General features: G+C 60.3%; 106 protein-coding genes, 1 other RNA gene and 2 pseudogenes (1 of these 109 running past the window's edge). 30 read left to right on the forward strand and 79 right to left on the reverse strand.

Going from position 1 to position 113,504, the window contains the following annotated elements:
* Positions 1 to 521: 521 nt before the first annotated feature.
* Both ACUTSC_RS19755 and ACUTSC_RS19760 read right to left on the reverse strand, forming a co-directional pair.
* Positions 522 to 3,599: an autotransporter outer membrane beta-barrel domain-containing protein gene (locus tag ACUTSC_RS19755; RefSeq protein WP_445653511.1), complete on the reverse strand. Its 3,078-nt coding sequence runs from the start codon at positions 3,597 to 3,599 to the stop codon at positions 522 to 524.
* Positions 3,600 to 3,794: 195 nt separating this feature from the next.
* Positions 3,795 to 4,109 (reverse strand): hypothetical protein, encoded by a 315-nt coding sequence (locus ACUTSC_RS19760; protein WP_025303891.1) that lies wholly within the window; start codon positions 4,107 to 4,109, stop codon positions 3,795 to 3,797.
* A 175-nt stretch (positions 4,110 to 4,284) separates the two neighbouring features.
* On the opposite strand from ACUTSC_RS19760, the gene ACUTSC_RS19765 reads away from it, so the two are divergent.
* Complete coding sequence (locus ACUTSC_RS19765) at positions 4,285 to 4,917, forward strand: LuxR C-terminal-related transcriptional regulator (protein ID WP_197768741.1); 633 nt, start codon at positions 4,285 to 4,287, stop codon at positions 4,915 to 4,917.
* Positions 4,914 to 6,698, forward strand: coding sequence for an ATP-binding protein (locus ACUTSC_RS19770; protein WP_197768742.1), 1,785 nt, complete (start codon positions 4,914 to 4,916; stop codon positions 6,696 to 6,698). The genes ACUTSC_RS19765 and ACUTSC_RS19770 overlap by 4 nt, the downstream gene beginning before the upstream one ends.
* Here the strand turns inward: ACUTSC_RS19770 and ACUTSC_RS19775 are convergent.
* Entirely contained in the window at positions 6,695 to 7,528 is an 834-nt protein-coding gene (locus ACUTSC_RS19775) for an enoyl-CoA hydratase/isomerase family protein (RefSeq protein WP_159318415.1), read from the reverse strand. The genes ACUTSC_RS19770 and ACUTSC_RS19775 overlap by 4 nt on opposite strands.
* A 122-nt stretch (positions 7,529 to 7,650) precedes the next feature.
* On the opposite strand from ACUTSC_RS19775, the gene ACUTSC_RS19780 reads away from it, so the two are divergent.
* Complete coding sequence (locus ACUTSC_RS19780) at positions 7,651 to 8,013, forward strand: winged helix-turn-helix transcriptional regulator (RefSeq protein ID WP_033635579.1); 363 nt, start codon at positions 7,651 to 7,653, stop codon at positions 8,011 to 8,013.
* A 96-nt stretch (positions 8,014 to 8,109) separates the two neighbouring features.
* Here ACUTSC_RS19780 and ACUTSC_RS19785 read toward each other — a convergent pair whose 3' ends face one another.
* Positions 8,110 to 8,352 carry a type II toxin-antitoxin system RelE/ParE family toxin gene (locus ACUTSC_RS19785; protein ID WP_443002979.1) on the reverse strand — a complete coding sequence of 81 codons (243 nt, stop codon included), beginning with the start codon at positions 8,350 to 8,352 and terminating at the stop codon, positions 8,110 to 8,112.
* A gap of 499 nt (positions 8,353 to 8,851) precedes the next feature.
* On the opposite strand from ACUTSC_RS19785, the gene ACUTSC_RS19790 reads away from it, so the two are divergent.
* On the forward strand, positions 8,852 to 9,346 hold the full coding sequence (locus ACUTSC_RS19790; RefSeq protein WP_445653512.1) for an ORC-CDC6 family AAA ATPase: 495 nt from the start codon (positions 8,852 to 8,854) through the stop codon (positions 9,344 to 9,346).
* Between the two features lie 9 nt (positions 9,347 to 9,355).
* Complete coding sequence (locus tag ACUTSC_RS19795) at positions 9,356 to 10,477, forward strand: hypothetical protein (protein ID WP_445653513.1); 1,122 nt, start codon at positions 9,356 to 9,358, stop codon at positions 10,475 to 10,477.
* Positions 10,478 to 10,924: 447 nt separating this feature from the next.
* Here the strand turns inward: ACUTSC_RS19795 and ACUTSC_RS19800 are convergent.
* The 3 genes and pseudogenes from ACUTSC_RS19800 to guaB form a co-directional block, all read right to left on the reverse strand.
* Positions 10,925 to 11,062: pseudogene (locus tag ACUTSC_RS19800) on the reverse strand (type II toxin-antitoxin system Phd/YefM family antitoxin); the annotation flags it as partial.
* Between the two features lie 224 nt (positions 11,063 to 11,286).
* Positions 11,287 to 12,864 (reverse strand): glutamine-hydrolyzing GMP synthase, encoded by a 1,578-nt coding sequence (gene guaA, locus ACUTSC_RS19805; RefSeq protein ID WP_197768745.1) that lies wholly within the window; start codon positions 12,862 to 12,864, stop codon positions 11,287 to 11,289.
* Positions 12,865 to 12,966: 102 nt separating this feature from the next.
* Positions 12,967 to 14,430: an IMP dehydrogenase gene (gene guaB, locus ACUTSC_RS19810; RefSeq protein WP_033635581.1), complete on the reverse strand. Its 1,464-nt coding sequence runs from the start codon at positions 14,428 to 14,430 to the stop codon at positions 12,967 to 12,969.
* 170 nt (positions 14,431 to 14,600) lie between these two features.
* Here guaB and xseA point away from each other — a divergent pair, with 170 nt between their 5' ends.
* A complete protein-coding gene (gene xseA / locus ACUTSC_RS19815; protein WP_055312720.1) occupies positions 14,601 to 15,977 on the forward strand; it encodes an exodeoxyribonuclease VII large subunit in 1,377 nt (458 codons plus the stop codon).
* A gap of 3 nt (positions 15,978 to 15,980) precedes the next feature.
* Here the strand turns inward: xseA and ACUTSC_RS19820 are convergent, their stop codons facing one another.
* Together ACUTSC_RS19820 and ACUTSC_RS19825 are read right to left on the reverse strand one after the other, a co-directional pair.
* Positions 15,981 to 18,347, reverse strand: coding sequence for a TIM-barrel domain-containing protein (locus ACUTSC_RS19820; protein ID WP_445653514.1), 2,367 nt, complete (start codon positions 18,345 to 18,347; stop codon positions 15,981 to 15,983).
* Between the two features lie 11 nt (positions 18,348 to 18,358).
* The gene (locus tag ACUTSC_RS19825) at positions 18,359 to 19,669 is read right to left on the reverse strand and encodes an MFS transporter (protein WP_445653515.1); all 1,311 of its coding nucleotides are present in this window, start codon (positions 19,667 to 19,669) and stop codon (positions 18,359 to 18,361) included.
* A gap of 359 nt (positions 19,670 to 20,028) precedes the next feature.
* Between ACUTSC_RS19825 and ACUTSC_RS19830 the strand changes: the two genes are divergently transcribed.
* The 3 genes from ACUTSC_RS19830 (at position 20,029) to ACUTSC_RS19840 (ending at position 22,540) form a co-directional block, all read left to right on the forward strand.
* Positions 20,029 to 21,111, forward strand: a complete 1,083-nt coding sequence (locus tag ACUTSC_RS19830; RefSeq protein ID WP_047730078.1) for a LacI family DNA-binding transcriptional regulator — start codon at positions 20,029 to 20,031, stop codon at positions 21,109 to 21,111.
* Positions 21,112 to 21,173: 62 nt separating this feature from the next.
* Positions 21,174 to 22,199, forward strand: coding sequence for a M4 family metallopeptidase (locus ACUTSC_RS19835; RefSeq protein ID WP_197768749.1), 1,026 nt, complete (start codon positions 21,174 to 21,176; stop codon positions 22,197 to 22,199).
* On the forward strand, positions 22,199 to 22,540 hold the full coding sequence (locus ACUTSC_RS19840; RefSeq protein WP_197768750.1) for a protealysin inhibitor emfourin: 342 nt from the start codon (positions 22,199 to 22,201) through the stop codon (positions 22,538 to 22,540). Before ACUTSC_RS19835 ends, ACUTSC_RS19840 begins: the two co-directional genes overlap by 1 nt.
* A 4-nt stretch (positions 22,541 to 22,544) precedes the next feature.
* On the opposite strand, the gene ACUTSC_RS19845 is transcribed toward ACUTSC_RS19840, so the two are convergent.
* The 22 genes from ACUTSC_RS19845 to trmJ form a co-directional block, all read right to left on the reverse strand.
* Positions 22,545 to 22,766, reverse strand: a complete 222-nt coding sequence (locus ACUTSC_RS19845) for a zinc ribbon domain-containing protein (RefSeq protein WP_130018142.1) — start codon at positions 22,764 to 22,766, stop codon at positions 22,545 to 22,547.
* 12 nt (positions 22,767 to 22,778) lie between these two features.
* Positions 22,779 to 23,735 (reverse strand): AEC family transporter, encoded by a 957-nt coding sequence (locus ACUTSC_RS19850; RefSeq protein WP_047730075.1) that lies wholly within the window; start codon positions 23,733 to 23,735, stop codon positions 22,779 to 22,781.
* 98 nt (positions 23,736 to 23,833) lie between these two features.
* Positions 23,834 to 25,324, reverse strand: a complete 1,491-nt coding sequence (der, locus tag ACUTSC_RS19855) for a ribosome biogenesis GTPase Der (RefSeq protein WP_197762317.1) — start codon at positions 25,322 to 25,324, stop codon at positions 23,834 to 23,836.
* Positions 25,325 to 25,455: 131 nt separating this feature from the next.
* Positions 25,456 to 26,637 (reverse strand): outer membrane protein assembly factor BamB, encoded by a 1,182-nt coding sequence (gene bamB / locus ACUTSC_RS19860; RefSeq protein ID WP_033648914.1) that lies wholly within the window; start codon positions 26,635 to 26,637, stop codon positions 25,456 to 25,458.
* Positions 26,638 to 26,648: 11 nt separating this feature from the next.
* Positions 26,649 to 27,269 (reverse strand): YfgM family protein, encoded by a 621-nt coding sequence (locus ACUTSC_RS19865; RefSeq protein WP_033635592.1) that lies wholly within the window; start codon positions 27,267 to 27,269, stop codon positions 26,649 to 26,651.
* Positions 27,270 to 27,282: 13 nt separating this feature from the next.
* The gene (hisS, locus tag ACUTSC_RS19870) at positions 27,283 to 28,557 is read right to left on the reverse strand and encodes a histidine--tRNA ligase (protein WP_197768752.1); all 1,275 of its coding nucleotides are present in this window, start codon (positions 28,555 to 28,557) and stop codon (positions 27,283 to 27,285) included.
* 139 nt (positions 28,558 to 28,696) lie between these two features.
* A complete protein-coding gene (ispG, locus tag ACUTSC_RS19875; protein ID WP_016929756.1) occupies positions 28,697 to 29,818 on the reverse strand; it encodes a flavodoxin-dependent (E)-4-hydroxy-3-methylbut-2-enyl-diphosphate synthase in 1,122 nt (373 codons plus the stop codon).
* A 45-nt stretch (positions 29,819 to 29,863) separates the two neighbouring features.
* Positions 29,864 to 30,838: a cytoskeleton protein RodZ gene (rodZ, locus tag ACUTSC_RS19880; protein ID WP_197768753.1), complete on the reverse strand. Its 975-nt coding sequence runs from the start codon at positions 30,836 to 30,838 to the stop codon at positions 29,864 to 29,866.
* A complete protein-coding gene (pilW, locus tag ACUTSC_RS19885) occupies positions 30,828 to 31,577 on the reverse strand; it encodes a type IV pilus biogenesis/stability protein PilW (protein ID WP_197768754.1) in 750 nt (249 codons plus the stop codon). The genes rodZ and pilW overlap by 11 nt, the downstream gene beginning before the upstream one ends.
* Before the next feature lie 98 nt (positions 31,578 to 31,675).
* Entirely contained in the window at positions 31,676 to 32,872 is a 1,197-nt protein-coding gene (locus tag ACUTSC_RS19890; RefSeq protein ID WP_004941426.1) for a bifunctional tRNA (adenosine(37)-C2)-methyltransferase TrmG/ribosomal RNA large subunit methyltransferase RlmN, read from the reverse strand.
* Between the two features lie 237 nt (positions 32,873 to 33,109).
* On the reverse strand, positions 33,110 to 33,535 hold the full coding sequence (gene ndk, locus ACUTSC_RS19895) for a nucleoside-diphosphate kinase (RefSeq protein WP_004941424.1): 426 nt from the start codon (positions 33,533 to 33,535) through the stop codon (positions 33,110 to 33,112).
* Positions 33,536 to 33,697: 162 nt separating this feature from the next.
* Complete coding sequence (gene sseB / locus ACUTSC_RS19900) at positions 33,698 to 34,528, reverse strand: enhanced serine sensitivity protein SseB (RefSeq protein WP_102984273.1); 831 nt, start codon at positions 34,526 to 34,528, stop codon at positions 33,698 to 33,700.
* Positions 34,529 to 34,617: 89 nt separating this feature from the next.
* A complete protein-coding gene (gene pepB / locus ACUTSC_RS19905) occupies positions 34,618 to 35,913 on the reverse strand; it encodes an aminopeptidase PepB (RefSeq protein ID WP_197768755.1) in 1,296 nt (431 codons plus the stop codon).
* 223 nt (positions 35,914 to 36,136) lie between these two features.
* Positions 36,137 to 36,337: a Fe-S cluster assembly protein IscX gene (gene iscX / locus ACUTSC_RS19910; protein WP_006327336.1), complete on the reverse strand. Its 201-nt coding sequence runs from the start codon at positions 36,335 to 36,337 to the stop codon at positions 36,137 to 36,139.
* A 32-nt stretch (positions 36,338 to 36,369) separates the two neighbouring features.
* Entirely contained in the window at positions 36,370 to 36,705 is a 336-nt protein-coding gene (gene fdx, locus ACUTSC_RS19915; RefSeq protein ID WP_004941417.1) for an ISC system 2Fe-2S type ferredoxin, read from the reverse strand.
* A 2-nt stretch (positions 36,706 to 36,707) separates the two neighbouring features.
* Positions 36,708 to 38,558, reverse strand: coding sequence for a Fe-S protein assembly chaperone HscA (gene hscA, locus ACUTSC_RS19920; RefSeq protein ID WP_197768756.1), 1,851 nt, complete (start codon positions 38,556 to 38,558; stop codon positions 36,708 to 36,710).
* 32 nt (positions 38,559 to 38,590) lie between these two features.
* On the reverse strand, positions 38,591 to 39,112 hold the full coding sequence (gene hscB, locus ACUTSC_RS19925; protein ID WP_063990540.1) for a co-chaperone HscB: 522 nt from the start codon (positions 39,110 to 39,112) through the stop codon (positions 38,591 to 38,593).
* Positions 39,113 to 39,174: 62 nt separating this feature from the next.
* Entirely contained in the window at positions 39,175 to 39,498 is a 324-nt protein-coding gene (iscA, locus tag ACUTSC_RS19930) for an iron-sulfur cluster assembly protein IscA (RefSeq protein WP_004941410.1), read from the reverse strand.
* A gap of 54 nt (positions 39,499 to 39,552) precedes the next feature.
* Positions 39,553 to 39,939: a Fe-S cluster assembly scaffold IscU gene (gene iscU / locus ACUTSC_RS19935; RefSeq protein ID WP_004941408.1), complete on the reverse strand. Its 387-nt coding sequence runs from the start codon at positions 39,937 to 39,939 to the stop codon at positions 39,553 to 39,555.
* A gap of 24 nt (positions 39,940 to 39,963) precedes the next feature.
* Entirely contained in the window at positions 39,964 to 41,178 is a 1,215-nt protein-coding gene (gene iscS, locus ACUTSC_RS19940) for a cysteine desulfurase (protein ID WP_016929764.1), read from the reverse strand.
* Positions 41,179 to 41,232: 54 nt separating this feature from the next.
* Positions 41,233 to 41,727, reverse strand: coding sequence for a Fe-S cluster assembly transcriptional regulator IscR (gene iscR / locus ACUTSC_RS19945; RefSeq protein WP_004941404.1), 495 nt, complete (start codon positions 41,725 to 41,727; stop codon positions 41,233 to 41,235).
* Between the two features lie 193 nt (positions 41,728 to 41,920).
* Positions 41,921 to 42,655, reverse strand: a complete 735-nt coding sequence (gene trmJ / locus ACUTSC_RS19950; protein WP_025303916.1) for a tRNA (cytosine(32)/uridine(32)-2'-O)-methyltransferase TrmJ — start codon at positions 42,653 to 42,655, stop codon at positions 41,921 to 41,923.
* A 119-nt stretch (positions 42,656 to 42,774) separates the two neighbouring features.
* Here trmJ and suhB point away from each other — a divergent pair, with 119 nt between their 5' ends.
* Positions 42,775 to 43,578, forward strand: coding sequence for an inositol-1-monophosphatase (gene suhB, locus ACUTSC_RS19955; protein ID WP_004941400.1), 804 nt, complete (start codon positions 42,775 to 42,777; stop codon positions 43,576 to 43,578).
* Between the two features lie 56 nt (positions 43,579 to 43,634).
* Here suhB and ACUTSC_RS19960 read toward each other — a convergent pair whose 3' ends face one another.
* Together ACUTSC_RS19960 and ACUTSC_RS19965 are read right to left on the reverse strand one after the other, a co-directional pair.
* Positions 43,635 to 44,657, reverse strand: coding sequence for a nickel/cobalt transporter (locus tag ACUTSC_RS19960; RefSeq protein ID WP_063990542.1), 1,023 nt, complete (start codon positions 44,655 to 44,657; stop codon positions 43,635 to 43,637).
* Positions 44,648 to 45,283 (reverse strand): DUF1007 family protein, encoded by a 636-nt coding sequence (locus ACUTSC_RS19965; protein WP_197768800.1) that lies wholly within the window; start codon positions 45,281 to 45,283, stop codon positions 44,648 to 44,650. Before ACUTSC_RS19965 ends, ACUTSC_RS19960 begins: the two co-directional genes overlap by 10 nt.
* Before the next feature lie 182 nt (positions 45,284 to 45,465).
* On the opposite strand from ACUTSC_RS19965, the gene csiE reads away from it, so the two are divergent.
* Entirely contained in the window at positions 45,466 to 46,731 is a 1,266-nt protein-coding gene (gene csiE, locus ACUTSC_RS19970) for a stationary phase inducible protein CsiE (protein WP_197768801.1), read from the forward strand.
* On the opposite strand, the gene ACUTSC_RS19975 is transcribed toward csiE, so the two are convergent.
* Together ACUTSC_RS19975 and glyA are read right to left on the reverse strand one after the other, a co-directional pair.
* Complete coding sequence (locus ACUTSC_RS19975) at positions 46,732 to 47,877, reverse strand: 3-phenylpropionate MFS transporter (RefSeq protein WP_445653516.1); 1,146 nt, start codon at positions 47,875 to 47,877, stop codon at positions 46,732 to 46,734.
* Positions 47,878 to 48,033: 156 nt separating this feature from the next.
* Positions 48,034 to 49,287 (reverse strand): serine hydroxymethyltransferase, encoded by a 1,254-nt coding sequence (glyA, locus tag ACUTSC_RS19980; RefSeq protein WP_047570908.1) that lies wholly within the window; start codon positions 49,285 to 49,287, stop codon positions 48,034 to 48,036.
* Positions 49,288 to 49,644: 357 nt separating this feature from the next.
* Between glyA and hmpA the strand changes: the two genes are divergently transcribed.
* Positions 49,645 to 50,835 (forward strand): NO-inducible flavohemoprotein, encoded by a 1,191-nt coding sequence (gene hmpA, locus ACUTSC_RS19985; RefSeq protein WP_197658718.1) that lies wholly within the window; start codon positions 49,645 to 49,647, stop codon positions 50,833 to 50,835.
* Between the two features lie 37 nt (positions 50,836 to 50,872).
* Here hmpA and ACUTSC_RS19990 read toward each other — a convergent pair whose 3' ends face one another.
* The 15 genes from ACUTSC_RS19990 to purL form a co-directional block, all read right to left on the reverse strand.
* Positions 50,873 to 52,057 carry a c-type cytochrome gene (locus tag ACUTSC_RS19990; protein ID WP_197768803.1) on the reverse strand — a complete coding sequence of 395 codons (1,185 nt, stop codon included), beginning with the start codon at positions 52,055 to 52,057 and terminating at the stop codon, positions 50,873 to 50,875.
* Entirely contained in the window at positions 52,054 to 53,964 is a 1,911-nt protein-coding gene (locus ACUTSC_RS19995; protein WP_197768804.1) for an NAD(P)-binding protein, read from the reverse strand. Before ACUTSC_RS19995 ends, ACUTSC_RS19990 begins: the two co-directional genes overlap by 4 nt.
* Positions 53,965 to 54,049: 85 nt before the next feature.
* A complete protein-coding gene (gene patD, locus ACUTSC_RS20000; protein ID WP_197768805.1) occupies positions 54,050 to 55,474 on the reverse strand; it encodes an aminobutyraldehyde dehydrogenase in 1,425 nt (474 codons plus the stop codon).
* 35 nt (positions 55,475 to 55,509) lie between these two features.
* Complete coding sequence (locus ACUTSC_RS20005) at positions 55,510 to 56,316, reverse strand: ABC transporter permease (protein WP_443002961.1); 807 nt, start codon at positions 56,314 to 56,316, stop codon at positions 55,510 to 55,512.
* Positions 56,306 to 57,250 (reverse strand): ABC transporter permease, encoded by a 945-nt coding sequence (locus ACUTSC_RS20010; protein WP_033644105.1) that lies wholly within the window; start codon positions 57,248 to 57,250, stop codon positions 56,306 to 56,308. Before ACUTSC_RS20010 ends, ACUTSC_RS20005 begins: the two co-directional genes overlap by 11 nt.
* Before the next feature lies 1 nt (position 57,251).
* Positions 57,252 to 58,280, reverse strand: a complete 1,029-nt coding sequence (locus tag ACUTSC_RS20015) for an ABC transporter ATP-binding protein (RefSeq protein ID WP_445653517.1) — start codon at positions 58,278 to 58,280, stop codon at positions 57,252 to 57,254.
* A gap of 53 nt (positions 58,281 to 58,333) precedes the next feature.
* A complete protein-coding gene (ydcS, locus tag ACUTSC_RS20020; protein WP_086580328.1) occupies positions 58,334 to 59,488 on the reverse strand; it encodes a putative ABC transporter substrate-binding protein YdcS in 1,155 nt (384 codons plus the stop codon).
* Positions 59,489 to 59,561: 73 nt separating this feature from the next.
* A complete protein-coding gene (locus tag ACUTSC_RS20025) occupies positions 59,562 to 61,025 on the reverse strand; it encodes a gamma-aminobutyraldehyde dehydrogenase (protein WP_443002960.1) in 1,464 nt (487 codons plus the stop codon).
* Positions 61,026 to 61,140: 115 nt separating this feature from the next.
* Positions 61,141 to 62,064 carry a LysR substrate-binding domain-containing protein gene (locus ACUTSC_RS20030; protein WP_038874511.1) on the reverse strand — a complete coding sequence of 308 codons (924 nt, stop codon included), beginning with the start codon at positions 62,062 to 62,064 and terminating at the stop codon, positions 61,141 to 61,143.
* 330 nt (positions 62,065 to 62,394) lie between these two features.
* Positions 62,395 to 62,733, reverse strand: coding sequence for a nitrogen regulatory protein P-II (gene glnB / locus ACUTSC_RS20035; protein ID WP_004847623.1), 339 nt, complete (start codon positions 62,731 to 62,733; stop codon positions 62,395 to 62,397).
* 11 nt (positions 62,734 to 62,744) lie between these two features.
* Positions 62,745 to 64,367, reverse strand: coding sequence for an NAD+ synthase (locus ACUTSC_RS20040; RefSeq protein WP_154030234.1), 1,623 nt, complete (start codon positions 64,365 to 64,367; stop codon positions 62,745 to 62,747).
* Positions 64,368 to 64,497: 130 nt separating this feature from the next.
* A complete protein-coding gene (gene glrR / locus ACUTSC_RS20045; RefSeq protein ID WP_025303931.1) occupies positions 64,498 to 65,838 on the reverse strand; it encodes a two-component system response regulator GlrR in 1,341 nt (446 codons plus the stop codon).
* Complete coding sequence (gene qseG, locus ACUTSC_RS20050; RefSeq protein WP_445653518.1) at positions 65,835 to 66,707, reverse strand: two-component system QseEF-associated lipoprotein QseG; 873 nt, start codon at positions 66,705 to 66,707, stop codon at positions 65,835 to 65,837. The genes glrR and qseG overlap by 4 nt, the downstream gene beginning before the upstream one ends.
* Before the next feature lie 3 nt (positions 66,708 to 66,710).
* On the reverse strand, positions 66,711 to 68,147 hold the full coding sequence (locus tag ACUTSC_RS20055) for a sensor histidine kinase (RefSeq protein WP_107227801.1): 1,437 nt from the start codon (positions 68,145 to 68,147) through the stop codon (positions 66,711 to 66,713).
* An 887-nt stretch (positions 68,148 to 69,034) separates the two neighbouring features.
* Positions 69,035 to 72,928 carry a phosphoribosylformylglycinamidine synthase gene (gene purL / locus ACUTSC_RS20060; protein ID WP_445653530.1) on the reverse strand — a complete coding sequence of 1,298 codons (3,894 nt, stop codon included), beginning with the start codon at positions 72,926 to 72,928 and terminating at the stop codon, positions 69,035 to 69,037.
* A 274-nt stretch (positions 72,929 to 73,202) separates the two neighbouring features.
* Here purL and mltF point away from each other — a divergent pair, with 274 nt between their 5' ends.
* On the forward strand, positions 73,203 to 74,663 hold the full coding sequence (mltF, locus tag ACUTSC_RS20065; protein WP_197768849.1) for a membrane-bound lytic murein transglycosylase MltF: 1,461 nt from the start codon (positions 73,203 to 73,205) through the stop codon (positions 74,661 to 74,663).
* Here mltF and tadA read toward each other — a convergent pair whose 3' ends face one another.
* On the reverse strand, positions 74,664 to 75,170 hold the full coding sequence (tadA, locus tag ACUTSC_RS20070; protein WP_055311833.1) for a tRNA adenosine(34) deaminase TadA: 507 nt from the start codon (positions 75,168 to 75,170) through the stop codon (positions 74,664 to 74,666). It lies immediately after the preceding gene.
* Between the two features lie 117 nt (positions 75,171 to 75,287).
* On the opposite strand from tadA, the gene ACUTSC_RS20075 reads away from it, so the two are divergent.
* The gene (locus tag ACUTSC_RS20075) at positions 75,288 to 76,340 is read left to right on the forward strand and encodes a DUF2157 domain-containing protein (RefSeq protein ID WP_445653519.1); all 1,053 of its coding nucleotides are present in this window, start codon (positions 75,288 to 75,290) and stop codon (positions 76,338 to 76,340) included.
* A 47-nt stretch (positions 76,341 to 76,387) separates the two neighbouring features.
* Here ACUTSC_RS20075 and yfhb read toward each other — a convergent pair whose 3' ends face one another.
* Genes yfhb through murQ form a run of 3 tightly spaced genes read right to left on the reverse strand, consistent with a single transcriptional unit; the run spans position 76,388 to position 79,327 of the window.
* Positions 76,388 to 77,044 (reverse strand): phosphatidylglycerophosphatase C, encoded by a 657-nt coding sequence (gene yfhb / locus ACUTSC_RS20080; RefSeq protein WP_445653520.1) that lies wholly within the window; start codon positions 77,042 to 77,044, stop codon positions 76,388 to 76,390.
* A gap of 3 nt (positions 77,045 to 77,047) precedes the next feature.
* A complete protein-coding gene (locus tag ACUTSC_RS20085) occupies positions 77,048 to 78,415 on the reverse strand; it encodes a PTS transporter subunit EIIC (protein ID WP_197768811.1) in 1,368 nt (455 codons plus the stop codon).
* An 18-nt stretch (positions 78,416 to 78,433) separates the two neighbouring features.
* Positions 78,434 to 79,327: an N-acetylmuramic acid 6-phosphate etherase gene (murQ, locus tag ACUTSC_RS20090; RefSeq protein WP_445653521.1), complete on the reverse strand. Its 894-nt coding sequence runs from the start codon at positions 79,325 to 79,327 to the stop codon at positions 78,434 to 78,436.
* Between the two features lie 167 nt (positions 79,328 to 79,494).
* Between murQ and ACUTSC_RS20095 the strand changes: the two genes are divergently transcribed.
* On the forward strand, positions 79,495 to 80,343 hold the full coding sequence (locus ACUTSC_RS20095) for a MurR/RpiR family transcriptional regulator (RefSeq protein WP_004929178.1): 849 nt from the start codon (positions 79,495 to 79,497) through the stop codon (positions 80,341 to 80,343).
* 53 nt (positions 80,344 to 80,396) lie between these two features.
* Positions 80,397 to 80,657, forward strand: coding sequence for a YfhL family 4Fe-4S dicluster ferredoxin (locus tag ACUTSC_RS20100; protein WP_039568565.1), 261 nt, complete (start codon positions 80,397 to 80,399; stop codon positions 80,655 to 80,657).
* A 45-nt stretch (positions 80,658 to 80,702) separates the two neighbouring features.
* Here ACUTSC_RS20100 and acpS read toward each other — a convergent pair whose 3' ends face one another.
* The 7 genes from acpS to lepA all read right to left on the reverse strand — a co-directional run bounded on the left by acpS (position 80,703) and on the right by lepA (position 87,254).
* Positions 80,703 to 81,083, reverse strand: a complete 381-nt coding sequence (gene acpS, locus ACUTSC_RS20105) for a holo-ACP synthase (protein WP_197768813.1) — start codon at positions 81,081 to 81,083, stop codon at positions 80,703 to 80,705.
* A complete protein-coding gene (gene pdxJ / locus ACUTSC_RS20110; RefSeq protein WP_197768814.1) occupies positions 81,083 to 81,814 on the reverse strand; it encodes a pyridoxine 5'-phosphate synthase in 732 nt (243 codons plus the stop codon). Before pdxJ ends, acpS begins: the two co-directional genes overlap by 1 nt.
* Positions 81,815 to 81,885: 71 nt before the next feature.
* The gene (gene recO / locus ACUTSC_RS20115) at positions 81,886 to 82,617 is read right to left on the reverse strand and encodes a DNA repair protein RecO (RefSeq protein WP_004929165.1); all 732 of its coding nucleotides are present in this window, start codon (positions 82,615 to 82,617) and stop codon (positions 81,886 to 81,888) included.
* Positions 82,618 to 82,623: 6 nt separating this feature from the next.
* Positions 82,624 to 83,532 (reverse strand): GTPase Era, encoded by a 909-nt coding sequence (gene era / locus ACUTSC_RS20120; RefSeq protein WP_197768815.1) that lies wholly within the window; start codon positions 83,530 to 83,532, stop codon positions 82,624 to 82,626.
* Positions 83,529 to 84,209 (reverse strand): ribonuclease III, encoded by a 681-nt coding sequence (rnc, locus tag ACUTSC_RS20125; protein ID WP_004929158.1) that lies wholly within the window; start codon positions 84,207 to 84,209, stop codon positions 83,529 to 83,531. Before rnc ends, era begins: the two co-directional genes overlap by 4 nt.
* 235 nt (positions 84,210 to 84,444) lie before the next feature.
* Positions 84,445 to 85,422, reverse strand: coding sequence for a signal peptidase I (gene lepB / locus ACUTSC_RS20130; RefSeq protein ID WP_033635624.1), 978 nt, complete (start codon positions 85,420 to 85,422; stop codon positions 84,445 to 84,447).
* Between the two features lie 32 nt (positions 85,423 to 85,454).
* Positions 85,455 to 87,254, reverse strand: coding sequence for a translation elongation factor 4 (gene lepA / locus ACUTSC_RS20135; protein WP_060423862.1), 1,800 nt, complete (start codon positions 87,252 to 87,254; stop codon positions 85,455 to 85,457).
* A gap of 518 nt (positions 87,255 to 87,772) precedes the next feature.
* On the opposite strand from lepA, the gene ACUTSC_RS20140 reads away from it, so the two are divergent.
* Positions 87,773 to 88,609, forward strand: a complete 837-nt coding sequence (locus ACUTSC_RS20140) for a hypothetical protein (protein WP_197768816.1) — start codon at positions 87,773 to 87,775, stop codon at positions 88,607 to 88,609.
* On the opposite strand, the gene rseC is transcribed toward ACUTSC_RS20140, so the two are convergent.
* From rseC to rpoE, 4 genes are read right to left on the reverse strand one after another with little or no spacing between them, the layout of a single operon-like run.
* Positions 88,606 to 89,082: a SoxR-reducing system protein RseC gene (gene rseC / locus ACUTSC_RS20145; protein WP_025303947.1), complete on the reverse strand. Its 477-nt coding sequence runs from the start codon at positions 89,080 to 89,082 to the stop codon at positions 88,606 to 88,608. The two genes, ACUTSC_RS20140 and rseC, sit on opposite strands and share 4 nt — an antisense overlap.
* Positions 89,082 to 90,038 (reverse strand): sigma-E factor regulatory protein RseB, encoded by a 957-nt coding sequence (gene rseB / locus ACUTSC_RS20150; RefSeq protein WP_025303948.1) that lies wholly within the window; start codon positions 90,036 to 90,038, stop codon positions 89,082 to 89,084. Before rseB ends, rseC begins: the two co-directional genes overlap by 1 nt.
* Positions 90,038 to 90,691, reverse strand: coding sequence for an anti-sigma-E factor RseA (gene rseA / locus ACUTSC_RS20155; protein WP_197768817.1), 654 nt, complete (start codon positions 90,689 to 90,691; stop codon positions 90,038 to 90,040). Before rseA ends, rseB begins: the two co-directional genes overlap by 1 nt.
* 30 nt (positions 90,692 to 90,721) lie before the next feature.
* Complete coding sequence (gene rpoE / locus ACUTSC_RS20160) at positions 90,722 to 91,297, reverse strand: RNA polymerase sigma factor RpoE (RefSeq protein WP_004929136.1); 576 nt, start codon at positions 91,295 to 91,297, stop codon at positions 90,722 to 90,724.
* 214 nt (positions 91,298 to 91,511) lie between these two features.
* On the opposite strand from rpoE, the gene nadB reads away from it, so the two are divergent.
* Positions 91,512 to 93,113 (forward strand): L-aspartate oxidase, encoded by a 1,602-nt coding sequence (gene nadB, locus ACUTSC_RS20165; protein ID WP_019452310.1) that lies wholly within the window; start codon positions 91,512 to 91,514, stop codon positions 93,111 to 93,113.
* Between the two features lie 38 nt (positions 93,114 to 93,151).
* On the opposite strand, the gene trmN is transcribed toward nadB, so the two are convergent.
* Positions 93,152 to 93,931 carry a tRNA(1)(Val) (adenine(37)-N(6))-methyltransferase TrmN gene (gene trmN, locus ACUTSC_RS20170; RefSeq protein WP_060441112.1) on the reverse strand — a complete coding sequence of 260 codons (780 nt, stop codon included), beginning with the start codon at positions 93,929 to 93,931 and terminating at the stop codon, positions 93,152 to 93,154.
* Positions 93,932 to 94,030: 99 nt separating this feature from the next.
* Here trmN and srmB point away from each other — a divergent pair, with 99 nt between their 5' ends.
* Positions 94,031 to 95,353 (forward strand): ATP-dependent RNA helicase SrmB, encoded by a 1,323-nt coding sequence (gene srmB, locus ACUTSC_RS20175; RefSeq protein ID WP_016929798.1) that lies wholly within the window; start codon positions 94,031 to 94,033, stop codon positions 95,351 to 95,353.
* 52 nt (positions 95,354 to 95,405) lie between these two features.
* Here srmB and ACUTSC_RS20180 read toward each other — a convergent pair whose 3' ends face one another.
* The 3 genes from ACUTSC_RS20180 to grcA all read right to left on the reverse strand — a co-directional run bounded on the left by ACUTSC_RS20180 (position 95,406) and on the right by grcA (position 97,683).
* Positions 95,406 to 96,161 carry an ankyrin repeat domain-containing protein gene (locus ACUTSC_RS20180; protein WP_069101105.1) on the reverse strand — a complete coding sequence of 252 codons (756 nt, stop codon included), beginning with the start codon at positions 96,159 to 96,161 and terminating at the stop codon, positions 95,406 to 95,408.
* The gene (locus ACUTSC_RS20185; protein WP_141959979.1) at positions 96,154 to 97,116 is read right to left on the reverse strand and encodes a DUF2974 domain-containing protein; all 963 of its coding nucleotides are present in this window, start codon (positions 97,114 to 97,116) and stop codon (positions 96,154 to 96,156) included. Before ACUTSC_RS20185 ends, ACUTSC_RS20180 begins: the two co-directional genes overlap by 8 nt.
* A 183-nt stretch (positions 97,117 to 97,299) precedes the next feature.
* Positions 97,300 to 97,683: an autonomous glycyl radical cofactor GrcA gene (grcA, locus tag ACUTSC_RS20190; protein ID WP_063990610.1), complete on the reverse strand. Its 384-nt coding sequence runs from the start codon at positions 97,681 to 97,683 to the stop codon at positions 97,300 to 97,302.
* A gap of 346 nt (positions 97,684 to 98,029) precedes the next feature.
* Here grcA and ung point away from each other — a divergent pair, with 346 nt between their 5' ends.
* The gene (gene ung, locus ACUTSC_RS20195; RefSeq protein WP_033635636.1) at positions 98,030 to 98,713 is read left to right on the forward strand and encodes a uracil-DNA glycosylase; all 684 of its coding nucleotides are present in this window, start codon (positions 98,030 to 98,032) and stop codon (positions 98,711 to 98,713) included.
* A 55-nt stretch (positions 98,714 to 98,768) separates the two neighbouring features.
* Here the strand turns inward: ung and grpE are convergent, their stop codons facing one another.
* Positions 98,769 to 99,353 carry a nucleotide exchange factor GrpE gene (gene grpE, locus ACUTSC_RS20200; protein ID WP_025303955.1) on the reverse strand — a complete coding sequence of 195 codons (585 nt, stop codon included), beginning with the start codon at positions 99,351 to 99,353 and terminating at the stop codon, positions 98,769 to 98,771.
* Between the two features lie 125 nt (positions 99,354 to 99,478).
* On the opposite strand from grpE, the gene nadK reads away from it, so the two are divergent.
* From nadK to bamE, 3 genes are all read left to right on the forward strand, one after another.
* Positions 99,479 to 100,357 carry an NAD(+) kinase gene (gene nadK, locus ACUTSC_RS20205; RefSeq protein WP_019452304.1) on the forward strand — a complete coding sequence of 293 codons (879 nt, stop codon included), beginning with the start codon at positions 99,479 to 99,481 and terminating at the stop codon, positions 100,355 to 100,357.
* A gap of 86 nt (positions 100,358 to 100,443) precedes the next feature.
* Entirely contained in the window at positions 100,444 to 102,105 is a 1,662-nt protein-coding gene (recN, locus tag ACUTSC_RS20210; RefSeq protein ID WP_038870807.1) for a DNA repair protein RecN, read from the forward strand.
* A 240-nt stretch (positions 102,106 to 102,345) separates the two neighbouring features.
* Positions 102,346 to 102,684, forward strand: a complete 339-nt coding sequence (bamE, locus tag ACUTSC_RS20215; protein ID WP_044030646.1) for an outer membrane protein assembly factor BamE — start codon at positions 102,346 to 102,348, stop codon at positions 102,682 to 102,684.
* A gap of 118 nt (positions 102,685 to 102,802) precedes the next feature.
* Here bamE and ACUTSC_RS20220 read toward each other — a convergent pair whose 3' ends face one another.
* Both ACUTSC_RS20220 and ACUTSC_RS20225 read right to left on the reverse strand, forming a co-directional pair.
* Entirely contained in the window at positions 102,803 to 103,087 is a 285-nt protein-coding gene (locus ACUTSC_RS20220) for an RnfH family protein (RefSeq protein WP_004929098.1), read from the reverse strand.
* The gene (locus ACUTSC_RS20225; RefSeq protein ID WP_060423847.1) at positions 103,080 to 103,514 is read right to left on the reverse strand and encodes a type II toxin-antitoxin system RatA family toxin; all 435 of its coding nucleotides are present in this window, start codon (positions 103,512 to 103,514) and stop codon (positions 103,080 to 103,082) included. The genes ACUTSC_RS20220 and ACUTSC_RS20225 overlap by 8 nt, the downstream gene beginning before the upstream one ends.
* A 161-nt stretch (positions 103,515 to 103,675) precedes the next feature.
* Between ACUTSC_RS20225 and smpB the strand changes: the two genes are divergently transcribed.
* The 3 genes from smpB (at position 103,676) to ACUTSC_RS20240 (ending at position 105,876) form a co-directional block, all read left to right on the forward strand.
* Positions 103,676 to 104,158 (forward strand): SsrA-binding protein SmpB, encoded by a 483-nt coding sequence (gene smpB / locus ACUTSC_RS20230; RefSeq protein ID WP_033654311.1) that lies wholly within the window; start codon positions 103,676 to 103,678, stop codon positions 104,156 to 104,158.
* 49 nt (positions 104,159 to 104,207) lie between these two features.
* Positions 104,208 to 104,571, forward strand: a transfer-messenger RNA (tmRNA) gene (gene ssrA, locus ACUTSC_RS20235).
* Positions 104,572 to 105,159: 588 nt separating this feature from the next.
* The gene (locus tag ACUTSC_RS20240) at positions 105,160 to 105,876 is read left to right on the forward strand and encodes a colicin Z family toxin (RefSeq protein WP_197768818.1); all 717 of its coding nucleotides are present in this window, start codon (positions 105,160 to 105,162) and stop codon (positions 105,874 to 105,876) included.
* A gap of 55 nt (positions 105,877 to 105,931) precedes the next feature.
* Here ACUTSC_RS20240 and ACUTSC_RS20245 read toward each other — a convergent pair whose 3' ends face one another.
* Complete coding sequence (locus tag ACUTSC_RS20245; protein WP_197768819.1) at positions 105,932 to 106,315, reverse strand: hypothetical protein; 384 nt, start codon at positions 106,313 to 106,315, stop codon at positions 105,932 to 105,934.
* Positions 106,316 to 106,639: 324 nt separating this feature from the next.
* Between ACUTSC_RS20245 and ACUTSC_RS20250 the strand changes: the two are divergent.
* Positions 106,640 to 107,301 (forward strand): annotated as a pseudogene (locus ACUTSC_RS20250) (DNA primase); the annotation flags it as partial.
* A gap of 62 nt (positions 107,302 to 107,363) precedes the next feature.
* On the opposite strand, the gene ACUTSC_RS20255 reads toward ACUTSC_RS20250, so the two are convergent.
* The 3 genes from ACUTSC_RS20255 to ACUTSC_RS20265 all read right to left on the reverse strand — a co-directional run bounded on the left by ACUTSC_RS20255 (position 107,364) and on the right by ACUTSC_RS20265 (position 110,078).
* Positions 107,364 to 109,025, reverse strand: coding sequence for a DUF2534 family protein (locus ACUTSC_RS20255; protein WP_197768820.1), 1,662 nt, complete (start codon positions 109,023 to 109,025; stop codon positions 107,364 to 107,366).
* A gap of 71 nt (positions 109,026 to 109,096) precedes the next feature.
* A complete protein-coding gene (locus ACUTSC_RS20260; protein WP_445653522.1) occupies positions 109,097 to 109,513 on the reverse strand; it encodes a DUF2946 domain-containing protein in 417 nt (138 codons plus the stop codon).
* A gap of 112 nt (positions 109,514 to 109,625) precedes the next feature.
* Positions 109,626 to 110,078: a GNAT family N-acetyltransferase gene (locus ACUTSC_RS20265; RefSeq protein WP_197768822.1), complete on the reverse strand. Its 453-nt coding sequence runs from the start codon at positions 110,076 to 110,078 to the stop codon at positions 109,626 to 109,628.
* 98 nt (positions 110,079 to 110,176) lie between these two features.
* Here ACUTSC_RS20265 and ACUTSC_RS20270 point away from each other — a divergent pair, with 98 nt between their 5' ends.
* The gene (locus ACUTSC_RS20270; protein WP_197768823.1) at positions 110,177 to 110,911 is read left to right on the forward strand and encodes a class I SAM-dependent methyltransferase; all 735 of its coding nucleotides are present in this window, start codon (positions 110,177 to 110,179) and stop codon (positions 110,909 to 110,911) included.
* A 62-nt stretch (positions 110,912 to 110,973) separates the two neighbouring features.
* Here ACUTSC_RS20270 and ACUTSC_RS20275 read toward each other — a convergent pair whose 3' ends face one another.
* Positions 110,974 to 111,471: a GNAT family N-acetyltransferase gene (locus ACUTSC_RS20275; protein WP_197768824.1), complete on the reverse strand. Its 498-nt coding sequence runs from the start codon at positions 111,469 to 111,471 to the stop codon at positions 110,974 to 110,976.
* Between the two features lie 85 nt (positions 111,472 to 111,556).
* Here ACUTSC_RS20275 and ACUTSC_RS20280 point away from each other — a divergent pair, with 85 nt between their 5' ends.
* A complete protein-coding gene (locus tag ACUTSC_RS20280; RefSeq protein ID WP_197768825.1) occupies positions 111,557 to 112,483 on the forward strand; it encodes a LysR substrate-binding domain-containing protein in 927 nt (308 codons plus the stop codon).
* On the opposite strand, the gene ACUTSC_RS20285 is transcribed toward ACUTSC_RS20280, so the two are convergent.
* Entirely contained in the window at positions 112,478 to 112,993 is a 516-nt protein-coding gene (locus ACUTSC_RS20285; protein ID WP_033649790.1) for a DUF1543 domain-containing protein, read from the reverse strand. The genes ACUTSC_RS20280 and ACUTSC_RS20285 overlap by 6 nt on opposite strands.
* 120 nt (positions 112,994 to 113,113) lie before the next feature.
* Between ACUTSC_RS20285 and ACUTSC_RS20290 the strand changes: the two genes are divergently transcribed.
* On the forward strand, positions 113,114 to 113,296 hold the full coding sequence (locus ACUTSC_RS20290; RefSeq protein WP_025303973.1) for a YodC family protein: 183 nt from the start codon (positions 113,114 to 113,116) through the stop codon (positions 113,294 to 113,296).
* A gap of 32 nt (positions 113,297 to 113,328) precedes the next feature.
* Here the strand turns inward: ACUTSC_RS20290 and ACUTSC_RS20295 are convergent, their stop codons facing one another.
* Positions 113,329 to 113,504 carry the 3' portion of a GNAT family N-acetyltransferase gene (locus ACUTSC_RS20295; RefSeq protein ID WP_194571821.1) on the reverse strand. The gene runs 103 nt beyond the window's last position, so 176 of the gene's 279 nt are visible here — the last part of the coding sequence; the start codon falls outside the window, past its right edge; it ends in the stop codon at positions 113,329 to 113,331.

The raw sequence follows: 113,504 nt of genomic DNA on the forward strand, positions 1-113,504 counted from the left end.
CGACCTTGGGCGCGCATCACCGGCTGCCGAGCAAGACGGCGTTGTCAGGGGCAACCGGCCAGGGAAGGCCGGTTGAGGCGAGACTCACAGGGACGTTTGTCGCAGCCGACCCGCCCGACAACGCAGACGCGGCGAGGACAAATCTGCCGGGAGCAGATTTGAACGCTGCTTGCAGCGGCCCCGAAGGGGCGAGGCCCAGGATGGGCCGAGTAATTTCCGCGTAGCGGACAGATGGTGTTAAGCGAAGGCGCGGTTGGAGGGGCCGCGCCATCGGCCCCTCCAATTGCCGTTCATATTGGCCACAGAGAAATGCGGACATTTACGGCAATTCCCCTGCACAGAACGCCCAGAGGCTGGATAAAAAAATGCCACTCAGGCTTAAGTGAGCGGCATTGCGGCATTGCGCCGTTGCGCGGGTTTTTTCATCATAAAAGTCAGCCACAGGCCGCCACTGAGCCCTCACCATAAAAAAGGCCCGCATCAAGCGGGCCTGCAAGTACCAGAGAAGTCTAGAGGAAAAATCAGAACGACCAGCGCAGGTTGGCGTTGACCGAATTCACGCGGGTATCGGCGCCGAATTGCCCCTGATAGCCGACATCCAGCGTCGCGGCGCGCGACAGTTTCACGCTCACGCCGATATCGCCCACCATCACGTTGTCATCCACGGCCTGGCCCTGAGTGACGAACGCGTCGCTGCCGGCAAACGCCATACGCGATGAGGTGTTCTTATCGCCGTAGGCGTGCTGCCAGCCGAGCGAGCCGTAGAGGCTGACGTTCTTCGGCAGTTCGGTCACGCCGCGCACCCCGAGCGTGGAGTAGAAGGTGTTCATCGTTTCATTGCGCACGCTCAGCGCCGCCGCGCCACCCGACTCCTGGAAGCTGTCGGTATGCAGGCGGATATAGCTCAGGTTAATGAACGGTTCGACGTTCATCTCCGGCTGGCCGAAACGGTAACCCGCTTCGGTGAACGCCAGAAATGAGTTGGCGTCGTAGTCCGACTTCAGCCGATCCGAGAAACCGCCGAAATCGACGTTGCGCTTGCCTTCAATCTTGTGCCAGGTGTAACCCAGCGCGCCGCGCAGCGAGAACGCATCCTGCTGCCCCGCCGCATACAGGCCGAGGTGGTAGTTGTCGGTATCGGCCTTGGAACGGCGGCTGTCGACGTCGTAGTCGCCGCGACTGTAACCGAAGTAGCCGCCGATGCGCACGTTATGGTCCGCCAGCTTGCGATCCGCCCCCAACAGGAAGCCGGTGGTGTTGCCATCCAGCTTGCCCACGTTGCCGTTGCCGCTGTTTTTGCCCCAGGAACTGAAGGTCTGTCCCCAGACGCCGCTGTTTTGCGCCTGCGCCGGTTGCACCAGCGACATCGCCAACGGCGGTATCGGCAGGCTGTCATTGTCGAACAGGCGCAGCATGCGCTGGTTCAGCACGTTGAACAGCTGGGTGCTGCCGGCGATCAGGTTAGACTGCATCGACGGATAGACTTCGCCGGACAGCTGATTGAACGCCTCGCGCGCTTCCGGCGCACTCAGCAGCAGCAGCGAGTTGTACAGCGCCAGCGAAGGGCCGCTCTGCACCAACGTCGAGAGCGCACCGGCGGTATTCCACTGGTTGCTGCTCTCGGCCACCGTTTGGAAAATGCCCGGCTTGCCGCTGCCCGGGTTCTCTCCGCCCGGATTTTCACCGCCTGGGTTCTCGCCCCCCGGATTTTCACCGCCTGGGTTTTCCCCGCCCGGATTCTCGCCCCCTGGATTCTCACCGCCTGGGTTTTCCCCGCCCGGATTCTCGCCCCCTGGATTCTCACCGCCTGGGTTTTCCCCGCCTGGGTTTTCACCGCCCGTGTCTTTCTGCGCGATGGTCAGATCCACGGCGTTGGCGCTGTGGTTCAACGCCACATCGAGGAAGGCAGACTTGGAGACCGCCGCCGCGAACTGGCCGTCAATGCCGCCGTCCGAGGTCAGAATGCGGTAGCTTTGGCCGGTTTTATAGCTGGTTTGCGGATCCAGCGCCGTAACCTGCACCTTGGCCCGATCGCTGATGGTGGTTTTGCCCGCCACCAGCAGTTGGTCACTGCGGCCGTCACCGGCGATATCGACGTCATAGAAGGATTCGCCGATAAAATTCAGGTAGCGTTTCAGCGTCAGCGTGCCGATATTGCCGTCGCCGGGCGAGATATGGCCGCCGGACTGGATCTCGGTCTGGCCCAGCGTGCCGTTGCCGCCCAGCGTGCCGCCGGCCTTGATCGACGCGGCGCTGCTGTAGCCCTGCCCGTTATTGACGTCGGCACCCGCCGTCGCATTGAGGATCAGCGTGCCGCCGTTCTCGGCGCTGAGGGTTTGGATCTCGAAGATATCGTCTTCTTTCTGGGTATTGATGTCGCTGGCGATAATGAGCTTGCCGCCGCGCGCGGTGACGTTGGCCTGCAGCCCAGTGAGATCGCCGTTCAGCGTCGTATGCCCGGCGGTGTTGATCACCTCGCCTTCGCCGTTCATCTTGTTGCTGAAGACGTAATTGCCGTCGGTATGGTTAAAGTACACATAGCTGCGGAACAATCCGCCCCGCAGGGCGATCGCCGTCTGGGCATCGATAGTGCCTGCAGCGCCCGCCGCGCCGAGCGTCGGCTCGGTCAACCCGGTGCCGGTATCCATGTTGCCGCGGCTGCCGATAATCAGCGCACCGCGGTTCGAGCCGGAACCGGCCTCGCCCAGCACCACTTCGTTGCCGCCGGCGGAGAATGTCCCGCCGTCCATGACCGCCAACACGCCATTGCCGTAATCGCCGACGTTGACGCTGCTGCCGCTGGTCACACGTGAACCGTTGCCGGCGATCGTCAACTCGGCAGTTTTACGCGCGCCGGAGACGCCCGCCACCTGAATATTACCGACGTTGACCGCGCCGCCGTTCAGCACGTCCAGATCGCCGTAAAGCGTGAGCGCGCGGCCAACGTTCCATTGGGAATTGGCCCCCGTGACCGTGGCTTTCGGGCTCAGCGTATCGGTCTCGCCCGGCCCGCTGCCATTGCCGATGCGCGCGTCAAAGGCGGTGTTCAGCACCGCGCCGTCTTCAATCGCCAGCGTGGATCGCGCCCCTAAGTCGGTGCCGACGCTGAGAAAATTGCTGGTGACGCGAGAACCGGCGCCGGTGGCGATCAGGTGGCTGTCGTAGCCGCGGGTAGTGCCGACCACGATCTCTTTCGCGCTGGCCAGCGCGCCGTCTTCAACGCGCAAGGTGCCCCGCCCCAGATTCAGGCCGCCGCGCAGCACGAACTGATCGTTCACCGCATTCAGCTCGGCATTCGGCCCGCGGACCGTGACTACGCTCTCATGAATTTGGCCGTTGAACATCCGGCCGATATTGATGTTATAGGCGCTGATCTTGCCATTCTCGATCAGCAGGTTGCCGCTTTGATTACGGCCGACGTAAACGTCCCCGGTGTAGGCCAATGATTCGGTAATTTTTGAGTCGCCATCAAAAATGGCATCGTCTGCGCGAGCGATATCGGCGGGCGCCAGCATCAGCAGCGGCGCAGAAAATAGAGCGAGGTAAAGTTTGGAAAGCGGTGTTTTAACCGCTAAAGGGTGCGATGTCTTGTCATTCACGGGCTATCTCCGTACTCGTTGGCATGATGGCGCGAAATTTATTGTTATAGGAAAACTCACTACGCTAGAGGAGGTGTGAGGCGTTATTTCGCGCACGCCGGTTTAGTGATCGTCGAAGCAAAAGCTTATTGCCCCCCGGCGCTGACGCTCCGACGATGGAAAACCAGGAAGCGGCAATGCCGCCCCCAAAGCGAATTATTTATGCGTGACCACCGGTGTACAGGTCGGCGCGCTCAGCGACGGCGACGAACCTAAAATTCCCGGCATCATCAGCGACGAACAATCGAAAATACGGCCTTTTTCCGTGGTGGCGCGATAAGAAAGTTTTTGGCCGCCCAGCGCATCTGGCTGTGCGCCATTGACATTGGTCACGGTAATTTCGTCCGATGAGCCCAGGCCCAGCATTTTGGCGGTTTCCGCCTGCAGTAATGGAATGGCCTGATCGGTTTTCAGGGTGGAACAACCGGCTATCATCATCGTAACGGTTAAAGCGATAAGTGGTTTCTTCATAAATTATCCTTTATAACCAATCAGTTAAAATTATCGATTGGCTTTATGTTTTCTCTTATCCAAATCCTCGAATAATATATTTCCCTTTCCTAAACGAAAAAACCCTCCTAAAGTAGGGAGGGTTGATAATAATTAATCAGACTTATCTGAACTGTGAAGGCAAAAGGAGAATCCTTTGGGGCAGGATTATGCGTTGGTCGTTGATGACCATCCATTGGTAGCAAGCGGCATCGCTAATTTTCTCAGCACGCATTGCCGATTCAAACAGGCGCATGTGGTGACCAATGAAGAGAATTGCTACCGCCATATTAGGGAAAATGGCCCGCCGCGTTTACTGGTGATTGATTTTTGGCTCTCTTCCGGTACGGCGTTGAAATTACTCAAAGAAGTAAAACAACGTTATCCGCAGGTGCGGATTTTGGTGGTCAGCGGCGACGAGAATAACGATATCTGGCAGAAAGTGCACAATGCCGGCGGGCACGGTTTCGTATTAAAAAACGAGCCACCTGAATTATTCGCCAGGGCGGTTTTTGCGCTAAATAATAATCAGGAGTGGTTCCCGGAAGGAAATGAATCCGCCATTAAAAACAACCATGACCATTTAAACAAGTTCAATTTAACGCCAAGGCAAATCGACGTATTAACTATGATGTTGCGCGGTCTGCCAAATAAAAGAATCGCAACGCAACTGTCTATTTCCGAACCGACCGTTAAAGAGCATATCAGCAATATATTGAAAAAGATCGGCGTCAACAGCCGGGTGGAAGCCATCACGCTGTTGCACGGCAAACGGGATCCGTCGTCATGAGGTTTTTCCAGAATTTACAAAATGATGGCATCTCCCCACGCGCACAGATCCGCCTGCTGGACAACACCTTCATGCGGTTGGTGTTCAGTTTCACCGCCGTGCCTTTCGTCGGCATCCCGTTCGCCATCTGGATTTATTTGCTGGGCGACAAGCTCGGCCCAACCATTACCTGGATCATCGTTTACCTGCTATGCGCCGTGGCGATCCGAATATGGCACCGCCGCTACCTGCATGAGGCCAAAGAAAATGATGAAGACGCCGTGCTGCGCCGCTGGCTGCCGCGTATTAATAAGGTGGCGTTTATTCACGGGTTGGGGATCTCATCACTCTATTTAATTACGCCGCAGACCCATAACTTTGACTTTTTTCTGCTGCTCAATATCAGCATCGCCGCGATCGTCGCCGCCAACGCAACACACCTGACGCCCGTCATCAGCACCTTTACCCGCTTTTTCTTCGCTTCCTGGGGGCTGCTGAACCTCGGCATCATCTGGCGGCTGGAAGACGTGATGTTCATCGTGCTGATGCTGAACTTGCTGTACGGCTTCGCCATCTACCGCCACGCGTTAACCTCGCATGCGTTCTTTATTCAGCAGGCGCTGCTCGAAGAACAAAGCTCGCGCCTGGCGGAGCAGTTCCGCCAGGCTAAAGAGGAAGCGGAACAGGCGCTGCTGGACAAGAACCAGTTCCTGACCACCGCCAGCCACGATCTGCGCCAGCCGGTGCACGCCATGGGCTTTCTGATCGAAGCCATCATCCACAAAAACCGCGACGACAGCCTGACGCCGCAGCTGCTGGATCTGCAGCAGAGCGTGCGTTCGGTGCATTTGATGTTCAATTCATTGCTCGATCTCAGCAAGATCGAATCCGGCAACGTGCGCACCGCCGCCACCCATGTGGATATCGGCGCCCTGCTCGACTCGGTGATCACCCTGTTCCGCGAAGAGGCCAACAGCCGTGCCCTGGCGCTGCGCACCTGGCGGCCTAAACGGCGCATCAGCGTGATGGGCGATCCGCTGCTGGTGCGGCAATCGTTGATCAACCTGATCCAAAACGCCCTGCGCTATACGCAACGGGGCGGCGTGTTGATCGCTATCCGCCCGCGCGGCGCCGAGTGCCTGGTAGAAGTGTGGGACACCGGCGTGGGCATCGCCGACGAAGAGAAAAGCAAAATCTTCTCCCCTTACTACCGCCCCGAGCTGGCGTGGAAAATCGACAGCGCCGGCCACGGGCTGGGGCTGGCGGTGGTGGCGCGCTGCGCCAAGCTGATGAAGGTGAAGTACGGCATGCACTCCGTCGAAGGCAAAGGCTCGCGCTTCTGGATGCGCTTCACGCAATACATCGGCGAAGACAAAGCGCCGGAAACCGCGGCCGCCTACGACAACACCGCCACGCCGATCCGCTATGCGCCGCTGCGCGGCGCCTGCCTGGTGGTGGACGACGATCCCTTGGTGACCTCCGCCTGGGAGAGCCTGATGAGCACCTGGGGCATCACCGTGCGCTGCGCGGCCTCCGCCGAGGAAGCCTTCGCCATTGTCGACGACGGTTTTACGCCGTTCGCCGTGCTGTGCGACCAGCGCCTGCGCTCCGGCGAGAGCGGTTTCGACATCCTGAAAGCGCTGTTCGAACGCCTGCCGGACGTGAGCGGCGCGATGGTCAGCGGCGAGTTCAACTCGCAGATATTGCAAGAGGCCGAGCAGGAAGGCTATCTGGTGCTGCGCAAACCGCTGGAGCCGGCCAGGCTGCATGCGCTGCTGACGCAGTGGGGGGCGGCATCTTAGCGGGCCAGATGACGCAGCAAGCCTTCAAGGTTGCGCTCCCCCTCCGGGGTTTGCGCACCGGCCTTCAGCCCGCCGCGAATCAACCGCTCCGCGGCCGGGCGTGCGAACAATCCCGCCCAGGCGTCGTGCTCGCGATAAAAACCGGCCTGCAGATCCGGCGCAGGCATCGCCTGTTTGGCCGCCGCAATCACGCCCTCTGGCAATGCCGCGATGTTGCGCGCTAACCGATCGACGAAATCATCGAGCTCGGCAGCAGGCAAGGCACGGTTAATCCAGCCGTAGCGTTCTGCGGTAGCAGCATCGAAAAGCTCGGCGCCCAGGATCGCCTCCAGAGCGCGGCCGCGCGTCATTCGGCTCGTCAGATACTGCGTCGCGCCGCCGCCGGGCGTAATGCCCATCAAGGCCTCGCACTGGGCCAGTCCCGCCGCTTCCCGTGCAGCGAAAGCCATATCGGCCGCCGCCACAAACTCGGCGCCGCCGCCGCGTGCCAGCCCAGCCAGCTTAACGAGAGTGACCTGCGGCTGGCTGCGCAGCAGTTCGCCAAACGCCTGGAACGGATTAAGCCCCTCCGGCGCGTTGCTCGCCAGTTCGTCGAAAGCGTGCGGCTCATCGATCAAGGTCATGTCGACGTGAGCAATAAAGAACGCTGGGTTCACGCTCTGGAACACCAACACCCGCGTATCCGGATCGTCACGCACCGCGAGCAATAAACGGCTGATTTCCGACATCAGCGCCACATCAAGTACGTTTACCGGTGGGTTATCGATAGCGATCGTCATCACGCCGTGCGCATGAGACAGCCTGAGTTTGCTGAAATCTGTATCTGTCATCTCAATGTCCTTTTACCTGGGGTACAAGTGCGGGTTATTCGCGCCCTGTTTCGAATGGTATACTTTGCATACCTGGCGTCAATTACGCACCTTAAGCATCCCAGGGATGCAGGAGGATACCGATGGATAAGACCGATGTTGTTTACCGCGCCGACTGCCCAAGCCGCATCGTGCTCGATCAGATTGCCGATAAATGGTCCATGATGGTGCTGGAAGTGCTGCGCGAGCCGCAGCGCTTCAACGCCATCAAGCGCCGTCTGGATGGCGTCACGCAGCGCGTGCTGACCCAGACCCTGCGCAAACTGGAACGCAACGGCATGGTGCATCGCAAAGTGTTGGATGGGCGAGTGCTTGGCGTCGAGTATTCGCTGACGCCGCTTGGCAAATCCCTGCAGGGGCCGTTCTCGATACTGTTCGACTGGACGCTGGGGAATATTGAGGCGATTCAGGAGTGCCAGCGCAAGTATGATGAGCAGGACGAATGATGCGACCTTCTCTTGCAGGTCGTATCATTGCCGGAAAACGAGGATTAGGAGCCGATCGGGTTATCAGGCCGTGATCAGACGCTTAAACAACAGCAATTAGATGTCCTGCCGGTGTGACAAGATAGCATGGGCAGTCAAGGTGGCTGCTTCTACGGAATACAAAACCCGGTAACCTTCTGCGTGATTAAACTCCCGGTACTTTGCATAGCCAATCTTCAGCAGCTCAGGGCAAATCTGGCATCCCAGCGGGAACAGGCTAACGGTATTCTCAAACTGAGGGAGTATTTCCGTGATCACCGGGCGGGATTCGACGTCAACGCGACGGAGAGGGTTCGCTATTGAGTCGCCGTGTACTCAAATTCCATTGTAATCCCTTAATTCCGTCTAAAGCGCCTTAAAAACACGGCACAGGGCAAGAGCGTCGAACGCCTGCCGGACGTGAGTGGCGCGATGGTCAGCGGCGAATTCAACTCGCCGATCCTGCAAGAGGCCGAGCAGGAAGGTTATCAGATGCTGCGCAAGCCGCTGGAGCCGGCCAGGCTACATGCGCTGCTGACGCAGTGGGGGGGCCGGTTAAGGGGGGTTTGGCACCTCCTGAAACACTGTTTGCGTACTAATAATATAAAAACTTTATTCAATACCCACCCTGTCAATAGATTATTTTGATGTTAAATAAAAAAACAAGATATAGTTTCAAAAAAAACAATAACACTCTAACACTATAATCATTGATATTTGTAAGTAGGGAGAAAAATGATAGCTTAGATCAAATAATCATTTTACTTGCAATCCCTGACTGAGCTACGGAAAGACTATCAGATTAAAATGGCGGAAAATTATGAGAAATATCAACTCAATAATAATGAGACTAGCTAAACGAGCTGAAAAATTACAAACTGAGCATCTGATCAAATCCTTCGTTGATGTTGGCCCTACATATACATTACTTTCAAGCACAGATAATCAAATAATGTTTGGACGCAGAGGGACGGGAAAGACACACTTCTTAGCAGTGCTCAACAATGAAATATCTAATCGAGGGATTATCAGTGTACCTATTGACATGCGATTAATAGGCTCAACAGGAGGGATATTTTCAGATCAAAACATCCCCCTAAGTGAAAGGGCAACAAGACTGCTTTCAGATACTTTATGCAATATTCACGAGGTTATTCTAGATTATATATTTGAAAACGAAATAGATAAAACAACAGAGATAACGGAATTATTGAACAATTTTCTTGAACAAGCAACCGCATTAAACATAGAGGGTACATCTGAAGAGGAAATTGGTTCATCCAATAACATATCCAATAATTTCTCAATCAAATAAAATGCATCATTGAAAAGTATTTCCGCAGGAATGGAACTCACAAAAAGCACTGCCATTGGGAGCTCAGAAAGAATAAAAACCACAGGAAAAAGAACTTTAAGAATTCATTTTAACTCAATAACAAAAAAACTTAACGACATTGTTTCAATGCTACCTCATAAGGAGCTTTGGATATTAATTGATGAATGGTCAGAGATTCCTTTAGACCTTCAACCTTATCTTGCAGAACTTTTAAGAAGAATATTATACCCAATTCCTAACATTACTGTAAAAATTGCAGCTATTGCTCATAGATGCAACTTCATGGAAGTGGACATGAATACTGGTGCCAGCATTGGTATAGAATTAGGTTCAGATGCTTCATCTGTGATAAATTTAGATGAATACATGGTGTTTGATAATGATAGCGATGCTGCCAAAAACTTCTTTAAAAACCTACTTCATCGCCATGTTTGTGCTATTGATAAAAACTCAATCTGCGATCGAGAGCCTAACCTATTTATAAATGATGTATTTACTCAAACTTCGGCTTTTGACGAATATGTAAGAGCAGTTGAGGGTGTTCCAAGAGATGCCATAAATATTATTTCATTAGCTGCGCAGACTGCTTTAGCAAACAAAATATCTATTTTTCATATCCGTAACTCCGCTCAAAAATGGTTTCAGGTCAACAAGCATGCAGCCCTTAACAGCAGGCCAGAAGCCGTGTCACTACTTGACAGAATAATAAACGAAGTTATTGGACATAGAAAATCTAGGGGCTTCCTAATTAGCCATGAGAAGAATCATAAACTGATAGATTATCTATATGACATGAGAGTAATTCACGTTCTTAGGCAAGGTGTTTCCGCAAAAAATGCAGTCGGCAAAAAGTATACTTTATACACACTCGACTATGGTTGTTATGTTGAGCTAATGTCCTCTAAGAATGCACCTCTGGGACTTATTATTGAATCAGATGAAAATGATGAGTTACAGTATATAGAAGTCCCAAAATCTGATTATAGATCAGTAAGAAATTCGATATTAGACTTGGAAGAAGATAATGGTCAACTTAGGCTAAATCTTTTTACATCAACGGAACATCTTCAATTGCCAAACCATCAAAACAAAACAAAAAAATCAGTTTAAAGGTCTATTGATAAAAATCTTATAAATGCAATACCAGAAAATATTGGCACACTAAAGATCTATGGAACTATATATATACCAATAATATTGGTTTCTTTAGTTCTAAGAAAAGCAAAAGGATTCAAGAAAAGTAATGCATCAGAATTAACAAAAATAATTAATGAGCATATGTCAATTAATATTAACAGGCCAAAGATATCTGCAAACAATATGTCTAGAGAATTAAGAAAGGATAGTATCCTGAAGTTATCCTGGCTTAATTATCATGAGAATGGTAGGCAACCACTATTCTCTCTAAATGAAAAATGGAGTGAGTACTGGGAGGAGTATTTTAATAACTCAGCACCCACAATTTAAATTTTCACTATAAAGACGCTTAGGGGGGGGGGGGTAATTAAAAAATCTATAATTGAAAAAGGAATCCCCTTAACGTTGAGTGTCCTGCGTTCAATCCGTAAGCCCATCCAACAGCGGTTCCTTTGAGAACACGCGCCCTTCCGCTTTATCCTTCTCTGACAGCGTCAGCAATTTCAGTAGAGCAACGACGTTCTCTCGCTTCTGCTGCTCATAGGATTCTATAACGTAGTTGATGGCCTCTACTTTCATCGTATCCCCAGGCGCTATCAATCATACCAAGGTCTGAACATAGGCCATATTTCGACCACAAACAATAATCTGCTTTACCCATAACTTATTTCAATGGCTGACAACAGACAGAAAAGATATGGCCATATAAAGAAAAACCCTCTGTAAAAACAGAGGGTTTTAGTCACTACGGCCTAGTTACGAACAGGCTGCGAGGGGGTAAATCATTCCCACTCGATCGTCGCCGGCGGCTTGCCGCTGATGTCGTACACCACGCGGGAGATGCCGTTCACTTCGTTGATGATGCGGTTGGAGACGCGGCCGAGGAAGTCATACGGCAGGTGCGCCCAGTGCGCGGTCATGAAGTCGATGGTTTCTACCGCACGCAGGGAGACCACCCAGTCGTATTTGCGGCCGTCGCCCATCACACCGACCGAACGCACCGGCAGGAACACGGTGAACGCCTGGCTGACTTTGTTGTACAGATCGGCTTTGTGCAGCTCTTCGATGAAGATGGCGTCGGCGCGGCGCAGCAGATCGCAGTACTCTTTCTTCACTTCGCCCAGCACGCGCACGCCCAGACCTGGGCCCGGGAACGGGTGACGGAACAGCATGTCGTACGGCAGGCCCAGCTCCAGGCCGATCTTGCGCACTTCGTCTTTGAACAGCTCTTTCAGCGGCTCGACCAGGCCCAGCTTCATCTCTTTCGGCAGGCCGCCCACATTGTGGTGCGACTTGATCACGTGCGCTTTGCCGGTGGCGGAAGCGGCGGATTCGATCACGTCCGGGTAGATGGTGCCCTGCGCCAGCCATTTCACCTGCTCTTGCTTGCAGGCTTCTTCGTCGAACACTTCAACGAACACGCGGCCGATGATTTTACGCTTGGCTTCCGGCTCGTCCACGCCCGCCAGTGCGGTCAGGAAGCGGTTTTCCGCCTCGACGTGCACGATGTTCAGGCCGAAGTGGTCGCCGAACATTTCCATCACCTGCTTGGCTTCGTTCAGGCGCAGCAGGCCGTTATCGACGAATACGCAGGTCAGGCGTTTGCCGATGGCGCGGTGCAGCAGCATCGCGGTCACGGAGGAGTCTACGCCGCCGGACAGGCCGAGGATCACGTGGTCTTCACCCACCTGCTCGCGGATGCGCTCAACCGCATCTTCGATGATGGTGGCCGGGGTCCACAGGGCTTCACACTGGCAGATGTCCAGCACGAAGCGCTCCAGCATGCGCTGGCCCTGGCGGGTGTGGGTCACTTCCGGGTGGAACTGCACGCCATAGAAGCGTTTTTCTTCGTTGGCCATAATGGCGAACGGACAGGTGTCGGTGCTGGCGATGGTCACGAAGTCGGACGGGATCGCGGTCACTTTATCGCCGTGGCTCATCCACACGTCCAGCAGCGGTTTGCCGGCCGGGCTGATGGCGTCTTCGATGTCGCGCAGCAGCGCGCTCTCTTTGACGATTTCCACCTGCGCGTAGCCGAACTCGCGTTCGTTGGAGCCCTGCACATGGCCACCCAGCTGCATCGCCATGGTCTGCATGCCGTAGCACACGCCCAGCACCGGCACGCCGGCGTTGAACACGTAGTCCGGGGCGCGCGGGCTGCCGGCTTCGGTGGTGCTTTCCGGGCCGCCGGACAGGATGATGCCGCTTGGGTTGAATTCGCGGATCTGCGCTTCGCTAACGTCCCAGGCCCACAGTTCGCAGTAAACGCCGATTTCGCGCACGCGGCGGGCGACCAGTTGGGTGTATTGCGAACCGAAGTCCAGTATCAGGATACGATGCTTATGGATATTTTGTGTCATGTGAGGCGAATTCCAGCAACAAGAGAAAAAGAGCGAAAATGTGTGTTTCGGGATGGGGCTTAACGCCCCACCCCGGCCTCTCACTCAGGAGAGGTTAAGGCATTAGCCCATGCGGTAGTTCGGCGACTCTTTGGTGATGGTCACGTCGTGCACGTGGCTTTCCTGAATGCCGGCGCCGCTGATGCGCACGAACTCCGCCTTGGTGCGCAGATCGTCGATGGTGGCGCAGCCGGTCAGGCCCATGCAGGAGCGCAGGCCGCCCATCTGCTGGTGCACGATGGCTTTCAGCATGCCTTTATAGGCCACGCGGCCTTCGATACCTTCCGGCACCAGTTTGTCGGCGGCGTTATCGGTCTGGAAGTAACGGTCGGAAGAGCCTTTGGACATCGCGCCCAGCGAGCCCATGCCGCGGTAAGATTTGAACGAACGCCCCTGATACAGCTCGATTTCGCCCGGGGATTCTTCGGTGCCCGCCAGCATGGAGCCGACCATCACGCAGGATGCGCCCGCGGCGATCGCTTTGGCGATGTCGCCGGAGAAGCGGATGCCGCCGTCGGCGATAACCGGGATGCCGGTGCCTTCCAGCGCTTCCACCGCGTCGGCGATGGCGGTGATCTGCGGTACGCCCACGCCGGTCACGATGCGGGTGGTACAGATAGAGCCAGGGCCGATACCGACTTTCACCGCGCTCACGCCGGCTTCAGCCAGCGCTTTGGCGCCCGCTGCGGTCGCGACGTTGCCGCCGACGATCTGCAGATCCGGGTATTTGGCGCGGGTTTCGCGGATGCGCTGCAGCACGCCTTCGGAGTGGCCGTGCGAGGAGTCGATCAGCAGGACGTCAACGCCTGCCGCCACCAGCGCGTCAACGCGCTCTTCGTTGCCGGCGCCGGCGCCGACCGCCGCGCCTACGCGCAGACGGCCGTGCTCGTCTTTACAGGCGTTCGGTTTGCGTTCCGCTTTCTGGAAGTCTTTAACGGTGATCATGCCCAACAGGTGGAAGCTGTCGTCCACCACCAGCGCTTTTTCTACGCGCTTTTCGTGCATCTTCTGCAGCACCACGTCGCGCGCTTCACCTTCTTTCACGGTGACCAGGCGATCTTTTGGCGTCATGACCGCGGTGACCGGCTGGGTCAGATCGGTCACGAAGCGCACGTCGCGGCCGGTGATGATGCCGACCAGCTCGTTGTCTTCGGTCACGACCGGGTAACCGGCGAAGCCGTTGCGGGCGGTAAGCTCTTTCACTTCCTGCAGCGTGGTGGATGGGGTAACGGTCTGCGGGTCGGTAACTACGCCGCTTTCATGTTTCTTCACGCGGCTGACTTCTTCAGCCTGGCGCTCGATGGACATGTTTTTGTGGATGAAGCCCAGGCCGCCTTCCTGCGCCAGCGCGATGGCCAGGCCGGATTCGGTAACGGTATCCATGGCTGCGGACAGCATAGGGATGTTCAGGCGGATGGTTTTGGTCAGTTGAGTGCCGAGCTCTGCGGTGTTAGGCAGAACCGTGGAGTGGGCTGGAACCAGGAGGACGTCGTCAAACGTCAGAGCTTCTTTAGCGATACGTAGCATGGGCAATATCTCACCAGGGTGGGCTGTGAAAAAGATAAAATATTGCCGCGGCATTATACAGAGCGGAATCGGTTGCCTCCAGCACTTTCTTGCAAAAAGTCTTGATTACCTTTTTCAGCCATGTAGTATCGACCAATTAAGTGATTGTTTTGAAATTTGATCTGGGTCACATGTCGCTACCTGTTTCGCCTTCCATTTTTACCGTAAGCCGCCTCAATCAGACGGTTCGCCAACTGCTGGAAATGGAAATGGGGCAGATTTGGCTCTCCGCCGAGATCTCCAACCTCTCCCAGCCCGCCTCCGGCCACTGGTATTTCACGCTGAAAGACGACCGCGCCCAGGTGCGCTGCGCGATGTTCCGCAACAGCAACCGCCGCGTCACCTTCCGGCCGCAAAACGGCCAGCAGGTCCTGGTGCGCGCCAGCATCACGCTGTATGAACCGCGCGGCGACTACCAGCTGATCGCCGAGAGCATGCAGCCCGCCGGCGACGGCCTGCTGCAGCAACAGTTCGAGCAGCTGAAACAGCGCCTGAGCGCCGAAGGGCTGTTCGATCAGCAATTCAAGCAGCCGCTGCCCGCCCCGGCCAAACGCGTCGGGGTGATCACCTCCGCCAGCGGCGCGGCGCTGCACGATATTCTGCAGGTATTGCAGCGGCGCGATCCGTCGCTGCCGATCGTCATCTACCCCACCTCGGTGCAGGGCGCGGAAGCGCCGATGCAGATCGTGCGCGCCATCGAGACCGCCAACCGCCGCGACGAATGCGACGTGCTGATCGTCGGCCGCGGCGGCGGTTCGCTGGAAGATCTGTGGAGCTTCAACGACGAACGCGTGGCGCGGGCGATCTTCGCCAGCCGCATTCCGATCGTCAGCGCCGTCGGCCATGAAACCGACGTCACCATCGCCGATTTCGTCGCCGATCTGCGCGCGCCGACCCCTTCCGCCGCCGCCGAACTGGTCAGCCGCAATCAGCTTGAGCTGTTGCGCCAGCTGCAGTCGCAGCAGCAGCGGCTGGAGATGGCGATGGATTACTACCTGGCGCAGCGCCAGCAGCAGTTCACCCGCATTCACCACCGTTTACAGCAGCAGCATCCGCATCTGCGCCTGGCGCGCCAGCAGACGCTGCTGTTCAAGCTGCAGCGCCGGATGGAAGACGGCATGCAGCAACAGCTGCGCCTGGCCGCCCGCCGCAGCGAACGCGCCCAGCAGCGGCTGGCGCAGGTGCAGCCGCAGGGCCGCATTCACCGTTACCAACAGCGCGTACAGCAGCAGGAATACCGCCTGCAGCAGGCGATGGAGCGGCAGCTCAACGCCTACCGCCAGCGCTTCGGCGTGGCCTGCAGCCAGCTGGAAACCGTCAGCCCGCTGGCGACGCTGGCGCGCGGCTACAGCGTGACGCAAACCCCGCGCGGCGAGCTGCTGAAAACCACCAAACAGGCGCAGGTCGGCGAACTGCTGAAAACCCGCCTGCAGGACGGCTGGGTGGAAAGCGAGGTGAAAACCATCACCGTCGCCAAAAAGCCGCGCAAGAAGCGCGCGGCCGAGTAGCCCCTACTCCAGCGTAAAACGCTCGCCCGGTTCGCCGTTCACCCACAGCGCGCGCGTTTCGCCTTCCGGCAGGCTGAGCGTCAGCGTGCGCCAGGCCGGGCGGAAACGCCCTTCCGTCGTGATATCCAGCATGATGCGCTGATGGTCGCAGCGCATTTCCCAGCGCAGCCACAGCGCATCGCCCTGCCGCCAGCCGTCGCTTTCACCGTCGTCCTCAAACAGCAGCCCGCTGCTTGCGCCGCAGCCCTTGAGCGGAAACAGCCGCAGCTCGCGCCGATCGTCGGCGGCCACGTCCACATGCGCCAGCCGCTGCGACAGCGGTAGCGCCGCCCCGGCGCGCACCAGCAGCGGCACACGCTCCAGCGGCGCCGCCAGCGTCACCGTCTGGCCGCCGCCGAACCACTGGCCGCTGTAGAAGCAGTACCAGCCCTCACCGTTGTCCGGCAAATACACCGAACGCCGGCGCTGCCCCGGCTCCACTACGCTGGCCACCAGCAGATCGCGGCCGATCAGAAAATCGTCGTTCTCGCCGAAGGTGCGCGCATCCTGTTCATGATCGAGGAAGGTCGGGCGCAGCATCGGCTCGTCGTCGGCGCAGGCCTGCCATAACAGAGTGTAGAAATACGGCAGCAGCCGGTAACGCAGGTTGATCGCCTCGCGCACCGCCGGGGTGGCGGCCGGGTACATCCAGGGCTCGTTGACCGTGGCGTCGTCGTTCCAGGAGTGAATGGTGAAACGCGGATGCATCACGCCGTTTTGCACCCAGCGCACCAGTAGCTCCGTGTCCGGCTTGTCGCCGGAGAAGCCGCCGACGTCGTGGCCGAGGTTATACAGCCCGGACAGGCTCATGCCCAGCCCCATGCGGATGTTGTAGCGCAGCGTCTGCCAGCTGGTGCGATTGTCGCCGCTCCAGGTCTGCACATAGCGCTGCATGCCGGCGCAGCCGGAGCGCGAGATCAGGTACGGCCGCTTCTGCGGCGCAAAGCGCTGCTGGGCCTCCATCGAGGCGCGCATCATCAGCAGCGGCATCACCGGGCGGATGTGCTTGATGGCGATCGGCCGCCCGAAGCCGTGGCAGCGCGCTTCGCCGTCCCACACTTCGTACTCGTTGTTGTCGTTCCAGGTCGAGTCGATGCCCATCTCCAGCAGCTGCTGCGTGACGCCCTGCTGCCACCAGCGCACCGCCGCCGGGTTGGTGAAGTCGAGGTGCGATCCCTCGTCATCCCAGAAGCTGGAACGCTCGGGCGCGTCGCTTTGCGAATCGCGGATAAACAGCCCCTGCGCCGCCACCGCCTGATACTGCGGGTGATCCTGCAGCAGGCACGGCTTGATGTTGGCCGCCAGCCTGAGACCGGCGTCGTGAAACGCCTGGCTCAATTGCTTGGGCTGCGGCACCTTGTCGTAATTCCAGTTGAACACGTAGCGCTTGTTGTTGATCGAGGTGTAGCCCGACGACAGCTGGAAGGAGTCGCAGGGGATGGCGTGCTGACGGCACAGCGCGATGAACTGCTGCAGTTGCTGCTGGGCGTCCGGCGCGTCGGTGTAGTGCATGGTCGAGCCGCTGTAGCCCAGGCTCCACTTCGGCCCGAAGTGGGTGCGGCCGGTCAGGCGCACGAAGGCCTTGGTGACGTCCACTACCTTCGGCCCGAGGAACAGGTAGTAATCCAGATCGCCCGCTTCGGCCTGATAGCGGCGATAGGCCGCGTGGTAGTTGTCGATCTCGTTGCCCAGATCCAGCCAGCAGCTGCTCAGGTTATCGTAAAACAGGCCGAAGCTCGCCTCCGGCCCGCGGGTGATGGTAAACGGAATGTGCTTGTACAGCGGATCGGTGCTGGCGGCGTTATAGCCCATCGCGTCCAGATTGCGCATCTCGAAGCGGCGGCCGGTGCGTTCCAGATCGCCGGCTTTCTCCCCCAGGCCGTAATAACGCTCATCGGCGAAACGGCGCTGGTAATGCGCCACGCCGTCGCCGTGCGCATTGAGCAGGTAGGCGCTGGTCGGCCGGTCCGCCGCCAGCGGCCGCCACTCGCCGGCGGCGTTGCAGTACGCCCATTCCAGCCACAGCGGCTGATGCACCGTCACGCGCAGCCGCGGCGTGCTGACCACCAGCCGATCGCCCTCCTGGCGCAGCTGATAGCCCGGCAGGCTGAAGCCGGCGACGCTGAGCCGATCGCGCCCCTCCCAGGGCACATCCTCCTGCGGCGCGATGCTCCAGGTGCGATCCAGCGCCAGCTCGCCCTCACGTTTGATCAACACGCGGAACAGATCGTTTTCCAGCACGTACAGGCAGAAACGGTGGCGTTCATCGACCAGCAGCTCAACGTGGTCGGCATGCTGCGCCGCCAGCGTCCAGTTTTTCAAGGTTTTCATAAGCATTCCACTTAGCTGTGTGAAGGTGTTTTCTTACCGCCGCGTTCGGCGATCAGGGCAATCAGGAACAGGGCGCCGATCAGATCGAAGAAGCCCATGGCGATAAACAGCGGGTTGAAGCCGATGGTGTCGGATACCGCGCCGATCAGCAGCGTGAACAGGAAGCTGGCGATCCAGGCGCTGGAGCCGCGCATACCGTTGACCGTCGCCATCTGGTTTTTATCGAACGACTCCACCACCAGCGCACTGAGCATGCAGGAGATCACCTGGTGGCCGAAGCCGCCGATCGAGATCAGCGCGATCGCCACATAGGGATCTTGGGTGATCGCCACGAACGCCAGCGACACCATCAGGAAAGCGCCGGTCACCGAGCTGGCGACCACCGAGTTGACGCGGCTGCAGCCGAACCATTTGCGGTACAGTGTGGTGAGATAGCCGCTGGCGACGCTGCCGATATCCGCCGCCAGGAACGGCAGCCAGGCAAACATCGCGATCTGTTTCAGATCCATGCCGCGTTCGGTGGCCAGGTACAGCGGCACCCAGAAGCTGAAGACCGCCCAGGCCGGCTCGGCGAGAAAGGCCGGGATGGCGATGCCGTAGAACTTCTTGTTCTTGCACAGGCTGACCAGCGAGGTGAGGAACGGCAGCTTCGGCAGCACCGGCTCGTTGTCTTCGCGGATCAGATCCAACTCTTGCTGGCTGAGGTTCGGGTGCTGCTGCGGCGAGTGGTAGAACAGCCACCACAGCACCACCCAGATCAGCGCCAGCCCGCCGGAGAACAGGAAGGCGCCCTGCCAGCCGAAGGAGACGTGAGCGATGACGATGATCGGCGGCGCCAGCATGGCGCCGATGGAGAAACCGACGCCCGCCCAGCCGGCGGCGATCGGGCGCTCCTTCTTCGGGAACCAGTCGGAGATCGCCTTGGCGTTGGCCGGGGTGGCCGCTGCCTCCGCGCCCCCCATGAAGAAACGCAGAATGGCCAGTTGCAGCCAGCTGCCTGCGCCGGCGTGCAGCATGCATACCACCGCCCAAATGCCGGCGCAGATCAGAAAGCCCATCTTCAGGCCGATAACGTCGATCAGCCAGCCGCAGATCGGCTGAAACACCGTGTAGGCCAGCTGGAACGACGCCACCACCCAGGCATATTGCTCGGTGCTCATGTTCAGGCTGGTTTTCAGCTCCGGCGCCAAAATGCCCAGCGAGTTACGGGTGATGTAGTTGACCGTGACGCCCAGCAAGAACAGCGCCAGCATCCACCAGCGCAGCGATTTGAACTTGCGCCGGCCGCTCTGCGCGACCGCCTGATTGATCTCCACACTCATCGGTTCTCTCCCCGCGGCCGCCGGCGACGGCAACGCGCGTTTTGGTAGGGTACGTTGTGCTATCAAACAAGGGACGGTGAAAACGGGTCGGCGCCGTAGCATTGGCCGACAGACAATCACAACCCCATGATTTATTTTTTGTTTTCTTTTTCGCACACCGTTAAAATTGGACTGACAGGTCGCTAAAATTGGTGTACCAATGCAGACTACTCAGCGAGAGCGCGCAGCGAAACGGGGTTTTTTGCAAAGATTTTCACAGGCGGGTGAAAAAATAGTCATAATGGGCATAAAAGCCGGTCAAGACGCTGAAAATCCGCGGTGAAAATATTCTCATGGACGAATTTGAAGGAGATCACAGAATGAACGGAAAGCTGAAAATTCAGGAGATCGCTCGCCAAACCGGGTTGTCGATCAGCACCGTTTCCCGCGTGCTGGCGGGCAAGGCCAACACCAGCGCCGAGGCGCGCCGCAAGGTGCTGGACTGTGCGCAGCAAAACGGCATTCTGCAGGGTATTTCCAGCGGCCGGCTGATGCTGAACAACGTGATGGTGTTCGCGCCGCAGCGCGCGTTCGACGTGCGCACCGACATCTTCTACTACAAGGTCATTCAGGGTATCGCCGCCGCGCTGATGGAGCACGAGGTGCGCATCCGCTACTGCGGGCTGGAAGAGCAACACAGCGACGGCGCGCTGTTTCTGGAAAAGATGAGCGACCCGCACACCGAAGCGGCGCTGATCATCGGCATCGACGACGAGCATATCCACACCCTGGCCGCCGATCTGCACAAGCCCTGCGTGCTGATCAACTGCAGCGATCGGCAGATGCGGCTGGACAGCGTCTCGCCGGATCATCAGCTGATTGGCGACTATTCCGCCAGCTACCTGTTTCAGCAGGGGCACAGCCATATCCTCAATCTGCAGTGTCTGCGCCGCCACACCATGGAGCTGCGGCTGGCGGGCATCCGGCAGGCCTACGCCCGGCATCATTTGCCGTTCGACGACGGCCGCCATCTGGTCACCACCTCCGGCTTCGGCAGTGAAGAGGCCGAGCAGGCACTGACCACCTACCTCGACGGCCTCCACGGCCACTCCCCGCTGCCGACGGCGATCCTGGCCGGCGGCGACTACATGGCGGTCGGGGCGGTCAAGGCGCTCAACAAGCGGGGGCTGAGCGTGCCGGGCGACGTCTCGGTGATGAGCACCGACGGCTTCAACCTGGCGGAAATCCACGATGTGCCGCTGACCTCGGTGCAGGTTCCGCGCGATGAGCTGGGCTACGAGGCGATCCAACTGCTGCAGCGGCGCATGCTGCGCGCCGACGCGCCGCCGTGCAATCTGCTGCTGCACGGCCGGCTGGCGGTGCGCGCCTCGGTGCGGCGCATCAGCCCGCACAAGACCGCGCCGGCGGTGAGCACGCATGACCACAGGCTTTATGACGAGTAGGCTACACTTAGGCACAGTGCATTCATTCGATGAGGTAAAATTTTTACCTAAGGAGAGCCACTATGCCAGCCCAGCGCATGCGTTCCGTCATTCCTCCCTACATGCTGCGCCGCATCATTGAACACGGCAACGCCCCGCAGCGCGACTGCGCGCTGCACACGCTGAACCACGTGCAAAGCCTGCTCGGCAACAAGCCGCTGCGTTCGCCGACCGAGAAAAACGCCCGAGCCGGCGAAGCGCTCCGCGATATCTACGACGCCCAGAACGGCACCCAGCTGCCCGGCAAACAGGTGCGCAACGAGGGCCAGCCCAGCAACCACGACGTGGCGGTGGACGAAGCCTACGACTATCTCGGCGTCACCTACGATTTCTTCTGGCAGGCCTACCGCCGCAATTCACTGGATAACCAGGGGCTGCCGCTGGTTGGCAGCGTGCACTACGGCAAGGAGTACCAGAACGCCTTCTGGAACGGCCAGCAGATGGTGTTCGGCGACGGCGACGGCGAGATCTTCAACCGCTTCACCATCGCCATCGACGTGGTCGGCCACGAGCTGGCGCACGGCGTGACCGAGAGCGAAGCAGGGCTGATCTACTACCAGCAGTCCGGGGCGCTCAACGAGTCGTTGTCCGACGTGTTCGGCTCGTTGGTCAAGCAGTTCCACCTGCAGCAAACCGCCGATAAAGCCGACTGGCTGATCGGCGCCGGGCTGCTCGCCAAGGGCATCACAGGCAAAGGGCTGCGCTCAATGTCGGCACCCGGCACCGCCTACGACGATCCGCTGCTGGGCAAAGACCCGCAGCCCGCCGGCATGAAAGATTATATCCAGACCAAGGAAGACAACGGCGGCGTGCACCTCAACTCCGGCATCCCCAACCGCGCCTTCTACCTGGCGGCGACGGCGCTGGGCGGCTTCGCCTGGGAGAAAGCCGGCTACGTCTGGTATGACACGGTGTGCGACAAAGCGCTGCCGCAAAACGCCGACTTCGCCACCTTCGCCCGCACCACGGTGAAACATGCGCTAGCGCGTTTCGACCAGAGCGTGGCGGACAAGGTGCAGCAAGCCTGGCATCAGGTGGGGGTGGAATAATGAAACCGCTGCCGACGCTCAATCAGGATACGGTCATTGAGCTGGCGCGCGAGGGAGGCTTCGCCTACATTCCCAAACTGGCGGGCCAGCGCCGCATCGCGCTGGCCGATATCACGCCGGAGCAGCGGCAGCGCCTGAATCAGTTGCTGAACCAGACGCTGCCCTATGCGCAGGAAGAAGGCCAGCCCACCACCCCCGGCTGCGGCGACCAGCGCTACTACCGCGTGCAAATCAACTACACCAGCCCCACCCTGAGCACTGAGATCGTGCTGTTAATCCCGGAAAGCAGCGCGCCGCAGGCGCTGGTGGATCTGTGGAAAACCGGCCAGGTGGATGAGTGAGGGCTTACAGCGGCTGATAGCTGAAATTCACCCGTTTCTTGGAGATCAGCCCGTGCCCGTTCTGGCACAGGTAATCCACCGCCCCACAGGCTTTCAATTCTTGCAGCGGCTGCCCGCACTCCGGGCAGCTCGCCAGCTGCAGATAATCGCGCTGGCAGGCTTCACAATGGTAGTGACCCGCTACCCACTTCATGGTCTGACGGCAGTGCGGACAGTGCGCTTCCATAACGACTCCAGGTTAAATCGCGCCCCATGAGCGCAAGAAATAGATCCCCAACGCGGTGGTGAAGAACGAACCGACGGTGGTGATGGCGATAATGTTGGCCGCCAGCGTGGCGTTGCCGCCCATGGCGCGCGTCATCACATAGCTGCCCGAAGCGGTCGGCGTGGCGGAAAACAGGAAGATAATGCCCAGCGCCGCCCCCTGAAACCCGCACAGCCAGCCGGCCAGCGTCATCAGGCACGGCACCAGAAACAGCTTGGCCGCCGACGACAGCGCCGCCACGTTGGACGAGCGGAACATGGCGCGAAAATCCAGGCTGGCGCCGGTGCACAGCAGCGCCAGCGGCAGCGACAGCGCGGAGATATAGCTGCCGGTCTGGCGGATCACGGTCGGGATGCCCAGCCCGGTTTGCGCATACAGCAGCCCGCACACCAGGCCGATGATCAGCGGGTTGGTAACAATGCTGCGCAGCAGCGACAGGTGGCTGATTTTCTTGCCCTGCCCGCCCTGCAGGCTGCGCGTGAGGGTGATGACCGACAGCACGTTGAACAGGATCACCGTCACCGTCAGATACAGCGAGGCGAGCGCAATGCCTTCGCTGCCGTAGGCTGTCATGGCGTAGGCCAGGCCGACGATGGCGGTATTGGCGCGGAAACCGCCCTGCACGAACACCCCGCGCTCACGCGGTTCTTTTACCAGCCACTTGGCGGCCAGCTCCAAGAGCAGGAAGGTCGCCAGCGTGCCGACCGCGCCGAACAGCACCAGCGGCAGATTGCCGAGCAGCTGCGGGTGGTTGGTGGCGATGCTGAAAAACAGCAGGCACGGCAGCGCCAGATTGAACACCAGGCGGGTCGCGCCGTCGACAAAGCGGTCATCCATCAGGCGCCAATGGCGCAGCAGGATCCCCAGCAGCATCATCAGCAGATTCGGCACGGTGACGTTAAATGCAAAACTCCAGGTTTCCCAGGACATGGTGTTCCTTCAGGCAGGCGAGGTAATCTTCAGATAATAAAACGATTTCGGGCCAATAAAAAAGGGCGCGGCATCACTGCCGCGCCCCTCATGAGCGATTACTTGCTCTTTTTCAGGTGGCTCATCAGGCGCTTGCGCTTACGCATCTGGGTCGGCGTCAGCAGGTTGCGTTTGCCGGCGAACGGGTTGTCGCCCTCTTTGAACTGGATGCGGATCGGCGTCCCCATCACGTTCAGCGAGCGGCGGAAGTAGTTCATCAGGTAGCGTTTGTACGAATCAGCCAGATCGCTGACCTGATTGCCGTGGATCACCACGATCGGCGGGTTGTAACCGCCGGCGTGAGCGTATTTCAGCTTCACGCGGCGGCCGCGCACCAACGGTGGCTGGTGATCGTCAACCGCCATCTGCATGATTTTGGTCAGCATCGAGGTGTTTACGCGGCGGGTTGCGCACTCGTAGGCTTCCTGTACCGATTCGAACAGGTTGCCGACGCCGCTGCCGTGCAGAGCGGAAATGAAGTGCACGCGCGCGAAGTCGACGAAGCCCAGACGCAGGTCGAGCATCTCTTTCACGTGCTCGCGATCTTCTTCGCTCATACCGTCCCACTTGTTGACCGCAATCACCAGTGAGCGCCCACTATTGAGGATAAAGCCGAGCAGCGAGAGATCTTGATCGGAGATGCCTTCACGCGCGTCGATCACCAGCAGCACCACGTTGGCGTCTTCAATCGCCTGCAGGGTTTTGATCACCGAGAACTTCTCGACGGTTTCGGTCACCTTGCCGCGTTTACGCACCCCGGCGGTGTCGATCAGCACGTATTCGCGTTCGTCGCGCACCATCGGAATGTAGATGCTGTCGCGGGTGGTGCCCGGCATGTCGTACACCACCACGCGCTCCTCGCCGAGGATGCGGTTAGTGAGCGTAGACTTACCAACGTTCGGACGGCCGACGATCGCCAGTTTGATCGGCAGATCCTGCGGGTTGAACTCTTCTTCCGGCTCTTCGTCGTCTTCGCCTTCCAGCGTTTCGCCGTTTTGCTCGGCCCAGTAAGCGGCGTTGGCCTCTTCCTCGGTCAGCTCGACGTCTTCCGGTTTTTCCGGCACGAACGGCACCAGCACATGTTCGATCAGCTGGGTCACGCCACGGCCGTGGGAAGCGGCGATAGCGAACACTTCACCCAGGCCGAGCGAGTAGAAATCGGCGGTGGCGGTATCCGGATCCAGGCCGTCGGTCTTGTTGGCCACCAGGAAGGTCGCCTTCTGGCGGCTGCGCAGGTGCTGAGCGATGCCCTGATCCGCCGGCATCAGGCCGGCGCGGGCGTCGACCATGAACAGCACGATGTCCGCCTCTTCGATCGCCAGCAGCGACTGACCGGCCATGCGCGTTTCGACGCCGTCTTCGGTGCCGTCGATACCGCCGGTATCGACGATGATGAATTCATTGCCTTCGATTTCAGCACGACCATACTTGCGGTCACGCGTCAGCCCCGGGAAATCCGCCACCAGCGCATCACGCGTATGGGTTAAACGGTTGAACAAGGTGGATTTACCCACATTCGGGCGCCCGACCAGCGCGACGACAGGTATCATTGTTGAAGCCTCATTACTTAATAATCAATGCGTTACTGCACTGTGGATAGACACCAGCGGTGCAGCTTATAAAAATACGAAACGGCCCCTGAACATTCAGGAGCCGTTTGCAAGCCTTGCGACGAGCGGCGTTAGCGGGTGAAAGCGTAAACTTTCCCGCCGCGAGCCTGGATGACCAGCTTGTCGCCGGCCACCATCGGCGCAGACAGGAAGCCGGAGCTGTCCACTTCCTGCTGGGCGACAAAACGGCCATCGGTGGTGTTGATCCAGTGCAGATAGCCTTCGGCGTCACCGGTCACCAGATAACCATTATACATCACCGGCGGTGTCAGGTTGCGGTGCAGCAGATCGCTCTGCGTCCACACGGTCACGCCACCTTCGGTGCTGAGCGCGACGACGCGATCGTTTTGGTCGATCAGGTAGATGCGGCCCGCGTCGACGATGAAATCGTTCACCGAACCCAGCTCGCGTTTCCAGATAATCTGGCCGGAACGCAGATCCAGCGCCGTCAGGTTGCCGTTGTAACCCAGCGCGTAGACCACGCCGTCAACGATCACCGGCGTGGTGTCCACGTCGTTCAGGCGATCGATTTCGGTCGCGCCGCTCGGCTGAGAAATACGCTGTTGCCAGATCAGTTGCCCCTGCTGCATCAGCACGGCGCTGACGCGGCCGTTGTCACCGCCGACGATGGCGGCGCCAAAGGCGACGGCCGGTGCGGATTCACCGCGCAGCGACAGCGAAGGCATGTCCAGGTTAACCGTCCATTTCACCGCGCCGTCGGCTTCGTTCAGCGCCTGCAGCATGCCGTTGGAGGTGTGCACCAACACCATGCCGTCGCTGACAACCGGACGGGAGATCGCTTCGCCGGCCACTTTGGTCTGCCAGGCGATGGCGCCGTCGGCGGTGTTCAATGCGTAAACCACCGCTTTTTCGCTGCCGACGTAAACCTTGTCACCCGCGACCGTCAGGCCACCCGACAGTAGCGCAGACAGGTTGCTGGAGAAGAAACCGGTCTTCTCGGAGAGATTGACCTTCCACTTCTCGTTGCCGCTGTCGGCGTCCATCGCTTTCACGATGCCGAAGCGATCGGCGGCGTAAATGGTGCTGTCCTGATAGGCCGGACGCAGGTGGGAGTAATACTCACCGATGCCGTCGCCCACCGAGGTGCTCCACGCCTTGCTCGGCGTAAACTGATTTTCAACTTTCGGCAACGGCGACATGGTAACCACGTCTTCTTCGCTGTTAAACAGCGAGCAACCACTCAGCAAGGCAGCGGAAACCAGTCCGACCAAGAGTGTTTTACGCAATTGCATGGGAATTCCCCTTAGCTGGACAAGTTATTCAATTTCATGCGCAGCAGTACCTGCAGCGCCTGAGAAGCGTTGGACTCAATGCCTTTGCTGTAAGCTTCGCGCGCGCCCTTGGCGTCGCCCTTGGCCAGCAGCACATCGCCGCGCACATCCTGCATCATCGCCGCCCAGCCTTCGCCTTTCACGCCATCCAGCGTTTTCAGCGCTTCATCCAGCTTTTTCTCCTGCAGCTGGACGCGCGCCAGACGCAGATCGATCATTGCCAACAGGTTGTCGTCTTTGGTCTGGCCCTGCGCCAGCGCCAGTTGTTGTTCCGCCTTGGCGAAATCATTCTGTTCGACAAAGTGCTTGGCCAACTGCAGCGCGGCCAATACGCCGTAGCTGTTGCCGTTAGCCTGGACAAATTTCTCCGCGGCAGCCACGTCATCCGGCTTGCCGGCCGCCAGACGATCGCTGGCTTCCTGATAGGATTGCGATGCCGCCATCATGTTGGAGTTTTCATGGCTCTGCCAGTAACGCCAGCCAACCAGGGCACCAATTCCGAGCACCACGCCCACCGCCAGCGCTTTGCCGTTCTCGGCAAAGAACCGACGCAGTGCGTCGACTTGTTCGTTTTCAGTGGTATAGACTTCCACGGTGTCCTTCTCCTTAACCTAACATCAAAGCCAGACGCGCAGCGACTTCGCTTTGCGCCAGCGTTTCTTGTTCACCACTGCGCAGGTCTTTCACCACCACCTGCTGCGCCGCCACTTCGCTCTCACCCAGGATCAGCGCGATGTGCGCGCCCCATTTGTCCGCACGGGTGATCTGCTTCTTGAAGTTGCCGCCGCCGTAATTGGTCATCAGCTTCAACTGCGGCGCGGCGTCGCGCACCTGTTCAGCCAGCTGCATCGCCGCGCTCTGGGTGCCCGCGCCGGAAGAGATGACGTACACGTCGATAGCCGACGGCGCCTTGAATTCCGGGTTAACCGCCTGCACCAGCAACACCAGGCGTTCGAGGCCCATGGCGAAACCGACCGCCGGGGTGGCACGGCCACCCAATTGCTCGACCAGGCCGTCGTAACGGCCGCCCGCGCAGACGGTGCCCTGCGCGCCCAGGCTGGTGGTCACCCACTCAAACACGGTGCGGTTGTAGTAATCCAGACCGCGCACCAGGCGCTCGTTAACGGTATATGGGATACCTGCCTGCGCCAAAAGTTCACACAGACCGGCGAAGTGAGCACGGGATTCTTCATCCAGGTACTCGGACAGGCGCGGCGCGTCGTTCAGCAGCGCCTGCACCTCAGGATTCTTGGAGTCCAGCACGCGCAGCGGGTTGCTGTACATGCGGCGTTTGCAGTCTTCGTCCAGCACCTCGACGTGCTGCTCCAGGAACGCCACCAGCGCGTCGCGGTAGTTGGCGCGCGCCTCCAGCGAACCGATGGAGTTCAGCTCCAGCTTGACGTGCTCGGCGATGCCCAGCGCTTTCCACCAGCGGGCCGTCAGCAGGATCAGCTCGGCGTCGATGTCCGGGCCTTGCAGGCCGAACACTTCCGCGCCCAGCTGATGGAACTGACGGTAGCGGCCCTTCTGCGGGCGCTCGTAGCGGAACATCGGGCCGATGTACCACAGACGCTGTTCCTGATTGTACAGCAGACCATGTTCGATGCCGGCGCGCACGCAGCCAGCCGTCCCTTCCGGACGCAGCGTCAGGCTTTCGCCGTTGCGGTCTTCGAAGGTATACATCTCTTTTTCCACGACGTCGGTCACTTCGCCGATCGCGCGTTTGAATAACGGGGTCTGCTCTACAATCGGCAACCGGATTTCGCTGTAACCGTAGCTGCCCAGCACCTGCTTGAGGGTGCCTTCAATACGCTGCCATAATGCCGTTTCTTCCGGCAGGTAGTCGTTCATGCCGCGAATGGCTTGAATGTTCTTTGCCACGTGAGTTCTCTGTCCGTTGTCTGTAAAAATGAACCTGATTATAGGGACTTTGCCGCCCGGTATTCAACGCGGATGCGGTTTTCTGCCCTTCAGGCTCATAAACAAGCGGGCCAACAGGCCCGCCGTGTAGCAATAACGCTTATTTTTCCAGCAGGTTGACCGTGATGCGGTTGCTTTCGTCCATCATCGCGGCCTTGGCGCGAATTTTCGCTTCCAGCTGGTCGATCATCTGTTCGTTGTCGAAACGCTCTTTCTGGCGCACGCCGTCTTCATAGAAACCGCTCTTCTTGTGGCCGCCGGTCACGCCCATGGTGGACACCAGCGCTTCGCCCGGGCCGTTCACCACGCAGCCGATAATCGAAACGTCCATCGGCGTGATGATGTCTTCCAGGCGCTGCTCCAGGGCGTTCACCGTGCCAATCACGTCGAATTCCTGACGCGAACAGGTCGGGCAGGCGATAAAGTTGATACCGCGCGCGCGGATGCGCAGCGACTTCAGGATATCGAAACCGACCTTCACCTCTTCGACCGGATCCGCCGCCAGCGAGATGCGCAGGGTGTCGCCGATGCCTTCAGACAGCAGCATGCCCAGGCCGATGGCCGATTTGACCGACCCGCTGCGCGCGCCGCCGGCTTCGGTGATGCCCAGATGCAGCGGCTGATCGATGCGCGAGGCCAGCAGGCGGTAGGATTGCACCGCCAGGAACACGTCCGACGCCTTGACGCTGACCTTGAACTGATCGAAGTTGAGGCGATCGAGGATGTCCACGTGGCGCATGGCGGATTCCAGCAGCGCTTCCGGCGTAGGTTCGCCGTACTTTTCCTGCAGGTCTTTCTCCAGCGAGCCGCCGTTGACGCCGATGCGAATCGGGATGTTCTTATCGCGGGCGCAGTCTACCACCGAGCGAATGCGCGATTCGTTGCCGATGTTGCCCGGGTTGATGCGCAGGCAGTCTACGCCGTATTCGGCAACCTGCAGCGCGATGCGATAATCGAAGTGAATATCGGCGACCAGCGGCACGTTGACCTGCTGCTTGATCAGTTTGAACGCCTCGGCGGCGTCCATGGTAGGAACCGAAACGCGGACGATGTCGACGCCCACGCGCTCCAGCGCTTTAATCTGATTAACCGTTGCTTCAACATCGGTGGTACGGGTGTTGGTCATCGACTGCACGGCAATCGGCGCGCCATCACCAATAGGCACCTTGCCGACGTAAATGCGTGTAGATTTTCGACGGTTGATGGGCGCTTGGTTATGCATTACTTACTCTCCATTGCTGCTCTGACATCACGACCAGCCGCGCGATTACTGCGCGGCGACGGTCAGGCGAGCAACACGGTTTGACTTAACGAACCGGCTTAAATCAACCGGCTTACCCTGATACTGGATCTGTACTGCCGCCGGCGCGCCGATGGTCAGTTTATACGGCGCAGTGCCGGTCAGGTTCAGCTTGCCACCCTGCTTCTGGGTGCCGCTGAACAGCGTCTTACCGCTCGCATCGGTCACCTGCAGCCAGCAGTCGGCGGAGAAATCCATCACCAGCGCATTCGGATCGGCCACCGGCGCGGCCACGCCCGCATCGGCGGTCGGCAACGGCGCTTGTGCCGCCGGCGCGGTTTCCGGCAGGGTTGTCTGGCTTGGCGACACCACGGCAGGCTGCTGCTGAGCCGCGCTCGGCGCCTGAGCGGTAGCCGCCGGCGCCTGAGCCGCTGCGCCGGCATCGGCCGGCGCGGCGCTGTTGTCAGTCAACGGCACATTGGTACCGGCGTCAGCATTGCCGTCGGTCAGCGGCACGGACTGCCCTTCGTTATTCTGCGAAAGCTGTGCCGAGGACTGATCGGCCATGGTGGCGATCTCTTCCTGCTGCGCCTTGTGGTTTTGCCACCACCAGGCGCCGGTCAGGCCGATCACCACGAACACGATAAGCCAGGTGAAGCTCATCAGCCAGCCGTCGCGTTTCTTGCGGCGCTTGCCCAGCGAGAAGCTTTGCATCGGCGCCACTTTAGCCATCTTCAACGGCGCCTGCTTGGCCAGCATCGGCAGCAGTTCATCTTCCGGCAAATGCACCAGCTTGGCGTAGGAACGGATGTAGCCGCGCACGAAGGTGGACGCGAGGTCAGCAGACACGCTGTCTTCCTCGATATCGCGCACGGTGGACATTTTGAGACACAGGCGTTCTGCAACGGTCTGTTGGCTCAGCCCGAGTTGCTCACGGGCCTGACGCAGGCGCTGGCCCGTCGTCATGGATTCGGTTTTATCTTGGGAGGCTTCAGTATTCATTAGCTAAGAACTGCTGGTACTGTTTGGATTGTGGAAAACTTCGCGCTAGCTGCTTGCCATAGCGTTGAACGCTATCCTGACGGCCGGCTAACGCGGCGAAACGAATCTGTAACCATAAGCTGCTGGCGCTGGCCGGCAGAACATGCTGATAAACATCCAATAAAAGTTGCGACTGGGCGCGCTTCCCTTCTCCAAATTGCTTTTCGGCCTCCGCCAACAGCGGAGTGCCTTTGTCCGGATCGACCTTCAGCGCGCGGCTCAACAGCGTGCGCGCCTCATCGTTTTGTCCGGCCTTGAGAAAACAGTAACCTGCGTTTTCCAGACTGTCGGCGACCTGGCCATAATCGGGCACCAACGCCGCAGCGCTAAACTGCTGTTGCGCCGGTACATACTGCCCTAAACCGCAAAGAAACGCACCGTAATTATTCAATACGGTGCCATTGCCTGGCGCAAGTTTGAGCGCTTGCCGATAACGCTGTTCGGCCGCGGCATTTTCACCGATCCGCTGCGCGTAGAGCGCCATGCCCAACTGCGTGCGGTAATCCTGCGGGGCCGCATCCAGCGCCTTTTCCAGGTTCTGGCGCGCGGCGTCCATGTCGCCTTGCTGCAGGTACTCCAGGCCCAGTTGCAACCGCGTCTGGCCCGCCTCAGAGACTTGTGCTTCCTTTTCCGGCGCTGAACCGGAACACCCGGCCAACAACCCGGCCGCCAGCCACACACCCCACAGTTTCAGCTTCATGCCCGCATTCATTTCCTTATCGGCCGTCAGCTAACGCCTATCAGCGACACGCTTGCGCATAACAGGCTGTTAGATAACAAAAAATGGTGCTATAGGATTCAGACCGCCCGTACGTTGATAGGTTCCCCGGCCATTTTCTTCTTCAGGGTACGCTTGGTACGGTCGATCACTTCACCCGCCAGTTGCCCGCAGGCGGCATCGATATCGTCACCACGGGTTTTACGAACAATAGTCGTAAAGCCGTATTCCATCAACACCTTGGAGAAACGATCCACCCGGCTGTTGGAGCTGCGGCCGTAAGGGGCGCCCGGGAACGGGTTCCATGGGATCAGGTTGATCTTGCACGGCGTGTCTTTCAGCACTTCCGCCAGCTGATGCGCATCGTCGGTGCTGTCGTTGATATGATCCAGCATCACGTACTCGACGGTCACACGGCCCTGGTTGGCGTTGGATTTCTCCAAATAGCGGCGCACCGCGGACAGGAAGGTCTCGATGTTGTACTTGCGGTTGATCGGCACGATCTCATCGCGGATGGTGTCGTTCGGCGCGTGCAGCGAGATCGCCAGCGCCACGTCGATCATGTCGCCCAGCTTGTCCAGCGCCGGCACCACGCCGGAGGTAGACAGGGTCACGCGGCGTTTGGATAGGCCAAAGCCGAAGTCGTCCAACATGATTTCCATCGCCGGTACCACGTTGTTCAGGTTGAGCAGCGGCTCGCCCATCCCCATCATCACCACGTTGGTGATCGGACGTTGGCCGGTCACCTTCAGCGCGCCGATGATTTTCGCCGCGCGCCACACCTGGCCGATGATTTCCGACACGCGCAGGTTGCGGTTGAAGCCCTGCTGCGCCGTCGAACAGAATTTGCACTCCAGCGCGCAGCCTACCTGCGAGGAGACGCACAGCGTCGCGCGGTCGGCTTCCGGGATATACACGGTTTCGACCTGCTGATCGCCGACTTTAATCGCCCACTTGATGGTGCCGTCGGCCGAACGCTGTTCTTCCGCCACTTCCGGCGCGCGGATTTCCGCCACGCGCTGCAGCTTGCCGCGCAGGACTTTGTTGATGTCGGTCATCTGCTCGAAATCGTCGCAGCAGTAGTGGTAAATCCACTTCATCACCTGATCGGCGCGGAACGGTTTCTCGCCCATTTCGGCGAAGAACTCGCGCATTTGCTGGCGGTTCAGGTCCAGCAGGTTGATTTTGGCCGCAGCCGGTTGCTCCACGTTAACGGAGGGGGTAGTCAGCGAATTATTTTCAGACACGGTGTGCTCGGACGTGATGGGTTCTAACATAATGATCTCTGGCCTCGTTATTACACGTTATGGCGCTAAAGAATGGACAGTAAGTTGTGCATTTCAGCCCGCATGATTCGGGTGGCGGCACTAAAAACACGCCCCTGACAAGTCGTCTCATCAGGGGCGCGGCATTGTACAAATTTTAGTAGCGGGTGGCTACGGCTGAAAGGCATTCAGGGCATTTTTATTGTTTCAGCCGGTGAATGCCGGGTTATCAGCCAAGAAACGGCACGATTAACGTGCGCAGATTTCGCTTTCGTTGAAGAAGTAAGCGATTTCGCGCTGTGCGGATTCAACGGAGTCGGAACCGTGAACGGCGTTAGCGGTGAAGCTGTCCGCGTAGTCGGCACGCAGGGTACCGGCCAGGGCGTTGTCCGGGTTGGTTGCGCCCATGATGTCACGGTTGCGCTGCACGGCGTTTTCAGATTCCAGAACCTGCACCATGATTGGGCCGGAGGTCATGAACTCAACCAGACCGTCGAAGAATGGACGGCCTTTGTGCTCAGCGTAGAAGCCTTCAGCTTGTTCGCGAGTCAGACGCAGCATTTTAGCGGCGATGATTTTGAAACCGGCGCGCTCGAAACGCGCATAGATAGCGCCGATGTCGTTGTTGGCTACAGCGTTTGGTTTAACGATGGAAAAGGTACGTTCTACGGTCATGATGGCCTCTGTATGACTTCCAAAACAGGCCGGTCTGCAATGTTGCCGGCCTTCTCAAGTGGCGCAGATTATATGTGCGCCGTTAACGCTTGCCTACGGGAAAATCAACATTTCATTAAAAAAATATGATCTTCATGGGCCATTTTCGACAACGTGGCGACGCTACTGGGTCTTGTCGGTAGACGGGATCAAATTGCGCAGCCAGCTGCCCCAGCGGCGCTGATAAAACGGCTGCGTATGGGAGATCAGATAGTGGCTGATGCCGCGCTCTTTCTCCGACACCAGGCAGAAATCCACCGGTTCGTCGTTCGGCGCCGTTTCGCTGGCGACGCTGCCGGCCTCGTTGATCAACGCCTCGATCTCCGCCGACTCGGCGTCCACTTCCAGCCCGATCAGCAAATTCGGTTTCTCGTCCGCCGCCTGGTCGTGCATCAGCGCCAGAAACGCGCGGCGCACCGGCTTGCGCTGGCTGAACAGCGTGGTCAACGCGTCCACCATCGCCGACGGATACTCTTCGGGCTGCCCCAGCAGGATTTGGGTCTCTTTATCGACGTAATGCTCCACCGGTTTGACGACGCCGCCGGTCGCCAGCAGCATCGCCACCTCTTCCGGATAGAACTCCTTGCCGTACTCCGCCTTCGGGTTGAGGAACAGATCCGCACCCTGGGTGATTTCGAACAGTACCCGCGCCGGCATGGCGATAAATGGCTGTTCGTCCTCAACGGCTTTCTGCAGCGCTTCCAGCGAGGTGAAGAACGGAATGATGCTGCCGCCGTCCTGCTTTTCCCAATGCTGGATATTGACCGGCGTATCCGCGTTCAGCGCGATGTCGCCGTCCTGCTGCACCTGTTCGCTGTCGCCGAGGATCAGCACCGTGGCGTCGAGCAGTTCACGGAAGAACGCCGGGCGATGGGCCGGCTCCGTCACCGCCAGCTTCAGCAGGCGTTCAAGTTCGTTCTCGCTCGGGGCGGCATCGTGATGATGGGCACTCATGGCAAACTCCAGGGATCAAATAGCGAGGCCCAGCATGCTGGGCCCCGAAGATAATGCGCATTCTAGCGCCCGACGCGGCGGGCGTTCAATTATTTGGCTTTGCTCAGCAGCAGATTGGCCAGGGTGCGCACGCCCAGACCGGTCGCGCCGGCCGACCACTGCTCCACCGCGCCTTTGCGGTAGGTGGCGGAACAGTCGATGTGCAGCCAGCCTTGCTGGTAATTCTTGACGAAGTGCGACAGGAAGGCCGCCGCGGTGCTGGCGCCGGCGGTGTAGGCCGGGCCGGCCACGTTGTTCAGCTCGGCGAAGTTGGACGGCAGTTGGCTGCGGTGGAACTCGGCCAGCGGCAGACGCCAGAATGGCTCTTGCTCGGCGGCGGCGCTGCTCAGCAGCTCCTGCGCCAGCGCGTCGTCGAAGCTGAACAGCGCATGGTAGTCGTTGCCGACCGCGGTTTTGGCGGCACCGGTCAGGGTGGCGCAGTCGATAATCAGCTGCGGGTTCTGCTGAGAAGCGTCGATCAGGCCGTCGGCCAGCACCAGGCGCCCTTCCGCATCGGTGTTCATCACCTCAACGGTTTTGCCGTTGCGGTAGCGAATGATGTCGCCCAGTTTGAAAGCGTTGCCGCTGACCATGTTGTCGGCGCAGCACAGGTACAGCTTCACGCGCTGCTTCAGGCCGCGCGCCGCCGCCAGCGCCAGGGCGCCGGTGATGGTCGCCGCGCCGCCCATGTCAGCCTTCATCGAATCCATAAAGGCGCTCTGCTTCAGGCTATAACCGCCGGTATCGAAGGTGATGCCCTTGCCGACCAGGCAGGCGAACACCGGCGCGTCCGGGTTACCGGTCGGGTTGAAGTCGAGCGCCAGCAGCACCGGTGGACGTTCGGAACCGCGGCCGACGGTGTGGATGCCGGCATAGTTCTGCTCGCGCAGATCTTCGCCCTTGGTGATGCGATAGCTGACGGCATCGCAGCCGACGTCGCACATCAGATCGACGGCGCGGGTCGCCAGCTGCTCCGGCCCCAGCTCTTCCGCCGGCATATTGATGGTGTCGCGCACCCAGTCAACGATCTTCAGGCGCTTATCCAGCTCCTGACGCGCGGCTTCCGGCAGCTCGGCCCATTCGACGTTGCGTTGCCCTTTCGGCCCACGGTAACCCTGCCAAAACGCCCAGCTGTTTTCCAAGTCCCAACCGTCGCCGGCCAGCTTGACGTTTTTGATGCCCTGACCGTCAATTTTGCGGCCCGCACGCTGGATCGCGCCCAGCTTGTCGGCGCCGGTCAGGTGGATGGTCATCCCTTCGCCGTTGGTGCTGAGCAGCGCTTTTTCGCCCCAACGGGCGTCGGCAGGTTGTTGCGACAGCGCGACCTGCATGAATTCTGTTGTCATAGCCTTCTTACTCCGGATGTTCCCTTTATTATTTCATTAGGGCTTTATTGCATACCCTATGGATTTCAAATTGCAGCTAGGCGCCCAGCGATCTCATCCCCAGGAGCTTACTCAGGTAAGTGACTGGGGTGTGATCGTGCAGGTAACAACGCTGCGGTTTGAAAGACGACGGGTATGTCGGATACAAAATAAACGGGCCGCCCATGGCAGCCCGTTACGCTATTTACTCCGCTTCATCTAACCAGACCAGCAGGATCGCTTCCAGTATTTTTTCGTTGGAAGCCTGCGGATCGTCGTCGAACTCTTCCAGATCGCAGATCCACTGATGCATGTCGGTAAAACGCACGGTTTTCGGATCGGTGTCCGGGTATTGGTCGTACAGGGCTTCGCCGATTTCTCGGCTGTCGGTCCACTTCAGTCCCATTATGATCTCCGGGTTGGCGCTGCGGCTAACAATTAATGCTCACGCGCGTGGTTGACGGTGTAGCGCGGCATTTCGACCACCAGATCTTCGTCGGCGACCAGCGCCTGGCAGCTCAGACGGCTTTCCGGCTCCAGCCCCCACGCTTTGTCCAGCATGTCGTCTTCCAGCTCGCTGCTCTCTTCCAGCGAATCGAAGCCTTCACGCACGATGCAGTGGCAGGTGGTGCAGGCGCAGGATTTCTCGCAGGCGTGCTCGATTTCAATGCCGTTGCGCAGCGCAACGTTGAGGATCGACTCCCCTTTTTCGGCTTCCAGAACCGCCCCTTCCGGGCAAAGATCTTGATGGGGCAGGAAAACAATTTTAGGCATGGTTAAACCTCATCCACAGAATGGCCAGCCAGCGCGCGGCGAATGGAAGCGTCCATGCGGCGCGCGGCAAAATCTTGCGTTTGTGCATCTAATGTTTTGATGGCGTCTTCGATAGCGGCGGGATCTTCCCCCTGCACCGCCTGCTGCAATGCCTGGGTCGCGGCGGCGATCGCCTGGCTTTCCGCCTCGCTCAGCAGCGAGGCGTCGGTGGCCAGCGCGCCCTGCAGGCTTTCCAGCACCCGCGAGGCTTCCACGCGTTGCTCCGCCAGCTTGCGCGCGCCCACGTCGCTTTGCGCGTTGGCCATCGAATCCTTGATTATGCCGGCGATTTCGCTGTCCGACAGGCCGTACGACGGCTTCACCTGGATCGAGGCTTCGACGCCGGTGGATTTCTCCATCGCGGTGACGCTCAGCAGACCGTCGGCATCCACCTGGAAGGTAACGCGAATGTGCGCCCCCCCGGCAGGCAGCGGCGGCAGGCCGCGCAGCGTGAAGCGCGCCAGCGAACGGCAATCCTGCACCAGCTCGCGCTCGCCCTGCAGCACATGGATCATCATCGCGCTCTGGCCGTCTTTGAAGGTGGTGAACTCCTGCGCGCGCGCCACCGGGATGGTGGTGTTGCGCGGGATCACTTTCTCCACCAGGCCGCCCATGGTTTCGAGGCCCAGCGACAGCGGGATCACGTCCAGCAGCAGCATGTCGCTGTCCGGCTTGTTGCCCACCAGAATGTCGGCCTGGATCGCGGCGCCGATGGCGACCACTTTATCCGGATCGATCGACGTCAGCGGCGCGCGGCCGAAGAAGGCGCCCACCTGCTCACGCACCAGCGGCACGCGGGTAGAACCGCCGACCATCACCGCTTCCAGCACCTCGTCGGCGGCGACGCCGGCGTCTTTCAGCGCGCGACGGCAGGCCATCAGCGTGCGTTTCACCAGCGGAGCGATCAGCGCTTCGAACTGGGCGCGGGTCACCTCGCCCTGCCAGCCGGCCACCTCAACGCGCACGCTGTCGGCATCGCTCAACGCGATTTTGGCGGCGATGGCGGCGTCCAGCAGCTGGCGCTGCACGCCATGGTCGCTGCGATCGGCCACGCCGGCCTGCTCGCGCAGCCAGTCGGCCAGCAGGTGATCGAAATCGTCGCCGCCCAGCGCGGAATCGCCGCCGGTGGCCAACACTTCGAACACGCCGCGGCTGAGGCGCAGAATGGAGATATCAAAGGTGCCTCCGCCCAGATCGTAAACCGCGATCACCCCTTCCTGGCCGGAATCCAGCCCGTAGGCGATCGCCGCCGCGGTCGGTTCGTTCAGCAGGCGCAGGACGTGCAGGCCGGCCAGACGCGCCGCGTCTTTGGTGCCTTGACGCTGTGCGTCGTCGAAGTAGGCGGGAACGGTGATCACCACGCCGTCCAGCTCCCCTTCCAGCGCCGCTTGCGCGCGCGCGGACAGGGCCCGCAGGATATCGGCGGAGACGCCGACCGGGTTAACCGGGCCGGCGGCGGTGACGATCAGTGGCAGGCCGTTGTCGCTGGCCTGGAATTGATACGGCAGGTTCGGGTAACGTTGCTGCACGTCCGCCAACGAGCGGCCCATCATGCGTTTGATGGAGCTGACGGTATTGGCCGGATCCTGCGCCGCCTGTTGGCGCGCCTCCCAGCCGACGCGCTGCGCGTCCGCCTGATAATGCACCACCGAAGGCAGCAAATGGCGGCCCTGTTCGTCGGCCAGCGTTTCCGCTTGCCCGCTGCGCACCGTGGCGACCAGCGAGTTGGTGGTGCCTAAGTCGATGCCGGCGGCCAGACGTCGCTGGTGCGGCGCGGCGCTGAGGCCAGGCTCACTAATTTGTAATAAGGCCATGTTGAAGCTTCCACAATCAGAATCAGAAGGTGTTACTCAAAACCCAGCAGTTTTTCTTCGAGTTGTTCAACCTGTTGCTGGAGTTTGTCCAAAAAGCGCAGCTTGCGCACGGTGTCGGCGGCGTCCGCCCATTGCTCACCATCCAGCTGCTGCAGCATCAGCGCGCTGCGCTGTTTGATGGAGACAGCCAGCCGCGCGCCGAAATCGGCCAGCAGGCTTTCCGCCTCCGGCTTGCGCTCAATGGCGTCGAGCTCTTCGCGCAGTTCCAGCTGTTCCATCAGAAACGCGGTGTCGCGCATCGTATGCTGTTCGTTGCCCAGATCGAAGCCGTGCAAAGATAGCATATACTCCGCGCGTTTTAACGGGTGCTTCAGCGCCTGGTAGGCTTCGTTGATGGTCGCCGCCTGCTGCAACGCCATCAGGCGTTCGCGCTCCGGCTGGTTGGCGAAACGATCGGGGTGGAATTGGCGCTGCAGATCCTGGAAGCGGGACGCAAGCAGGCTGCCGTCCACGGTGTAGCGAACTGGCAGCCCGAATAAAGTAAAGTAATCCATAGCGTGCTCTGGGCGTTAGCGGATGAAGTTCCCCCGCCGAAACGGGGGAGCACGATGGACTGTCAGACGTTGAAACTCTCGCCGCAGCCGCATTCGCTTGAGACGTTCGGGTTGTTGAACTTGAAGCCTTCGTTCAGGCCTTCCTTAACGAAATCAAGCTCGGTGCCGTCAAGGTAGACCAGGCTCTTGCCGTCGATGATCACCTTGATGCCTTTGTCTTCAAACACGATGTCGTCATCGTTGGCTTCGTCAACAAATTCCAGCACGTACGCCATCCCGGAGCAGCCGGAAGTTCGCACTCCCAGACGCAGGCCGAGACCTTTGCCGCGGTTCGTCAAAAACGCCTGAACACGCTGCGCAGCGCTGTCGCTCATGGTAATAGACATCACAACCTCACACTTCACATCAAAGCCCGGCGCGGCCGGGCCGACTCAGACAAATTACTTGGCGCTGTGCTTGCTCTTATAGTCGGCAATCGCTGCTTTGATGGCGTCTTCAGCCAGGATCGAGCAGTGAATTTTGACCGGCGGCAATTCCAGCTCTTCAGCGATCTGGGTGTTTTTGATCGCTTCAGCCTGATCGAGCGACTTGCCTTTCATCCATTCGGTCACCAGCGAGCTGGAGGCGATGGCGGAACCGCAGCCGTAAGTTTTAAAGCGCGCGTCTTCGATGATGCCTTCATCGTTAACCTTGATCTGCAGCTTCATGACGTCGCCGCAGGCCGGTGCCCCTACCATGCCGCTGCCGACGGTAGGATCTTCGTTGTCGAAAGAACCCACGTTGCGCGGGTTTTCATAATGATCGATTACTTTTTCGCTGTAAGCCATGACCTTGCTCCTGAAACCTGAGAATTAATGATGCGCCCATTCGATGCTGTTGATGTCCACGCCCTGCTTGAACATCTCCCATAACGGGGACAGATCGCGCAGACGGCCGATGGATTTACGCACCAGTTGAATGGTGTAGTCGATCTCTTCTTCCGTGGTGAAACGCCCCAGGGAGAAACGGATCGAGCTGTGCGCCAATTCATCGCTCATGCCCAGCGCGCGCAGCACATAGGACGGCTCGAGGCTGGCGGAGGTACAGGCTGAACCGGAGGAAACGGCCAGGTCTTTCAGCGCCATGATCAGCGACTCGCCTTCAACGTAGTTGAAGCTGACGTTCAGGATGTTCGGTGCGCCGTGCTCCAGATCGCCGTTCAGATACACTTCTTCCATATCTTTCACGCCGTTCCACAGACGATCGCGCAGGGTGCGCAGACGCGCCATCTCTTCGGTCATCTCTTCTTTGGCGATGCGGTAAGCTTCGCCCATGCCGACGATCTGGTGGACAGGCAGAGTGCCGGAACGCATGCCGCGCTCGTGACCGCCGCCGTGTACCTGCGCTTCGATGCGAATGCGCGGCTTACGGCGCACGTACAGCGCGCCGATGCCTTTCGGGCCATAGATTTTGTGGCCGGAGAACGACATCAGGTCGACTTTCAGCTTGCTCAGATCGATAGGCAGTTTGCCCACGCTCTGGGTGGCGTCAACGTGGTAGATGATACCGCGCGCGCGGCACATTTCGCCGATTGCTTCGATATCCTGCACCACGCCGATTTCGTTGTTGACGTGCATGATGGAGACCAGAATGGTGTCATCGCGCAGCGCCGCTTCGAGATCCTGCAGGCTGATGATGCCGTTGCTCTGCGGCGCCAGGTAGGTCACTTCAAACCCTTCGCGCTCCAGCTGACGGCAGGTGTCCAGCACGGCTTTGTGTTCGGTTTTGCTGGTGATGATGTGCTTGCCTTTTTTCTGGTAGAAATTGGCAGCGCCTTTGATCGCCAGGTTGTCGGATTCGGTCGCCCCGGAGGTGAAGACAATTTCGCGTGGGTCGGCGCCCACCAGTTCGGCGATTTGGTTACGGGCGATGTCTACCGCCTCTTCCGCCTGCCAACCGAAACGGTGGGAACGGGAAGCCGGGTTGCCGAAAGTGCCGTCCAGGGTCAAAAACTGCATCATCTTCTCAGCAACGCGCGGGTCGACCGGCGTCGTTGCTGAGTAATCCAGATAAATCGGTAATTTCATTGCTCTTGTGCTCCGTACATCACTTCCAAAAACTAAAAAAATTTCGCCAGCTGCTTATGCGCGCAGATTAACGTTGATAGTTTCTTGCGGACGACCGTTGGCCGTGCGGCGCGTATCGTTGTTTTGACGATCCGCCACCACCAGCACTTCCTGGTTATTGACCAGTTCTGCCAGCGTAATGTTGTTCAGGAACCCGCTGATGCGCTCGCTCAGATCGCGCCACAGGGCGTGGGTCAAGCAGCGATCGCCGCCCTGACAGCCTTCTTTGCCCTGGCAACGGGTTGCATCTACCGATTCATCGACGGCAGTGATGACAGCGCCAACGGCGATCTCACCCGCGTCTTTACCCAGCAGATAACCACCGCCCGGACCACGCACGCTGGCCACCAGGCCGTTCTTGCGCAGACGGGAGAATAATTGTTCCAGATAAGAGAGCGAAATACCCTGGCGTTCGGAAATGTCCGCCAGTGGTACCGGCCCTTCCTGGGAATGCAGCGCTACGTCAAGCATAGCGGTTACGGCATAACGGCCTTTGGATGTCAGTCTCATAGCTCAATGGTTACCTGTTGGTCAAATATGGCCGAAAGTCTGACATTCCTGAGTAAAACAGTCAACTATTTAACCTAGTAATTGACTCAAGTATTAGCACGTTTTGAACTTAGCAAGAACAAAGGTATATAAAATACATGTTATAACCTTTGGATAACTAATACTATTGTCGCCCACCGTTATGCCACATCAATTAATTACCTTGATGTTTATCCTGTTTCTCGATCGACGTCAGCATGCCGCGCAGGATATTCAGCTCCTGCCCTTCCGGGCGCGCGCGGGTGAACAGCCGACGCAGGCGGCTCATCACCTGCCCCGGATGGGACGGGCGAATAAAGCCGGTGCGCTGCAGCGTCTGCTCCAGGTGCTGATAGAAACGCTCGAGGTCGTCCACCAGCGGATACGGCGTCTCTTCCAGCTGCGGCGCGCCCGCCTGTTGGCGATCGAGGTAAGCCACGCGCACTTCGTACGCCAGGATCTGCACCGCCATCGCCAGGTTCAGCGAGCTGTAGTCCGGGTTGGCCGGAATGGCGACGTGGTAGTGGCACTTCTGCAGTTCATCGTTGGTCAGCCCGACGCGTTCGCGGCCGAACACCAGCGCCACCGGCGCGTGTTCGCCTTCGTGCACTGCGCGCACGCCGCATTCACGCGGCTCCAGCATCGGCCACGGCAAGGTGCGAGAACGTGCGCTGGTGCCCACCACCAGGCTACAGCCGGCGATGGCGTCATCGAGGGTATCGACGATAGTGGCGTTGCCGATCACGTCGCTGGCGCCGGCGGCCAGGGCGATGGCCTGAGAATCGGGTTTGATCAGCGGATTAACCAGATAAAGGTTGGTTAAACCCATGGTTTTCATGGCTCTGGCGGTCGAGCCCATGTTGCCGGTATGTGAAGTCTCTACCAGAACAATGCGGATATTGTGCAGCATACAAACTCTGAGCGTGGCGGAAAATCGCAGCATCTTAACACAGCCATAGGCAATTTGCCGAACAGCTGCTATACTTCGCGCCGTTTCCTGTTCTTTAACATCCTAGTTGGAAGATACCCATGCATCCGATGCTGACTATCGCCGTGCGCGCTGCGCGCAAGGCCGGTAACCTGATTGCCAAAAACTACGAAACCCCGGACGCTGTAGAAGCGAGCCAGAAAGGGACCAATGACTTCGTCACCAACGTCGATCGCGATGCAGAGCATCTGATCATCGACGTCATCCGCAAGTCTTATCCGCAACACAGTATCGTGAGCGAAGAACGCGGTGAGCTGATCGGCGAAGATCGCGATGTGCAATGGGTGATCGATCCACTGGATGGCACTGCAAACTTCATCAAACGTTTCCCTCATTTCTCCGTTTCCATCGCCGTACGCATCAAAGGCCGTACTGAAGTGGCCGTGGTCTACGATCCGATGCGCAACGAACTGTTCACCGCCACGCGCGGCCAGGGCGCACAGCTCAACGGTTACCGCCTGCGCGGCACCAACGCCAAAGATCTGGATGGCACCATCCTGGCGACCGGCTTCCCGTTCAAGGTCAAGCAGCACGCAACGCCTTACATCAACATCGTCGGCAAGCTGTTCACCCAGTGTGCAGACTTCCGCCGCACCGGTTCCGCCGCGCTGGATCTGGCCTATGTGGCCGCCGGCCGCGTAGACGGGTTCTTCGAAATCGGCCTGAAGCCGTGGGATTTCGCCGCGGGCGAACTGCTGGTGCGTGAAGCCGGCGGCCTGGTGACCGACTTCGTCGGTGGCCACAACCACTTCAGCTCCGGCAACGTGGTTGCAGGCAACCCGCGCGTAGTGAAAGCCATGCTGGCCACCATGCGTGAAGAACTGAGCGAAGCGCTGAAGCGTTAATCGCCAGAAGCAAATCGAAAAAAAGCGCTGCCGATGCAGCGCTTTTTTTATGCCCGTTAGCGGGAGAAGGGCCGGATGCCACCGCCGAATTCCGGCTGCGCGCTGACGTACAGCAACAGCCCGGCGGCCAACAGGATCAGGCCGCCGGCCAGCGCCAACGCCCCCCAGGCCACCGCGCTCCAGGCGGCGGGCGCGCGCGAACGGCTGAGGCGCACCGCCAGCCGGCGGCTGTAATGCACCAGCAGCGCCAGCATCGAGATGGTCAACGAGGTGCCGAATGCCATCGCCAGCGCGGAGATCACTCCCCAGCCGAACACGCCGATCACCTTGGAGAACAGCAGCACCAAAATCGCCCCCGAACAGGGGCGCATGCCCATCGCCAGCACGATGGCGGCCTGAGTGCGCCAGTCGCTTCCCGCCTGCAGCTCGCTGTCGCTCGGCAGATGCCGGTGGCCGCAGCCGCAATTGGCGCTGTGCACATGATCCGCCGCCAGCGGCGTCAGGCTGTTGATGCGCAGCGCCGGCGCCGGGCGCATCGCCTTGATCGCCGCAAACAGGCGTTTCAGCGCGCGCCAACTCAGTAGCACGCCAAGCAGCATCACCAGGATAAAGCTGCCCTTTTCCAGCCAGAAGCTGCTTTGGTGCAGCTGGCGCGAAGAGAGCTGCAATACCACCAGCATCAGCGTGACCAGCGCGATCGCCACCCCGCCCTGTACCAGCGAGGCGGCGAAGGTCAGCTTCAGGCTGCTTTTCAGCCGCGCCGGATGGGTGGCCAGATAGGTGGCGATCACCACTTTGCCGTGGCCGGGGCCGAGCGCATGCAAGACGCCATAGCCGAGGCTGAACAGCATCAGCGCCAGCCCGGCCTGCTGCGGCGCGGCCTTCACCTGCTGTAACAGCCCCGCCATCTGCTGGTGCAGCGCTTTTTGCCACACCACGCTCTGCATCAGCAGCTGCGGCCAATAGTGCCACGCCAGCAGCGCGGCGGCCGCCAGCGCCAGCATGAACGGCAGCAGCGGCCACAGGCCGAAGGCCCAGTGGCGTCGGCTCGTCGTCGGTTGTGAGAGATTTAACGACATTGCAGCCTCACCCGCTGGGCGAACTGCTGCCCCAGCGCCAGGTCTTCACCGGGCGAGTCGTTCTTGTCGAGCGACAGCGCATAGGCCTGCAGCGACGCATTCGGCTTCGGCGTCATCAGCTTGTAGCTGCACAGCTGCGCCATCTCCGGCGGCAGATGCAGTGCATTTTGGTCTTTATAGGTCATGTCCACGAAATAAGTCGGATCGTAAGTAGAAAGTTCGAACGGCTTGCCCACCAGCGGCTGCGGCTCGGCCAACGGCAGCACGAACTCCAGCACCGCCTGATTGCCCTGGCGCGACAGATGATATTCGCTGGGCAAGTTCAGGTATTTCACCGGTTTGCCGTCGCGGTAAAGATCGGTGAAATAGTGCTGCCCCAGCACGTTGGCCATCACTTCCGCCGCCAGCTTTTTCCACACCTCCGAATCGCTCTTGGCGTTTTTCGCATCGTAGAGCAGATCTGCCGAGGTGATTTCATCCATCACCCACACCATTTTCAGGCCGACCAGCCGCTGGTCCTTGGCGACGAAGGTGGTGTTCATGTCGATAAAGCTGTGCGGATGCGCGATCGCACCGGCGCTGAACACGGCGCCAAAGGCAGCCAAAAGACGACGTAACTTCATCATTATCCTGTCTTACCTGTATTTGTTATAACGTAACACAAACAAACGCCGAACGGCCCGCCTCTCCCGGCGATATTTGTGACGAAAGTTGTAAGCCGAAGTAAAAGCCGCGCGGTAACCCTGCCGCCACAAAGCCTTTTGCTATGCTTAGGCATAATCGCAACCTTTTATGCCGGAAGGTGATAATGAGCCTGGACACCTCTCCCGTGCCCGAGCTCTCCGGACAACAACGGCGCTGCCATCTGCTGCTGATGCTGTACACGCCGGAGCCCGAGTTACAGCTGGAGACCCTGAGCCGAATCAACGGCGTCGCCCCCCCGATAACCCGGCAAGATATAGCCGAGGTGGCCAGTGAAATCCAGCGTTTCCACCACCTGGAGATCGCCATCGATCCCGATCGTGGCTACCAACTGCGGGGCAGCGCGCTCGACCAGCGCCTGTGCCTGATCCATTGGCTGCGGCGTGCCCTGCGCTGCAGCCCGCAATTCGTTGAAGGCGATTTCGCCCCGCGCCTGCGGCACGCGCTGGCGGCCGATGCCGCCCCGGCGTCTGAGCTGGCAGAGGCGATCGATGCCTGCGAGCCGCTGCTCAACCGCCACTTTGACGCGCGCGACCGCCAATTTCTGCAGCATTATCTGCTCTACTGCGCCTGGCAAAATCGCCTGCGGCAGCATCCGCGTTTCGATGCCGTTCAGCGCGACTGGCTGCGGCAAAAGCCGGAGCAACAGGCCGCCGCCTGGCTGCATCAGGCCTGCAACCGGCTGTTTAACCAGCCGCCGCAGGCAGACGAGCGCGATTTTTTGGCGCTGACGTTTACCATGTTGAAAAATCACAGCTACCACAGCAACGACTCCGCGCAAGAACAGCGGCTGATGGCGGCCATCGACAGCATGGTCGAGCGTTTCCAGCAGCTTTCCGGCATGGCCTTCAGCAGCAAGGCGGAGCTGGTCAGCCAGCTGTTCGCCCACCTGGCGCCGGCGCTGGAGCGCTGCCGTTTCACCATCGGCATCGACAATATGCTGTTGGAAGAAGTGGTGCGCAAATACCCGCGGCTGATGCGCACCACGCAGGAAGCGCTGAAACCGCTGGAGCAGGAGTACGGCGTGCATTTTTCCAACGAGGAGACGGGCCTGGTGGCCATCAGCTTCGGCGCCTGGCTGATGCAGGACAACGCGCTGCAGGAAAAACAGGTGCTGCTGCTGACGCTGGACAACCCGCAGCTGGAAGAGGAAGTGGAATATCAGATCCGCGAGCTCACGCTGCTGCCGCTGAACATCAAGTATCTGCCGCTGAGCGACTATCTGCGCGGCGGCGCGCCGCAGGGTGTCATGCTGGTGATCACCCCTTATGCGGCGGTGCACAGCGATCCGCACCCGCCGCTGATCTATACCGAACTGCCGCTGGAAACCCGGCAGCGCCAAGCCATCCGCACGCTGCTGGAAGCCCCTTAATCAACGGCTGACACTGACCGCCGGCGGCCGGATGAACAAGGCCGGCACCGCGACCGCCGCCATCACCCAGAATACCCCGCCCTGCCAATGTTCGAACAGGAACCCGGCAATGACCGTCATAACGGCGATACCGCCGCCCATCGCCAGCGCCGAATACACCGCCTGCAGCCGGATCACCTCTTGCCCCTGGCGCGCGGCAATAAAGCGCATCGCCGCCAGATGACAGACGGTGAAGGTGCCGCAGTGCAGGATCTGGATCAGCAGCAGCCAGCCCAGCTCGGTACTGTAGGCCATCAGGCTCCAGCGCAACACGCCGCAGCAGGCGGAGAGCAACAGCAGGTTGCGCGCATTCCAGCGGCGGAACAGCACGTTGCTGCTGGCGAAAATAATCACCTCCGCCACCACGCCGAGCGACCACAGATAGCCGATGGTCGAGGCCGAATAGCCCGCCTCCTGCCAGTAAATGGAGCCGAAGCTATAGTAGCCGGCGTGCGCCCCCTGCAGCAGCGTGACGCACAGCAGGAAGCGCCAGACCGGCCCCTCTTTCAGCAGTGCCCACATCGAGCGCTCGGCTTCGCTGTGCGTGCGCGCTTCGCCCTGCGGCATGACGCTCGGCTTCAGCAACATGCCCAGCAGCATCGCCAACACGCTGAAGATCAGGCTGTAGAGAATCGCGTTATGGCCCCACACCGCCACCAGCTGCCCGGTCAGCGCCGAGCCGATGACGAACGCCAGCGAGCCCCACAGCCGCACCCGGCCGTAGTCCATGCGGATCTGCTTTTGCCAGGTGGCGGCCAGCGCGTCGGTCAGCGGCACCAGCGGCGAGAAGAACAGGTTGAAACCCGCTATCACCAGCATCAGCCAGCCCCAACCGTTGCCGAAACAGAAACCGACCGCGAAGGCCAGGGTCAGCAGCGCCAGCAGGCGCAGGGCGGAGACTAAATGAGAGGGATCTTTAACGCGGGGAGCAATCAGTAAGCTGCCGAGGAAGCGGGCCACCAAGCCGGCGCCGAGCAATATGCCGATGGTTTCGGGCGCGATGCCCTCGCCTTTCAGCCACACGCCCCAGAACGGTAAGAAGATACCGTAGGAAAAGAAGTAGGTGAAATAACTGAGCGCGAGCCAACGCGTGGATTGCAGAACCATGATCCCTCCGGAGTGAGGGCAATACTTTGACAGAGCTCACACCGCCCCGCAATCTTCATTCCACTTCAATGCGTTAGAGTGCCAGACAGCTCACAGTTTGCCGCGAGCGGCCACAAAAAAACCCGCCGCAGCGGGTTTTGTCGGGCGAAAGCGGGATTATGCGTAAACCGGCAGGCGGGCGCAGATATCCAGCACTTTCTTCTTGGTGCGTTCAATGGTGGCTTCATCGTTGATGTTGTCCAGCACATCGCAGATCCAACCGGCCAGTTCGCGCACGTCGGCTTCTTTAAAGCCACGACGGGTGACGGCCGGGGTGCCGATACGCACGCCAGAGGTGACGAACGGGCTCTTAGGATCGTTCGGCACGCTGTTTTTGTTGACGGTGATGTTGGCGCGGCCCAGGGCAGCGTCCGCTTCTTTACCGGTCAGGTTTTTGTCGACCAGATCCAGCAGGAACAGGTGGTTATGGGTGCCGCCGGAGACCACTTTGTAGCCGCGCTGCAGGAACACGTCCACCATCGCCTTGGCGTTGACCGCCACTTGCTGCTGATAAACCTTGAACTCAGGCTCCATCGCTTCTTTCAGTGCCACCGCCTTGCCGGCGATCACGTGCATCAGCGGGCCGCCCTGGCCGCCAGGGAACACGGCGGAGTTCAGCTTTTTGTACAGATCTTCGTCGCCGCCCTTCGCCAGGATCAGGCCGCCGCGCGGGCCCGCCAGGGTTTTGTGGGTGGTGGTGGTGACGATGTGCGCGTGCGGTACCGGGTTCGGGTACACGCCGGCGGCGATCAGGCCGGCCACGTGCGCCATGTCGACGAACAGGTAAGCGCCGATGCTGTCGGCGATTTCGCGCATTTTGGCCCAGTCAACCACGCCGGAGTAAGCGGAGAAACCGCCGATGATCATTTTCGGCTTGTGGGTTTGCGCCTGCTTGGCCAGATCGTCATAGTCGATTTGGCCTTTGTCGTCGATGCCGTAAGGCACCACGTTATACAGTTTGCCGGACAGGTTGACCGGGGAACCGTGGGTCAGGTGGCCGCCGTGCGCCAGGTTCATGCCCAGAATGGTGTCGCCCGGCTGCAGCAGCGCGGTGTACACGGCGAAGTTCGCCTGGGAGCCGGAGTGCGGCTGCACGTTGGCGTAATCGGCGCCGAACAATTCTTTGGCGCGATCGATAGCCAGCTGCTCAACGATATCCACGTATTCGCAGCCGCCGTAGTAACGCTTGCCCGGATAGCCTTCAGCGTATTTGTTGGTCAGCTGGGAACCCTGAGCCTGCATCACGCGCGGGCTGGTGTAGTTCTCAGACGCGATCAGCTCGATGTGCTCTTCCTGACGCACCACTTCCTGCTCCATGGCACGCCACAGTTCCGCATCGTAATCGGCAATGTTCATTTCACGCTTTAACATCCGGCATCTCCTGACTTAAATCAGCTAACTAAAAAATCACCAAATAACTACCCGTTTGGGTTCTGGGCCACAGTGTAAACCGTTTCGCCCCACCGAAGATAGGTCTTGACAGAGGTTTTTACGCAAACGATTGGCATAAGGTGGCGCAAGGCTTTGATCCGATAAATACCGCCGTTTATCAACGGACATTTCCTCATGCGAACGATGCGCTTTTTTCATGTTCTGTGAGCGCGATCGACGCCCGAAGAACACCGCAACGAAAACAAGGGTATTTACAAGCGACGCGGAACCCAATAAGATGCATTTAAAATACATCATTACAATTATCGTCAAGATCCCAACCCAAGGAGCGCTTCCATGCTGGATAGCCAAACCATCGCCACCGTGAAATCCACCCTTCCCCTGCTGGCTGCGACCGGGCCGAAGCTGACCGCCCACTTTTACGATCGCATGTTCGCGCACAACCCGGAATTGAAAGACATTTTCAACATGAGCAACCAGCGCAACGGCGATCAGCGTCAGGCGCTGTTCGACGCCATCTGCGCCTATGCCGCCAACATCGAGAACCTGGCGGCGCTGCTGCCGGCGGTGGAGCGCATCGCGCAGAAGCACACCAGCTTCAATATCCAGCCGGAGCAGTACAACATCGTCGGCGGTCACCTGCTGGCGACGCTGGACGAAATGTTCAGCCCGGGTCAGGAAGTCCTGGACGCCTGGGGCAAAGCCTACGGCGTGCTGGCCAACGTATTTATCCAGCGTGAAGAGCAGATTTATCAGCAGAGCGAAACCGACAACGGCGGCTGGCGCGATCTGCGCGCGTTCCGCATCCTGAAGAAACAGCCGCAGAGCGACGTGATCTGCAGCTTCGTGCTGGCACCGGTGGACGGCGGCCGGGTGGCGGACTTCAAACCGGGGCAATACCTGGCGGTCTACATCAAGCACGACAGCCTGGAACATCAGGAAATTCGCCAGTACTCGCTGACCACCTCGCCGAACGGCGAGTTCTACCGCATCGCGGTCAAGCGTGAAGATCAGGGTAAAGTGTCCAACTACCTGCACCAGCAGGCACAGGAAGGCGACGTGATCTACATCGCCCCGCCGCACGGCGACTTCTTCCTCGACGTGGCGCCGACCACGCCGGTGGCGCTGATCTCCGCCGGCGTCGGCCAAACCCCGATGCTCGGCATGCTCAACACCCTGCACGACAACCAGCATCAGGCGCAGGTCCACTGGCTGCACGCGGCGGAAAACGGCAGCGTGCACGCCTTTGCCGATGAGGTGGCGGATATTGCCGGGCGCATGCCGAATCTGAGCCGCCATGTGTGGTACCGCGAGCCGGGTGCCGATGACGTGGAAGGCCGCGACTATCACAGCCGCGGATTGATGGATTTGAGCGCGCTGCAAGGTAGCCTGGCCGATCCGCAGATGCACTATTACTTTTGCGGCCCGGTGGCCTTCATGCAGTTCGTGGGCAAACAGCTGCTGGAAATGGGCGTAGAGGCCGAACGCATCCACTACGAATGCTTCGGCCCGCATAAGGTGCTGTAATGCTTGCGGAGCGCGGCCGTCAAGCCGCGCTCCCCCTTCATTTCGCCTGCAGCTGACGCGCGTCTTGCACCTGCTGCACGGTCACCGGCGCCGCCTGGTTGCCCCAGCTTCCCCGCAGATAGCTCATCAGATCCGCCGCCTGTCGATCGTTCAACGCCCAGCCGTAAGCCGGCATGTCAAACGCCATCGCCTGCTGCGTGATCGGCGTATGCGCCCCCTCCAGCACTACCCGCAGCGCGGTCAGCGGATTGTCCGCCGTTACCGTGGCATTGCCCGCCAGCGCCGGAATGGCAAAATCGGTGCCCTCCCCCTTATTGCCGTGGCAGGTCGAGCAGTACATCGCATAGGTCGCCTTGCCGCCCGGGTTATCCCCCTGCACGGCAGGCGCAGCGGCTTTGGCGCCGGTTTCCGGCGCCAGGCTGCGCAGGTACACCGCGATGGCGTTCAGATCGCCGTCGCTGAGATACTGCGTACTGTGGGTCACCACCTCGCTCATCGGCCCGGCGACCGCCGCATGGCGGCTGCGGCCGGTTTTCAGCAGCGCCGTCACCTCTTCCGGCGGCAGGCCGCGCAGATTGGAGGCGTACCAGCCGTCCAGCTCGGCGCCGCTCAGGAACACCGGCTCCTTACCGTCCAGCCCCTTCTCCTGCATCGCCCAGCCGCGCGGCGTGTGACAGCTGCCGCAATGGCCCGCGCCCTGCACCAGGTAGGCGCCGCGGTTCCACTCGGCGCTTTGCTGCGGATCTGCCTGATACGGCTGGTCGTCGTGGAACAGCTGGTTCCACACCGCCAGCGGCCAGCGCATCGACAGCGGCCAGCTGATGTCGCTGTCACGGTTGGCGACGTTCTGCGCCGGCACTTCATTCATCAGATAGTCATACAGCGCGCGCATGTCTTCCGCGCTCATTTTGGCGTACGAGGTGTACGGCATCGCCGGGTAGAGCCGGTGACCGTCTTTGGCTACCCCCTGGCGCATGGCGCGATCGAACTCTTCGAACGAATAGGCGCCGATGCCGTGCAGCTTGTCCGGCGTAATGTTGGTGGCGTAGATAGCCCCGAGCGGCGTCGGGAACTTCATGCCTCCCGCCAGTTCAGCGCCGCCCGGCGCGGTGTGGCAGGCGGTGCAGTCACCGGCCTTGGCGACGTATTCCCCGGCCGACATCGCCTGGGCCGAGCCGCCGGCCGCCAGCAGGCTCAACAGGTACAGCGAACGCAGACTCATGCTCCCTCCTTGGCGGCAACCTTGCCGTAGGCCAGTTCGTTCACCGCGCGCCACGCCTGATCGATCGCCGAGTTGGCGTACGGGCTCCAGTCGGAATCGGAGTTGGCGATAACGATCTTGCCGATCGGCTGCCGCGCCGTTTCGATGATTTTCTTGGCCTCGTCTTCGTCGTCGAACAGCCCGTTAAGGAAGTAGGAGTAACCGTGCGACCAACGGTTGACGGTGATCGCCTGAATGTCGCGCTGATGATCGAAACCGGCGTCGCCCAGCATGCCCTGCAGCTGTTCGCGGATCATCTGCTCATGCACCTCGAACGGCGTGCCCAGCAGCAGCGCGCGCCCTTTGCGCGACTGCTCGCGCGGGCTGAGGCCGCTGCCCGGCAGCGTCGGCACGTACACCATATGCAGGCCGATCGGCCGGTCCGGATCGCGCGGGTGCTGATACCCGCCCATGCTCACCGGGTAGTCCAGCTTCACGCGGCTGTACGGCGCGGCCGGCGAATAGATCTCGTGCACGCCCAACTTGATGAACGGCTGCCAGTTGCGGATCACCACCTTGCTGTATACCAGCGGCGCCTTGACGTTCTGCTTCAGCGCCTCCTGCTGCTCATGCGACATCTCCGGCACCAGGTACGGGATCATCATGTTATAGCCGGCCATCACCACCTGCCCGGCGCGCACTTTGGTCATCTTCTCGCCGGTCATGTAGGTGACTTCCACCTTGTCGCCAACGTTGGCCGCGTGCAGCCCGGTGCTGTTCAAACGCAGCTTCACCGGCGACTCCGGCCGATCGAGCTGGCTGTAGTCGAATTTGGCCAGCACCACGTCGTTCATGTCTTTGCCGGCCGGCGCCACCGCCGGGATCAGCTTGCGCACCATCAGGCGCGTCAGCGTGGCGTTGCCGTCCGGGAAGTGGAACACGTAAGGATCGTCGAGATCCGCCTGCGACTCTTCGTCCAGCGGCGGCAGATTCATGCCGCCAAGGCCCGGCAGATCGCAGATGCGCGCATCGCTGCACGACGTGCCGTCGATGCCCACCGCCTGGAAATCGTTGGTGGTCTGCTGGAAATAACGGATCGCCAACTCGCTCAGGCCCACCTTCTCGCGCAGGAACTGGGTGTAGCTGTGGGTATCGAGCCACTCGACCTTCTGCTCCAGCGTCATCTCCGGCAGATAATCTTTCTCCACCGTATGCAGTGCGATCAGCGCCTGGCGATCGCTTTCCGGCAGCGGGAAATCACCGATGAACGCTTCATAAGAGCGGCCGTTGAGACGATCGCGCGGAATGTCGTCTGCCACCGTGCGGCCCGGATCGCCGCTCACCACCTTGTCGACGCCGAAGTTCTTGCGATCGAAGTAAACCCCGCGGCTCAGGTTCAGATCCGGGTAGAAGGTAGTGTCAAACGCCTGCTCCAGCCGATCGATATCGACGCCGAGCTTGCGCAGCAGCCCCATCGCCACCGGGCTGAAGTTGGAGCGCGGCGACTGCAGCGATTCGCTGCCGCCGTAGCCGAGCAGCATGCCGTCGTCGGTGTTGAATTCGTTGCGCTTGGCGTGGCCGCCGAAGTCGTCATGGTTGTCGATCAGCAAAATGCGCTGCTGCTCGCCTTTCAGCTGCTGCCAGAAGCAGGCGGCCGCCAGCCCACTGATGCCGGCGCCGACCACCACCAGATCGAACTCTTCAACGGCGGGCACGCTGCCGAAATCAAAGGTTTTACCGTCGCGCCCCAGCTGGTGCGCATGCTCGAACGAGCCCGGATGGTTGCCCCGCAGCCCGGTCAGCGCCGGCGGGTAGTACAGGGTTTGATTGGCGGTTTGCGGCGACGCGCGCAAGATTTGCAGCGGCGTCAACCCGGCGGCGATGGTGATCGCCACCCCGTTGAGAAAATCGCGTCGGGTGATACCCATATAGGCTTCCTTTCAATTTTTATTATCATCGGCCGGCCGGGGCCGGCCCGAAGGCCGCGCTATTGTGCGGATAATTATTGTAAAATCAATGTTTGAACATCACATGACGAATGGCGGTGTAATCCTCCAGCCCGTACATCGACATGTCCTTGCCGTAGCCGGACAGTTTCTGGCCGCCGTGCGGCATTTCGCTCACCAGCATGAAGTGGGTGTTCACCCAGGTGCAGCCGTATTGCAGGCGGGCGCTCAAGCGATGCGCGCGGCCCACGTCACGGGTCCACACGGACGACGCCAGCCCGTAGTTGGATTCGTTCGCCCAGGCCAGCACCTGCTCTTCGTCGTCGAACGGCGTCACCGTCACCACCGGGCCGAACACCTCGCGCTGCACGATCTCATCCTCCTGGCGCGCGCCGGCCAGCAGCGTCGGCTGGAAGTAGTAACCCGGCCCTTTCACCTTCTCGCCGCCGGTCACCACCTGCACGTGCGGCAACGCTTTGGCGCGCTCGACAAAACCGGCGACCCGCTCCAGATGCTGGGCGGTAATCAATGGCCCCAGCTCGGTGCTCTCGTCGTCCGGCGCACCGATCTTCAGGCTGGCCACCGCCTCGCCCAGCCGCTTCACCAGCTCGGGATAAATGCTTTTCTGCGCGTAGATGCGGCAGGCGGCGGTGCAATCCTGCCCGGCGTTGTAGAAACCGAAGCCGCGAATGCCGTCCACCACCTGCTGCAGATCGGCATCGTCGAACACCAGCACCGGTGCCTTGCCGCCCAGCTCCATATGGGTGCGCTTAATGCCGGCGGCGGTGTGGGCGATGATGTGCTCGCCGGTGGCGATCGAGCCGGTCAGCGACACCATGCGCACCTTGTCATGCCCGGTCAGCCGATCGCCGACGCTTGTGCCGCGGCCGAACAGCACGTTGAGCACGCCCGGCGGGAACAGCCCGGCGGCCAGTTCGGCCAGTTTAAAGGTGGTCAGCGGCGTCTGCTCCGACGGCTTGATCACCACGCAGTTGCCCGCCGCCAGCGCCGGCGCCAGTTTCCAGGCCGCCATCATCAGCGGGTAGTTCCACGGCGCGATCGAGGCCACCACGCCGAGCGGATCGCGGCGGATCATCGAGGTATGCCCGGCCAGATACTCGCCGGCCGCCATGCCGGTCAGGCAGCGGCTGGCCCCGGCGAAGAAGCGAAACACGTCGGCCACCGCCGGCAGTTCGTCGTTCAACACGCAGTGATAAGGCTTGCCGCAGTTGAGCGATTCCAGCCTGGCGAAGGTCTCGGCATGCTCGTCGATCAAATCCGCCAGCTTGAGCAGATGCTCGGCACGCGCCTTCGGCGTGGTTTGCCCCCAGGCGGCGAACGCGGCGTCCGCCGCCAGCACCGCGCGATCGACCTGCTCCGGGCTGGCCTCCGCCACCTGCGCGATCACTTCGCCGGTCGCCGGGTTATACACCGGCTGGGTCGCGCCCTGGCCATTCACCAGGTGGCCGTCAATCAACAGTTGGCTTTGCATAGGGTTATCCTTTTATCAGAGGTCGGGTAAGGAAATTATTTGCCGCTGCCGGCGACGCTTTCCCCACCTTTGGTCAGGTAGTAAGCGCCGAGGATCGGCAGCATGGTTAACAGCATTACCGACAGCGCCACCACGTTGGTGATCGGCACGTCGCGCGGGCGACCGAGTTGGTTCAGCAGCCACAGCGGCAGCGTGCGCTCGTGGCCGGCGGTAAAGGTAGTCACGATGATTTCATCGAACGACAGCGCGAACGCCAGCATGCCCCCGGCCAGCAGCGCCGAGCCGAGGTTCGGCAAGATCACGTAACGGAAGGTTTGCCAGCCGTCGGCGCCGAGATCCATCGACGCTTCGATCAGGCTGTACGAGGTGCGGCGGAACCGGGCGATGACGTTGTTGAACACGATCACCACGCAGAACGTCGCATGGCCGACGACGATGGTCAGGATGCCCGGCTCGATGTTCAGCGCCTTGAAGGCGGCCAGCAGCGCCAGACCGGTGACGATCCCCGGCAGCGCGATCGGCAGCAGCAACAGCAGCGAAATGCTGTCCTTGCCGAAGAAATCGCGCCGATACAGCGCTGCCGCCGCCAGGGTACCGAGCACCAGCGCGATGGCGGTCGCCAGGCAGGCGATCTGCGCCGACAGCAGCACCGCATCGAGGATATCCTGCCGCCCGGCGGCAACGTTGAACCAGTGCAGCGTGAAGCCCTTCGGCGGGAAGCTGAAAGCGGCATCCTCGGTGTTGAAGGCGTAGATGGCGATGATCGCCAACGGAAAATGCAGGAAGATCAGTCCGCCCCAGGCGGCCAGCTTCAGCCCTAAGGGCGCGCGTTCAAAGTGCATCGAAAGCCCCCAGACGTTTGACGATGGAAAGATAAATGGCGATCAGGACGATCGGCACCAGCGTAAAGGCCGCGGCCATCGGCATATTGCCGATCGCACCCTGTTGGGCGTACACCATGCTGCCGATGAAATAGCCCGGCGGCCCCACCAGTTGCGGCACGATAAAGTCGCCCAGCGTCAGCGAGAAGGTGAAGATCGACCCGGCGGCGATGCCCGGCACCGCCAGCGGCAAAATGACGTGGCGGAAGGTCTGCGCCGGTCGGGCGCCCAGATCCGCCGAGGCATGCAGCAGCGAAGGCGGCAGGCGCTCCAGCGCCGCCTGGATCGGCAGGATCATGAACGGCAGCCAGATATAGACGAACACCAGGAAACGCCCCAGCCCCGAGGTCGACAGCGTGTTGCCGCCGACGCCGGGCACCGTCAGCAGCGAAGCCAGCAGCGGCTCCAGCCCCAGGTGCTGCAGGAACCACTGCGCCACGCCGTCTTTCGCCAGCAGCAGGGTCCAGGCATAGGCTTTAACGATATAGCTGGCCCACATCGGCATCATCACCGCGATGTAAAAGAACGCCTTGACGCGGCCGCTGGTGTAGCGCGCCATGTAATAGGCGATCGGGAACGCCAGCGCCGCGCTGGCCAGCGACACCAGCACCGCCATGGTCAGCGTGCGCAGGATGATGTCGTAGTTGGCCGGGTTGAACAGCGCCGCCAGGTTAGCGAAGGTCAGATCCGGCGTCACCGCCATGGTGAAATCGTCGAAGGTGTAAAACCCTTGCCACAGCAGCGTCAGCAGCGAACCGAGGTACACCGCGCCAAACCACAGCAGCGGCGGCACCAGCAGCAAAAGCAGATACAGCGTCGGCCGGCGATAAAGCCAGGTCGACAGCGCGCGCACGGTACCGCCGCGCGCCGAGGGGGAATCGATGCTCATGTCCATCTCACCTCTCCTCCAGCAGCGGCACCATCGCCGCGCGCGGCCAGCAGGCGACGATCGGCTGGCCGATCTGCCGCTGTTGCCCTTCGGCGATCCACTGCGGATTGGCCTGACTGACCAGCAGCTTTTCGCCGCCGTTCAGCGCGATTTCATACCGCGTGGCCGCGCCCTGGTAATGGATTTCCTGCAGCGTGCCCTGTACCTGGATCTCGTCCTGCGCCGCGCCGCCGTGCTCCAGCAGGCGGATATGTTCCGGCCGGATCGAGAAGGTCCGGCTTTCGCCGAGCAGGCGCTGCGCCAGCTCGCTGCGCACCACGTTGGAGGTGCCGACGAACTCGGCGACGAACGGCGTCTTCGGCCGCATGTAAAGCTCGCGCGGCGTATCCACCTGTTCGATGCGGCCGTTATTGAACACCGCCACCCGATCGGACATCGACAGCGCTTCGCTTTGATCGTGGGTGACGAAGATAAAGGTGATGCCCAGCTGGCGCTGCAGCTTCTTCAGCTCGCCCTGCATCTGCTCACGCAGCTTGAGATCCAGCGCGCCGAGCGGTTCGTCCAACAGCAGCACCCGCGGCCGATTGACCAGCGCGCGCGCCAACGCCACGCGCTGCCGCTGGCCGCCCGACAGGTGCGCCGGCTTGCGTTCGGCAACGAAACCAAGCGCCACGCTCTCCAGCGCCTCTTGCGCCCGCGACAGCCGCTCGCGTTTGGCGACGCCCTTCACCATCAGGCCGTAGGCGACGTTTTCCAGCACCGACATGTGCGGGAACAGCGCGTAATCCTGAAACACGGTGTTCACGTCGCGCTGATACGGCGGCAGGTTGGCGGCTTCCTGGCCGTGGATGCGAATCGAGCCGGAAGAGAGCTGTTCAAAGCCGGCGATCAGGCGCAGGCAGGTGGTTTTGCCCGAGCCGGACGGCCCGAGCATGGAGAAGAATTCCCCGTCCTGAATGTCGATGGATACCCGATCCACGGCGCGAACATCGCCGAAAGTCCGCGAAACATCGATGAATTGCACGGCAATGGTCATTTTCTGTGCTCCATACTGATGTAGTTCGGGCGCAGCGGGCTGCGCCCCGCGGCTTAGCGGCCGCCCATGATGGCGATGTAGTCCTGGGTCCAGCGGCTGTACGGCACGAACTTGCCGCCCTGCGCCTGCGGCGTTTTCCAGAAGGCGATTTTGTCGAACTGGTTGAAGCCGTTGGTTTCGCAGCCCTTCTCACCCAGCAGCGCGCTGGCCTTGCAGCCCGCCGGTGACGCCGGCACCGACCCGAACCAGGCCGCCACGTCGCCCTGCACCTTCGGCTCCAGCGACCAGTTCATCCACTGGTAGGCGCAGCTCGGGTGTTTGGCGTCGGCATGCAGCATGGTGGTGTCCGCCCAGCCGGTCACGCCCTCTTTCGGGAACACGGTGGCGATCGGCTGCCCCTCTCCCTTCAGGGCATTGGCCTGATACGGCCAGGCGCTGGAGGCCACCACGCCTTCGTTTTTAAAGTCGCTCATCTGCACCGAGGTGTCGTGCCAGTAGCGGTGGATCAGCGCGTGCTGGCTGCGCAGCAGCTTCAGCGCCGCCTGATACTGCTCTTCGTTGAGCTGGTAAGGATCGCTGATGCCGAGCTGCGGCTGGGTGGCCTTCAGGAACAGCGCCGCATCGGCGATGTAGATCGGGCCGTCGTAAGCCTGCACGCGGCCCTGATTGCTCTTGCCGTCCGGCAGATTCTGCTGCTGGAAGATCACCGCCCAGCTGTCCGGCGGCGTCGGGAAGGTTTTGGTGTTGTACATCAGCAGGTTCGGCCCCCACTGGTACGGCGTGCCGTAGGTTTTGCCGTCCACGGTGTACCAGGCGCCGTTCAGCAGGCGCGGATCGATGTTCTTCCAGTTCGGGATCAGCGCGGTATTGATCGGCTGCACCCGCTTGCCGAAGATCAGGCGCAGCGAGGCGTCGCCGGAGGCGGTCACCAGATCGTAGCCGCCCTTGGCCATCAGGCTGACCATTTCATCGGAGGTGGCGGCGGTCTTCACGTTCACCGCGCAGCCGGTTTGCTTTTCAAACTGGGTGACCCAGTCGTAGTTTTTGTCGGACTGGCCGCGTTCGATGTAACCGGGCCAGGCGATGATATCCAGCCGGCCTTCGCCTTTGCCCAGCGTCTGCGGCAGATCGGCCGCCTGAGCCAGACCGCACAGCACGGTGAGACAGAGCGCGGAGACGGTGGTGGTGACTGCGGTAGTTTTTCTCATCGTAATTACCCCTGTGTTGCGTATCTGTGTGCGGCAGGGAACGGCTGCCGCCCGATTTTGCTTTATAGAACCGCTAGAAGCTGGCTTTGAACTTCGCCATTACGTGCCTGACAACGCTGTAATCCTGCAGCGAATCGCTGGACAGATCCTTACCGTAGCCGGAGCGTTTCAGGCCGCCGTGCGGCATCTCGCTCGCCAAGGTGAAATGGGTGTTGATCCAGGTGCTGCCGTACTGCAGATGGGCGGCAATGTGCAGCGCCCGATCGATATTTTGCGTCCACACCGACGAAGCCAGGCCGTATTCCGAGTCGTTGGCCCACGCCACCGCCTGTTCCAGGTGCTCGAAGCGCGTGATGCTGACCACCGGGCCAAACACCTCGCGCTGCACGATTTCGTCGCTTTGCAGGCAGCCCGCCAGCAGGGTCGGCTGGTAATAGAATCCCGGCCCGGAGTGGGCCGCGGCGCCGGTGATCAATTCGATATGCGGTTGGCTGAGCGCCCGCTCGACGAAGCTGGCGACGCGATCGCGCTGGCGGCTACTTATCAACGGGCCGATCTCGTTGTCCTGATCGCGCTTGCGGGCGAAGCGCAGGCTGGCGACCGCCTCGCCCAGCGCGTCCACCAGCTTGGGATAGATACCCGCCTGCGCGTAGATGCGGCAGGCGGCGGTGCAGTCCTGGCCGGCGTTGTAATAGCCGTAGGTGCGGATGCCGTTGACCACCTCGTCGAGATCGGCGTCGTCGCAGACGATTACCGGCGCCTTGCCCCCCAGTTCCAGATGGGTGCGCTTGACGCTTTTGGCCGCCGCCTGAAGAATTTTTTGCCCGGTGACGATATCGCCGGTGACCGACACCAGCCGCACCTGCGGGTGCCCTACCAGCTGGCTGCCGACCCCTTCCCCGCCGCCGTAGACGATATTCAGCACGCCCGGCGGCAGGATCTCCTGCAGCGCCGGCACCAGCGCCAGAATAGTCAGCGGCGTATGTTCGGAGGGTTTAAACACCACGGTATTGCCCGCCGCCAACGCCGGCGCGATCTTCCACGCCGCCATCATCAACGGATAGTTCCAGGGGGCGATCGAGGCCACCACGCCGATCGGATCGCGGCGGATCATCGAGGTGTGGCCCGGCACATACTCGCCGGCCAGCTGCCCTTGCTGCGTGCGCACCGCGCCGGCGAAGAAGCGGAACACGTCGACCGCCGCCGGCAGATCGTCATTGAGCGCCTGATGCAGTGGTTTACCGCAGTTGAGGGCTTCCAGCTGCGCCAGCTGCGGCGCCTGCCGCTCGATGGCGTCGGCGATACGCAGCAACAGAGCGGCGCGCTGGGCCGGCGTGGTGCGCGACCAGTGGCCGAACGCCTGCTGCGCGGCTTTCACCGCGCCGCCGACCTGCGCCGAAGAGGCTTCGGTCAGGGCGATCAGCGTCTCGCCGTTGGCCGGATTGACGATGCACTCCTGCTGGCCTTCGCCGTCGATAAGCTGACCGTTAATGAACTGCTGACAGGACAAACCTGAGAGAACCTGCACATCTGCCATCGCCTGACGCCCCTAAGTGACAAAAACGTTAACCAAATGTGAATAAGTTAGTTTTAATCAGCCTAAGCGAGCCTCTGGCGGGCAACAAATTCTAAATACTGAACGCCGCGTTCGATTAAATCGAATGCTTAAGCCCGGCGGCGTGTTTGCTGCCGTTCTCGCGCGCGATGGTAAGGAACGGCGTCACCAGCTCCGGCCGCGCACTGCCGCGCCGCCACGCCAGCCCGATATCCAGCGGCTCCAGCAGATCGTCCAGCTTGCGCGCCTCGATCATGTTGCCCTCGAGCGACCAGGCGCGGTACGCCATGTCCGGCTGGATGGAGACCCCCATCCCCGCCGCCACCAGGCTGCGCACCGCCTCGGTCGAGGCGGTCTTCATGGCGATCTCCGGCTTCAGCCCGGCGCGCGACCAGATGCGCCGCGCGTGCACGTCCATTTCATCGGCGTTGAGCTGGATCAGCGGCTGTTTGGCCACGTCCGCCAGGCTGATGCTCTCGTGCTCCAGCAGCGGGTGCAGCGGCGGCAGCCACAGGCGATACGGCGAGTGCATCAGCACCTCGGTCTGCAGCGCGTCGCGGTCTTCGATGTTAGACAGGATCAGCACGCCGATGTCGATCTCGCCGCTGACCAGCAGATGCTCGATATACGGGCGCTCGTCTTCAACCACCTGCACGGTGACGTTGGGATAGGCCGATTTAAAGCGCGTGAGCAGCTCCACCAGGAAGTAGCCGGCCACCAGGCTGGTGACGCCGACGGTCAGCTTGCCGGTCAGGCTTTCGGTGCCGATCTGCAGGCTGCGCTTGGCGTTGTCCACCGTCGCCAGGATCAGATACGACTGGCGCAGGAACTGATGCCCCTGATGGGTCAGCGTCATGCCCTTGGCGTGGCGATCGAACAGCCGCACGCCGATCTCGGTTTCCAACTGCTGGATCGCCAGCGTCAGCGAAGACTGGGAGACAAACACCGCCTGGGCGCCGGCGGAGATCGACCCGGTTTCCGCCACCGCGATAAAGTGGCGGATTTGGCGTAACGTCATCATCCCCATCGCCTTTCAAGCCGCTGCGTTGTTGTCTGCGTGCGCTTACCCCAGTCACTTACTTGAGTAAGCTCCTGGGGATGCACGCCCTTGCCGCCTAGCCGCAACTTGAAATTCATTGGGGATCACCTCAATCAAGATAGTTAGATTGATTGTAGATCCCGCGAGAAAAGCGATCGGGAAAAGTATCAAAAACGCGATAGCGTTCGCTTTTTTAGAATGCCGACGAGCAAAAAGAGGGAAACGGCGAGGCGAAGAAGCATGATGCGCGGGGAGCAGAAATGACAAGGGCGCAGCACGCTGCGCCCTGATGGCCGATGATCCTGCGGAGGATCAGATCGCTTCTTCGTCCTGCTCGCCGGTACGGATACGCACCACGCGCGCCACGTCGAAGACGAAGATTTTGCCGTCGCCGATCTTGCCGGTCTGCGCGGTCTGCATGATGGTTTCCACGCAGGTGTCGACGATATCGTCGGCAACCACGATCTCGATCTTCACCTTAGGCAGAAAGTCGACCATGTACTCGGCACCGCGGTACAGCTCGGTGTGGCCCTTCTGGCGGCCGAAACCTTTCACTTCGGTGACCGTCATACCGGTGATGCCCACTTCGGCCAGCGCTTCGCGGACGTCATCCAGTTTGAACGGCTTGATAATCGCGTCGATCTTTTTCATCTTCTTTCCTTTTACCAATTTTTGCGGCCAAAACCGGATGTGATGGGGTAGCGGCGGTCTTTGCCGAAGTTACGGGCGGTGATACGCGGCCCGACGGCGGCCTGACGCCGCTTGTATTCGTTAATGTCCACCAGGCGGATCACCTTGCGCACGATCGCTTCGTCGAACCCTTCGGCCACCAGATCGGCAACCGACTTGTCGCGCTCAACGTAGCCTTCCAGGATCGCGTCCAGGATATCGTACGGCGGCAGGCTGTCCTGATCGACCTGATCCGGCGCCAGCTCGGCGGACGGCGGACGATCGATCACCCGCTGCGGGATCACGTAGGAAACGGTGTTACGGTATTCGGACAGCTTGAACACCAGCGTTTTCGGCACGTCCTTCAGCACGTCGAAACCGCCGGCCATATCGCCGTACAGCGTGGCGTAACCCACCGCCATTTCGCTCTTGTTGCCGGTGGTCAGCACGATGCTGCGGCGTTTGTTAGACAGCGCCATCAGCACCACCCCACGGCAACGCGCCTGCAGGTTTTCTTCGGTGGTGTCGCGCTCGGTGCCGGCGAACATCGGCGACAGCTGGCCCATAAAGGCGTCGAACATCGGTTCGATGGAGACAATATCGAACTCCACGCCGAGGATTTCCGCCTCTTCCTTGGCGTCGGCGATGCTGATATCCGCGGTATAGCGGAACGGCATCATCAGCGCCTGCACCTTGTCTTTGCCCAGCGCATCCACGGCGATCGCCAGCGTCAGCGCCGAGTCGATGCCGCCGGACAGGCCCAGCACCGCGCCTTTAAAGCCGTTTTTGGTCACGTAGTCGCGTACCGCCAACACCAGCGCCTGGTACACCTGCGCCAGCTGCGGCAGCTCAGCGGCCGGATCGGCCATCGGCACCACGGCCAGCTCGTTGAATTCCAAACGAGTCACCTGCTCGTCGAAGGCCGCCAGACGGTGAGTCAGGGTGCCGGCGGCGTCGAATACCTTGGAGCAGCCGTCGAAGATCAGCTCATCCTGGCCGCCGACCTGATTGAGGTACACCAGCGGCAGCTGGGTGCGCTGGCAGTGGCCGGCCATCAGCGTTTTGCGGATATACGGCTTTTCGCGGTTATACGGCGAGGCGTTGATCGACAGGATAATTTCCGCGCCCGCCGCCTTGGCGGCGTCGATCGGCTCCGGGAACCACAGATCTTCGCAAATCAGCAGACCCAGACGGTAGCCTTTCAGCTCCACCACGCAGGTGTCGTTGCCGGCGTGGAAATAGCGCTTCTCATCGAACACGCCGTAGTTCGGCAGCTGCTGCTTGAAGTAGCGGGTCAGCAGGCGGCCTTCGGCAAACAGCGACAGCGCGTTATACAGCTTGTCGCCTTCGCGCCACGGGTGGCCGACCAGGATCGCCGTCTCGGCGGAGGCCTGCTGCAGGCGCAGCAGCTGCGCGTCGCAGCGCTGATAGAAGTCATTGCGATACAGCAGATCTTCCGGCGGGTAGCCGGACAGCGCCAGTTCGCTGAACATGACCAGATCGGCTCCCGCCTTCTGCTGCTCCTGCACGATTTGCAACATGCGTTCGGTGTTGCCTTCAATGTCGCCGACCAGCAGGTTCAGCTGGGCCAGGGCGATGGAAAGTGATCTGCTCATTTGTGTACGATCCCGCTTAATACGTTCCATGGTGCTCTACGCCGGGGCGCGCCGCGGCAAAGAGAACGGAGTGTAAATCATTCCGCCGGATTTGTTGAGAACCTGCGTGGCAGGCGCCGGCGGCAAACTGTCATTCTTTAAAATCGTTGGCGTCCAGTTCGTGGCGCGACAGCAATTTGTAAAACTCGGTGCGGTTGCGGCCCGCCATGCGCGCGGCCTGGGTCACGTTGCCCTTGGTGATCTGCAGCAGCTTGCGCAGGTAGTGCAATTCAAACTGGTTGCGCGCTTCGGCGAAGGTCGGCAGCGCGGTGTTTTCCCCTTCCAGCGCCTGCTCCACCAGCGCTTCGCTGATCACCGGCGCCGAGGTCAGCGCCACGCACTGCTCGATGACGTTGACCAACTGACGCACGTTGCCCGGCCAGCTGGCGGTCATCAGCCGCTTCATGGCGTCGGTCGAGAAGCTGCGCACGAACGGCTTGTGCCGCTGAGCCGCCTCGCGCAACAGGTGGTTGGCCAGCAGCGGAATATCTTCGGCGCGTTCGTTGAGCGCCGGGATCTTCAGGTTCACCACGTTGAGGCGATAGTAGAGATCCTCGCGGAACTCGTTCTTCGCCATCGCCTTTTGCAGATCGCGGTGGGTGGCGGAGATGATGCGCACGTCAATGTCCAGATCGCGGTTGCTGCCCAGCGGCCGCACCTTGCGCTCCTGCAGCACGCGCAGCAACTTCACCTGCAGCGACAGCGGCATATCGCCGATCTCGTCGAGGAACAGCGTGCCGCCCGCTGCCGCCTGGAACAGCCCTTCGCGGCTGCTGACCGCGCCGGTAAAGGCGCCCTTGGCATGGCCGAACAGTTCGGACTCCAGCAGCTGCTCCGGCAGCGCGCCGCAGTTGATGGCGATGAATGCCTTGCCGGCGCGCGGGCTGGCCGCGTGAATAGCCTGCGCCACCACCTCTTTGCCGGTGCCGCTCTGGCCGTTGATTAAGACGCTGACGTCGGACTGCGCCACCATTTTCACCTGCTCCAGCAGGCGCAGCATCAGCGGGCTGCGGGTGACGATGTCTTCGCGCCAGGCCTCGTCGCCGGCCGGGGTGGCCGACAGCGCGAGCGCCTCGTCGATGGCCTTGTACAGCGCATCGCGATCCACCGGTTTGGTGAGGAAGCTGAACACCCCCTGCTGGGTAGCGGCCACCGCATCGGGAATCGAACCGTGCGCGGTGAGAATGATTACCGGCATGCCCGGCTGATGTTTTTGGATCTCGGCGAACAGCGCCATGCCGTCCATCTCGTCCATACGCAGATCGCTGATCACCAGATCGATCTGTTCGCGCGCCAGCAGGCGCAGCGCTTCCTGGCCGCTTTCGGCGGTGGTGACGTGAAAACCTTCGCTGGTCAGACGCATGCCCAGCAGCTTCAGCAGGCTGGGATCATCGTCAACCAAAAGTAGATTGGCCGGTTTGCGTGCGGTCATTGCGCGTGGGACTCCTTATTGGCAGGGGGCGGCGTATAGGTGTCTTCCGGTTCAACCGGCAGCGCGGTGCCCTTTTCCGGTTCGTCCTGCGGCTCAGCCCCTTTGGCGGCCGCGCCGCTTTTACCGGCGGCTTCGCCCTTTTGCGAGCCTGCCCCGTTGTCCGGGATTTCCCCTTGCAGCTGCTTGCGCGAAGAGAGCTGGCGCTCGATGTCGGTCAGATTTTCCAGCTTGCGCGAGGTGTCCTGCAGCTGCGATTGCAAACGCGCCTGGTTCTGGCGCAGCGAATCGATCTGGCTGTCGCTGCTCTCCTGCAGATGCTGATAGCGCGCTTTCTCATCGAACAGCGTGATCTGCAGCATCTGCTGCTGGCGCCACAGCTGCGTCAGCGGACGCAGTGAACCCGGGAATTCCATCCGGTAACTGTTGATTCTGTCGATGATCTGGCGGCGTTCGCCGGAGGTCGGCTGTGCGCTGCCCAGCAGGATGCTCTGTTTGAAAACGCCGGACCAGCTGTCGCCAGGCACCGTTTTCGCCAGCGCGCGCGCCTGGGTCGAGCCGATACGGTCGGCGCAGTCCATCGCGCGCAGCCAGTAGAGCGCGTTATCCACCGCGTCCTTGTCGTCCAACTGCCACAGGGTATCGCAAGCCGCGGTACGGTAATCGATCACCTTGGCATCCGGGATCGCCTCTTGCTGCTGAGGGTTCAGGCCGCCGCTGACGGCGCGATCGACGCAGCCTGCCAGCAACAGCGGCATAAAGAAGACGGCGCCCAACCAGCTGATCGGGCGTTTGCCGAGCGGCGCTCTGTGCGGGGCACGCGGTGAACGTTCGGTCTGTGCAAGACGAAGGCGTTTAGACCATGTGTACATTATTTATTCATTCTCGGCGGTTAACGGCAGTTCAATGCGGAAGCAGACGTCTGCACCGGCGACCGTCGCCAGTTGCAGCTCACCGCGCATGCGACGGATACAGTCCTGAGCGATGCTCAACCCCAGTCCGCTTCCTTTTACCGCCCCTTTTCGCTGGTGACTACCCTGGAAAAAAGGCTCGAAAATCATGGCTCTTTCAGCCTCGGGGATCGGCGTGCCGGTATTGGCGACGTCGATTTGCACCCGTTGTCCAACCTGACGGCTGCGGATCCAAATGTTACCGGATTCCTTGCCGTAGTGCACCGCATTGGAGTAGAGATTATCCAGCACGCGCATTAATAGCGTAGGCTCTGCCCAGCAGATTTCCGCCTCCAGCGTAATTTCGGTGGAAATCATCTTCGCCCGCGCCGGCAAACTGTGCGCGGCGACCACCAAATCGACCATTTCGCGCAGCTCGACGTTCTCGTGTTCCGCCGGGCCATCGGCCAGTTTGCGGTTGTAATCCAACAGCTGTTCGATCAGCTGCTGCAGATGACGGCTGCTGTTGTCGAGGATCGCCACCACCTCTTTCTGATCGGACGTCAGCGGCCCCGCTACCTCGTCGGCCAGCAGTTCGGTGCCTTCACGCATGCTGGCCAGCGGCGTTTTCAGCTCGTGCGAAATATGGCGCAGGAACTCGTGGCGCTGCGACTCCAGCCACGCCAGCCGCTCGCTCAGCCAGATGATGCGCTGCGCCAGCGAACGCAGCTCGCGCGGCCCTTTGAACGATGCGGTGCTGCCCAGCGCGCGCCCTTCCCCCAGACGGTTGATCATCCGCTCCACGGCCTTGACCGGCCCGATGATCATGCGGGTAAACAGCACCACCAGCAGCACGCTGACCAGGAACAGCAGCAGCGCCTGCCAGCCGAAGAACTGGCCCCGTTCGGCGATGGCCTGTTGCAGCTGCTGACCGCGCGAGAACACCACCGCGCGCGTGGCCTGCACCATTTCTGCATTGGAACGGGAGAACGACTCGAGCAAGGCGGAAGCCTCTTGGTCCGGCCCGCTGTTATGGCATTTGATCGCCGCCAGTTGGGTCAGCAACTGGCGTAGCGTTTGGTAGTAACGCTCGTCCGGCAGAATCGGCGCGTGGGCGTCCAGCATCTGCGAATACTGCTTGCGCTGGTTCTGATACAGTTTTTGCAGCGTAGGATCAACCAGCACGCAGTACTGACGATAGCTGCGCTCCATTTCCAACGCCACGCTGGTCATCGCCTCGCTGCGCCGCGCGTCCACCAGCGTGGTGCGGTTGATGTCCGCCGCCTGCGCGCTGAGGTGATCCAGACTCTGGTAGGCCTGATAGGCCAGCACCAACAGCGGCAGCAGCACCAACAGGAAGGCCAGCAGCACCAATTGTCGCAGCGAACGGGGGAATAAACGCCATCTTTTCAACGAAATCATCTCATTCTCTCAGCTCTGTCACGATGCTAACTGACTCGCCGGAAAGAGAAAAGCCCGGCAAGGGAGAATCCTGAATGCGTAAGGGAAAAGCTACGGGATCGGTGAACCGCGCCCATAGGCCTGGCCTGTCGACGGCATACGGCCCCGGTAAAATAAACCGGTGCGAAAACGTGAGTGTGGGGATAGCATCTGCGTTCGAGGGCATAGGCAACGAAACAGGGATAAGCGCAGCGTTGAGAAATGACATCGGGGCAAGAAACTTGCCCCAACGCAAGGAAAGTGTGGATGCCCTTGAACCTCGTCCCCAGGGTGATGTAGCGCAGCGGCTGGCATCGAACAGGACGAATAGCATCCGTAAGTATCCAGGATTGATGAACCCTTCATCACAGTAGGATACAGGCGGTGCCTCACTCCACGTGTCGCCCGATGCTTGATAAAGCCGCTTGCACGGTCTGTTATCGGTTTGGTTGGACGATAGGCACCATTTCTTTGGCATCATTCGGAGGCTTATGAGGCGATTTGCCGTCTAATTACGGCGCCGTCATAAAAAGGTGAATGAGCAGCCGCCGAGAATGATGCACGTTGCGTGCCAACTTTGCAATATAAATTGCAACTTGTTGATTTTATTTAAAAATAAAATTACACCAGCAAATTACCTCACCCATTACACACTGATGAGCGATGAAAAAAACGCCGTGCTGTCGCCAAATGCAGACAATTAAAGCCAAACCCGATTACCACCAATAAAATCAAACAGTTAAATGTCTCCATTTAGCGACAGAGAAAATAGCGCCTGTCGCAAAATGCAGACACTGCCGCCAATCGCCGAGCGCCGGCCATAAAAAAGGGCGCAATTGCTTGCGCCCTCTGTACGGTGGTGGCCGTTTTTAGCCCAGTTGCTTACGGGCGTTGCGGAACATGCGCATCCACGGGCTGTCCTCGCCCCACTCTTCCGGGTGCCAGGAGTTGCTGACCGTGCGGAACACGCGTTCCGGGTGCGGCATCATCACCGTGGCACGCCCGCTGGCGCTGGTCACGGCGGTAATGCCGTTCGGCGAACCGTTCGGGTTAGCCGGGTAAGCTTCCGTCACCTGACCGGCGTTGTTGACGAAACGCAGCGCCACCAAACCGTGGCTTTCCAGCGCCGCCAGATGCGCCGCATCGCGCACTTCGACATGCCCTTCACCGTGGGAAACGGCGATCGGCATACGCGAACCGGCCATGCCTTGCAGGAACAGCGACGGGCTGGCCGCCACTTCCACCAGGCTGAAGCGCGCCTCGAAACGATCCGACAGGTTGCGCACAAAGCGCGGCCAGTGTTCTGCGCCCGGGATCAGCTCGCGCAGGTTGGACATCATCTGACAACCGTTGCACACGCCCAGCGCCAGCGTCTGCGGACGGAGGAAGAATGCTTCGAACTCGTCGCGCACCCGCTCGTTGAACAGAATAGACTTCGCCCAACCTTCGCCGGCGCCCAGGACGTCGCCGTAAGAGAAACCGCCGCAGGCCACCAGCGTATGGAAGTCCTGCAGATCGCGGCGCCCCGCCAGCAGATCGCTCATGTGCACGTCCACCGCGTCAAAGCCGGCGCGATGGAACGCCGCCGCCATTTCAACGTGGGAGTTCACCCCCTGCTCGCGCAGCACCGCCACTTTCGGGCGAGCGCCCTTGGCGATGTACGGCGCGGCGATGTCTTCCTCCGGTGCAAAGGTCAACTTCACGTTCAGGCCGGGATCTTGTTCATCCTGCTTGGCCTGATGCTCCTGATCGGCGCACGCCGGGTTGTCGCGCAGGCGCTGCATCTGCCAGGTGGTTTCCGCCCACCAGGTGCGCAGCGTATTGCGGCTTTCGCTGTACAGCGCCTTGCCGTGTTGGGTGATGACGAAACGATCGCCGGCCTGCACGCTGCCGATGTGATGCACGTTGTCGGTCAGTCCGTGCTGAGCAAACGCCTGCTTCACGTCGTCGAGACGTTCGGCGCTCACCTGGATCACCGCGCCCAGCTCTTCGTTGAACAGCACCGCCAGCGCATCGTCGCCGAGGCCGTCGAGATTGACGTCCACGCCGCAGTGACCGGCGAAGGCCATCTCCGCCAGCGTCACCAGCAGGCCGCCGTCGGCGCGGTCGTGGTAAGCCAGCAGCGCTTGATCGGCCACCAGCTGCTGCATGGCGTTGAAGAAGCCCGCCAGCTGCGCAACGTTGCGCACGTCGGCCGGTTTGTCGCCCAGTTGGCGATAAACCTGCGCCAGCGCGGTGGCACCCAGCGCGTTATGGCCGTTGCCCAGGTCGATCAACAGCAGCGCGCTGTCGCCCTTATCGGTGCGCAGCTGCGGCGTCACGGTGTGGCGCACGTCCTCCACGCGGGCGAAGGCGGTGATGACCAGCGACAGCGGCGACGTCATTTCGCGCTGTTCGTTGCCTTCCTGCCAGCGGGTTTTCATCGACATGGAGTCTTTGCCCACCGGGATGGTGATGCCCAGCGCCGGGCACAGCTCTTCGCCCACCGCTTTCACCGCTTCGTACAGGCCGGCGTCTTCACCCGGGTGGCCGGCGGCGGCCATCCAGTTGGCGGACAGCTTCACGCGCTTCAGGCTGCCTATCTCGGTGGCGGCCAGGTTGGTCAGCGCTTCCCCGACCGCCAGGCGACCGGAAGCGGCGAAGTCCAGCAGCGCCACCGGCGCACGTTCGCCGAGCGACATCGCTTCGCCGTAGTAGCTGTCCAGGCTGGCGGTGGTGACCGCGCAGTCGGCAACCGGGATCTGCCACGGGCCGACCATCTGGTCACGCGCCACCATGCCGGTAACGGTGCGATCGCCGATGGTGATCAGGAAGGTTTTCTCCGCAACGGCCGGCAGATGCAGCACGCGTTTCACCGCGTCGGCCAGCGTGATGTTCTCACGCTGCACCGCCTCGCCATGCGCCTGCAGGCGGGTAACGTCGCGGGTCATTTTCGGCGTCTTGCCGAGCAGCACGTCCAGCGGCATGTCGATCGGCTGGTTGTCGAAGTGGCGGTCGTTCAGCGTCAGGTGCTGTTCTTCGGTCGCTTCGCCGATCACCGCATAAGGTGCGCGCTCGCGGCGGCAGATCTCGTCGAACTGCGCCATCTGCGCCGGGGCGATCGCCATCACGTAACGTTCCTGCGATTCGTTGCACCACACTTCCAGCGGGCTCATGCCCGGCTCGTCGTTGAGGATATCGCGCAGCTCGAAGCGGCCGCCGCGGCCGCCGTCGCTTACCAGCTCCGGCATGGCGTTGGACAGGCCGCCGGCGCCGACGTCATGGATAAACAGGATCGGGTTCTGGTCGCCCAACTGCCAACAGCGGTCGATCACTTCCTGACAGCGGCGCTCCATTTCCGGGTTGTCGCGCTGCACCGAAGCGAAGTCCAGATCGGCATCGGACTGGCCTGACGCCATCGACGAGGCCGCGCCGCCGCCCAGGCCGATATTCATCGCCGGGCCGCCCAGCACCACCAGCTTGGCGCCGACGGTGATTTCCCCTTTCTGCACGTGATCGGCGCGGATGTTGCCGATGCCGCCCGCCAGCATGATCGGTTTGTGGTAGCCGCGCAGCTCGACGCCGTTGTGGCTGTTGACGCGCTCTTCATAGGTACGGAAGTAGCCCAGCAGCGCAGGACGACCGAATTCGTTGTTGAACGCCGCGCCGCCCAGCGGGCCTTCGGTCATAATATCCAGCGCGGTGACGATACGTTCCGGCTTGCCGAAATCCTGCTCCCACGGCTGTTCAAAGCCGGGAATGCGCAGGTTGGACACCGAGAAGCCCACCAGGCCGGCCTTCGGCTTGGCGCCGCGGCCGGTAGCCCCCTCGTCGCGGATCTCACCGCCGGAGCCGGTCGCGGCGCCCGGCCACGGCGAGATCGCCGTCGGGTGGTTGTGGGTTTCCACCTTCATCAGGATGTGCGCTTCTTCCTGATGGTAATCGTACTTGCCGTTGTCCGGCGCAGCGAAGAAGCGGCCGACCTGCGAGCCTTCCATCACCGCGGCGTTGTCTTTATACGCCGACAGCACGTAGTCCGGCGTCTGCTCATAGGTGTTCTTGATCATTTTGAACAGCGATTTAGGCTGCTGTTCGCCGTCGATGATCCAATCGGCGTTGAAAATCTTGTGGCGGCAGTGCTCTGAGTTGGCCTGCGCGAACATATAAAGTTCGATATCCGTCGGGTTGCGCCCCAAATCGGTAAAGGCATTCAGCAGGTAGTCGATCTCGTCCTGCGCCAGCGCCAGGCCGAGCCGGACATTAGCCTGCTCCAGCGCAGTGCGCCCTGCGCCCAGCACGTCGATCGACTGATACGGCGCCGGCTGATGGTGCGCGAACAGCTGTTCGGCCTGTTGCAGCTCGCTGAAGACGGTTTCCATCATGCGATCGTGCAGCAGCGCGGCAAGCTGGCGCCACTGGGTTTCCGTCAGCTCGGGCGCATTGACGTAGAACGCCAGGCCGCGTTCCAACCGCAGCACCTGTTGCAAACCGCAGTTGTGGGCGATGTCGGTGGCTTTGGAAGACCAGGGAGAAATGGTGCCCGGACGCGGCGTAACCAGCAGCAACCGGCCTTCGGGAGCGTGTTCGGCGAGAGAAGGACCGTACTTGAGCAGCCGTTGAAGTTTGGCGTGTTCTTCGGCACTGAGCGGTGCGCTAACATCGGCAAAGTGGACGTACTCGGCGTAGATATCACTGACGGGCAGGTGAGCGTCCTGGCAGCGGGACAGCAGTTTGGTAATGCGAAAAGCCGATAAAGCGGGCGAACCACGCAGAATTTCCATAATCAAAGTTCTCTCGTCTTCGAAGCGACGGATAAGACGCTTCATTGGGCGCAACAGGGGAAAACGCGCGTCATTATAGAGAATCCTCGCCGCCGACGAAACCGTTTGCGTAGGGATTATTGATAAAAGCGTGCCGTACCGTCGAATTGTCATAACGTGTCAATAAAGTTGCACACTGGCGTTTTGTTGCGCAAAATGCCCCCGCACTGGTGATTTAACCATGAGAAAATTCGCGGTTATCGTCGCCGGCGTACCTGTGCCACCACTGGATAACTATTTGAAACGTCTTAAAATAAACTACATCCTCATCGGCGTTGTCACCCTGCTTCTGGCTCTCGCCCTGTGGCCCAATATCACCTGGCGCAGCGGCCAGGGCGGGCAACTCCAGGAGATCATTTCCCGCGGCGAGTTGCGTATCAGCACGCTGAACTCCCCGCTGACCTATTTCAACACCAAGCAAGGGCCGGGTGGGCTCGACTACGAACTGGCCAAGCGCTTCGCCAACTACCTCGGGGTGAAGCTGGTGGTGATCCCCCATCAGAACATCAATGACCTGTTCGACGATCTGGACGACGACGACGCCGACCTGCTGGCGGCGGGCCTTATCTACAATCAGGAGCGCCTCAGCCGCGCGCGCACCGGCCCCGCCTACTACTCCGTTTCCCAACAGCTGGTGTACCGGCTGGGCACCCCGCGGCCAAAAGGCTTCGCCGACATTAAAGGCAAGCTGGCGGTCGCCTCCGGTTCCGCGCACGTCAGCACGCTAAAGCAGCTCAAACAGGATAAATACCCGGATCTCGCCTGGGAGTCCTCCAGCGATCTCACCTCCAAAGAGCTGCTGGAGCGGGTGGCCGACGGCAAGCTGGACTACACCCTCGGCGATTCGGTCACCATCGCGCTGCTGCAGCGCATCCATCCGCAGCTGGCGGTGGCGTTCGACGTCACCGACGAAGAACCGGTCACCTGGTATCTGAAACGCGACGGCGACGACAGCCTGTACGCGGCGATGCTGGACTTCTACAGCCAGATGGTGGACGACGGCACCCTGGCGCGGCTCGAAGAGAAATACCTCGGCCACGTCGGCAGCTTCGACTATGTGGACACCAAAACCTTCCTGTCGGCCATCGACTCGGTGCTGCCCAACTTCCGCCCGCTGTTCGAGAAGCACGCCAACGAGATCGACTGGAAGCTGCTGGCGGCCATCGCCTATCAGGAATCGCACTGGAATCCGCAGGCCACCTCACCCACCGGCGTGCGCGGCCTGATGATGCTGACCCGCGCCACCGCCGACGGCCTGGGGGTCAACGACCGCCTCGATCCGGAAGAGAGCATTCAGGGCGGCGCGCTCTACCTGCAGCGGCTAATGGCCAAGGTGCCGGACAGCGTGCCGGAAGACGAGCGCATCTGGTTCTCGCTGGCGGCCTACAACATGGGCTGGGGCCACATGCTGGACGCGCGCAAGCTGACCAAGACGCAAAAAGGCAATCCGGACAGCTGGGTCGACGTCAAACAGCGCCTGCCGATGCTCAGCCAAAAGCGCTACTATCCGCAGTTGACCTACGGCTATGCGCGCGGGCGTGAAGCCTACAACTATGTAGAGAACATCCGCCGCTACCAGGTCAGCCTGGTGGGCTATCTGCAGGAAAAAGAGAGAAAGGCGGCGCAAGCGGCCGCCGAGCAGGAGGCGTTGGGGAAAGGCTACCCGGCGGTGATGCCGGAATTGGCGCTCAACCACTGATTATTCCGGCTTCTCCGCCGCCCGCTGCGCCAGCCTGAGCGCTTTTTTCTGTTCACGGCGCAGACGGAAGAAATTGCTCAGGGTGGCGGCGCATTCGTCCGCCAGCACGCCCGAGACGATCTCCACCTGATGGTTCATGCCCGGATGGCGAAGAATATCCACCAGTGAACCGGCCGCGCCGGTTTTCTCGTCGGCGGCGCCATACACCAGCCGACGGATGCGGCTGTGCACCATCGCACCGGCGCACATCACGCAGGGCTCCAGCGTGACGTACAGCGTGGCGTTCAGCAAACGGTAGTTTTGCAGCACCGCGCCGCCCTGGCGCAGCGCCATGATCTCGGCGTGTGCGGTAGGATCGTGTCGGCCGATCGGGCGGTTCCAGCCCTCGCCGATGACCTGATTGTCCAGCACCAGCAGCGCACCCACCGGCACCTCGCCCTCTTCCTGCGCGCGCAGGGCCAGCTGCAATGCCTGACGCATCCAGTACTCATCGTTATATTCAGTCATCGCATAATTCCTCGTGCGCTTTTGCGGCGGGCATTATACACACTAGCCTCCCTTTGTCGTAGCCACCCGCCAATGGCTATACTGGCCGAATCAGCGTGTGATTCAGGGACAAGAAGCATGAAACTCAGTAAAAAGAACGCGGTCGTGGTGCGCAAGGCGCTGGACGGCTGGGTTGGGGAAGGCGCCTTGACGCCCGAGCAACGGCAGCAGTTGCTGCTGCATGTGGACGTGCAGCCTTTCGACTGGCGGCGGCTGGCGCGCTATGCGTTTATCGCCGCGCTGGCCTCGTTGCTGATCGCCGTCACCAGCCTGTTCGCCGACAGCGCACTGCTTGAATGGCTGAGCGAACTGTTCCGCCTCGACGCGCCGGTATGCATGGCGATCGCCGGGGTGTTGGCGGCGCTGGCCTACGTCTGGGCGCTGCGCCGCCGCCAACGGCACCCGGAAAAACGCTACGGCAATGAGGCGGCGCTGTTTGTCGCCGTGTTGCTTACCGCCTGCGCCTTATGGCAGCTGGGGGTCTGGCTGGATAACGGCAGCGGCCGGGTTTCCGTGCTGCTGCTGGTCGCCGCGCTGCTGTACGGCGCGATCGGCTGGTTCAGCCGCTCCGGGCTGGTGTGGTGGTTCGCCCTGCTGTCGCTCGGCAACGCCTTCGGCGCCGAGACCGGCTACCTGTCCGGCTGGGGCGCCTACTGGCTCGGCATGAGCTACCCGATTCGCTTTATCGCCTTTGGTGCGGTGCTGATCGCCGCCGCGTTGCTGCTGCGGCCGCTGTTGGCGCAACGCGGCCTGCAGCGGGTGTCGCTGGCGATGGGCCTGCTGTACCTGTTTATCGCCCTGTGGCTGCTGTCTATCTTCGGCAACTACGGCGATCTCGACAGCTGGTACCGCGCGCGCCAGATTGAGCTGTTCCACTGGAGCCTGCTGTTCGGGCTGGTCGCCCTCGCCGCCATTTGGCTGGGGTTGAAGCATGACGACGCCATGCTGCGCGGCTTCGGGCTGACCTTTCTCGGCATTAACCTGTATACCCGCCTGTTCGAGTTTTTCTGGGACAGCATGCCGAAGACGATTTTCTTCGCGCTGCTCGGCCTGAGCCTGTGGGCGTTGGGGCATTATGCGGAGAAGATTTGGCAACTGGGGCGCAAGCCGCACGACGTAACCGACGACTGATCGCGTAGCCGATAAAAGCAGAAAGGGCGGAAATCTCCGCCCTTTGTTTATTCCAGCTGCTGCAGCTCGCCCTGTTTGCTTACCCGCCAGCGGTGCTCGCAAAAGAACAGCAGCGGATTATCCTGCTTGCTGTCGCTGTAACCGCTGTACAGCTTTAGCGGCGCACCGAGCCTTTGCTCGAGCTGCACCACTTTCTGGGCCCCCAGACAGCGCAGGGTCAAGACCCAGCCGCCGCAGCGGCGCGTGATGCGGCTGCCGATCAACCGCACGCGCGGCAGAAACGTCGAATCGCGATACACCTGCGCCACCAGCCGTTCCGGCGAGCCGGTAATCAGCCACACTTCGGCATCGTGCTCCTCTAGGTACTGCCGCAGCCGCATTTGCACCACCGGAAACGCGGTCACCTTCTGGCGAAAGGCCTCGATAAACTGCCGCTCCAGCGCCTTGAGCTTCGCTTCGGCGCGCCCGAAGGTGATCGCCCACAGCAGCAGGCTCATCGGCCAACGCGCGGCGCGCCCCAGCAGCAGCAGTGCCAGACCGATCGGCAGCAGCAGCGGTATCACCAGCAACAGGTTCAGCGGTAAGCGGCGCAGCAGAAAACGCAAGAAACTGCCGAACATATCCTCCTGATGCAGGGTGCCGTCCAGATCGAAAAAGACCACACGGCGCCCCTCTGCGGCCGGTTGTTGCTGCTTGTCGCTCAAACGCTACTCCTCGGGATCGTTGAACCCCATCATCCAGGTGAAGAGAAAACCGGCGATAATCGTAATCAGCATCCCCGCCAGATACAACATCACCTTACCTGAGACGATGGTCAACGCCAAAGGCAGCCCCGAAATGCCGAAGGTGATGACCGTCGCCACCTTCCAGTAGCTGATCAGCGCCCCGCCGACCGCCCCGCCGAGGCAGGCGCCGATAAACGGCCGGCCCAGCGGCAGCGTTACCCCGAAGATCAGCGGCTCGCCGATGCCGAGAATGCCGACCGGCAACGCCCCTTTGATCACCTTTTTCAGCCGCGCATTGCGGGTTTTCAACAGCACCGCCAGCGCCGCCCCCACCTGCCCGACGCCGGCCATCGCCAGGATCGGCAGCAGCGGGTTGGAACCGTGCGCCTGCACCAGCTCGACGTGGATCGGCACCAGCCCCTGATGCAGGCCGGAGAGCACCAGCGGCAGGAACAGCCCCGAGAGCAGCGCTCCCACCAACAGCCCGCCCTTGTCGATCGCCAGATTGGCGCCGTGAGCGATGGCGTCGGAGATAATGCCGCCGATCGGCTGCAGAATCAGGATCGCCAGCGAGGCGGTGACCAGCGTGGTCAGCAGTGGGTTAAGGATCAGTTCGACCGATTCCGGCAGCAGCGTGCGCAGGCGTTTCTCCACCCAGCACATCAATGCCACCACCAGCAGCACGGCGATCACCCCGCCGCGCCCCGGCTGCAGCGCCTCGCCGAACAAGGTAATCTGCGCCAGCGCCGGGCTGGAGAGAATGCCGGCCATGACGCCGCCCATCGCCTGAGAGCCGCCGAATACCCGCGCGGCGTTGACCCCGACCAAAATGTTCATGATGGCGAACACCGCGCTGCCGAAGATCGCCAACAGCCCCAGCACGTTCGGGTAGTCCACCGCCAGCTGGCCGGCGATGTCAGGCCGTTTCAGCAGGTTGATGATGCCGGTGATCAGGCCCGAGGCGATAAACGCCGGGATCAGCGGAATAAAGACATCGGCCAGTTTTTTCAGCGCGCCGCTCATCGGCGCAGCGTATTTTTGCTTGGCCTGCGCCTTGATGCGGGCCACGTCACCGACGGCGACAACGGGCTGCGCGCTACCGCTCAGCAATTCGCGCATGGCATCCACCACCTTGGCGGCTGCGCCTGGGCCAACGATAAACTGATGCTGCTCACCCTGTTTGATATAGCCCTTCACGCCGGGCAGCTGCCTGAGGGCGGCCAGATCCAGGCGCTGCTCGTCGCTGACCTCGACGCGCACCCGCGTCATGCAGTTCTCCAGTTTGAGGATATTACCCTCGCCCCCCACGCCCGCCAGGATCTGTGTCGCCAATGCCGTTGTCTTGTCCATCGCCGCCCCCACCGTGAATTAACGCGCCAGCGCTGCGCGCAGATAGCCGTCGTGCCGCTGCAGCCGCTGCTGCGCCTCTTCAGCGCTGACGCCGGCCAAAAGCATCAGGATCGCCGGTTTGACTTCGAAGCCGGTCTGCGCCAGCGCCGCCTCCGCCTGAGCGCGTTCGGCGCCGGTGGCCTCCACCACGATGCGGCAGGCGCGATCCACCAGTTTGACGTTGGTGGCCTTCACGTCCACCATCAGGTTCTGGTAGACCTTGCCCAGCTTGACCATCGCACCGGTCGACAGCATGTTGAGCACCAGCTTCTGCGCAGTGCCGGATTTCAGGCGCGTCGAGCCGGTCAGGGCCTCCGGCCCCACCACCGGCGAGATCGCCACCTGCGCTTCGTGTGCGATCGGCGAATCCGGGTTGCAGGAGATGGCCGCCGTCGGGCAGCCCAGCCCGCGCGCAAAGCGCAGTGCGCCAATCACATAAGGCGTGCGCCCGGAGGCCGCCAATCCCACCACCATATCGACGGCGGTCAGATTCAGCGCCCGGAGATCGGCTTCGCCCAGGGCCTCATCGTCTTCCGCACCCTCTACCGCCTTGAGCAGCGCGCCCGGCCCGCCGGCGATCAGCCCCACCACCACGCCGTGCGGCACGCCGAAGGTCGGCGGGCACTCGGAGGCATCCAGCACCCCCAATCGGCCGCTGGTGCCGGCGCCCAAATAAATCAGCCGCCCACCGGCCTTCAGCGCCGCCGCGGCCAAATCGACCGCCTGCGCGATCGCCGGCAGCACCTTTTCGATCGCCTCCGGCACCTTGCGGTCTTCCTGGTTAAAGCAGCGGACCATCTCCAGCGTCGACATCTCATCCAGCCCCATGGAGGCCGGGTTGCGGGTTTCCGATACCAGTGCGCCTAAGTTCATCTGTTCACCTTTGAATTTTTAATTCACAAAATTAAATCAATATTTGAATATTTTATTCAACAAAGCGAGCGCTATTTGCTATTTTAACGACGAGCTCACAAAAATTTTCACCGCGCGTTTTCGCCGCCTGCGTGGCAAAATGGCCGCTGGTTTCCAGGGAAAGATCAATGAGTACCCTTCTGCGCATTCGCCAGATGTATCCGACACTGGCGCAAAACGACCGCAAGCTGGCGGATTTTTTGCTGAACAACGCCGAGCAGGCGCGCCATCTCAGCTCGCAAAAGCTGGCCCAGTTGGCCGGCATCAGCCAGTCGAGCGTGGTGAAGTTCGCCCAAAAGCTGGGCTATAAAGGTTTCCCAGCGTTGAAGCTGGCGCTGAGCGAGACGCTGGCCCAGCCGCAGGCCGAACCGGTCGTGACCGTTCACAACCACATCCTCAGCAGCGACACGCTGAAAATCGTCGGTGAAAAACTGCTGGCGGAAAAGCAGGCGGCGCTGCGCGCGACGCTGGACATCAACAGCGAAGAGCGGCTGCATCAGGCGCTGGACATGCTGCGCCAGGCGCGCCGGGTAATGCTGATCGGCATCGGCGCTTCCGGGCTGGTGGCCAAGGATTTTTCCTTCAAGCTGCTGAAAATCGGCGTGATGGCGGTGGCCGAAGCGGACATGCACGTTCAACTGGCGGCGGTGCAGGCGCTGGACAAACGCGATCTGTTGCTGGCTATCTCCTTCAGCGGCGAACGGCGTGAAATCAATCTGGCGGCGGAAGAGGCGCGCCAGGCCGGCGCCAGGGTGTTGGCGCTGACCAGCTTCTCTCCCAACGGCCTACAGCAGCGCGCGGACCACTGCCTCTATACCATCGCCGAAGAGCCCCACACCCGCAGCGCGGCCATCTCTTCCAGCACGGCCCAGTTCGCCCTCACCGATCTGCTGTTTATGGCGCTGATCCAACACGATCTCGATCATGCCCGCGATCGCATCAAGCACAGCGAACAGTTAATGAAAAAGTTGGTTTAACCGGTATAATCGCCGCTGCGAAAAATACCCCTGTTAATAATGAGAGATACGCCATGGCCCTGCTAATCACACGCAAATGCATCAACTGCGACATGTGCGAGCCGGAATGCCCAAACCAGGCGATTTCGATGGGCGATGAGATTTATCAGATCGATACCGATCGCTGCACCGAGTGCATCGGCCATTACGATACGCCGACCTGCCAGCAGGTTTGCCCGATCGACAACACCATCATCACCGATCCGCAGCATCGCGAGACCAACGAACAGCTGTGGGACAAGTTTGTGGTGCTGCACCACGCCGATCGCATTTAATCCGCCGCAGGACTGACAAGGGCGCCACAGGCGCCCTTGCTATTTTCAGCTTTCGACGATCACCGTCGCGCAGGCATAGCGCCGTTCGTCGGCCAGCGAAACGTGGATCGCGGTGACCCCCAGCTCCCCCGCCAGTTCGGCGGCGCGGCCGTGCAAACGAATATTCGGCTTGCCCAACGCATCGTTGAACACCTCGAACTGATTGAACGCCAGGCCGTTGCGAATGCCGGTGCCGAACGCCTTGGCGGCGGCCTCTTTCACCGCGAAACGTTTGGCCAGAAAGCGAATCGGTTGCTGGTGCTGCTGATACAGCGCCCACTCGGCGTCGCTCAGCACGCGGCGCGCCAGACGATCGCCGCTGCGCTCCACCACCGCTTCGATACGCGCCATCTCGACGATGTCGGTACCCAGCCCGAGCACCGCCATTACCGGCGCGCTTCCCGCATCAGCACTTTCATGTCGGCAACCGCGGCCGGCAGCCCGCTCATCACCGCCTGGCCGATAATCGCATGGCCGATGTTCAGCTCGTGCATTTCCGGCAGCGCGGCAATCGGCTGCACGTTGTGGTAGGTCAGGCCGTGGCCGGCGTTGACCTTCAGCCCCTTATCGGCCGCGTAGGCGGCGGCTACCGCGATGCGGCGCAGTTCGGCCTGTACCGCCAGCTCGCCCTGCGCTTCGGCGTAGGCGCCGGTGTGAATTTCGATATAAGGGGCGCCCACCGCCACCGCCGCGTCGATCTGGCGATGATCGGGATCGATGAACAGCGAGACCAGAATGCCCGCCTGCGCCAGGCGCTCGACCGCCACGCTCATTTTGTCCAGCTGGCTGGCGACGTCCAGGCCGCCTTCGGTGGTCACTTCTTCACGCTTTTCCGGCACCAGGCAGCAGAAATGCGGCTTCAGCTCAATGGCGATGTCCAGCATCTCGTCGGTCACCGCCATCTCCAGATTCATGCGCGTCTGGATGGTCTGGCGCAGCAGGCGCACGTCGCGGTCGGTGATGTGGCGGCGGTCTTCGCGCAGATGCACGGTAATGCCGTCGGCCCCCGCCTGTTCGGCAATGAACGCCGCCTGAACCGGATCCGGGTATTGGGTTCCGCGCGCGTTACGTAACGTGGCGATGTGATCGATATTGACGCCCAGCAGCAAATCAGCCATGACAACCTCTAAATACGATTTTCAGTGCCAGCAGTTTACACGCGGGCGCAGGGCGGCAAAAGGGGAAAAGGTCAGGCGTCGTCGACCGGCGTATTCGGCTGTTTGCGCACGAACTGGCGGAACAGTTCGCGGCTCTTCAACGGCTTGCCGCCGAGGTAAGGTTTCAGCGCCATACGGGTGAAACGCTTGGCGGCGCGCAGCGTCTCGGCATCGGGAAACTGCCGCTCCGCCAGCGCGCGCAGTTCGCGCCCGGTGAAGCTGTAGTGATCCACCACCAGGCTGGCGATAAAGCCTTTCTCTTCGCGATAGCGATAGGTCATGGCATCATCCACCGGCAGGCCGCTGCCGGCGCAGTGCAGGAAATCGAGGCCGTAGCCCAGGTGGTGCAGCAAGGCCAGTTCGAACTGACGCAGCGCCTGTTCCGGCGAGCTGTCTTCCGCCGCCAGCGCCTGCAGGCATTGCAGATAGTCGAAGAACAGCACCGAGTAGTTGGTTTCCTGCTCCAGCACGCGCGCCAGCAGTTCGTTCACGTACAGCCCGCTGTAAAGCATCATGCCGCTGAGGGGTAAACCGAGGGAGACCGCTTCGGCGTTGCGCAGCGTTTTCACTTCGCCGCGGCCGCCCCAGCGCACTAACAGGGGGGTAAAGGGCTGCAGGCAACCCTTCAGATTGGAGCGGCGGCTGCGCGCGCCTTTCGCCAGCAAGCGCACCCGCCCATGACCTTCGGTAAACAGATCCAGCATCAGACTGGTTTCACTGTACGGCCGCCCATGCAGGACGAAAGCGCGCTCCCAGCCGTCCACGGATCGTTACTTCAGATCGTCAACATAGCCCAGGCTGCGCAGCGCACGTTCGTCGTCTGCCCAACCGGATTTCACTTTCACCCACAGCTCCAGATGCACTTTGGCGTCGAACATCTTTTCCATGTCCTGCCGCGCTTCGATGCCGATGGTTTTGATCTTGGCGCCTTTGTTGCCGATGACCATTTTCTTCTGGCCTTCGCGCTCGACCAGGATCAGGCCGTGCACATCGTAGCCGCCGCGATCGTTAGCCACGAACTGTTCGATTTCTACCGTCACCGAATAGGGTAGCTCTTCGCCCAGGAAACGCATCAGCTTCTCGCGGATGATCTCGGACGCCATAAAACGCTGGGAGCGATCGGTGATGTAGTCTTCCGGGAAGTGGTGTTCCGCTTCCGGCAGCAGCTTGCGCACGATGCCGGCGATGGTGTCGACGTTCATCCCTTTCTCGGCGGAGATAGGCACCACGTCGAGGAAACTCATCTGCTGGCTGAGGAACGCGATGTGCGGCAACAGCTTGGATTTATCGGTGACGTTATCGACCTTGTTGATCGCCAGCAATACCGGGCAGCGCAGGCTGCGCAGCTTGTTGACCACCATTTCGTCGTCGGCGGTCCAGTTGGTGCCTTCGACCACGAAGATCACCAGTTCGACGTCACCGATCGAGCTGCTGGCCGCGCGGTTCATCAAGCGGTTGATGGCGCGTTTTTCTTCGATGTGCAGCCCTGGGGTGTCGACGTAGATCGCCTGATAGGCGCCATCGGTGTCGATGCCCATGATGCGGTGACGGGTCGTCTGCGGCTTACGCGACGTAATGGAAACCTTCTGCCCCAGCAGTTGGTTCAGCAACGTCGATTTGCCCACGTTCGGGCGACCGACGATGGCGATAAACCCGCAGTGTTGTTTTACTTCGCTCATTCAAGCTCCAGCTTTTTCAGCGCTTGTTCCGCTGCCGCCTGCTCGGCTTTACGGCGGCTCGAGCCGGTGCCCACTACGGGCTCGCTCAAACCACTCACCTGGCAGTGGATGGTAAACTCCTGGTCGTGCGCTTCTCCGCGAACCTGCACCACCAAATAAGAAGGCAACGGCAGATGACGCCCCTGCAAAAATTCCTGCAAACGGGTTTTCGGGTCTTTCTGCTTATCACCGGGGCTGATTTCGTCCAACCGGCTGCGATACCAGTCCAAAATCAGACGCTCGACGGTCTGAATGTCGCTGTCCAGGAACACGCCGCCGATCAATGCCTCCACCGTATCCGCCAGGATTGACTCGCGGCGGAACCCACCACTTTTCAATTCGCCCGGCCCAAGCCGCAGACATTCGCCCAGATCAAACTCGCGCGCCATCTCCGCCAGCGTGTTGCCGCGCACCAGCGTGGCGCGCATGCGGCTCATGTCGCCCTCGTCTACGCGAGGAAAGCGGTGATAGAGCGCATTGGCGATGACAAAGCTCAGAATCGAGTCACCCAGAAACTCAAGACGTTCATTGTGTTTACTGCTGGCACTGCGGTGAGTCAAAGCCTGCAGTAAAAGCTCCTGCTGTTGAAAAGTGTAGCCCAGCTTCCGCTGCAGCCTGTTTATTACGATGGGGTTCATGAGTTACCAATAGATCAAGAATGCGTCAAAAACTTGCAGCATACGGAACAGGCCTGCTTCGCCGAAAGCCGATCCAAAGCTGTTTCGTTTGCAGTGGCTCCCAGCAGGGGCCAACTTTTTATCGCTCGAGAAAGTATTCTACAACGAGTGGAAACATAATGCTGTGTTTATATCCCCTTAATCTTTCACGCCGCAGTAGGCTGCGGCGTGAAATTAACAGGGAATCAGTCAGCGATTAATGAATACCGCCGATCCGGCTGAAACGCACGCCGGTTGGCCACTCACCTTCCTGCTTTTCAAAGCTCATCCAGATGGCCGTGGCTTTACCCACCAGATTCTTCTCCGGCACAAAGCCCCAGTAACGGCTGTCCGCGCTGTTGTCGCGGTTGTCGCCCATCATGAAGTAATGCCCGGCCGGCACCACCCACTCCGCCAGCGGTTTGCCCGGCTGTTGGTAGTAAGCGCCCACCCGATCCTGCGCGTCCGGCACGGTCAGGATGCGATGCGTGACGTTGCCGAGGCTTTCCTGGCGCTCACGCATGCGAATGCCGCCGGGCGGCACGTTATCGCTCAGCGGGATTTGGTAGAAGCCGTTGCTGGCCTCGCCCATGCCGCTGCGGCTGAACAACTGCACGAAATCGCTCGGCTGCGCGTCGGCGTAGGTCACGGCCAGCGCGGTATCGCAGGACTGACCGCTGTTGCAGGACGGCTGCACCGTAACGCGCTTATTCACCGGATCGTAAGTAATACGGTCGCCCGGCAGGCCAATCACGCGCTTGATATAATCCAGTTTCGGATCCAGCGGATATTTAAATACCGCAATATCGCCGCGCTTCGGATGGCCGGTTTCAATGAGCGTAGTCTGGGTAATCGGATCTTTAATGCCGTAAGCATATTTCTCCACCAGAATGAAATCGCCAATCAACAGCGTCGGCATCATTGATCCGGACGGGATCTGGAACGGTTCGTAAATAAACGAACGCACCACAAAGACCAACAGCAGCACCGGGAACACCGATGCGCCGGTCTCCACCCAACCTGGCTGCTTCGCCACTTTCGCCAGCGTTTTATCGTCTACGGCGCCCGCGGTCTGTGCGTTGACCGCCGCGATCTTCGCGCGGCGGGCCGGCGCCCATTTGAAGCGCTCGAAGCACCAGATGATCCCGGTGACCAGGGTGGCCAATGCCAGGATCAGGGCAAACATATTCGCCATGCAAACTCCCTCGTTTCGCGAACTCGTCGCGGTTACTTGCCGTCTTTACCGACGTGCAGAATGGCCAGGAACGCTTCCTGCGGCAGCTCGACGTTGCCGACCTGCTTCATGCGTTTCTTACCGTCTTTCTGTTTCTGCAGCAGCTTTTTCTTACGGCTGACGTCACCGCCGTAGCATTTCGCCAGCACGTTTTTACGCAACTGCTTCACGGTGGAACGCGCGATGATGTGCGTGCCGATCGCCGCCTGAATCGCGATGTCGAACTGCTGACGCGGGATCAGCTCTTTCATCTTCTCCACCAATTCACGGCCACGGTACTGCGAGTTGTCGCGGTGGGTGATCAGCGCCAGCGCATCCACGCGCTCGTTGTTGATCAGCACATCCACGCGCACCATGTCGGAGGCCTGGAAGCGCTTGAAGTTGTAATCCAGCGACGCATAACCGCGCGACGTGGACTTCAGACGGTCGAAGAAGTCGAGCACCACTTCCGCCATCGGGATTTCATAGGTCAACGCCACCTGGTTGCCGTGGTAGACCATGTTGGTCTGCACGCCGCGCTTCTCAACGCACAGGGTGATGACGTTACCCAGGTATTCCTGCGGCATCAGCATGTGACATTCGGCGATCGGCTCGCGCAGTTCCTGGATGTTGTTCAACGGCGGCAGCTTGGACGGGCTGTCGACGTAGATCACTTCTTTGCCGGTGGTTTCCACTTCGTAGACTACCGTCGGCGCGGTGGTGATCAGATCCAGATCGTATTCACGCTCCAGACGCTCCTGAATGATCTCCATGTGCAGCAGGCCGAGGAAGCCGCAGCGGAAGCCGAACCCCAGCGCGGTGGAGCTTTCCGGTTCGTAGAACAGGGAAGCGTCGTTAAGGCTCAGCTTGCCCAGCGCATCGCGGAAAGATTCATAGTCGTCTGAGCTGATCGGGAACAGACCGGCGTACACCTGCGGCTTCACTTTCTTGAAGCCCGGCAGCGCTTTATCCGCCGGCTGACGCGCCTGCGTCAGGGTATCGCCCACCGGCGCGCCGAGGATGTCTTTGATCGCACAGACCAGCCAGCCCACTTCGCCGCAGTTCAGCACGTCGCGATCGACCTGCTTCGGCGTGAAGATGCCCAAACGATCGGCGTTGTATACCTGGCCGGTGCTCATGACCTTGATCTTGTCGCCCTTGCGCAGCGTCCCGTTCTTGACGCGCACCAGAGACACGACGCCCAGGTAGTTATCGAACCAGGAGTCGATGATCAGCGCCTGCAGCGGCGCATCCGGATCGCCCTGCGGCGGCGGGATGTCGCGCACCAGGCGCTCCAGCACCTCGGGCACGCCGACGCCGGTTTTGGCCGAGCAGCGCACCGCATCGGTAGCGTCGATGCCGACGATGTCTTCGATTTCCTGCGCGGCGCGATCAGGATCGGCGGCCGGCAGGTCGATTTTGTTCAGCACCGGCACCACTTCCAGATCCATTTCGATCGCGGTGTAGCAGTTGGCCAGCGTCTGGGCTTCTACGCCCTGACCGGCGTCTACCACCAGCAGCGCGCCTTCGCAGGCCGCCAGCGAGCGGGAAACTTCATAGGAGAAGTCAACGTGGCCGGGGGTGTCGATAAAGTTGAGTTGATAGGTCTGCCCATCCAGCGCTTTATAATCCAGCGTCACGCTCTGCGCTTTAATGGTGATGCCGCGCTCGCGCTCCAGATCCATGGAATCGAGCACCTGCGCGGCCATTTCACGGTCGGACAAGCCACCGCAGATTTGGATAATGCGGTCAGACAGCGTCGACTTACCGTGGTCAATATGGGCAATAATGGAGAAATTTCGTATATGCTTCATTATAAAAGTTTTTCTGCCTTGGTATTTCTGAATTACTCGCCTATAGAAACCCGCATGGACCTAAAGCGACAGTGAATGGGTGAGGCCGTCTTGCACCTGAATCGCTGCATTCTACATGCCACACCACTGAAAACCTAGCGATCGGTGCAGTGAAGGCATTCTATTATGCGCCGCTAAATGTTACAGGGCACTCCGGCGGGTGAAAACAGATGTTAACACGGGAGATACGGCCTGAACCCAAGGTTTGCAGGCGATCCGTGGCCATCAAACTCCGGCGCTAATACATAACCGACCGCCGCGCAATAAACCCCTTCTGAAATTATAGAAAAAGAATATTTGGATCAAGCTCTTAGAATTCAACTTTGCCTCACTTCCTTTAGGAAAAACCCCATATACGCCACCACCGCCCCTCGGATAGAAAGGGCATGAACTCCGCGACAAAACATTATTCAGGGCACTACATCGGCAGCCCACCGGGGTTCGGCAGCATATCTGCGTACGTTGATTGGAAGGTGCATATGATCGATAAAGGGCAAATGCTGAGCCGGCACGATTTTTCGAAGGTCAACTGGGGCATTCTGGCGGCGGCGGCGCTGCTGTTTAGCGTGGGGGCGGCGCTGTTGGTGCTGCCGCTGCTGAGCAGCATTGACGAGAGCGAGGTCATCACGCTGTTGCAGGCCGGCGCGGGCACGGTTTTACTCGGCTGTACGCTGCTGGCGCTACGGCATTATCTGCGTCCGACGCTGACCTATCGCCTGTACGAGCACGGCGTGCGGGTCTTTGACGGCCACCATCACAAAGAGCGTTTCATCCCGTTTGAGAAGATCGGCGACATCTATCGCTTTCGCGGCGGCAAGGCTTTTGGCGGGCTGTTTGACGTCACGGCGTTCCGCGCCGGCGCGGATCAGCCCTGGTGCACGGTTTTCAGCAATATCGCCCATTCGTGGCGGCTGGCGGACGTGATCGTCGACCAACAGCTGCAGCAGCGTGGGCCGCTGGCGTTGAATGCGCTCTATCAGGGAGAGACGGTGTCGTTTCACACCGTTGAGGGCGACGCGCGCTGGCTATGGCAGCTACTGTTCGGCAAGCGGCAAGGCACACCGACCGAAACGCTGCGGCTGAGCGCCACCTTGCTGACCACGGAACGGGGAAACGTGCCGATCGAGCAGATCCGCGCGTTGGAAAACCATCCGCAGCGCGGCATCCGTTTGCTCGACGGCCAGGGAAATGTGCTGTTCGCGATTAACTACGATTCGCTGCTCAGCGCCGATCTGTTCATCGCGCTGTTGGAGCATATGATCCACAACCGCATCCCCGCCTATCACAACCCGGCGATGACGCGGCCGTCGATTTAAATCAGCGGGGAGTTTTCCGCCTGCATGCGCATCGCGGTAGGCGGCAACCCAATCTGCAACACCACCGGCTGGTAATCGGCCTGCTCGCCCAGGCGCCGGGCCAACCGGCGCGCCAGCATAAAGGCCGCCCCGCCGCCCAGTACGGCGCCGACTGCCGCCGAGGCGTCGCTGCCGAAACAGTATTGCAGCAACGTGCCACCCAGCATCATGCCCAGCAGCGGCGTCAGGTAAACCAGCATGGCGGAGCGCAGCAGGCTGCCTTCCGCAATGCCGACCTCAACGCGCTGCCCCGGTTCAAGCGGCTGCTCGATATGCACCTGCAGCTGATGCTCGGTTTCCGGCACCAGCTCGTTCAGCGCACGCGCGCCGCAGCCGGATCGCGCGGTGCAGCTGCCGCAGCCGGCCTTGGGTTCACAGCGCAGCAGCGCTACGCCCTGTTGCCACGAAACCACCGTGGCCCACTCTTTCATCATTACGGCGATACCTTGAAAGAAATGCTGTCGGCGATGCGCTTGGCCGTAGCCGGCGGCAATTCGCCCACGATAGTGATTTCGTTGCCCGCACGCACTTCGGTCTGAATGGTGCGGCGCCCCTGACGGTAATACTGCTGCCCGGCTCCGCTGCCCGCCGGGCTGACGTTGACCGAGAAGCTGAACAGACCGTCGCTGTAAAGCCGGGATTCAACCGGCACTGCGACGTTCGGCAATTTGCGGCGATTGCGCGCCACCTCGTCCACCCCGGCCGGCAGCCAGCCGGTGCTCCAGCTGAGCTGGACGTTTTCCACCGCCGGCAGCGACAGCAGCGGCGGCAGGTTGGCTTTGAGCAGCCCCTGCATCGCGCCCTGCACGTCGGCGCCGACCGCGAAGGAGATCACCCGATATTGCTCCAGCGTTTCGCCGTCGCGATCGAGCAGATCCACCCGCAGCGGCAGCTTGGTGTCCTCGTCCATCCAGACGATGTAGCTGTAGCGGGAACCGTCGCGCGCCACCACGCGCAGCACTTCACACGGCCGATCGGCGATGCGGGTGCTGCCCACGGAGATGAAGTCGTAGTACTTGGCCAGACGGGTGAAATCGGCATAGACGATCGCCGGCAGCGCATCGACGATGTGATCGCCGGTGAGCGTGAACGGCTCCAGGCCAGGCTCGAAGTAGCTGATCCCGCCGCCGCGCTGCAACACCTCGCGGCGCGGGCCGTCCATATGCAACAGCTGGCCGAGCGGCACGTTGCCGATCACCGCATGGCGATAGCGCAACGACTCGATTCCCTGCTTGCTGATGCTGATGTAGGCGAGCTCGTAATTGAGAGAACGGCTGGCGCTGCTCATCTGTTGCAATAACGCCCCGGACGCAGTTGGCTGCGCCGGGGCGATGCTGGAATAGAGCAGGCTGCCCGTCAATAAACAAACGGAGAACCAGATTTGCTTCATTACTGCTGTTGCATTCCTAAAGACTGAGTTCCGGGAACTTGAATGGCAGCCTGTTGCGGGTTGCTTTGTTCAAGCTGCAGCTGATCCGAATGCAGGCGACGTTGCAGTTCATAGTCCTGCAGCATGGCGTTGATACGCTTGCGCTGTTCCTGCACCTGCTGCTGTTGGCCGCTGCCGGTGGAGAAGCTGTCGGCCGGGACGCCCAGGCTGACCGGTGAGGCCTGGCCCATGATCGGCAGCGTGGTGAAGGCCGGCGATTCGGACGCGTTCGATGGCGCAGTAGGCTGGTTATAGTGCTGTACGCCGACGATCACCGCCAGAGACACGCAGGCCGCCATACCGATTTGCGTAATCTGGCTCGCCCAAGGACGCACTTTGTCCCAGAACGGCATTTTCTGCCAGGTGTGAGGCTGCGGCTGAGATTCCTGAACGGCGGAAGGCACCAGCCGGGCGGGTTCTTTCTCAAGTGCAGCGGCTACGCGATCGGCGATGTCGAGATGCATCACTTGCCCGACATCACCTCGCAGTGTGTCACGTATCAGGTGATAGCTCTGCCAGCTTTGTTGAAGCGTTCGATCTTGCGACAGAGAACTCAACAGCTCGCTGTCGAACGATTCACCATCCATCAGAGCGGAAAGCTTTTCTTTCTGCATGCCTAAGTACCCTTCCTGTGCCCGCCATTGCTAACGCTGGATCAGCGGTTGAACTTTATTATCGATAGCTTCCCGGGCGCGGAAAATACGCGAACGTACGGTTCCGACCGGGCAATCCATGATGGCAGCTATCTCTTCGTAGCTTAGACCATCCAACTCCCGCAGGGTAATCGCCATGCGAAGATCCTCAGGGAGCGACTCAATGGTACGGAAAACTATCTGTCTCAGCTCTTCTGACAACATTAAGTTCTCAGGGTTCGAAATTTCTTTCAGTGCGCCCGCACTTTCGTAATTTTCCGCATCGTTGGCGTCCACATCACTGGATGGCGGACGGCGCCCCTGAGCAACCAGATAATTCTTTGCCGTGTTCACGGCGATTCGATACAACCAGGTATAAAAAGCGCTGTCGCCACGGAACGATTCCAGTGCGCGATAGGCCTTGATAAACGACTCCTGCACCACATCGGGCACATCGCCCTGCGGCACATAGCGGGAAACGAGACTCGCCACCTTATGCTGATAGCGCACTACCAGTAGGTTAAACGATTTCTGATCGCCCTTTTGGACCCGCTCGACCAGAACTTGATCCGTTAACTGCTCGCTCATCCGAGGTAAACTCTCCCCAAATCCGTCTCCACGCGTAAAATTGTACTGCCAGCCATACATTATTTTCCTGAGCAAGCACTCGCTTGGAGTTCATATAGAACACGAAGTTCCATATCGCCATTGTTTTTTCTGTTGATGTCGCCCTATCCGTGGCTTTTGCCCGGACAGTTAGGCTAACATGAAATTCACTCTTCTTCTGCACACATCATACGTTATGCAACCATCATCTGAACATGTTAGCGATGTACTGATCGTCGGCAGCGGCGCTGCGGGCCTGTCACTGGCGCTGCGCCTGGCGCAGCATTGCAAGGTTACCGTTCTCAGCAAGGGGCCGCTCAGCGAGGGCGCCACCTTTTACGCCCAGGGCGGGATCGCCGCGGTGTTCGATGAGACGGACAGCATTGCCTCACACGTTGATGACACTTTGATTGCCGGCGCCGGCCTGTGCGACAAAGAGGCCGTCGAATTCATCGCAGGCAACGCGCGCCACTGCGTGCAGTGGCTGATCGATCAGGGCGTGCTGTTCGACACCGAGGTCAACGCGCAGGGCGAGGAGCATTATCACCTCACGCGCGAAGGCGGCCACAGCCATCGCCGCATCCTGCACGCGGCGGATGCTACCGGTAAGGAAGTAGAGACCACGCTGGTGGGGAAAGCAAGCGCTCACCCCAATATTTGCGTGATGGAGCGCCGCAACGCGGTTGACCTCATTACCTCGAACAAAATCGGCCTGCCGGGCACGCGCCGAGTGGTGGGCGCTTACGTCTGGAACCGCGAGCTGGAGCGGGTGGAAACCTACCGCGCCAAAACGGTGGTGTTGGCCACCGGCGGCGCAGCCAAGGTATACCAATACACCACCAACCCGGACATCTCCTCCGGCGACGGCATCGCCATGGCCTGGCGCGCCGGCTGCCGGGTCGCCAACCTGGAGTTCAACCAGTTCCACCCGACCTGCCTGTTCCATCCTCAGGCGCGCAACTTCCTGCTGACCGAAGCGCTGCGCGGCGAAGGGGCTTACCTGAAGCGCCCGGACGGCAGCCGCTTTATGCCCGATTTTGACCCGCGCGGCGAACTGGCCCCGCGCGATATCGTCGCCCGCGCCATCGACCATGAAATGAAGCGCCTGGGCGCCGACTGCATGTACCTGGACATCAGCCACAAGCCGGCGGAGTTCATCACCCAGCACTTCCCGATGATCCACGAGAAGCTGCTGACGCTGGGCTTCGATCTGACCCGGCAACCGATCCCGATCGTCCCGGCGGCGCATTACACCTGCGGCGGCGTGATGGTCGATCAGCACGGCCGCACCGATCTCGACGGGCTGTACGCCATCGGCGAGGTCAGCTATACCGGCCTGCACGGCGCCAACCGCATGGCGTCGAATTCGCTGCTGGAGTGCCTGGTGTACGGTTGGTCGGCGGCGGAAGACATTCTGCAGCGCCTGCCGTTTATTCAGCAGGCCAAACAGGTGCCGCACTGGGATGAAAGCCGGGTGGACGATGCGGACGAACGGGTGGTGATTCAGCACAACTGGCACGAGCTGCGGCTGTTCATGTGGGATTACGTCGGCATCGTGCGCACCACCAAGCGGTTGGAACGCGCCCTGCGCCGCATCAACACGCTGCAGGCGGAAATCGACGAGTACTACGCTCACTTTCGCATCTCCAACAACCTGCTGGAGCTGCGCAATCTGGTGCAGGTGGCCGAGCTTATCGTGCGCAGCGCCATGGCGCGCAAAGAGAGCCGCGGCCTGCACTACACGCTGGACTATCCGGATCTGCTGCCGGAAGCGCTGCCGACCATTTTGCAGCCTTAAACTCTGCGACAGGGCGCCTAATCGGCGCCCTTTTCTTTTCAGTAGAACAGGTAGAAGTCGGCGATCAACCGGCGGAAATCGTCGGTATAGCTGCCATCGGCCTGCTTGATCGCCAGCGCCTGCTCCCGCAGCGGCGTTTCCCGCCGCGTCAGCGCCAGCAGCACCCGGTGCAGCGGCGTATCGGCCCGATCGCTGACGTTCACTTTCGCCGCCGTCTGCCAGCCGCTTTGCTGCGCCAGACGTTCGAATTCGGCGCCGATGTCATGCGGCAGCACCACGCAGAACGTTCCCTGTTCCGCCAGCAGCTGTGCCGCACAGGCCAACAGCGCATCGTGCGTCAGGGTTTCGGTGTAACGCGCGTTGTGGCGCGCCTGGTCGCGGCAGGCCACCGCCGGCTCGAAATAAGGCGGATTACTGACGATCAGATCATACTCAGCGGCATGCTGCTGCGCATAATGGTGAATATCCTGCGCATGCACGCGGATGCGCTGCGGCCACGGCGACTCCGCCGCATTTTCGCGCGCCTGGCCGGCGGCGGCTTCATCCAGCTCCACCGCGTCAATGGTCACTTCGTCGCCGCTGCGCTGCGCCAGCATCAGCGCGATCAGCCCGCTGCCGCTGCCGATGTCCAGCACCCGGCGCGCCTGCCCCAGCGGCGCCCAGGCGCCGAGCAGCACCCCGTCGGTGCCCACTTTCATGGCGCAACGATCGTGGGCGACAAAGAATTGTTTAAAGGTAAAACCCCCGCGGCGCGGGGTAAAATCGGCTTTCGATCGCTTGCTCACACTCACCACCTGGCTATAAAACTGGCGTAGCATAAGGCAATCTGATCGACGGGAAAAGAGCGGCTTTCCGCTTAAATAGGTGAAGATCGCGGCCAACCCGTCTATAATCGGCGCCCCAAGTAGAGGTAGACCATGACAGCAACCACTTTTTCCGAACTCGAACTCGATGATCGCCTGATCGACGCGCTGCGCGACAAAGGCTACGATCGCCCCACCGCCATTCAGGCCGCTGCGATCCCGCCGGCGATGGACGGGCGCGACGTCTTAGGTTCGGCTCCGACCGGCACCGGCAAAACCGCCGCCTTCCTGCTGCCCGTGTTGCAGCACCTGCTGGACTTCCCACGCAAGAAATCCGGCCCGCCGCGCGTACTGATCCTGACGCCAACGCGTGAACTGGCGATGCAGGTCGCCGATCAGGCGCGCGAATTGGCTGCTCATACCTCGCTGGATATCGCCACCATCACCGGCGGCGTCGCTTACATGAACCACGCGGAAGTGTTCAGCGAAAACCAGGACGTGGTGGTCGCCACCACCGGCCGTTTGCTGCAATACATTAAAGAAGAGAACTTCGACTGCCGCGCGGTGGAAACCCTGATCCTCGACGAAGCCGACCGCATGCTCGACATGGGCTTCGCGCAGGACATCGAAACCATCTCCGCCGAAACCCGCTGGCGCAACCAGACGCTGCTGTTCTCCGCCACGCTGGAAGGCGAAGCAATTCGCGAATTCGCCGAGCGCATCCTGAAAGAGCCGGTGGAAGTGGAAGCCGATCCGTCGCGCCGCGAACGCAAAAAGATCCTGCAGTGGTACTACCGCGCCGATGACGTGCAGCACAAAACCGCGCTGCTGATCCACCTGCTGAAGCAGCCGGACGTGCAGAAATCGGTGATCTTCGTGCGCAAACGCGAGCGCGTGCACGAGCTGGCCACCTGGCTGCGCGAAGCGGGTATCAACACCTGCTATCTCGAAGGCGAAATGGTGCAGGCCAAACGCAACGAAGCGGTCAAACGCATGATGGATGGCCGGGTTAACGTGCTGGTCGCCACCGACGTTGCCGCACGCGGTCTGGATATCCTCGATATCACCCACGTGTTCAACTTCGACATGCCGCGCACGGCGGACACCTACCTGCACCGCATCGGCCGTACCGGCCGCGCCGGGCGCAAAGGCACCGCCATTTCGCTGGTGGAAGCGCACGACCATCTGCTGCTGGGCAAAGTGGGCCGTTACCTGAACGAGCCGCTGAAAGCGCGCGTGATCGACGAACTGCGGCCAAAAACCAAGGTGCCGAACGAGAAGAGCAACGGCAAGCCGTCGAAGAAAGTACTGGCCAAACGCGCGGAAGATAAAGCGAAGAACAAAGAAAAGGCCAAGGTGAAAGTGCGCCATCGCGACGCCAAAAACGTCGGCAAACGCCGTCAGGCGAAGGCCAAACCGGCCGGCGACGCGGAATAACCCCCGCTGCCTAAGAAAAAACCGCCTGTACAGGCGGTTTTTTTATGGGCGTTTACGGCTGCGCGTAGTGCGTGGCCAGACGGTGCCCCTGCAGCCATTTATCCAGTTCGCGGAACTGTGCCTTCAACTCGTCATTCTGCAAATGCGCCGGCGTTTGCGAGAAGTAAAACTGGAACGCGACGCCCTGCTGGTTGCGCGCCCGGGCATCGGCCCCGGCCTGCAACAGCAGTAGCGCCAGGTGCGGCGCGTTAATCTTCGCCGCCAGATGCAGCGGGGTATCCCCCAGCCGGTCGCTCAAGGTGGTGTCCGCCCCGGCCGCCAGCAACATCCGCAGTTGCTCTTCACGCCCGGCCAGCACCGCCGCCGCAAGCGGCGTCGCGCCGGTAACGGCATTGCGCACGTTCACCTGCGCCCCTTTGGCCAGCAACAACCGCAGGTACTGCGCGTCTTGCAGCATCGCCGCGGTGTGCAGCGCGCTGTTACCGTCCAGCCCCGCCGCCGCCGGGTCGGCGCCGAGATCCAGCAACGCCTGCACGCTATCCGGCTGCTGCGAAAGCACCGCCCACTGCAACAGCGTGACCTGCCGATCGCCCCGCTCGCGCAAGCGATCCTGCGTGGCCTGCGCATGGATACCCTGGGTATCGCCGCGCGCCACCGCCTGAGCCAGCGCCAGATTGCTGTGGCCGTCAAACGGCGAAATCTCCTGCCCCATCTGTTGCTCCTTAGCCATCATCAGTAAACCGGTCACCGCGACCAGCGCCAGTAAGGCTATCGCCAGCGCCCGTCGCAAGCGACGCCCTTCAGGCATTGGCCTTCGCCTCCCACGGCTTTTGTTCCGCCATCGAGCTTATCACCTTGTCGATGCCGTGCGCCGTCAGGCTGCGATCCAGATGCTTGCTCGGCCGCCAGTCATCGATGCCGGTCAGGGTATCGTTGTTGGCCAGGGTGATGTTGTGGCCGATGGCGTCCGGGATCAGCGAGGTCGATTCCTGGGTGCTGGTCAGCATGTCATATTGTTCGCTGTAACGGCGAATACCGCCGGCTTCGGCATCTTTCTTCGCCGCCGCCGGATCGATGCCCAGGCGATTCAGGGTGTAATCCGAGACCCCGGCCGCGTTGAAGGTGACCGCGACGGTGCCGGTCGCCAGCGCGGCCGTGGCCGCCAGACCGCCGCCAAGCGAATGGCCGGCGATCACCAGCGCATCGCCGAAGGCCGCCTTGGCGCTTTTGGCAGCGGCAACCGCCTGATTGTACTGCACATCGTCATAGCCCGTCGCCTGCCGCACGTTGCTCAGCCAATCGCGCCAGTCGTTGGTGCCGGCGAACGCCAACACATACTGCTTGTCGTTGCTGTAAATCCCAGCCTGGAAACCGCTGCCCACGTCGTGCAGGCTGGCGGGATCGATGCCGAAACCGAGCAGCGCGCTGTCGCTCAGGCGGTTGAACCCGGCGGCACCCTGGCCAGTGAGTGAGTAAACGTCCTTGGCCAACAGCGCCAACGCATAATCCCCCTCCTGCGATTGCTGCCCCCGCGTCACGCCCGGCGCTGCCGCCGCCGTCGGTGCCGCCGCTGAGATATCGCCGACCAGCGTATTCAACAGATTCTGCGCATTGAGCGTGTTCTGAGAGGGAGAAGCCACCGGCGCCGGATTTGCCGGCGCTGCCGCAGGCTGCGCCGCCGTCGCCGTCTCGGCAGCGGCGCGAGGCGTAGGGATCGCGGCCACCGGGGATACTGCAGAGGTAAAACTTAAAGGCATACTCATGCCGACTCCTTGTCGATAGACTTTTTATTGAGCACCTGAATAGGTGCTGATTTAGCTATCGGCAGGTCGGATGAGTTCTGTATTAGAAATGCTTATCTTTGTACAGAATGTGATCCACGTTCGGTTTTCGGCCGCCAAACGCCAGAAAGGGAGCCGAAGCTCCCTGATTGACTGCGCCGCAAATTACAGGCTTTCGGTAAAGGTGCGGGCGATAACGTCGCGCTGCTGTTCCGGCGTCAGGGAGTTGAAGCGCACCGCATAGCCGGACACGCGGATGGTCAGCTGCGGGTATTTTTCCGGGTGCTTGACCGCGTCTTCCAGGGTTTCGCGACGCAGCACGTTGACGTTCAGGTGCTGACCGCCTTCCACGCGCACGGTCGGCTGCAGTTCCAGCGGCACTTCACGGTATTCGATCTGGCCCAGGTCGCTCACCGCGACAACCTGATCTTCCGCGTAGTTGGCCTTGGCGCACACGCAGCGAGCTTCCGCTTTTTCATCGTCCAGCAGCCAGAAAGAATTCACCAGCGCCTGGTCGTTCGCTTTGGTAATTTGAATACCGGTAATCATTATGTTGCCTCCGTACAAGGGCGTAAAAATTCACGTCGTGAGAAAACCCAATTCTGGTTTCGGCCATTTGGTAAAACCATTGTTGTCTTGTTGTTCTGTATACCAGCCTGACCGGGCCAGTTCCTTGATTAAAGTCAATTTTTACCGGGTAGGCACAGGGCATGAAGGGGCAAATTTATGTTTTATATCAATTTTCCCACTGCGGCAAAAACCAATTATTTTTGTAAATTTTCAAAAATAATTGCATAGGACACGGCGGCGAGAAATGAAAAGCGGGTTTCGCTGCGCGTGCCGAAACGGTAAGCTATAGGCCATGAATTGCTAAAGAAAACAAAGGAGAGCGTTTATGGCCACCTCCCTCACCTGGCATGACGTGATCGGCAAAGAGAAAGAGCAGCCCTATTTTGTTGAAACGCTCGCCTTTGTTGCCGCTGAACGCCAGGCCGGTAAGACCATTTATCCACCGCAGAAGGACGTGTTCAACGCTTTCCGCTATACCGAGCTGGCGGACGTCAAGGTCGTCATCCTCGGCCAGGATCCGTATCACGGCCCCAATCAGGCGCACGGCCTCTCTTTCTCGGTGCGCCCCGGCGTGCCGGCGCCGCCGTCGCTGGTGAACATGTATAAAGAGCTGGCGACCGACATTCCCGGCTTCGAACGCCCGGATCACGGCTACCTGCAAAGCTGGGCCGAACAGGGGGTGCTGCTGCTCAACACCGTGCTGACGGTGGAAGGCGGCCGCGCGCACTCGCACGCCAACCTGGGCTGGGAAACCTTTACCGATAAAGTGATCGCCGCCCTGAACGAGAACCGTGAAGGCGTGGTGTTCCTGCTGTGGGGCTCGCACGCGCAGAAGAAAGGCAACTTTATCGACCGCAACCGCCACCATGTGCTGAAGGCGCCGCACCCGTCGCCGCTCTCCGCGCACCGTGGTTTCCTCGGCTGCCGTCACTTCTCGCAGGCCAATCAGCTGCTGGAGCAGCAGGGGCTCACGCCGATCGACTGGATGCCGCGCCTGCCGCAGGCGTAGTACAGAGACAAAAAAGGCACCCTCGGGTGCCTTTCTTTATGCGTTGCCGGGGCGATTACGCCTTGGCTTTGGAGACTGCAACCATCGCCGGACGCAGCAGGCGGCCGTTCAGCGTATAGCCTTTCTGCATCACCATCATCACGTGGTTCGGTTGATGATCGGCGGATTCCATCATGCTCATCGCCTGATGCACTTCCGGGTTGAACGGCACGTTGACGTCGCCGACGATTTCGATGCCGTACTTGCGCACCACGTCCAGCAGCGATTTCAGCGTCAGCTCGATGCCTTCGATCATCGCGGCCAGTTCCGGGTTGTTTTTATCCGCCAGATCCAGCGCGCGCTCCAGGTTGTCGATCACCGGCAGCAGATCGCCGGAGAATTTCTCCAGGGCGAACTTGTGCGCTTTCTCGACGTCCAGTTCGGCGCGGCGGCGGATGTTTTCCGCTTCCGCTTTGGCGCGCAGCAGGCTGTCGCGCTCATGCTGCTGAGCTTCCGCCAGTTGGGCTTCCAGTTCGGCGATACGCGCATCGCGCAGATCGACGCCTTCCGCCGCTTCCGGCAGCGTATCATCGTGATGAGCGTGTTGTTCCATTTCTTCCGAGACTTGCTCGTTTGGCGTCTTCTGTTCTTTACTACTCATGAATATCTCCGCGTTTTAGCATTAATCTCGCAACTTGGCTTATTATGGGGATCAAAACCGGGGTTTCAAGTCAACCGGTCACAATGTGGGGCATAAACGGGTCCCGGTGAGGAAAATCACAACAAATGAATAAAAAATTCGCCTGTATTGGCATTGTTGGCCACCCGCGTCACCCTTCAGCGCTGGCAACCCACGAGATGCTGTTCCACTGGCTGGTCGCCCGCGGCTATTCGGTGATGGTCGAACGCCAGATCGCCCATGATTTGGGGCTGAAAGACGCCGTGACCGGCAGCCTGGCGGATATCGGCCAGCGCGCCGATCTGGCGGTGGTGGTCGGCGGCGACGGCAACATGCTCGGCGCCGCGCGCGTGCTGGCGCGTTACGACATCAAGGTGATCGGGGTCAACCGCGGCAACCTCGGCTTCCTCACCGATCTCGATCCCGACAACGCCCTGCAGCAGCTGGCGGACGTGCTGGAAGGCGAATACATCGACGAACAGCGTTTCCTGCTGGAAACCATCGTGCATAAAGAGCACCAGCAGTGCCGCATCAGCACCGCCATCAACGAAGTGGTGCTGCACCCCGGCAAAGTGGCGCACATGATCGAATTCGAAGTGTACATCGACGATCGCTTCGCCTTCTCGCAGCGCTCCGACGGCCTGATCATCGCCACGCCGACCGGCTCCACCGCCTACTCGCTCTCCGCCGGCGGGCCGATCCTCACCCCATCGCTGGAGGCGATCGCGCTGGTGCCGATGTTCCCGCACACTCTCTCCGCCCGGCCGCTGGTGATCAACGGCGACAGCACCATCCGCCTGAAGTTTTCGCAGATCGGCAGCGATCTGGAGATCAGCTGCGACAGCCAGATCGCGCTGCCTATCCAGGAAGGCGAAGAAGTGCTGATCCGCCGCAGCGATTTCCACCTGAATCTGATTCACCCGAAGGACTACAGCTATTTCAACACGTTAAGCACCAAGCTGGGCTGGTCGAAAAAATTGTTCTAAAATCTGCGCCGGCCACTTTACTGTATATAAAACCAGTTTATACTGTATGAAACTACAGTTATGTGTTTATACACAGGAAGGTTCCCATGCTGGCGCAATTAACCATCAGCAACTTTGCTATCGTTCGTGAGTTGGAAATCGATTTTCAACCGGGTATGACGGCGATCACCGGTGAAACCGGCGCCGGCAAATCCATCGCCATCGATGCGCTGGGGCTATGCCTCGGCAACCGCGCCGACGGCAACGTGGTGCGCCTGGGAGCCGCCCGCGCCGACATCTGCGCCCGCTTCTCGCTGGCGGACACCCCGTCCGCGCGCGAATGGCTGGAACAGAACCAGCTGGACGACAGCAACGAATGCCTGCTGCGCCGCGTGATCAACGCCGACGGCCGTTCGCGCGGCTTTATCAACGGCACCGCCGTGCCGCTGTCGCAGCTGCGCGAGCTGGGGCAACGCCTGATCCAAATCCACGGTCAACACGCCCATCAGCTGCTGCTCAAGCCGGAGCACCAAAAAGCGCTGCTCGACGCCTACGCCGACGAACCCGCCCTGCTGGCGGCGATGAGCCAGGCCTACCAACGCTGGCACCAGAGCTGCCGCGAGCTGGCGCACCATCAGCAGCAGTCCATCGAGCGCGAAGCACGCAAGCAGCTGCTGCAATACCAATTGAAAGAGCTGAACGAATTCGCGCCGCAGGCCGGCGAGTTCGAACAGACCGACGCCGAGTACAAGCGCCTGGCCAACAGCGGCCAGCTGCTGACCCTCAGCCAGCAGACGCTGCAGCTGCTGGCCGACAGCGACGAGAACAACATGCTCAGCCAGCTCTACAGCGCCAAGCACCTGCTACTTGAACTGGCCGGGCTGGACGACAAACTCAGCGGCCTGCTGGACATGCTGGAAGAGGCCTCTATCCAGATCAGCGAAGCCAGCGACGAGCTGCGCCACTACGCCGATCGCATGGATCTCGATCCCAATCGCCTGCACGAGCTGGAACAGCGCCTGTCGCGCCAAATCAGCCTGGCGCGCAAACACCAGGTTGCACCGGAAGAGCTACCGCAGCTGCATCAGCAGTTGCTGGATGAACAACAGCTGCTTTCACAGCAGGAAAGCGACCATGAGCACCTGAACGAGGCGGTCACCCTGCATCACCAGCAGGCGCTGGCGCTGGCGGAGCAGCTGCATCAGAAACGCCTGCATTACGCCGCCGAGCTGACCACGCTCATCACTGACAGCATGCAGGCGCTCTCCATGCCGCACGGCAAGTTCAACATCGATGTGCGCTTCGAACCGCAGCATCTGAGCGCCGAAGGGGCCAGCCGCACCGAGTTCTGCGTCTCCACCAACCCGGGGCAGCCGCTGCAGCCGCTGGCGAAGGTGGCCTCCGGCGGTGAGCTGTCGCGCATCGCGCTGGCCATTCAGGTGATCACCGCCCGCAAGATGGAAACCCCGGCGCTGATCTTCGATGAGGTGGACGTGGGCATCAGCGGCCCGACCGCCGCCATCGTCGGCCGCCTGCTGCGCCAGCTCGGCGAATCCACCCAGGTGATGTGCGTGACTCACCTGCCGCAGGTAGCCGGATGCGGGCATCAGCACCTGTTCGTCAGCAAGCAGACCGACGGCACGGTCACCGAAACCCAGATGGCGCCGCTGGATAAGCGCGCCCGGCTGCAGGAGCTGGCGCGCCTACTCGGCGGCAGCGAAGTCACTCGCAATACGCTGGCGAACGCCAAAGAACTGCTGGCGGCATAAAAAAGCTCAACTTTTTCACTTTCCTGCGGTCTGACAGTGACGCTGTTGACCCGAAAGATATCTAAAGTGCGGCGCGGCGGTGATCTTAAGCTTCCTCAACGGCCTGAAACAGGCCAAGCGCTTGAGGTGCTGAAAGAAAGCCAACGCGTCGCAACTTGAAAGATGAAGGGTATAAAGGTTTCCAACTGCCGCAAGGTCTATTATCATCGGCATCCTATGCCCTAAAGGAATGTGATTACTATGCGCTGTAAAACGCTGACTGCCGCCGCTGTAGTTTTTGTGATGCTGACTGCAGGCTGTTCTACTTTTGAAAAGGTGGTTTATCGTCCTGACATCAACCAGGGGAACTACCTGACGTCGACCGACGTGGCGAAAATTCAGAAAGGGATGACCCAGCAACAGGTCGCTTACACATTGGGCACCCCAATGCTGCAAGACCCGTTCGGGACTCAGACGTGGTTCTATGTGTTCCGCCAGCAGCCTGGCCATGAAGACATCACCCAGCAGACGCTGACGCTGACCTTCGACAGCGCAGGCGTGTTGACCGATATCCAGAACAAACCGGCGCTGACCAAGTAATCGGCGCCGCCCGCTCTTCCGGCCCATGAGGGGGCATGATGTGCCTCATGACAGTCGCAGGCTGCAACGCGGAAGAGAAAATCAGTTTCAGATAAAAAAATAAGGCGCTATAAGCGCCTTATTTTTTTGCTTTTTCTGCCCGTTGCCGGCGCAGCTCTTTCGGATCGGCTATCAGCGGCCGGTAGATCTCCACCCGGTCGCCGTCGTTCAGCGTATCGCCCAGCTTGGCCGGGCGGCTGTAGATGCCGATTTTATTGCTCTTAAGATCGATATCCTGGCGCAGCTCCAGCAGGCCCGAAGCCTGGATCGCCTGCTCGACGCTGCTGCCCTCGGCCAGTTTCACCTTGCGCAGGTACTGACGCTCCGGCAAGGCGTACACCACCTCGACCTGGATGTCAGACACTGTAGACCTCTTTCGCCCGCTGGGTGAATGCCTGCACCATGCTGCCCGCCAGCTCTTTGAACACCTTGCCGAACGCCAGCTCAATCAGTTTATTGGTGAACTCGAAGTCCAGGTGCAGCTCCACCTTGCAGGCCTCTTCGCTCAGCGGCGTGAACTGCCAGCCGCCCATCAGCTTGCGGAACGGGCCATCGACCAGTTGCATATTGATGCTCTGGTTATCCAGCAGCGTATTGCGCGTGGTGAAGGTCTTGCTGATACCGGCCTTGGCGACGTCCACCGCGGCGGTCATTTCATTGTTGGTAGCATTAAGCACCCGGCTGCCGGTGCAGCCTGGCAGAAAATCGGGATAAGAATGAACATCGTTAACCAACTGATACATCTGCTCGGCGCTGAACGGCACTAACGCAGACCGACTGATCTGGGGCATATCATTTCCTGTGAGACATAAAACGTACAGATAATACCATTTATCTGGCGGCAAACAAAAAATCTGCTAAGGGATGGGGGCGCCAAAAATGCGAAAAATTGCGCAGGTGCTGAACGGGAAAGGATTTCTTTCGCTGAAGCATCCAGTATAATGAACGCACTATGACAAAGAAAAAAGCACACAAACCCGGTTCCGCCACCATTGCTCAAAACAAGCGCGCGCGTTTCGAATACTTCATTGAAGAAGAGTTCGAGGCGGGCCTGTCGCTGCAAGGGTGGGAAGTTAAATCGCTGCGTGCAGGCAAAGCCAACCTCAGCGACAGCTACGTGACGTTCCGTGACGGTGAAGCCTATCTGTTTGGCGCCACCATCACCCCGCTCAACGTGGCTTCGTCGCATGTGGTGTGCGATCCGACGCGTACCCGTAAACTGCTGCTGAAACGACGCGAGCTGGACACCCTGCTCGGCCGCGTCAACCGCGATGGCTACACCGTGGTGGCCTTGTCCCTGTATTGGAAAAATGCCTGGAGCAAGATCAAGATCGGCGTAGCCAAAGGCAAGAAAGAGCACGACAAACGCGATGACATCAAAGATCGCGAATGGCAGACGGCGAAAGCCCGTATCATGAAGCACGCCAATCGTTAAGCCGCTGGCTTATCGAAGTAAACTTCTGGTATACTGCACAAAGTTACTTGGGGCTGATTCTGGATTCGACGGGATTTGCGAAGCCCTAGGAGCATGCCGAGGGGCGGTTGGCCTCGTAAAAAGCCGCAAAAAAATAGTCGCAAACGACGAAAACTACGCTTTAGCAGCTTAATACCCTGCTTAGAGCCCTCTCTCCCTAGCCTCCGCTCTTAGGACGGGGATCAAGAGAGGTCAAACCCAAAAGAGATCGCGTGGATGTCCTGCCTGGGGCTGAAGCGTTAAACTCAATCAGGCTAGTCTGTCAGTAGCGTGTCCATCCGCAGCTGGCCGGCGAATGTAAAGATTGGACTAAGCATGTAGTGCCGACGGTGTAGTAATTTCGGACGGGGGTTCAAATCCCCCCAGCTCCACCAAATACGTCGCCAGTGAACCAGATAGACCCGGCGATAATAGCGAAAAAGCCCACAACTTCGGTTGCGGGCTTTTTTGTTTTTGCAAAAATCAATAATACCAAGCTAAATTGACCTGCCCCATTGATTAATACACCATGATGTTAGTCATGTCTTCATGAGCCACATGAGGACATCCCCATGAAGAAGCGTTTTTCCGACGAACAAATCATCAGTATTCTCCGCGAGGCCGAGCAGCACTGTCTTCATCCCATCGTACTCCTATGTTTTGTCATCATTTCTGATTACTTAGTGAACACGCCCCTTGAACTGTAACATCGATTTTTGTGTTCATGGTGAAGTTGGCGGTTATTTGGAGGCCTAACACCCTCGTTGGCGGCCCGCTAACACCACGCGACTGACGATTCTGATCTGTTGACGCTCTCTTGCAACTCAGCTGCCGCCTCCATGCGCTGACATGCATACAGTGGCGATGTTGTGGGAGCAATGGCACAACACGGGTCAATCGCTGTAACGGTATCGACAGAGTAAAGTACTGGTTGTACATACAGATTTCTGCACAAGCTATTTAATCGCAAAAAGGAAAGCGCTATGAGTGGAACCCCACATAACAACAAGGTAACCTATGATGGCTTCAACTGTAACGGAGGTAAGCCGCCCGAAGCCAATACCAGTTGGAGTCATGTAACCAATGCATGGGAATGGAACGACCTCAAATTAAACCCCAGCTCGATATCTGACTGGTTTCCTGAAGAAGTGAAAGAAGCACTGGAAAATAATATCTGCATCATTTGTGGGGAAAAGAATTGTCCCTATATCAAAAATAGCAGAGACTACCAAAATCTCATTAATTCCCTGAAAAGTGGGAACGTGGAAGAAGCTAAAAAAGTCTATAGAACAAAGTTTGCACCACTTCGGAGAATAAACAAAGCTGAAGTGATGAAAGGACTGCAAAAAGCCCGCGACGCAAGAAATAACGGCGTTTGTACCGTGCCTTACATCGGTCCAATTCAACACAAACGCGTCATTGCTGCGCCTGGTGTGTGGAGTGAGTGGATTGAGTTATTAAACTCCTTTGCTAACGAAAATTCCCCTAACGTCTATACCGTCAATTTTAATCCTTCATCGAATATGGAGTCATCTTTTGATGTGGAGATAAAATACCCGGAACATAGTAGAATGAAAACCATTAACACAATGGGACCAGGATCATACACAATAAAAGCCACAGGAATCGGAAATACTTACATCAGGGTAAAGTCACATTCAAACCCTGTAACTGTCACCTTTGAATTTCCAGAGAAATAGCAGGTTAGTTGAACGAAGCCACCATATCTTGGTGGCTCAAGCACTTGAGATATATTTACAACTCATTATATGACGACAAAACATCATTAAGGATTTTTTTATCTGGCATCATTTGTCTATATCCATTTTCAGTATTTAGGCTACTAGCCACATGGGATTTCATAACTAAATTTGAATTATAGTAGATGAATAAATCCCTGCCAACACTTTTAGAAATTAGCATATTGAGTTTATTTGCACACGCCGTGTCATTTTTCAATCTTATGGCTAAGGCATAATTATTTTCCGCACTCTTTTCAATCGGTGATATTTCCACAATACATTTTTTATCCAAAATAAATTGAAGATCTTCGCTTACATATACAAGTTTATTTTTTTTACTATCCGCACACCCTACTGATGTGATGCAAAGAGCAGTAATTAATATAAATTTAAGCATATTTTCAATCCACGCTTTAATGATACTATTTATTTAGATCATCATCGATAGCACTCAACCCATGTTTAGTCCAACTTTTGAGCACATTGGTTGCAGTTTCCGTTCTTTTCTCACTGGAAACGGTAGTATTTTAAGTTGACAGTACAGCTCTTGTTTGCATCCTACTTGTCCTTTTCAAAGTTATATGGCTTTAGGATGGTAGCATTACAGGTGCAGCACTCCAATGCAAATAATAATCAATATCACTAAAGGGTTTTCAAGTTTTATTCATTGGATTTGAATTACGCATTCCTGTGAAATCACACCTTATTGCCTCATCGAGTCGCTAAATTCAACTTCATGAGCGCCAGCGAGCTAGCCGAACACTACGTAACACCCTGCAGTAACGCCAGTAGGGGAAGATCTATTTCACTACATACGTGACCATTGTGGTAAGTACTACCACACAGGCAACTGAGCCGGGAGATTACCGCGCAGTTCCAGAAGGTGCCCGAACTGTTCTCCACTGCTGGTATCAACAGCATTTGGGACATCCTCAAGCTGATGATGCCACAGATGGACGATCCGCCCCGCCGGTTGATAGGCGTTCGTAACGGGGTATTCGATACCCTCAACGGGCAGTTCGGCGCCCACCAGCAAGAACACTGGCTGCGCACCGTCAACAGCGCGAAATACACCCCGCCACGCACCGGGGAAAACCTGGCTGGCCATGGGCCGCATTTCTGGCAGTGGCTGACGCAGGCTGCCGGGGCAATCACGACAAGCAGGAGCGTATTCTCACGGCGTTGTTTATAATGCTGGCGAACTGTTATGACTGGCAACTGTTCCTTGAAGTCACCGGCCCCGATGGCAGCAGCAAAAGCGTGATGGCCAGCCTGCTGGCGGGGAAAGACAACACCACCTTGGCCACTATCGATACGCTGGAATCGTCACAGGAGAGGGATTCAGTGGTCGAGTTCTCGCTGATTATCCTGCCTGACCAAGATGATACGCGCTTAAGCCCCATTCCCAAATATCCGGCATGCCCGCAGGCATGCCGGACGCTACCTCACCGCCCCTCTTTCTCCCCCAGGAAGAAATACCACAGCGGAATGGAAAGCAGCAGGGTGAACACCAGCGTATACAGCAGCACCATCAGGCTCTGCATGATCACCATCTGGGCACTCCAGGTGCCGATCGGCAGTTGGAATTGCTCGACGGTGCCGCCGAGGATCGCTCGGCCCATCACGCAGCCGACCGCCACCGCCACGGTCGCCACCGCCGCGCGAAACTTGCGCACCTCGGCGCGGCGGGCGGCCGCTTCCGGCGTTTCGTCCCGAAGGCCTTGCCGTTGGCCGCGCCAGCGCCACACGTCCACCAGCAGCAACGCCGCGAGGCTCACGCCCATCACCGGCAGGCAATAACCCAGTACGGCTGCAACCAGCAGCGTGACGGCACGCGCCGGCAGGGAAAGCGCCAGCCAGGCGGCAATCAGCGTATGCACCGGATGCTGCGCCCCCGCCGCCGGGCGGCGACTCCACCACATGCGGTAACCCAACGCGACCATCAAGCACAGCCCAAGGCCGAACGCCGCCAGCAGCAGCTGATTCGGCAAGCCGAACAGAATGCCCATGTGGGCGTCGATGCCCCAGCGGGTCAGCTTGGCGATGAGTGGGAAGGTGTCGAACCGCACCTGATCGACGACGGCGAAGCTTTGCGGTGCGATGGCAACCGCGTCCACCTGCGTCGGCCAGCTGCGATCCACTTCGGTCACCGTCCAGGCTTTGCCCTCGCCTTTCGGCTGGCGCAGCTCGACCTTGGCGGCATCTATTCCGGCGGCGCGTGCAGCGTGCAACGCCCGATCCCAGTCGCCGTTCAGCGCATTGCTCTGCGCGGCAGGGCCCATCTTCATGCCCGGCATCATCCCGCGGTGCTCGGCGTGCGGATCGGCCGGCGTCTGCGGCGCATCGGCCTGCAAGCTGGTGTTGACCTGCGGCGTCAGCCAGCCCAGGTTGGCCCGCAGCGCGTCGATGTTGCCGCCGGCCCACTGCGACCAGGTCAGCCCGGTAGCCGAGAAGAACAGCAGCCCGGCCAGCAACGCCACGCCCAGCGTGATATGCCAATGGCGGCTGGCGGCGAAGCCCCCTTTCGCCCTTTTCAGCTTGCGCTTCGGCCGCGTCGCCAGCCACAGCGCCACGCCGCCCAGCGCGGCCACCCACAGCCAGGAGGCCGCCAGCTCGCTGTAGTTGCGCCCCAGATCGCCGAGCAGCAGGCTGCTGTGCAACTTATCCAGCCAGGTGCGCAGCGGCAGCACGCCGGAGGTGCCGTACACCGTCATATCGCCCTTGATCGCCAGGGTATAAGGATCGACAAACAGCGCGCGCGACTCGGAAGCGCCCAGATCGGCGCCCGCGAACTGTACGCGCGTGGTGTCCATTGCGCCGGGTGCCGGGCGCACGGCGTAAATGCGCGCCTCGTCACCCACCGCGCGGCGGGCGGCGGCTATCTGGTCAGCCAGCGATCTCGCCTGCCCGTGCGGTTCGGTGAAAAGCGCATCGCGATACAGCGCCTCTTCAAGCTGCGGCGTCAACACATACAGCGTGCCGGTCAATGCAGCGACCAGAATAAAAGGAGCGACCAGCAGGCCGATATAAAAATGCAGCCGTCTGATCAGGTTCAGCATCGCGCCACGCGGCGATGCGGCAGGTGGAGTTTTGGTTATTGAAGACATGGCCTTTCTCGTTTTTCAAACTGTGCGCGCAGGCAAACCGTCCGCAGCGATACGGACGGCGTTACCCATGATCAAGCAATAGGGAAAAACGGTTGGCCGGGCGGCCCGCGCGGGCTCGGCCGCAGAGTCAGGCGCCGAATGGGCGGAGAAACGATGTGCGGCGCGCAAGGCAGGCGCGCGATGCGCGTCATCAGCCACAGCAGCGGGACGAATGCCCACAGCAGCAGCGGCACGTGGATCAGCAGCTCGCAATAGCCGCAGAAAATCATCTCCGCAGGATCCATGCCGTGGTGGCCGGCATGCTCGGCGGCGGGCATCGCCATCGCGTGCATGTCGTGCGGCATAGCGGCGTCCGGTTGCGCCATGCCGCCCATCATCGGGTGGTGCATCAGCGATTTCGACACCACCGGCGCCACAAACAGCAACAGCACCGCCATAATGGCGATGCAGGCGGTAAAGCGTTGCTGTAGCTGGCGTGGCACTCTCATCGCGGCGGCGAATTAACCCGGTCGGTGGCGAACAAGCGGCCAGTGTAACCCGCGATGCGCGATGAGGTGAAAGAAAAGTCAGATTTGTCTTAATCTTCCCCGGCGGCGGCGATCACAGCACTCGCGAATAGACCCGCGAGGATTCGCCCCACGGGTGATACCCGAGCCCGTTATAAACGAAGCCGCTGCGCTCGTAGTAGCCTTCCAGATCGGTGCACAGGTGCAGCTGCGGGAAGCCCAGCCGGCGGGTTTCCGCCGCCACATGCTCAATCAGTTTGGCGCCGTAGCCCCGGCCGCGCTGCGTTTCCTCTACGTAGAGCGCACACAGCCAGGGATACAACTCCCCTCGGCTGATAAAGTCGTTGGTGATGAGCCCCGCGCAGCCGAGGATCTGGTCATTTTCCATCAGCAGGTACCACTGCGGCAGCGGGTTGGCGGCGCCGAGGCTGCGGTTGATGGCGTCTTCATACATTATCAGCGTCTCTGCCGTGGCCCAGTGCCGCTGAAAATACGCAATGGCGCGCAGCGCCAGTTCGGGCGCTTGCCGCACCGAAATCATGTCCATCGTCATTCCCGTAATTCATGTTGTCAGCGTAGAATTATGCAGCAATATGCACGGTATGGCAGCGGCATTCCACCGCCGTCATTCACTAAGGAGTCATCATGACGCAAAACATCTATGACAATCAGGCCTTTTTCGACGGCTATGCGCAGCTCAGCCGCTCGCAGCACGGCCTGGACGGCGCGCCGGAATGGCCCGCCATCCGCCGTATCCTGCCGGATTTGCAGGGTAAAAGCGTGGTCGATCTCGGCTGCGGCTACGGCTGGTTTTGCCGCAGCGCGCGCGAACAGGGCGCCGCCGACGTGCTGGGGCTGGACGTCTCGGAAAAAATGCTGGCCAAGGCGCGGGAGATGACCGTCGACGCGGGCATCGAGTACCGTCGGCAGGATTTGGCGCAGCTGCAGCTGCCGCCGGAAAGTTACGATCTGGTCTACAGCTCGCTGACGCTGCACTACCTCGAGGATTTGCCCGCCCTGTTCGCCACGGTTTACGCCGCGCTGAAACCCGGCGGGCAGTTCATCTTCACCGCCGAGCACCCGATCTACACCGCCCCGGCGCAACAGGGCTGGCTGACCGGCGGCAACGGTCAGAAATCCTGGCCGGTGAACGGCTACCAGCGAGAAGGCCAGCGCGTTTCCAACTGGCTGGCGGAAGGCGTCATCAAGCAGCACCGCACGCTCGGCGGCTATATCAACCCGCTGGCGCAGCAAGGCTTTATCATCCAGCATTTGAACGAATGGGGCCCCAGCGCGCAGCAAATTGCCGCTAATCCGGCGCTGGACGAAGAGCAGGAGCGCCCGATGATCTTCATTCTCGCCGCCCGCAAACCCGCCTGATTGATCCGCAGTAAACCGTTCACACCACCACAGTTGGGGAGTCCGCCTCCCCCCAACGGCTATTATGCCGGCAGCGCCGCCCCATGCGCCGCGAAGTGCGTCAACGCCTCGCCCTCCATACGATAGCGCACCCACTCGCTCTGCGGCTGCGCGCCGATGCTGAGGTAGAAATCGATGGCCGGTTGGTTCCAGTCCAGCACGCTCCACTCCAGGCGGCCGCACTGCCGTTCGCACGCCAGTTGGGCGATGTGCCGCAGCAGCTTTTTACCGGCGCCCGCGCCGCGATGCTTCGGCGCCACGTACAGGTCTTCCAGATAGATGCCGTTTTTACCCAGCCAGGTGGAGTAACTCATAAAGAACACCGCATAACCCGCCGGCTCGCCGTTTACCGTACAAATCAGCGCTTCGGAACAGGCGCCCGGCCCAAACAGGCTGCGTTCGATATCTTCCACGCTGGCCAGCACCTGCTCGCGCGCCTTTTCGTACACTGCCAGCTCGATAATCATATCCAGAATCAGTTGGGCGTCGCTTTTTTGCGCCGGGTAAATCTCGATGGTCATGGCAAATCCTGAGTGTGTTGATGACTGTGCTTGCCAGCATATCGCGCCTCAAATACTGTATGAACTGCATTTTCATCAACAGGTAATGAATATCATGCATCTGGATTTGAAGCGTCTCGATCTCAACCTGCTGCTGGTGTTCGAAGCGGTCTATCGGCTGCGGTCGGTGACGCGCGCCGCGGCGGAGCTGGCCCTCAGCGCGTCGGCGCTGAGCCACGCGCTGATCCGGCTGCGCAAGGCGCTGGCGGACGAGCTGTTCTACCGGGTCGGTAACGACATGCACCCGACGGTGTATGCCGACAGCCTGGCCCCGACCGTCAGCGAAAGTCTGGCGCTGCTGGCCAAAGGGCTGCATCCGCGCCCGCGCTTCGTCCCCGCCGAAAGCCGGGAGAGCTTCACCTTCGCCATTACCGATTACACCGCCTTCGCGGTGTTTCCCGCGCTGATGGCGCAGATGCAGCGCCTGGCGCCGGGGCTGTCGTTCCAGCTGCGCTATTCCGAGCGCAAGGTGGCATTGAACGATCTGCTGGCGGGGCGCATCGATTTCGCGCTGGGCTTTACCGAAACCGACGGCGAAAGCTACCCGGAGATCGACGAGGTAAGCTGGATGGAGGATGAGTATGTGGCGATCTGTTCACCCGCCTTCAGCGCAAAATACGGCGAACTGACGCTGGAAAACTATCTGCGTGCGCGCCATCTGGTGGTGACGCCGTGGAACGAACAGCGCGGCGTCATTGACTACCAGCTCGATAAGCTGGGGCTGCAGCGCGATATCGCCATCCGCACGCCTTCGCTGTTGGGAGCGCCGTTCATCGTCGCCGACAGCGAACTGGTGATGAGCATGCCGCGCTACGCCGCGCAAAAATTGCGGCAGGCGGCGGCGCTGGATATCCACCCCCTGCCGTTTCCGGTGCCGCCGTATCAGATCAAAATCTACCTGCACCGCAAGAACGGCCGGCCAGAGGCCTGCCGCTGGTTGCGGCAACAGCTGCAGGCGTTGGCGGCGTTATAGCGCGGGTTCGCCGATCGGCAGATACCCCTGCCACAGCGGCCGGGCCGGTTTGCCGTGCGGGTTGGCCCGCAGATGCACGTGGTAGCCCTGCAGCGCCTGCAGCAGCAGGCAGTCGTCCACCTCGGCCAGGTCATCCTTGTGCTGCTGTGCGCTGTCCGTCAGCAGCACCCGTTTGGCTTTGTCCTTCGCCTCGTCGGCGGAACGCGCCACAAACAGGCCGAACTGGTGCAATTCCGCCAGCTCATCGCTGCGGTAGCCGCCCACGTTGACGAAAAACAGCTTCTCTTCACCGGCGAACGGCGCAGGCTCCAGGCTCACGTCGTAACCGTCCGCCCAGTCGATGCGCGCATAGCCGTCGACATGCACCTTGCGCTTATCGCCGAACCACTTTTCACGCAGCAGCGGATACGCCTCTTCCGGCCGATCCGCCGCCGCGAACTGCACGTCGTGCAACTCAATATTGGCGCCCGGCGCCGTACCGCCCACATAAAACATCAATAATCCCGGCATGTTAGTCTGCTCTCCTTAGTGATAATCGCTGTATAAATTAATACATAACGAAACTCCTGCCAACGGCGGCGGCATTCTGTGTTATCAATAGATGAGGTTTAATCTGTTGTGGAGGAACGCATGGCATTCAATATCGGTGATTTTGTTCAACGCACCACCGGCGGCCCAAAGATGACCGTGGTAGCGATCGACGGCGAAACCCTGGTTTGCAGCTGGAATGAACTGGGCAAAGAGCAGCGCACGGAAGTGCAGGCCAGCGACGTGGCGCTGTACCACGAAGACGGCGATTTCGGCGTCTGCTGAATGACCGGGGCGCGCCGCGCCCCGTTATCGCCTCAGGCGCGAATGTCCTGATAGGCTGGGGTGGTATCGAACTCATGCTTGGCGAACGGGCATAGCGGAATGATTTTACGCTGCTCCGCACGCATTTTCTCCACCACCAACGCCACCAACTTTTTGCCGATGCCCTGCCCCTTCAATGACTCATCCACCCAGGTGTGATCGATAATGG

The organism is Serratia sp. TSA_105.2 (assembly GCF_052692115.1).

Coding starts and splice junctions, on each gene's coding strand:
- ACUTSC_RS19790 (WP_445653512.1), top strand. CDS start 8,852: ATGAGAAATATCAACTCAATAATAATGAGACTAGCTAAACGAGCTGAA.
- ACUTSC_RS20240 (WP_197768818.1), top strand. CDS start 105,160: ATGAGTGGAACCCCACATAACAACAAGGTAACCTATGATGGCTTCAAC.
- era (WP_197768815.1), bottom strand. CDS start 83,532: ATGAGCGAAGTAAAACAACACTGCGGGTTTATCGCCATCGTCGGTCGC.
- pdxJ (WP_197768814.1), bottom strand. CDS start 81,814: ATGGCTGATTTGCTGCTGGGCGTCAATATCGATCACATCGCCACGTTA.
- fdx (WP_004941417.1), bottom strand. CDS start 36,705: ATGCCTAAAATTGTTTTCCTGCCCCATCAAGATCTTTGCCCGGAAGGG.
- acpS (WP_197768813.1), bottom strand. CDS start 81,083: ATGGCGGTGCTCGGGCTGGGTACCGACATCGTCGAGATGGCGCGTATC.
- ACUTSC_RS19990 (WP_197768803.1), bottom strand. CDS start 52,057: ATGAGTCTGCGTTCGCTGTACCTGTTGAGCCTGCTGGCGGCCGGCGGC.
- ACUTSC_RS20055 (WP_107227801.1), bottom strand. CDS start 68,147: ATGATTTCGTTGAAAAGATGGCGTTTATTCCCCCGTTCGCTGCGACAA.
- nadB (WP_019452310.1), top strand. CDS start 91,512: ATGCAACCATCATCTGAACATGTTAGCGATGTACTGATCGTCGGCAGC.
- hscA (WP_197768756.1), bottom strand. CDS start 38,558: ATGGCCTTATTACAAATTAGTGAGCCTGGCCTCAGCGCCGCGCCGCAC.
- nadK (WP_019452304.1), top strand. CDS start 99,479: ATGAATAAAAAATTCGCCTGTATTGGCATTGTTGGCCACCCGCGTCAC.
- trmN (WP_060441112.1), bottom strand. CDS start 93,931: ATGCTACGCCAGTTTTATAGCCAGGTGGTGAGTGTGAGCAAGCGATCG.
- hmpA (WP_197658718.1), top strand. CDS start 49,645: ATGCTGGATAGCCAAACCATCGCCACCGTGAAATCCACCCTTCCCCTG.
- rpoE (WP_004929136.1), bottom strand. CDS start 91,297: ATGAGCGAGCAGTTAACGGATCAAGTTCTGGTCGAGCGGGTCCAAAAG.
- trmJ (WP_025303916.1), bottom strand. CDS start 42,655: ATGCTGCACAATATCCGCATTGTTCTGGTAGAGACTTCACATACCGGC.
- qseG (WP_445653518.1), bottom strand. CDS start 66,707: ATGTACACATGGTCTAAACGCCTTCGTCTTGCACAGACCGAACGTTCA.
- csiE (WP_197768801.1), top strand. CDS start 45,466: ATGAGCCTGGACACCTCTCCCGTGCCCGAGCTCTCCGGACAACAACGG.
- ndk (WP_004941424.1), bottom strand. CDS start 33,535: ATGACCGTAGAACGTACCTTTTCCATCGTTAAACCAAACGCTGTAGCC.
- ACUTSC_RS19770 (WP_197768742.1), top strand. CDS start 4,914: ATGAGGTTTTTCCAGAATTTACAAAATGATGGCATCTCCCCACGCGCA.
- ACUTSC_RS20285 (WP_033649790.1), bottom strand. CDS start 112,993: ATGCCGGGATTATTGATGTTTTATGTGGGCGGTACGGCGCCGGGCGCC.
- rnc (WP_004929158.1), bottom strand. CDS start 84,209: ATGAACCCCATCGTAATAAACAGGCTGCAGCGGAAGCTGGGCTACACT.
- bamE (WP_044030646.1), top strand. CDS start 102,346: ATGCGCTGTAAAACGCTGACTGCCGCCGCTGTAGTTTTTGTGATGCTG.
- lepA (WP_060423862.1), bottom strand. CDS start 87,254: ATGAAGCATATACGAAATTTCTCCATTATTGCCCATATTGACCACGGT.
- ACUTSC_RS19965 (WP_197768800.1), bottom strand. CDS start 45,283: ATGATGAAGTTACGTCGTCTTTTGGCTGCCTTTGGCGCCGTGTTCAGC.
- iscU (WP_004941408.1), bottom strand. CDS start 39,939: ATGGCTTACAGCGAAAAAGTAATCGATCATTATGAAAACCCGCGCAAC.
- suhB (WP_004941400.1), top strand. CDS start 42,775: ATGCATCCGATGCTGACTATCGCCGTGCGCGCTGCGCGCAAGGCCGGT.
- ACUTSC_RS20005 (WP_443002961.1), bottom strand. CDS start 56,316: ATGCACTTTGAACGCGCGCCCTTAGGGCTGAAGCTGGCCGCCTGGGGC.
- rodZ (WP_197768753.1), bottom strand. CDS start 30,838: ATGAATACTGAAGCCTCCCAAGATAAAACCGAATCCATGACGACGGGC.
- ACUTSC_RS20140 (WP_197768816.1), top strand. CDS start 87,773: ATGATCGATAAAGGGCAAATGCTGAGCCGGCACGATTTTTCGAAGGTC.
- ACUTSC_RS20030 (WP_038874511.1), bottom strand. CDS start 62,064: ATGATGACGTTACGCCAAATCCGCCACTTTATCGCGGTGGCGGAAACC.
- iscS (WP_016929764.1), bottom strand. CDS start 41,178: ATGAAATTACCGATTTATCTGGATTACTCAGCAACGACGCCGGTCGAC.
- ACUTSC_RS20010 (WP_033644105.1), bottom strand. CDS start 57,250: ATGGACATGAGCATCGATTCCCCCTCGGCGCGCGGCGGTACCGTGCGC.
- ACUTSC_RS20270 (WP_197768823.1), top strand. CDS start 110,177: ATGACGCAAAACATCTATGACAATCAGGCCTTTTTCGACGGCTATGCG.
- glyA (WP_047570908.1), bottom strand. CDS start 49,287: ATGTTAAAGCGTGAAATGAACATTGCCGATTACGATGCGGAACTGTGG.
- glrR (WP_025303931.1), bottom strand. CDS start 65,838: ATGACCGCACGCAAACCGGCCAATCTACTTTTGGTTGACGATGATCCC.
- rseB (WP_025303948.1), bottom strand. CDS start 90,038: ATGAAGCAAATCTGGTTCTCCGTTTGTTTATTGACGGGCAGCCTGCTC.
- ACUTSC_RS20290 (WP_025303973.1), top strand. CDS start 113,114: ATGGCATTCAATATCGGTGATTTTGTTCAACGCACCACCGGCGGCCCA.
- ACUTSC_RS20095 (WP_004929178.1), top strand. CDS start 79,495: ATGAGTACCCTTCTGCGCATTCGCCAGATGTATCCGACACTGGCGCAA.
- ACUTSC_RS20265 (WP_197768822.1), bottom strand. CDS start 110,078: ATGGACATGATTTCGGTGCGGCAAGCGCCCGAACTGGCGCTGCGCGCC.
- sseB (WP_102984273.1), bottom strand. CDS start 34,528: ATGAGTGCCCATCATCACGATGCCGCCCCGAGCGAGAACGAACTTGAA.
- ACUTSC_RS20275 (WP_197768824.1), bottom strand. CDS start 111,471: ATGACCATCGAGATTTACCCGGCGCAAAAAAGCGACGCCCAACTGATT.
- ACUTSC_RS20225 (WP_060423847.1), bottom strand. CDS start 103,514: ATGCCCCAGATCAGTCGGTCTGCGTTAGTGCCGTTCAGCGCCGAGCAG.
- hscB (WP_063990540.1), bottom strand. CDS start 39,112: ATGGATTACTTTACTTTATTCGGGCTGCCAGTTCGCTACACCGTGGAC.
- tadA (WP_055311833.1), bottom strand. CDS start 75,170: ATGACTGAATATAACGATGAGTACTGGATGCGTCAGGCATTGCAGCTG.
- ispG (WP_016929756.1), bottom strand. CDS start 29,818: ATGCATAACCAAGCGCCCATCAACCGTCGAAAATCTACACGCATTTAC.
- ACUTSC_RS19775 (WP_159318415.1), bottom strand. CDS start 7,528: ATGACAGATACAGATTTCAGCAAACTCAGGCTGTCTCATGCGCACGGC.
- ACUTSC_RS19845 (WP_130018142.1), bottom strand. CDS start 22,766: ATGGAAGCGCACTGTCCGCACTGCCGTCAGACCATGAAGTGGGTAGCG.
- ung (WP_033635636.1), top strand. CDS start 98,030: ATGGCCACCTCCCTCACCTGGCATGACGTGATCGGCAAAGAGAAAGAG.
- patD (WP_197768805.1), bottom strand. CDS start 55,474: ATGCAAAGCCAACTGTTGATTGACGGCCACCTGGTGAATGGCCAGGGC.
- pilW (WP_197768754.1), bottom strand. CDS start 31,577: ATGAAGCTGAAACTGTGGGGTGTGTGGCTGGCGGCCGGGTTGTTGGCC.
- guaB (WP_033635581.1), bottom strand. CDS start 14,430: ATGCTACGTATCGCTAAAGAAGCTCTGACGTTTGACGACGTCCTCCTG.
- ACUTSC_RS19835 (WP_197768749.1), top strand. CDS start 21,174: ATGCCAGCCCAGCGCATGCGTTCCGTCATTCCTCCCTACATGCTGCGC.
- ydcS (WP_086580328.1), bottom strand. CDS start 59,488: ATGAGAAAAACTACCGCAGTCACCACCACCGTCTCCGCGCTCTGTCTC.
- ACUTSC_RS20025 (WP_443002960.1), bottom strand. CDS start 61,025: ATGGCAGATGTGCAGGTTCTCTCAGGTTTGTCCTGTCAGCAGTTCATT.
- ACUTSC_RS19960 (WP_063990542.1), bottom strand. CDS start 44,657: ATGTCGTTAAATCTCTCACAACCGACGACGAGCCGACGCCACTGGGCC.
- ACUTSC_RS19780 (WP_033635579.1), top strand. CDS start 7,651: ATGGATAAGACCGATGTTGTTTACCGCGCCGACTGCCCAAGCCGCATC.
- ACUTSC_RS20075 (WP_445653519.1), top strand. CDS start 75,288: ATGAAACTCAGTAAAAAGAACGCGGTCGTGGTGCGCAAGGCGCTGGAC.
- srmB (WP_016929798.1), top strand. CDS start 94,031: ATGACAGCAACCACTTTTTCCGAACTCGAACTCGATGATCGCCTGATC.
- iscA (WP_004941410.1), bottom strand. CDS start 39,498: ATGTCTATTACCATGAGCGACAGCGCTGCGCAGCGTGTTCAGGCGTTT.
- guaA (WP_197768745.1), bottom strand. CDS start 12,864: ATGACACAAAATATCCATAAGCATCGTATCCTGATACTGGACTTCGGT.
- glnB (WP_004847623.1), bottom strand. CDS start 62,733: ATGAAAAAGATCGACGCGATTATCAAGCCGTTCAAACTGGATGACGTC.
- ACUTSC_RS20180 (WP_069101105.1), bottom strand. CDS start 96,161: ATGCCTGAAGGGCGTCGCTTGCGACGGGCGCTGGCGATAGCCTTACTG.
- ACUTSC_RS20255 (WP_197768820.1), bottom strand. CDS start 109,025: ATGTCTTCAATAACCAAAACTCCACCTGCCGCATCGCCGCGTGGCGCG.
- ACUTSC_RS19820 (WP_445653514.1), bottom strand. CDS start 18,347: ATGAAAACCTTGAAAAACTGGACGCTGGCGGCGCAGCATGCCGACCAC.
- lepB (WP_033635624.1), bottom strand. CDS start 85,422: ATGGCGAATATGTTTGCCCTGATCCTGGCATTGGCCACCCTGGTCACC.
- ACUTSC_RS20015 (WP_445653517.1), bottom strand. CDS start 58,280: ATGACCATTGCCGTGCAATTCATCGATGTTTCGCGGACTTTCGGCGAT.
- ACUTSC_RS20185 (WP_141959979.1), bottom strand. CDS start 97,116: ATGAGTATGCCTTTAAGTTTTACCTCTGCAGTATCCCCGGTGGCCGCG.
- bamB (WP_033648914.1), bottom strand. CDS start 26,637: ATGCAATTGCGTAAAACACTCTTGGTCGGACTGGTTTCCGCTGCCTTG.
- ACUTSC_RS19975 (WP_445653516.1), bottom strand. CDS start 47,877: ATGGTTCTGCAATCCACGCGTTGGCTCGCGCTCAGTTATTTCACCTAC.
- ACUTSC_RS20280 (WP_197768825.1), top strand. CDS start 111,557: ATGAATATCATGCATCTGGATTTGAAGCGTCTCGATCTCAACCTGCTG.
- grpE (WP_025303955.1), bottom strand. CDS start 99,353: ATGAGTAGTAAAGAACAGAAGACGCCAAACGAGCAAGTCTCGGAAGAA.
- ACUTSC_RS19850 (WP_047730075.1), bottom strand. CDS start 23,735: ATGTCCTGGGAAACCTGGAGTTTTGCATTTAACGTCACCGTGCCGAAT.
- iscX (WP_006327336.1), bottom strand. CDS start 36,337: ATGGGACTGAAGTGGACCGACAGCCGAGAAATCGGCGAAGCCCTGTAC.
- xseA (WP_055312720.1), top strand. CDS start 14,601: ATGTCGCTACCTGTTTCGCCTTCCATTTTTACCGTAAGCCGCCTCAAT.
- ACUTSC_RS20040 (WP_154030234.1), bottom strand. CDS start 64,367: ATGAGCAGATCACTTTCCATCGCCCTGGCCCAGCTGAACCTGCTGGTC.
- rseC (WP_025303947.1), bottom strand. CDS start 89,082: ATGATGAAAGAGTGGGCCACGGTGGTTTCGTGGCAACAGGGCGTAGCG.
- ACUTSC_RS19995 (WP_197768804.1), bottom strand. CDS start 53,964: ATGGGTATCACCCGACGCGATTTTCTCAACGGGGTGGCGATCACCATC.
- rseA (WP_197768817.1), bottom strand. CDS start 90,691: ATGCAGAAAGAAAAGCTTTCCGCTCTGATGGATGGTGAATCGTTCGAC.
- der (WP_197762317.1), bottom strand. CDS start 25,324: ATGATACCTGTCGTCGCGCTGGTCGGGCGCCCGAATGTGGGTAAATCC.
- ACUTSC_RS19890 (WP_004941426.1), bottom strand. CDS start 32,872: ATGTTAGAACCCATCACGTCCGAGCACACCGTGTCTGAAAATAATTCG.
- ACUTSC_RS20085 (WP_197768811.1), bottom strand. CDS start 78,415: ATGGACAAGACAACGGCATTGGCGACACAGATCCTGGCGGGCGTGGGG.
- ACUTSC_RS19830 (WP_047730078.1), top strand. CDS start 20,029: ATGAACGGAAAGCTGAAAATTCAGGAGATCGCTCGCCAAACCGGGTTG.
- recN (WP_038870807.1), top strand. CDS start 100,444: ATGCTGGCGCAATTAACCATCAGCAACTTTGCTATCGTTCGTGAGTTG.
- ACUTSC_RS19840 (WP_197768750.1), top strand. CDS start 22,199: ATGAAACCGCTGCCGACGCTCAATCAGGATACGGTCATTGAGCTGGCG.
- pepB (WP_197768755.1), bottom strand. CDS start 35,913: ATGACAACAGAATTCATGCAGGTCGCGCTGTCGCAACAACCTGCCGAC.
- ACUTSC_RS19825 (WP_445653515.1), bottom strand. CDS start 19,669: ATGAGTGTGGAGATCAATCAGGCGGTCGCGCAGAGCGGCCGGCGCAAG.
- grcA (WP_063990610.1), bottom strand. CDS start 97,683: ATGATTACCGGTATTCAAATTACCAAAGCGAACGACCAGGCGCTGGTG.
- ACUTSC_RS20245 (WP_197768819.1), bottom strand. CDS start 106,315: ATGCTTAAATTTATATTAATTACTGCTCTTTGCATCACATCAGTAGGG.
- iscR (WP_004941404.1), bottom strand. CDS start 41,727: ATGAGACTGACATCCAAAGGCCGTTATGCCGTAACCGCTATGCTTGAC.
- murQ (WP_445653521.1), bottom strand. CDS start 79,327: ATGAACTTAGGCGCACTGGTATCGGAAACCCGCAACCCGGCCTCCATG.
- ACUTSC_RS19760 (WP_025303891.1), bottom strand. CDS start 4,109: ATGAAGAAACCACTTATCGCTTTAACCGTTACGATGATGATAGCCGGT.
- ACUTSC_RS20260 (WP_445653522.1), bottom strand. CDS start 109,513: ATGAGAGTGCCACGCCAGCTACAGCAACGCTTTACCGCCTGCATCGCC.
- ACUTSC_RS20100 (WP_039568565.1), top strand. CDS start 80,397: ATGGCCCTGCTAATCACACGCAAATGCATCAACTGCGACATGTGCGAG.
- smpB (WP_033654311.1), top strand. CDS start 103,676: ATGACAAAGAAAAAAGCACACAAACCCGGTTCCGCCACCATTGCTCAA.